Raw genomic sequence first — 113165 nt, forward strand, 5'->3', positions numbered from 1 at the left:
GCTGCTCCCCGCCACCCCGGAAACGACCCGCGCCCTCCGAGCGGCCTACGACCACCTCATGACGAGCCCGGAGTAGGAGGCCGCACCGCACCGGCCCGCGCGGCCGCGAGAAACAGCGAGAGCGCCCCTCGGCCAAAAGCCGAGGGGCGCTCTCCACCACCGACGCGACGCGCCTCAGTTGTGGCTGTGCAGGATCTCGTTCAGGCCGCCCCAGACCGCGTTGTTCGGGCGGGCCTCGACCGCGCCGGTGACCGAGTTGCGACGGAAGAGGATGTTCGAGGCGCCGGAGAGGTCGCGGGCCTTGACGATCTGGCCGTCGGGCATGGTCACCCGGGTGCCCGCCGTGACGTAGAGGCCCGCCTCGACGACGCACTCGTCGCCCAGCGCGATGCCGACGCCCGCCTCCGCGCCGACCAGGCAGCGCTCGCCGATGGAGATGATCACGTTGCCGCCGCCGGAGAGCGTGCCCATCGTGGACGCGCCGCCGCCGATGTCGGAGCCGTCGCCCACGACGACGCCCGCGGAGATGCGGCCCTCGACCATGGACGTGCCGAGCGTGCCGGCGTTGAAGTTCACGAAGCCCTCGTGCATGACCGTGGTGCCCTCGGCGAGGTGCGCGCCCAGGCGGACGCGGTCCGCGTCGGCGATGCGGACGCCCTTGGGGGCCACGTAGTCCGTCATGCGGGGGAACTTGTCGATGGACGTCACCTGGAGGTGCAGGCCCTCGGCGCGCGCGTTCAGGCGGACCTTCTCGACGTCGTCCACGGCGACCGGGCCGAGAGACGTCCACGCGACGTTGGCCAGGTGGCCGAACATGCCGTCCAGGCTCTGGCCGTGCGGCTTGACCAGGCGGTGGGAGAGCAGGTGGAGCCGCAGGTAGACGTCGTGCGCGTCGAGCGGCTTGTCGTCGAGGGAGGCGATGACCGTGCGGACCGCGACGACCTCGACGCCCCGGCGGGCGTCCGGGCCGACGGCCTTGGCCGCGCCCTCGCCGAGCAGCTCCACGGCCTTCTCGGGAGAAAGGCGCTCGGTGCCGGCCGGACCGGGCTCGGCGGTGAGCTCGGGCGCGGGGAACCAGGTGTCGAGAACGGTGCCGTCGGCGGCGAGCGTGGCGAGCCCGGCGGCCGCGGCGCCGGTGGTGCGAGGAGCAGTCGTTTCGGTCATGAGCGCAACCTAACCGGCAAGCCCCACCCGAGGCCAACCTGCCGCCCGGCGTCTCAGGTGGCGGTCGGGGCGGGCGCGGGTCCGCTTCGGCGGCGCCGTGCGCGGCCCGACCGCCGCCGCGCGGGCCGGCCCGCCCCCAAGTGCCCCTGTATGAGAAACCGTTATGGAAACCGCTCGCTGAAACGGCTGCTCATCAGCCACACGTTCCACTAATGTTTCACCGTTCACATACCGGGCCTTCGCAGCCGCGGCCGCCGACACGAGCGCCGCTGGAGGAACAGCGCATGCCAGACAACAAGTCCCGGCCTTCCCCGGAGCAACCCTGGGGGAACGGTTGGGCCCCGGAAAGCTCCCGGGCTCCCGGAACGCGACGGCTGTGGCTGGCCGGCGCTCTCGCCGTGGCCACCGTGGTGGCCTGCGTGACGGCGATATCCGTGACCGAAAAGGCCAACGACAAGCAGTCGGCCGCCCGTCAGGGCCGGACGACGTCCGCCAAGGAGACCACCTCGGGGCTGATCTCTTTCGCCACACCCTCGGCGAGCGGATCCCCTTCGGCGTCCGCGCCGGCCGGGAGCCCCTCGCCGTCCGCGTCCGCTTCGGCGTCGGCCTCGCCGTCCGCCTCGGGTTCGCCCCGGCCGCAGGGGAGTGCGTCGCCCCGCCCGTCCACCGCCCCCGCCCCGCAGGCGCCGCCGGTCAAGGACGTGCCCGCGCCGCGGCCGGCGAGCAACCGCAAGTCGGTGCAGTCGGTCAACTACCCCGACCGCTACTGGCGCGCGAGCGGCGGCCTGGTGCGGCTCGAACAGAGCGGCGGCTCGGAGTTCCGCGAGGACGCCTCCTTCGACGTCGTGGCGGGCCTGTCCAATGGCTCCTGCTACTCGTTCAGGACGGCCGACGGCACGTATCTGCGCCACCGCAACTTCGTGCTGCGCGCGGAACGCAACGACGGCTCGAACCTGTTCTCCCAGGACGCCACCTTCTGCCCCAACTGGTCGCCCTACTCGGGCTCCATGACGCTGCGTTCGGTCAACTACCCCGACCGCGCGCTGCGGCACCGGAACATGGAGCTGCGTCTGGACCAGTACGGCTACAACTCCAGCGGCGGCGAGGACTTCGCGTTCCGCCTCGTCGACGGTCTCGCCTGAGCGGACCGCCACCCGCACACGCGTGTGGCCCCCGGCGGTTCCCGCCGGGGGCCACACGCGTCACCACACTCCTCAGACGTTGAAGCCGAGCGCCCGAAGCTGCTCGCGGCCGTCGTCGGTGATCTTGTCCGGGCCCCACGGCGGCATCCAGACCCAGTTGATGCGCAGCTCGTTGACCAGGCCGTCCGTGGCGGACTTCGCCTGGTCCTCGATGACGTCCGTCAGCGGGCAGGCCGCGGAGGTCAGGGTCATGTCGATCGTCGCGATGTTCGCGTCGTCGATGTGAATGCCGTAGATCAGGCCGAGGTTGACGACGTCGATGCCCAACTCGGGGTCGACGACGTCGTACAGCGCCTCTCGGACCTCCTCCTCCGAGGCCGGCTTCATCTCCAGGGTCTCGCTCATGCCGTCTTCCTTTCGGCGTCGGCGCCCAGCGCCTGGGCCGTCGCGTCCTTCCACGCCATCCAGCTGAGGAGGGCGCACTTGACCCGGGCCGGGTACTTGGAGACGCCGGCGAACGCGACCGCGTCCTCCAGCACCTCCTCCATCGCGTCGTCCGGCTCGATCCTGCCCTTGGACTGCATCAGCTCCAGGAAGGTCTCCTGGATCCGGTGCGCCTCGGACAGCTCCTTGCCGACGAGGAGTTCGTTCAGCACGGACGCGCTCGCCTGGCTGATGGAGCAGCCCTGGCCCTCGTACGAGACGTCCTCGATCTTCGTGCCGGCGTACTTCACCCGCAGGGTGATCTCGTCGCCGCAGGTCGGGTTCACGTGGTGCACCTCGGCGTCGCCGACGCGCAGACCACGCCCGTGCGGGTGCTTGTAGTGGTCCAGGATGACTTCCTGGTACATGGAGTCCAGCTTCATGCGCTCGCTCGCCAACCCCTCAGCCGAAGAAATTCCGTACGTGCTCCAGGCCGTCCACCAGAGCGTCGATCTCGGCGGGCGTGGAGTACAGATAGAACGACGCTCGCGTCGTCGCGGGAATTCCGTAGCGCAGGCAGACGGGTCGCGCGCAGTGGTGGCCGACGCGAACCGCGATGCCCTGCTCGTCGAGGACCTGGCCCACGTCGTGCGGGTGGATGTCGCCGAGCGTGAAGGAGATCGCCGCGCCGCGGTCCTCGGCCGTGGTCGGACCGATGATCCGCAGGTCGGGGACCTCGGCGAACCGCTTCACCGCGTACTCGGTGAGCGCGTGCTCGTGGGCGAGGATCTTGTCCATGCCGATCGAGGACAGGTAGTCGATGGCCGCGCCGAGACCGACCGCCTGGGCGACCGGGGGCGTGCCCGCCTCGAACTTGTGCGGGGCGGGGGCGTAGGTCGAGGAGTGCATGGACACTGTCTCGATCATCTCGCCGCCGCCGAGGAACGGAGGCAGGTCCTCCAGCAGCTCCTGGCGGCCCCACAGCACGCCGATGCCGGTCGGGCCGCACATCTTGTGGCCGGTGAAGGCCACGAAGTCGGCCTGGAGGGCCTGCACGTCCAGCGGCATGTGGGGAGCGGCCTGCGAGGCGTCGACGCAGACCAGCGCGCCGACCTCCTGCGCCCGGCGGACTATCGCCTCGACCGGGTTGACCGTGCCGAGGATGTTCGACACCAGCACGAAGGAGACGATCTTCGTCTTCTCCGTGATGATCTCGTCGATGTTCGACAGGTCGAGGCGGCCGTCGTCGGTCAGGCCGAACCACTTCAGCTTCGCGCCCGTGCGCTGCGAGAGCAGCTGCCACGGCACGATGTTGGAGTGGTGCTCCATCTCGGTGATGACGATCTCGGTCTCGGAGTCCACGCGGTAGGGCTCGTCGGCCCAGCCCAGCATGTTCGCCACGAGGTTGAGCGACTCCGAGGCGTTCTTGGTGAAGATCACCTCGTCGCGCGAGGGCGCGTTGATGAAGGACGCGACCTTGTCACGCGCGCCCTCGTACAGCGCCGTGGCCTCCTCGGCGAGCACATGCACACCGCGGTGGACGTTGGCGTTGTAGCGCTCGTAGTACTCGCTCAGGGCGTCCAGCACCTGGCGCGGCTTCTGCGAGGTCGCCGCGTTGTCCAGGTAGACGAGCTTCCGGTCGTCGTGGACCAGACGGTCCAGGATCGGGAAGTCCTTGCGGATCGCCTCTGTGTCGAGGAGGCCCGGCAGCTGTGTCACGCGGATACGCCACCCTTCGTGTCGACTGCGTCCTGCTTCGCATATGCCTCGTACCCCTCGTTCTCCAGCTTGTCGGCGAGCTCGGCGCCGCCGGACTCGACGATGCGGCCGCCGGAGAAGACGTGGACGAAGTCGGGCTTGATGTAGCGCAGGATGCGCGTGTAGTGCGTGATCAGCAGGGTGCCGACCTCGCCGGTCTCGCGGACGCGGTTGACGCCCTCGGAGACGATGCGGAGCGCGTCGACGTCCAGGCCGGAGTCGGTCTCGTCGAGGATCGCGACCTTCGGCTTGAGCAGTTCGAGCTGGAGGATCTCGTGGCGCTTCTTCTCACCGCCGGAGAAGCCCTCGTTGACGTTGCGCTCGGCGAAGGAGGGGTCCATGTTGAGGCGCTGCATGGCCTCCTTGACCTCCTTCACCCAGGTGCGCAGCTTGGGGGCCTCGCCGCGGACGGCGGTGGCGGAGGTGCGCAGGAAGTTCGACACGGACACGCCGGGGACCTCGACCGGGTACTGCATGGCGAGGAACAGGCCGGCGCGGGCGCGCTCGTCGACGGACATCTCCAGGACGTCCTCGCCGTCGAGGGTGACGGTGCCGCCGGTGATCGTGTACTTCGGGTGACCCGCGAGGGAGTAGGCGAGCGTCGACTTGCCGGAGCCGTTCGGGCCCATGATGGCGTGCGTCTCGCCCTGCTTCACGGTGAGGTCGACGCCCTTGAGGATCTCCTTCGTGGCGTTGTCGGCCTCGACGGTGACGTGCAGGTCTCGGATTTCAAGCGTTGCCATGGATGCCTCAGGACTCCTGGGTGAGGGGGGCGCGTACGTCGACGAAGACGCTGCCCCCTTCGATCTTTACGGGGTATACGGGGACGGGGCGCGTCGCGGGAAGGCCGGACGGCTTGCCGGTGCGCAGGTCGAAGGCGGAGCCGTGCAGCCAGCACTCGATCTGGCAGTCCTCCACCTCGCCCTCGGAGAGCGAGACGTTCGCGTGCGAGCAGATGTCGTGGATCGCGAACACCTCCCCCTCGGTCCGCACCAAGGAGACCGGCGTGCCGTCGAGTTCCACCCGCTTCGGGGTGTCCTCCTCCAGCTCGCCCAGTCCGCAGGCGCGTACGTAGGTCGTCATGCGACCGAGGCCTCCAGCTCCTCTTCGATCTTCGCGAGCAGACGCTCCTCGATGTCGTCGACGCCGATCTGCTGGACCAGCTCGGCGAAGAAGCCGCGGACGACGAGGCGGCGGGCCTCGTGCTCGGGGATGCCGCGGGCCATCAGGTAGAAGAGCTGCTCGTCGTCGAAGCGGCCGGTGGCGGAGGCGTGGCCGGCGCCGACGATCTCGCCGGTCTCGATCTCCAGGTTCGGCACCGAGTCGACGCGCGCGCCGTCCGTGAGGACGAGGTTGCGGTTCATCTCGTAGGTGTCGGTGCCCTCGGCCTTGGCCTCGATGAGGACGTCGCCGATCCACACGGCGTGCGCGTCCTCGCCCTGGAGGGCGCCCTTGTAGGCGACGTTCGACTTGCAGTGCGGGGTGTTGTGGTCGACCAGGAGGCGGTGCTCCTGGTGCTGGCCGGCGTCGGTGAAGTACAGGCCGTACAGCTCGGCCTCGCCACCGGTGCCGGCGTACTGCACGCGCGGGTGCAGGCGGACCACGTCGCCGCCGAAGGTGACGACCACCGACTTGAAGGTGGCGTCCCGGCCGACGAGGGCGTTGTGCTGGGCGACGTGGACGGCCTTGTCGTCCCAGTCCTGGACGGAGACGACGGTCAGCTTGGCGCCGTCGCCGAGGACGTACTCGACGTTGGCGGCGACCACGGCGTCACCGGTGTGGTCGATGACGACGACGGCCTCGGCGAAGGCTCCCAGCTCGATGATCTGGTGGCCGTAGGAGACGCCGCCCTCGCCGTGCACGGAGATCCGGATCGGCTCGGTGAGGACCGTCTCCTTGGGGACGAAGACGACGCCGGCCTGCTCGAAGGCGGAGTACGCCTGGGCGGCGACGCGGTCCACGGGCGTGCCGGCCCTGCCGAGCCGCGCGTCGTCGCGGCCGACGGCCTCGACGACGACGCCTTCGGGGGCCTCCACCGTGACCTTGACGCCGTTGCCGCCCGCGACGGCGGTGCCGTCGTGCAGGCCGCGCAGGCGCTCCAGCGGGGTGAACCGCCACTCCTCCTCGCGGCCGTGCGGGACCGGGAAGTCCGCGACGTCGAAGGACGGCGGCGCGCTCATGCGCGTGGCGACGGTCGACTCGGCGGCCACCGCGATGGAGCCTGTGGTGGTGGACCCCACAGGAAGATTCTGAGCCTCAGCCATGGCTGTCGTAGTGCTCGCTTTCGTTGACGTAAGGGGCGTGACGGACGGGCCGGGGGTCAGCCGACGGCGCCTTCCATCTGCAGCTCGATCAGCCGGTTGAGCTCCAGCGCGTACTCCATCGGGAGCTCCTTGGCGATGGGCTCGACGAAGCCGCGCACGATCATGGCCATCGCCTCGTCCTCGGAGAGACCACGGCTCATCAGGTAGAAGAGCTGGTCCTCGGAGACCTTGGAGACGGTCGCCTCGTGGCCCATGGACACGTCGTCCTCACGCACGTCGACGTAGGGGTACGTGTCGGAGCGGGAGATGGTGTCGACGAGCAGCGCGTCGCACAGCACGTTGGACTTGGAGCCGGGGGCGCCTTCGCCGATCTCGATGAGACCGCGGTAGGAGGTGCGGCCGCCGCCTCGCGCCACCGACTTGGAGACGATGTTGGAGGAGGTGTTCGGCGCCATGTGGACCATCTTGGCGCCGGCGTCCTGGTGCTGGCCCTCGCCGGCGAAGGCGATGGAGAGGGTCTCGCCCTTGGCGTGCTCGCCCATCAGGTAGACGGCCGGGTACTTCATCGTCACCTTGGAGCCGATGTTGCCGTCGATCCACTCCATGGTCGCGCCCTCGTAGGCGACGGCGCGTTTGGTGACCAGGTTGTAGACGTTGTTCGACCAGTTCTGGATGGTCGTGTAGCGGCAGCGGGCGTTCTTCTTGACGATGATCTCGACGACGGCGCTGTGCAGGGAGTCGGACTTGTAGATCGGGGCCGTACAACCCTCGACGTAGTGCACGTAGGCGCCCTCGTCGACGATGATCAGGGTCCGCTCGAACTGGCCCATGTTCTCCGTGTTGATACGGAAGTAGGCCTGGAGCGGGATCTCGACGTGCACGCCCTTCGGCACGTAGATGAAGGAGCCGCCGGACCACACCGCGGTGTTCAGCGCGGCGAACTTGTTGTCGCCGGCGGGGATGACGGTCCCGAAGTACTCCTTGAAGAGCTCCGGGTGCTCCTTCAGCGCGGTGTCGGTGTCGAGGAAGATGACGCCCTGCTCCTCCAGGTCCTCGCGGATCTGGTGGTAGACGACCTCCGACTCGTACTGGGCGGCGACACCGGCGACGAGGCGCTGCTTCTCCGCCTCGGGGATGCCCAGCTTGTCGTAGGTGTTCTTGATGTCCTCGGGCAGGTCCTCCCAGGACGCCGCCTGCTTCTCCGTGGAGCGCACGAAGTACTTGATGTTGTCGAAGTCGATGCCCGACAGGTCCGAGCCCCAGTTCGGCATGGGCTTCTTCTCGAAGAGCTTCAGGCCCTTGAGGCGGAGCTTGGTCATCCACTCCGGCTCGGACTTCTTCGAGGAGATGTCGTTGACGACGTCCTCGTTGATGCCGCGACGCGCGGACGCGCCGGCCGTGTCGGAGTCGGCCCAGCCGTATTCGTACTTGCCCAGGCCCTCGAGTTCGGGGTGAGCAGTCTCCGTGGGGAGAGTCATGCGGGGTTCCTCCCGGCCGTGCTTGCAGATGCGTTCTGGCTGCGGTGATCAGTGTGGGAAATCTTGGGGATGAACGTCGTGCAGACGCCGTCTCCGTGCGCGATGGTCGCCAGTCTCTGGACGTGCGTTCCGAGCAGCTGGGAGAAGATCTCCGTCTCGGCCTCGCACAACTGCGGGAACTTCTCCGCGACGTGGGCCACCGGGCAGTGGTGCTGACAGAGCTGCTCGCCTTTTTGAGGGAGGGGTGCGCTGCGCGCCGTAGCAGCGTACCCGTCCGCGCTCAGGGCCTTGGCCAGTGCTTCGGTGCGGTCCTCCGGGGCGGCGGCCTCGACGGCCTCGCGGTAGGCGGCGGCCTGTTCGGCGATCCTCGCGCGGGCGAAGGCCACGACGGCCTCGTCCCCGCCGAAGCGCTCCTGGATCCAACGCAGGGCGTCGGCGGCGAGCTTGTCGTAGGACTGGTCGAAGGCGTCGCGGCCGCAGTCGGTCAGGGCGAAGACCTTGGCGGGGCGTCCGCGCGTCCGCGTGCCGTACACGCGCTGCTCGCGAGCCTCCACGACGTCGTCGGCGACCAATGCATCGAGGTGCCTGCGTACGGCCGCCGGGGTGAGCCCGAGGCGTCCGGCCAGCTCGGTGACGGTCGACGGCCCGTGGTCCAGGATGGAGCGCGCGACCCGGTTGCGCGTCGAGCGCTCACCGGTCGCCAGCTCCTCCTGAGGGGCCCCCGCGGGGGTCTCCCGAGCCTGTCCGACGTTTTTCACAACGCCATTGTTGCGTAATTCGCCGGAGGCAGGCAAGCCGCGTCCGGCCGACCGGGCGATGCACTACATCACTTAGGTAAAGCTAACCTGACCTGGGGAAACGATCTTTGATCGATCAGGGAGCCGGGCCTTCCCGGGGCCGTCCCGGGCTCTGCCGGGTGGCCTCCCGGCGCCCCTGGACGGCCCCGCGCGTCCGGGCGCACGAGTGCGAACCTAGACTTTGCGTCCATGCGAACTGAGCCTGTCGTCCAGGTCCAGGCCCTGGTGCAGCGGTACGGGACGAAGACCGCGGTGGACGGCCTCGACCTGGAGGCCCGGGCAGGCGTCACCGCCGTCCTCGGCCCCAACGGCGCCGGCAAGACGACGACCATCGAGACCTGCGAGGGCTACCGCAAGCCGGACTCCGGCACCGTGCGCGTCCTCGGCCTCGACCCGGTGAGACAGGCCCGCGAACTGCGGCCCCGGATCGGCGTGATGCTCCAGTCCGGCGGCGTCTACTCGGGCGCGCGGGCGGACGAGATGCTCCGCCATGTCGCGAAGCTGCACGCGAACCCGCTGGACGTGGACGCCCTCGTGGAGCGGCTCGGGCTCGGCAGCTGCGGCCGGACCTCCTACCGCCGGCTCTCCGGCGGGCAGCAGCAGCGGCTCGCGCTGGCGATGGCCGTCGTCGGACGCCCTGAACTGGTGTTCCTGGACGAGCCGACCGCAGGTCTCGACCCGCAGGCCCGCCGCGCCACCTGGGACCTCGTCCGCGACCTGCGCGCCGACGGCGTCGGCGTGATCCTCACCACCCACTACATGGACGAGGCCGAGCAGCTCAGTGACGACGTCGCGATCATCGACGCGGGCCGGGTCATCGCCCAGGGCTCCCCGGAGGAGCTGTGCCGCGGCGGCGCCGAGAACACGCTCCGCTTCACCGGCCGCCCCGGACTGGACGTGACCTCGCTGCTCAAGGCGCTGCCCGCGGACAGCACCGCCGAGGAGCTGACGCCGGGCTCGTACCGGGTCACCGGGAAGATCGACCCCCAGCTCCTGGCGACCGTCACCTCCTGGTGCGCGCAGCACGGGGTGATGCCCGACCGGATCTCGGTCGAACGGCACACCCTGGAGGACGTCTTCCTCGAGCTGACGGGAAAGGAACTGCGCTCATGACCGCCACCGGCATCCACACCCCGGCGCCGGGCGCCGCGCCGCTGCCCCGGATGATCGGGGCCCAGGCGGCACTGGAGACCCGGATGCTCCTGCGCAACGGCGAGCAACTGCTGCTCACCGTGGTGATCCCCACCCTGCTGCTGGTGCTGTTCAGCACGGTGGACATCGTGGACACCGGCGCGGGCAAGGCGGTGGACTTCCTCGCCCCGGGCGTCCTGGCCCTCGCCGTGATGTCGACGGCGTTCACCGGGCAGGCCATCGCCACCGGCTTCGAACGCCGCTATGGCGTGCTGAAGCGGCTGGCCGTCTCGCCGCTGCCCCGCTGGGGCCTGATGACCGCCAAGACGCTGTCCGTGCTGGTCACGGAGGTCCTCCAGGTCGTCCTGCTGACGGTGATCGCCTTCGCGCTGGGCTGGTCGCCGCACGGGAACCCGTTCGCCGTGCTGCTCCTGCTGGTCCTCGGCACGGCGGCGTTCTCCGGGCTCGGGCTGTTGATGGCGGGCACCCTGAAGGCCGAGGCGACGCTGGCCGCGGCCAACCTGGTGTTCCTGCTGCTGCTGGTGGGCGGCGGTGTGATCGTCCCGCTGGACAAGTTCCCGCCGGCGGCGCAGGACGTCCTCGCACTGCTGCCGATCTCGGCGCTGTCCGGAGGCCTGCGGGACGTGCTCCAGCACGGGGCGGGGATGCCGTGGGGCGAGCTCGGGATCCTGGCGGTGTGGGCGGTGGCCGGCCTGGCCGCGGCGGGGAGGTTCTTCCGGTGGGAGTGACGGCGGCGAAGCCACGGGGCACCCTCGTGAAAGCGTGCACAAGCGGCCCCCTACGATGGAAGGCGTGCCCAACGTGACCCGCGCCGACGCCCTGGCGGCCGTGCGCAACCCGCTCGCCTTCATCGCCGACCGCTGGACCCCCGCCCCCCGGACGGTCCAGCGGGCTGCCCTGTCCGCACTCGTGATGTCGGTGCTCATCGTGGTCACCGGCGGCGCGGTACGGCTCACCGGGTCCGGCCTCGGCTGCCCGACCTGGCCCAAGTGCACCGAGGACTCCCTCACCGCGACCAGCGAGATGGGCTTCCACGGCGTCATCGAGTTCGGCAACCGCATGCTGACGTACGTGCTGTGCGCCGCGGTCGGCTGGGCGATCATCGCCGCCCGCTCGCAGAAGCCGTACCGGCGTGGCCTCACCCGGCTGGGCTGGGCCCAGTTCTGGGTGGTCATGAGCAACGCCGTGCTCGGCGGCATCGTCGTCCTCGTCGGCCTCAACCCGTACACCGTCGCCGCCCACTTCGTGGCCACGTCGGCGCTGATCGCCGTCGCCACGGTGATGTGGCAGCGCACCCGGGAGGGGGACGCGGCGCCCCAGCCGCTGGTCGGCGGCGCGGTGCGGCAGCTGGTGTGGTGCCTGGTCGGCGCGTCGGTCCTGCTGATCCTCGTCGGCACGGTCGTGACCGGCGCGGGCCCGCACGCCGGCGACTCCAGCGAGGTGGAGCGCATGCCGCTCGACTGGGAGACGGTCAGCAAGGCCCACGCCGTCCTCGCCTGGATCGTGGTGTCCCTGACGTTCGCGCTGTGGTTCGTGCTGAAGGCGGTCGACGCGCCGAAGGCTCCGCTGCACCGGACGCGGGAGCTGTTCGTCGTCCTGCTGTGCCAGGGCGTGGTGGGCTACGTCCAGTACTTCACGGATCTCCCGGAGATCCTGGTCGGCCTGCACATGCTGGGCTCCGCGCTGATGTGGATCTGGGTCCTGCGCGTGGTCCTGTCCCTGCGCGAGCGGCCCGCCGCCGGCGAGGCCGACGCCGTGCCGCCGGCTCAGGAGTACTTCTCCACCAGCCCGTCGATCGCCGGCCCCAGGTAGTCACGCGTCAGCCCGCTCCTGCGGGCGAGCCACTGCTCCCCGGCGAACAGCGGCCGCATCCCGTACCGTCGCCGCCGGACGTCCTCGACGACGTCGGCGGGCGCCCCGAGTCCGGGCAGTTCCCCCAGCGCCTCCCACTTGGAGATCAGCCGTCCCTCCCGCAGAGTGACGGCGGCACGGGCGAAGGTCGTCAGGCCCAGGTCCACCCAGACGTCCCGGGTCCACAGGCGCGCCTCGTCCACGGCCGGCCGCCACAAGTCCCGCTGGTCGCGCACGACGAACGCCTCCAGTTCGAGGTCCGTCACCGGCGGCAGCAGCTCGGCCGGGGCGCCCCCGTGCAACACCCGGCCGAAGGTGTGCAGCTCTCGCCGGGTGACCGGGGTGACCGTCCGCCTGAACAGCCGTCCGTGGGCCCATGTGAGGTGCCGCCGGTCCGAGCCCGAGAGCGTGGCGGGCGTCAGATAGGTGCAGTGCAGCAGGCCCGCGAGCGGTTCGGTGCGCAGCCGGGCGTGGGCCACGGCCACCTCCCAGACGGTCCGCGCGGTGATCGGTTCCGGGAGTACGGCGATCAGGTCCAGGTCGCTGCGCCCCTCCTGGTAGTCGCCTCCCGCGAGCGAGCCGTGCGTCCAGACGGCGAGGGGCCGCCGGCTCGTGGGACCCGAGTGGGGCGGGGAGGAGAGGGCGGCCAGGAAGCGGTCGAGTAACGCGTCGGTCCGGTTCATACGGCCAGTCTTGACCGGTTCAGCCCAGTCCGTACACCCTCCGCGCGTTCTCCGACGCGATCATCGCCGCCACCCGCTGCGCGTCCGTGAGGGACCAGGCGCCCTCCGCGACCCAGGCGCCCAGGACCCGGCCCAGGGCCTCGCGGAACAGCCGGGCGCCCACCACGTGCAGTTCGGGGAGCGCCTGGGCACCGCTGGAGAAGAGGATCTTGCCGAAGGGGGCCAGTTCCAGGGTCTCCGCCAGGATCGTCGCCGCGCGGCCGCCGCTGTGGACGAGCGCGGTGCCGGAGTCGGCGTAGACGTGCGGGAAGACGCCGGCGAGGCGGGCGGCGTGCCGGTGGTGGGGGTGGCCGGGCAGCAGGACCACAGTGGCGCCGAGGCCCGCCGTCGCGCGGGCGAACTCCGTCAGGAGGGCGGGGTGGCCGGCGCGGCCGGCGCGCGGCCCGGGCTCCACGGGACCGGCGTGCAGTTGCAGCGGCAGTCCGGTGGCGAGCGCGCTCCACAGCAGGTGGCGCAGCAGCACCGGGTCGCCCATCTCCCCACCGGCCCGGCGGACGGCCAGCCAGCGGCCCGCCGCACCCCGCACCTGTCCCGGTCCGGGCGGCTCGGGCGCGAGCGCGAGGCCGTGCCGGAGGCCGGCCACCGAGGTGAAGGCGACGGCGTGCCCAGCCGCTCCGTGCAGCGCCTCGGCAAGGTTGGCGAGGAAGGCCTCGACGGTCCCGGAGGTGTCGGCGACCTGCTCGGCGAGCGGCTCCAGCCGCACGATCTCGCGGGCCTCGGCCGCTCCCGCGGAGGCGATCTCCTCGGGCCCGGTGAGATCGCCGGGCAGGCCGGTGTCGACGAGGTAGGTGGTGACGCCGCTCCCCCGCAGCAGCCGGCGGCCCGCCTCCAGCACGCCCAGTTCACGGCGGCGGGCGAGATAGCCGGCCGGCGGGCAGTGCGGCTCCAGGCCGAGCAGCGGCGGGCACCAGCGGCGTACGGCGAAGCCGGCCTGGGTGTCGAAGAGGGTGGTGCCGGCGGCGGGCGGGCCCGCGGTGCGGGACAGCCGGGCCTCGAAGGTGCCGAGGCCCAGCTCCGTTCTCAGCACGCCGTGGCAGTACTGGTCCACCAGGGACGGCGTTTCGATCATCGGGCTCTCCCGCGGGTCGACCACGTCGTTCCCCCGGCTAACGGGCGAACCGCGGTTCAGGTCGCGGGCGGCCGCGGGAGTGGGCGGCGAACGCTCCCGCCCCGGGGGTCAGCCGTTGGACGGGCCGCCCACCTGGATCCCCGCCATCCGGGTCCACTCGTACGGCCCGGTCCTGACCTTGGCCGCGAACTCGCCGTCGAAGGACTCGTGGGCGGTGATGCCCGACTTCTCGACGGCCTTCCGGGCGATCTCGACCGAGGGGGCCACCAGGTCGCCCCAGCCGCCGTCCTCGCCGACGAGGACGATCCGGGCGCCCCGCTCGCCGATGTACGCGACCTGGCCCTCGGCCCCGCCGTGCTCCTTGGAGAAGGCGCCGATCCGCTTGGCCAGCCGGGCCGCCGTGCGCTCGGCCTTCGCCTCAACCTGCTTGCTGTCTGCCATGGTCAGGATGCTACCGACGGGTAGGCGGAACGGCGACGGCCGGGGTGCGTGGCCTTGACCACGCACCCCGGCCGTCATGATCCGCCGGACGGGCGCTCAGCGCAGGAAGGGGTCCACCGCGACCGCCACGAACAGCAGGGAGACATAGGTGATCGACCAGTGGAACAGCCGCATCTCCTTCAGCTTCCCGCCCGTCACCTCGGCCTTCGCGCGGTTCTGCAGGGCGTGCGCCTCCCACAGCCACCAGCCGCCGGCGGCCAGGGCGACCGCGGTGTAGAACCAGCCGGTGTAGCCGAGCGGCGTCAGCAGCAGCGAGACGGCGACCATCACCCAGCTGTAGATCACGATCTGCTTGGCGACGGTCTTGTTGGAGGCGATCACCGGGAGCATCGGCACGCCCACGCGCGCGTAGTCGTCCTTCACCTTCATGGACAGCGGCCAGTAGTGCGGCGGCGTCCAGAAGAAGATGACGGCGAAGAGGATCACCGGCGCCCAGGACAGCGAGTTCGTCACGGCAGACCAGCCGATCAGCACCGGCATGCAGCCCGCGATGCCGCCCCACACGATGTTCTGCGACGTGCGCCGCTTGAGGATCATCGTGTAGACGACGACGTAGAAGAGGAGTGCCCCGAGGGCGAGCCAGGCGGACAGCCAGTTGACGGTGAGGCCGAACAGCAGGGTCGAGACGACGGCCAGCGTGACGCCGAAGGCGAGGCACTCCCGGGGACTGACCATGCCGGTGACCAGCGGACGCTGCGAGGTGCGGTCCATCAGCGCGTCGATGTCGCGGTCGATGTACATGTTCAGCGCGTTGGCGCCGCCCGCGGACAGGTAGCCGCCGACGGAGGTGAGCAGGACCAGCCCAAGGTCCGGGACACCCTGCTGCGCCAGGAACATCACCGGCACGGTGGTGATCAGCAGCAGTTCGATGATCCGCGGCTTGGTCAGCGCCACGAACGCCTTGACACGGGCCCCGAACGGCCGGTGGCTCGGGCTCTGGCTCGTCCCGATCATCCCTACTGGACGGGATTCAACGGCCGTCACGCACACCCCTGACAGAGACTCCCAGCGAGCCTGCCGGTGTGAAGTCCCGTTAAAGGCTCGCGCGTACCACGCCACTGTAGACGTTGCCCATACTTCGTCCTTCGCGGGGGTCGGTCGTGTTGACGGGGGCCGGCCCGAGGGGGCGCCGGGGGTGTTCGAGGGGGTCGCTCATCAGTGCCCGCGTGGCTCGATTGAGCAGTCGGATGAGCGGCTCCGTATTCATGTGTCGACAGGGGAAACGGCCCGGTCGGGAGGCGGATGCCGACGCGGCCCGGCAGTCTGGAATGACGCGAAAAAGGCGCCTCCTCTCAGGGGTAGGCTCGACAACGGCCGGTGCGCGCACAGCGCATCGGCAGCCGGTGGGCGCGCGCCCGCAACAGCCGGTATTCGACATGTGGAGAGGAGCCCTGACTCAGGGTGAGCACCAAGCCGACCACCACAGACCTCGAGTGGACCGAGTGGGACCAGCGGGCCGTGGACACCGCCCGCATCCTTGCCGCAGACGCCGTACAGAAGGTCGGCAACGGCCATCCCGGTACGGCGATGAGCCTGGCGCCCGCCGCCTACACCCTCTTTCAGAAGGTGATGCGGCATGACCCCGCCGACCCGAACTGGGTCGGCCGCGACCGCTTCGTGCTGTCCGCGGGCCACTCGTCCCTGACCCTCTACACCCAGCTGTACCTGGCCGGTTTCGGCCTGGAGCTGGACGACCTGAAGGCGTTCAGGACGTGGGGCTCGAAGACCCCCGGCCACCCGGAGTACGGCCACACCGTGGGCGTGGAGACGACGACCGGTCCGCTGGGCCAGGGCGTCGCCAACGCCGTCGGCATGGCGATGGCCGCCCGCTACGAGCGCGGCCTCTTCGACCCTGAGGCCGCCGAGGGCGAGTCCCCCTTCGACCACTTCGTCTACTGCATCGCCGGTGACGGCTGCCTCCAGGAGGGCATCTCCGCCGAGGCGTCCTCGCTGGCCGGTCACCAGAAGCTCGGCAACCTGGTGCTGCTGTGGGACGACAACCACATCTCGATCGAGGGCGACACCGAGACCGCCGTCTCCGAGGACACCGCCAAGCGGTACGAGGCGTACGGCTGGCATGTGCAGCGCGTCGCCCCGAAGCCGGACGGCGACCTCGACCCGCACGCCCTCTACGACGCGATCGAGGAAGCGAAGAAGGTGACGGACAGGCCGTCCTTCATCGCGATGCGCTCGATCATCGCCTGGCCCGCCCCGAACGCGCAGAACACCGAGGCCGCGCACGGCTCGGCGCTCGGCGACGACGAGGTCGCGGCCACCAAGCGCGTCCTCGGCTTCGACCCGGAGCAGACCTTCGAGGTCTCCGACGAGGTCATCGGCCACACCCGCGAGGCGCTGAAGCGCGGCGCCGAGGCGAAGGCCGAGTGGGAGAAGTCGTTCCAGCAGTGGCGCGACAACAACCCCGAGCGGGCAGCCGAGTTCGACCGGATCGCCGCGGGCGAGCTGCCGGCCGGCTGGGAGGAGAAGCTCCCGGTGTTCGAGCCCGGCAAGGCCGTCGCCACGCGCGCCGCGTCCGGCAAGGTGCTCCAGGCGCTCGGCGGTGTGATCCCCGAGCTGTGGGGCGGCTCCGCCGACCTGGCCGGCTCCAACAACACCACCATCGACAAGACGTCGTCGTTCCTGCCCGCCGGCAACCCGCTGCCCGAGGCCGACCCGTACGGCCGCACGGTGCACTTCGGCATCCGCGAGCACTCCATGGCCGCGGAGATGAACGGCATCGCCCTGCACGGCAACACCCGTGTCTACGGCGGCACGTTCCTGGTGTTCTCCGACTACATGCGCAACGCCGTGCGCCTGTCGGCCCTGATGCACCTGCCGGTGACGTACGTGTGGACGCACGACTCCATCGGCCTCGGCGAGGACGGCCCCACCCACCAGCCGGTCGAGCACCTCGCCTCGCTGCGCGCCATCCCGGGCCTCAACATCGTGCGCCCGGCGGACGCCAACGAGACCGCGATCGCCTGGCGCGAGATCCTCAAGCGCTGGACGAAGGAGTTCGGCAAGGGCGCCCCGCACGGTCTGGTGCTGACCCGTCAGGGCGTGCCGACGTACGAGCCCAACGAGGGCGCGGCGCGCGGCGGTTACGTCCTGCTGGAGGCCGAGGGCGGCGACGCCCAGGTCATCCTGATCGCCACCGGTTCCGAGGTGCACGTGGCCGTCGAGGCGCGTGAGCAGCTTCAGGCCGACGGTGTCCCCACCCGCGTGGTGTCGATGCCGTCCGTGGAGTGGTTCGAGGAGCAGGACCAGGGGTACCGGGACAGCGTGCTGCCGCCGTCGGTGAGGGCCCGCGTCTCGGTCGAGGCGGGCATCGGACTGACCTGGCACAAGTACGTCGGGGACGCCGGCCGCATCGTTTCCCTGGAGCACTTCGGTGCTTCGGCCGACGGCAAGGTCCTCTTCCGCGAGTACGGCTTCACTGCCGAGAACGTCGCCGCGCAGGCGAGGGAATCCCTGGCCGCGGCCCAGCGCTGACGCCCCATACACGACACGTAGGAGATGTAATTCCATGACAGACGCACTCAAGCGCCTCTCCGAGGAAGGCGTCGCGATCTGGCTGGACGACCTGTCGCGCAAGCGGATCACGTCCGGCAACCTCGCCGAGCTGATCGACCAGCAGCACGTCGTGGGCGTCACCACCAACCCGTCGATCTTCCAGAAGGCGATCTCGCAGGGCGACGGCTACGACCAGCAGCTGTCGGACCTCGCCTCCCGCAAGGTCACGGTCGAAGAGGCCATCCGCATGATCACGACGGCGGACGTCCGTGACGCCGCCGACATCCTGCGCCCGGTCTTCGACGCCACGGGCGGCCAGGACGGCCGGGTCTCCATCGAGGTCGACCCGCGGCTCGCCCACCACACCAAGCCGACGGTCGCCGAGGCCAAGCAGCTGGCGTGGCTGGTCGACCGGCCCAACACGCTGATCAAGATCCCGGCCACCATGGGCGGTCTGCCCGCGATCGGCGAGGTCATCGGCCACGGCATCAGCGTCAACGTCACGCTGATCTTCTCCCTGGAGCGCTACCGCCAGGTGATGGACGCCTACCTGAGCGGCCTGGAGAAGGCCAAGGAGCGCGGCCTGGACCTGTCGAAGATCCACTCCGTGGCGTCCTTCTTCGTGTCCCGTGTGGACACCGAGATCGACAAGCGGCTCGACGCGCTCGGCACCGACGAGGCCAAGGCCGCCCGCGGCAAGGCCGGCGTCGCCAACGCCCGGCTCGCCTACCAGGCGTACGAGGAGGTCTTCTCCTCGGAGCGCTGGCTGGCGCTGGAGAAGGCGGGCGCCAACAAGCAGCGTCCGCTGTGGGCCTCCACCGGCGTGAAGGACCCGGCGTACAAGGACACGATGTACGTGGACGAGCTGGTGGCGCCGAACACGGTGAACACCATGCCGGAGGCGACCCTGTTCGCCGTCGAGGACCACGGCGAGATCACCGGCAACACCATCGCCGGCACCTACGAGCAGGCCCGCGCCGACCTCGACGCGGTCGAGAAGCTCGGGATCTCCTACGACGAGGTCGTGCAGCTGCTGGAGGAAGAGGGCGTCGAGAAGTTCGAGGCGTCCTGGAACGACCTGCTCAAGTCGACCGAGGCGGAGCTCCAGCGCCTCGCCCCTTCGGAGGACTGAGGACTTGTCATCGATCCCCGGTTCCGGAGCCAATCCGCTCCGTGACCCCGCAGACCGACGGCTCCCGCGTATCGCGGGGCCGTCGGGCCTGGTCATCTTCGGCGTCACGGGCGATCTGTCGCGCAAGAAGCTGATGCCCGCGGTGTACGACCTCGCGAACCGGGGTCTGCTGCCGCCGGGTTTCTCGCTGGTCGGGTTCGCCCGCCGTGAATGGGCCCACGAGGACTTCGCTCAGGAGGTCCACGACGCGGTCAAGGAACACGCCCGCACCCCCTTCCGCGAGGAGGTCTGGCAGCAGCTCATCCAGGGGATGCGCTTCGTGCAGGGCACCTTCGACGACGACGACGCCTTCGAGCGGCTTCGGGCGACGATCGAGGAACTGGACAAGGCGCAGGGCACCGGCGGCAACTTCGCCTTCTACCTGTCGGTGCCCCCGGGCGCCTTCCCGGTGGTCATCCAGCAGCTGAAGAAGCACGGGCTGGCGGACCAGACGGGCGGCCACTGGCGGCGCGCGGTCATCGAGAAGCCGTTCGGCCACGACCTGAAGTCGGCCGAGGAGCTCAACGAGATCGTCCACGAGGTCTTCGCCCCGGACCAGGTCTTCCGCATCGACCACTACCTGGGCAAGGAGACCGTCCAGAACATCCTGGCGCTGCGCTTCGCCAACACGATGTTCGAGCCGATCTGGAACCGGTCCTTCGTGGACCATGTGCAGATCACGATGGCCGAGGACATCGGCATCGGCGGCCGGGCCGGCTACTACGACGGCATCGGCGCGGCGCGTGACGTCATCCAGAACCACCTGCTCCAGCTGATGGCCCTCACGGCCATGGAGGAGCCGGCCTCCTTCGACGCGGACGCGCTCGCCGCGGAGAAGACCAAGGTGCTCGGCGCCGTCCGGCTGCCGAAGGACCTCGGGCGCGACACCGTGCACGGCCAGTACGCGGCAGGGTGGCAGGGCGGCGAGAAGGCCGTCGGCTATCTGGAAGAGGACGGCATCGACCCCAAGTCGAAGACCGACACCTATGCGGCCATCAAGCTCGAGGTCGACAACCGCCGCTGGGCGGGCGTCCCCTTCTACCTGCGCACCGGCAAGCGCCTCGGCCGCCGGGTCACCGAGATCGCGGTGGTCTTCCAGCGGGCCCCGCACTCCCCCTTCGACCACACGGCGACGGAGGAGCTGGGCAAGAACGCGATCGTCATCCGCGTCCAGCCCGACGAGGGCGTGACGGTCCGCTTCGGCTCCAAGGTGCCGGGCACCTCGATGGAGATCCGGGACGTGTCCATGGACTTCGCCTACGGCGAGTCCTTCACGGAGTCCAGCCCCGAGGCGTACGAGCGCCTCATCCTGGACGTCCTTCTCGGCGACTCCAACCTCTTCCCGCGCACCGAGGAGGTCGAGCTGTCCTGGAAGATCCTCGACCCGATCGAGGAGTACTGGGACAAGAACGGCAAGCCCGCCCAGTACCAGGCAGGCACCTGGGGACCCGTCGAGGCGGACGAGATGCTCGAACGAGACGGACGGAGCTGGCGCCGGCCATGAAGACAGACCTCACGGACACCACGGCCAGCAAGATCAACAAGGCGCTGGTCCAGGGCCGCCGGGCGATCGGCACACCGGCCGTGGGCATGGTGCTCACGCTGGTCATCGTCACCGACGAGGAGAACGCGTACGACGCGCTCAAGGCGGCCGGCGACGCCTCGCACGAGCACCCCTCGCGCACGCTCGTGGTGATCAGGCGGGTCTCCCGCTCCCCCCGCGACCGCACCCGGTCCCGGCTGGACGCGGAGGTGCGGGTGGGCGCGGAAGCGGGCACCGGTGAGACGGTCGTGCTGCGGCTGTACGGGGAGGTGGCCGACCACGCTCAGTCGGTGGTGCTGCCCCTGCTGCTCCCGGACGCGCCCGTCGTCGTGTGGTGGCCGGTCAACGCGCCGCTCGACCCGGCCCAGGACCCGCTGGGCGCGCTGGCCCAGCGCCGGGTCACCGACACCTACGCCGCCGAGCAGCCCGTACGGGACCTGGCGGCCCGCTCCGAGGCCTACACCCCCGGCGACACCGACCTGTCGTGGACCCGGATCACGCCCTGGCGTTCGATGCTGGCGGCGGCCCTGGACCAGGTCACCTGCAAGGTGGAGTCGGTCGAGGTGGAGGGCGAGGAGTTCAACCCGAGCTGCGAGCTGCTGGCGATGTGGCTGGGCGACCGTCTTGGCGTCCCCGTAAAGCGCTCGCTGTCCGCCGGGCCGGGACTCACGGCGGTGCGCATGTCCACCGACTGCGGCCCGATCGCGCTGGACCGGGCCGACGGCTCGCTGGCGACGCTCTCCATAGAGGGCCAGCCCGACCGCGCGGTGGCGCTCAAGCGCCGGGACACCGCCGAGCTGATCGCGGAGGAGCTGCGGCGGCTGGACCCGGACGACACGTACGCCTCGGCGCTGCGGTTCGGTGTGGAGCGGCTGGCGGCGGGACAGACCACGCCGGCGGCCCGGGCGGAGCGGGCGGAGGCCGGCTCGGGCTCCAGCTCGGGCTCGGGCTCTAGCTCGGGCTCGGGCTCGGGTGAGCCTGCTTCGGGTGATGCGGCTTCAGAGGAACCGCGTCCGGCTTCTGGTGAGCCGGCTGCCGATGGTTGCGCCGAAGGTGAGCCGGCCGCCGTCGACACTCCCGTGGAGGAGGCCGCGAAGGCGCCCGCCCAGCAGGCGGCCAAGAAGACCGCCCGCAAGGCCCCGGCGAAGAAGGCGGCGGCGAAGTGAGCGCCCCTCAGCTCGTCGTGCACCGCGACAAGGAACTGATGGCGCAGGCCGCCGCCGCCCGCCTGATCACGAAGATCGTGGACGCGCAGGCCTCCCGCGGCCACGCCTCCGTGGTCCTCACCGGCGGGCGCAACGGCAACGGCCTGCTGGCCGCACTGGCGACCGCGCCCGCCCGGGACGCCATCGACTGGTCCCGGATCGACCTGTGGTGGGGCGACGAGCGCTTCCTGCCCGAGGGCGACCCGGAGCGCAACGTCACGCAGGCCCGCGAGGCCCTGCTGGACTCCGTGCCCGTGGACCCGAAGCGCGTGCACGCCATGCCCGCGTCGGACGGTCCCCACGGCGCCGACGTGGAGGCCGCCGCCGAGGCCTACGCCGAGGAACTGGCCCGCGCGGCCGGACCTGAGAACCACGGCGCCGTGCCCACCTTCGACGTCCTGATGCTGGGCGTCGGCCCGGACACCCATGTGGCCTCTCTCTTCCCGGAGCTGCCGGCCGTACGGGAGACCGAGCGCACGGTGGTCGGCGTGCACGGCGCGCCCAAGCCGCCGCCGACCCGTATCACGCTGACTCTCCCGGCGATCCGCGCGGCCCGTGAGGTGTGGCTGCTGGCGGCCGGCGAGGACAAGGCGCGGGCGGCGGCGATCGCCCTGTCGGGCGCGGGCGAGATCCAGGCCCCGGCGGCCGGCGCGCGCGGCCGCGCGCGCACGCTGTGGCTGCTGGACTCGGCGGCCGCCTCCGAGCTGCCCAGGGCGCTGTACCCGCCGGCCTCGCCGTGAGGCCCGGGGCCTGAGCACGGGTCGACGGGTGAGGGCGGCGGACCGACACGGTCCGCCGCCCTCACCCGTCTTCGCATGCGCGGCGGGCTCACTTCACCGAGCCCGCCATCACCCCCTGCACGAAGTGCTTCTGGAAGGCGAAGAACACCGCCACCGGCACCACCAGCGACAGGAACGCGCCCGGCGCGAGCACGTCGATGTTGCTGCCGAACTGCCGTATCTGGGACTGGAGGGCGACCGTCAGCGGCTGTGAGGAGCTGTCGGCGAAAAGCAGCGCCACCAGCATGTCGTTCCACACCCACAGGAACTGGAAGATGGCCAGGCTGGCGAGGGCGGGCCGCCCCACGGGGACGACCAGCCGGGTGAAGATGCGCCACTCGCTGCCGCCGTCCATGCGGGCCGCCTCCAGCATCTCCTTCGGGATCTCCACGAAGTAGTTGCGCAGCAGGAACACCGCGAACGGCAGCCCGTAGGCCACGTGGAACAGCACCACTCCGGGGATGGTCCCGAACAGGCCCAGCTGGCCGAAGAGTTTGGCGACCGGCAGCAGGCCGATCTGCACCGGCACCACCAACAGCGCGACCACGACGAGGAAGACGGCGTCCCGGCCGGGGAAGTCCAGCCAGGCGAAGGCGTATCCGGCGAGCGCCGCCAGCACGACGACGAGCACGGTCGTGGGCACCGAGATCAGCACGGTGTTCCAGAACGCCTGGGTGATGCCGGCGTTCCCCAGCAGCGACGCGTAGTTGTCGAAGGACAGTTGCCCGGGACTGGCGAACACCGTCCACCAGCCGCCCTCGGCGGTGTCCTCCGCCGACCTGAGCGAGGACAGGAACAGTCCTGCCAGGGGCGTCATCCACACCAGCCCGACCAGCACCAGGAAGGCCTGCACGATCCCGCTGCCGAGGTGACGCCTGAGGGCGTTCATCGCTGACTCCTCTTGAATCGGCGGACGTTGAAGACCATCGCCGGGACGACCAGCAGCAGGAGCAGTACGCCGAGCGCGCTGCCGAGGCCCTGGTCGTTGCCGCCGCCGAAGGACACCAGCCACATCTGGGTGGCGAGCACGGTCGCGTCCTCCTGCACCGGTCCGGGCGCGATGATGTAGACGAGGTCGAAGACCTTCATCACGTTGATGACGAGGGTCACGAAGACCACGGTGAGGACGGGCGCGAGCAGCGGGACGGTGATCCGCCGGAAGATCTGCCACTCGTTCGCCCCGTCCATCCGCGCGGCCTCCAGCGCGTCCCGGGGCAGGGTGGAGAGCCCCGCGCCGATCAGCACCATCGCGAAGCCGGTCCAGATCCACAGGTACGCCCCGATGATCGCCGGTGTGACCAGGGCGGGACCGAGCCAGGAGACGCCGTCGTAGGGCTGCGCGAAGTTCGAGGCGGACAGCCGCAGTGTGTAGGAGCCGGCGTCCAGCCGGGGGAAGTCGAAGGAGCCGTCCGGGGCGGTGGTGGCGGTCGCGGCGGTCCTGCCGTCGCGTACCGCCTCGACGCGGATCCCGGGCAGCCCGCTCTCGCTGCGGTCGACCTTGCCCGGCGTCCCGCCCCCTCCGGGCGTGAAGTCGAGGTAGACCACCCCGCTCAGTCCGTCCCGGGCGGCCGGGCGGGAGGCGGCGGTGTACGCGGGCCCGGCGCCGGCGGGGAGGTCCTTGGGCGCCACGCCGACGAGGGGGAGGTGCACCGTGTCGCCCGGGGACACGGCCGCGCCGGTGCGGTAGGAGCCGTCCGGTTCGGCGGTGAGCCCCTGCCCGTCGCGGGCGCGGGCCGTCGAGTAGGCCGAGGTGTCCTGGAAGGCGTTGTGGAGGGAGACGGCGGCGGCGTTGAGCACGCCCTTGTCCGGGTCCTCGTCGTAGGCGAGGCGGAAGATGATGCCGGCGGCGAGGAAGGACACCGCCATCGGCATGAACAGCAGCAGCTTGAAGGCCGTCGCCCAGCGGATCTTCTCCACCAGCACGGCGAGGATCAGGCCCAGCCCGGTCAGCAGCGCCGGGGCCACGACCACCCAGATCGCCGTGTTGCGTACGGCCTTGAGGGTGGCGGGGTCGCGGAACATCTCGGCGTAGTTGTCGCCGCCGACGAAGCGGGTGCCGGAGGCGTCGAACAGGCTGCGGCCGACGGAGAAGAGCACCGGGTAGACGACGAGGGCGCCGAGCAGGAGCAGTGCGGGCAGGGCGAAGAGAAGGGCGACGGCCCGCCCCCGCCGCCCCGGGCGCCGGGCGCGGCCGGCCGGGGCGGCGGGCGGTGTGGCCGCCTCTTTCGCGAGGGTGGCGGTCATGTCCGGTCAGCCCTTGTAGGCCTTGGCCGCGGCGGCTTCCAGCTGGGCCGCGGTCGCCTTGGGGTCGGACGGGTCGCGCAGGAAGTCCTGGAGCAGCTTCCACTCCCCCGCACCCTTGGTGCCGCCGAACGCGGCGGGCGCCTGGTCGGACATGTCGAAGCGGACCGAGTCACCGGCGTCGACGAGGGACTTGGCGGTGGCGCGGGTGACGTCGTCGCCGTAGGAGGCGAGGTCGAGCTTCTTGTTCGGGGACAGGAAGCCGCCCGCCTCGGCCCAGACGGCGGCGGCCTCGGGGGTCGCGAGGTACTCCAGGAGGGCCATGCCCGCCTTGGCGTTCTTGCCGTCCTTGAGGACGACGGCCGCGTCGCCGCCGCTGACCACGGGGGCGTCGCCGCCGTCGACCGCCGGGAAGGGGAAGAAGTTCGCGTCCTGGCCGATCTTCCGGCCGAACTGGTCCTTGGCGACACCGGCGACGAAGTCGCCCTCGTAGACCATGCCCGCCTCGGGCTTCGGCCCGAACACCTTCTCCACCGAGCCGGGGAAGTCGGTGTTCAGCGCGCCCTTCTGGCCGCCGGCGATGAGCTGCTTGTCCTTGAAGAGTTCGCCGAGCGTGGTGAGCGCCTTGACGACGGAGGCGTCGGTCCACTTCAGCTTGTGGGCGGCGAGGGCGTCGTACTTCTCGGGTCCGGCCTGGGAGAGGTAGACGTTCTCGAACCAGTCGGTGAGGGTCCAGCCGTCCTGGCCGGCGACGGAGAACGCGGCGAGCCCGGAGTCGGAGACGGTGCGTCCGGCCTTCAGCAGGTCGGCGTAGGTGGCCGGGGGCTTGACGCCGGCCTGGGTGAGGGCGTCGGGGCTGTACCAGACGGTCGACTTGTGGGCGGCCTTGAAGTACAGGCCGTAGAGGGAGCCGCCGACGCTGCCGTAGGTCTTCCACACCGGGGCGTAGTTGGCCTCGACGGACTTGCGGGTGGTGTCGGAGAGCGGCGTGAGCCAGCCCTTGGCAGCGAACTGCTGGAGCACCCCCACCTGCGGGACCATCACGACGTCGGGGGCGTTGCCGCCCTCGATCTTGCTGCCGACGACGGTGGAGACGTTGTCCCCGGTGGACGTGAACTGGGTCTTCGCGCCGGTCTTCTCGGTGAAGGCGTCCAGGACCTTCTGGAAGTTCTTCTGCTCGCTGCCGGACCAGACGCCGGCCACGGTGACGGTCTGGCCGTTCAGCGCCTTGTCGCCGCCGCCCGCCGCGACCGGTCCCGAGCCGCCGCAGGCGGTGGCGCCGAGCGCGAGGGCGAGGGCGGTGCAGCCGGAGAGCAGGGTCGTACGTCGTCGCATCATCGTTGATGTCCCTTCGAGAGGTGGGGAGTTGACGGGTTCAGAGGTCGCTGAGCCACCAGGCCGAGGTCGAGCCGGGCAGGACGCCGGCCGGGCAGGGGTCGCTGGACAGCAGCGGGACGCCGGTGACCGGCGCGGGGGTGGGTGCCGTACCGAAGTTGACGGCGCAGATGAGGCCGTCGCCGCGCTCGAAGGCGAGGACGCCGGGCGGGGCGTCCAGCCAGCGCATGGCGCCCTCGCCCAACTGAGGCAGGGCGGAGCGCAGTTGGAGTCCGTCGCGGTACAGGTGCCAGAAGGAGCGGGTGTCGGCGAGGGCCCGGTCGGTGGCGTGCTCGGCGAAGTAGTCGGGCTGCGGCAGCCAGGGCTTGGCCCCCTCCGCGCCGGAGGTGAAGCCGAACGGCGAGGCTTGTCCCGACCACGGGAGCGGGACGCGGCAGCCGTCGCGGATGCGGGCGCGGCTTCCGGTGCGCCGGAAGATGGGGTCGGTGAGCACGTCGTCGGGCAGGTCGACGACCTCGGGCAGGCCGAGTTCCTCACCCTGGTAGATGTAGGCGGCGCCGGGCAGCGCGAGCATCAGCAGGGCCGCGGCGCGGGCGCGGGCGGTGCCCAGTCCGCTGCCGGCGGGGGCCGGTTCGCCGTAGCGGGTGACGGTGCGGACCTGGTCGTGGTTGTTGAGGACCCAGGTGACCGTGGAGCCGGTGCCGGCGATGTCCGCCATGGCCTCGGAGATGACCTTGCGGAAGGCGTCGGCGTTCCAGGGGGCGCTCAGCAGGTCGAAGAAGAAGGCCTGGTGGAGTTCGTCCGGGCGGACGTACTTCGCGTGTTCGCGGGCGGTGGGGACGGAGACCTCGCCGACCAGGAGCCGTTCGCGGCCGTCGCGTGCCGTGTACTCCTCGCAGACCGCCCGCCAGTGCCGCCACACGTCGTGCACCTCGGGCTGGTTCCAGGCGAGCGGGTTGACCGAGTCACGGGTGCGGGCGTCGGCCTCGGGGTCGTCGGAGTCGGGCAGCGAGGGGTGCTTGTAGAGGCCGGCGGCGACGTCGATCCGGAAGCCGTCGGCGCCCCGGTCCAGCCAGAAGCGCAGGACCCGGTCGAACTCGGCGGCGACCTCGGGGGTGCGCCAGTTCCAGTCCGGCTGCTCGGGGGTGAACATGTGCAGGTACCACTGGCCGGGCCGGCCGTCGGGCTCGGTGATCCGGGTCCAGGCGGGGCCGCCGAACATGGCGTGCCAGTTGTTGGGCGGTTCGGCGCCGTCGGGGCCGCGGCCGTCGGCGAAGTGGAAGCGGGCGCGGGCCGCGCTGCCGGGCGCGGAGGCGAGCGCCTCACGGAACCAGGGGTGCTCGCTGGAGCAGTGGTTGGGGACGATGTCCAGGAGCACCTTGACGCCGAGCCGGCGGGCGGCCGCCACCAGCAGGTCGAACTCGGCGAGGTCGCCGAAGAGCGGGTCGACGTCGCAGTAGTCGGCGACGTCGTAGCCGTGGTCGTGCTGCGGGGACGGGTAGAACGGGCTCAGCCAGATGCCGTCCACGCCGAGCTTCTTCAGATAGGGCAGTCCGGCCCTGACCCCGGCGAGGTCGCCGACGCCGTCGCCGGTGCTGTCCAGAAAGCTGCGGACGTAGACCTGGTAGATCACCGCGTCCCGCCACCAGCAGTACTTACTCAACATGTATGCATGTTAGGTAAGCGTGTCAGGAAGATGTCAACGAAAAGAACTCGCATCGGGGCGAGATGAGACCTACGCGTTACCTAACAAGTAACTAGGGAGGCGAGGCCTGAAGGAAGTGAAGCGCGCGGCCGGCTCTCGTCAGCGGGAGATCGCGGCGAGTTCCCGCGCCAGCCGGCGCACCGCCGCCTCGGGCGTCTCGTGCCCGGCCATGGCGTCGTGCACGACCGACTGCACGACCAGGCTGACCTGGTCGTAGCGCGCGCTCTTGGGGCGCGGCGCGGCCGCGAGCACGCTCTCGCGCAGGGTCGGCAGATAGGGGAACGCCCGGATCAGTCCGGGGTCCTCGTAGAGCGCGGCGCGCACCGGCGGCAGGGCGCCGCGGGTGAGGACCTGGCGCTGGACGGGCTCGCTGGTGAGATAGGCGATCAGCCGCGCGGCGGAGTCGGGGTGCCGTGCGTGCGTGTTCACCGCGAGGTTGGAGCCGCCCAGGACGCTGGTGCCGGGACCGTCCGGTCCTGGCAGCGGCACGGCGCCGACCTTTCCGGCGACCTTCGAGGAGGGGGCCGAGGCGGCGACGTAGGCGTAGGGCCAGTTGCGCAGGAAGAGCAGCCGGCCGTCCTGGAAGGCCTGCCTGGACTCCTCCTCCTTGTAGGTGAGGGCCCGTTTCGGTATCCAGCCCTCGCGCACGCCCCGGGCGAGGAAGCCGATGCCCTCGCGGGCGGCGGCCGAGTCCACGGTGACCCGCGCCCCCTCGTCGCCGAGGACGCTGCCGCCCGCCGAGTAGACGGCCTCGGCGGCGTTCACGGTGAGCCCCTCGTAGGGCAGGAACTGTCCGGCGTAGCCGTCGAGCCCGTGCTTCGGGGCGATGGTCCGGGCGTACCGTTCCAGTTCGGCCCAGGAGCGCGGCGGCGGGACCCCCTCCTTCGCGAGCACGTCGGCGCGGTAGAGGAGGAGGCCGGCGTTGGTGACGTACGGGACGGCGTACAGCCGCCCGTCGTAGGTCGCCGTGTCCACGACCGGCGCCAGGAAGTCCCGCAGGGGGAAGCGGTCGGCGGGCAGCGGGCGTATCCAGCCCGCGGCGGCGAACTCGGAGGTCCAGCTGACGTCGATGTTGAGGACGTCGAAGCGGCTGCGGTCACCGTCGCGCAGGTCGGTGGCCATCTGCGCGTGGGTCTCGTCGGCGGAGTCCGGAAGCTCGACGAGAGTGACCCGTTCGCCGGGGTGGGTGCGGTTCCAGCCCTGGAGCAGGGTGCCCAGGTAGCCGGTGAGGTCTCCGGCGGTGGCGAGCGTGAGCGGCCCGCGGCCCTCGCCGCCCCCCTCGTCGGCGCGGGCGCCCGAGGCGACGTACCCGGTCATGACCACGATCAGAACAAGGAGTCCCCTACCGGCGGCACGTATCCACCGCATAGGTTCCTCCCAGCGCACCCGGCCCCGGGCGCCTTCACCCGGAGTCAGAGGCCATGTATACCTGTTAGGTATGGGCGATACTAGGGCCTGGCGTCAAAATCCCGTCGTCCGCCCGGAGGGCGGGCACGGCGGCGCCTGGTGCGTGTGATCGCAAGGCGCCGGAGCGTCCTCGTGGCGGAGCCACGTGGGCGGTTCGGCAACGCGGCGAGCGCGCGTACCAGGCGCCGCCGTGCAGACGGGATTTTGACGCCAGGCCCTATGGGCCTGGAGCACGATAAACCCCAGGGCGAGGACAGGAGGACAGCACGAGTGCGCCTGCCCCTCCTGGCACTTCTCGCGCGCGGACCGGCCCACGGATACGAGCTGAAGCAGGACCTTGAGCAACTGCTGGGCTCCGCGTACCCTCAGCCGAACGTCGGCCAGGTCTATGTGACCCTCGGCCGCCTGGAGAAGCAGGGGCTGATCGAGGGCGAGGCCGTCGAGCAGTCCAGCCGGCCCAACAAGAAGGTCTACCACCTCACCGACGACGGGCGGGCGGCGCTGCGCACCTGGTTCTCGGAGCCCGAGGACGAGCCGCGGGTGCGGGACGAGTTCTTCATGAAGCTGGCCCTCGCTCCGCGTACCGGCCTCGCCGACCAGCTCGCCCTCATCAACCAGCAGCGGCGCCAATACCTGAACACCATGCGCTCCCTGTCGAAGCTGGCGGCCGCCGAGGACCGGAACAACCGCATCGCCCATCTGCTGATCGAGGGCGCGATGCTGCACCTGCAGGCCGACCTGGACTGGCTGGAGCGGTGTCAGGAAGAACTGGAAGAGCTGAACGAGCTGGAGGAGCTGGAGTGAGCGAGCGCCCCGCTCCGGTGCTGCGCGCCGAGGGCCTGGTCAAGACGCATCACGGCGAGGGCGCCCCGGCCCGTGCGGTGCGCGGGGTGGACCTGTGCGTGGAGCGCGGCGAGTTCGTGGCGATCACGGGTCCCTCCGGCGCCGGTAAGTCGACGCTGCTGCATCTGCTCGGCGGGCTGCAACGGCCGGACGCCGGCAGCCTCTGGCTGGACGGCGAGTGCACGGACGCCTACAGCGAGGCGCGCTGGGCCGTCGAGCGCAGGAAGCGCATCGGGATCGTCTTCCAGTTCTTCAATCTGGTGTCGAACCTGTCCGTCGCCGACAACGTGGAACTGCCCGCGCTGCTCGCCGGCGTCTCCCCCCGGCAGGCGCGTGCCGAGCGGGAGGGGTTGCTGGCCGAGCTGGGGCTCGAGGGCAAGGAGCGGAGCATGCCGGGCGAGCTGTCCGGCGGCGAGCAGCAGCGGGTTGCGCTGGCCCGCGCCCTCGTCAACCGTCCGCCGCTGCTGCTGGCCGACGAGCCCGCGGGCAGCCTCGACAGCAAGGGCACCCGTGAGGTGATGCGGCTGCTGTCCCGCTTCCACCGGCGCGGGCAGAGCATCGTGCTCGTCACCCATGACGCCCGGCTGGCGAGTGCCGCGGACCGGGTGATCAGCTTCTTCGACGGGCGGATCGCCGACGACGCGACCCTCGACGGCGCTCCCGCGCGTGGCGTCGGCATCTCGGGTGTGCTGGAGCTGAGGGACTGACGTGCGGGCGTACGACGAATCCCGGAAGGGCTGAGACGGTGCGGGCCACCTTGCGCTGGGCGCACTCCGATCTGCGCACGCACCGCGGCGAGGCGCTGTTCCTGGTGCTGGCCACGGCGGGCGTCGTCGCCTCGCTGCTGCTGGCGGCGGCGCTGTTCGGGTACGCCACCAACCCGTGGCAGCGGGTGTTCACCCAGGCGCGCGGCGCGCATGTGTGGATCCACACCGGCCCGGCCGCCGCGACGGACGGGCTGCGCTCGCTGGACGGCGTCGACTCCGTCGCCGGGCCCTGGCCGACCGCCTCCACGACCGTGACCTCGCGCGGCGCCCGCGCCTCCGTCGAGCTGCGCGGGACGTCCGAGCAGCCGGCCGTGGGCCGCCCGCTGCTGCTCTCCGGCCGCTGGCTGGATCCGGCGACGCCCGACGGCGTGGTCCTGGAGAGCCGCCTCGCCCGCACTCTGGTCGCCGAGCCCGGTGACACACTCGCCCTGCCGGGCGCCGCGCACGAACTGACCGTGCTCGGCATCGCCGACAGCGCCGAGCCCCGCTACAGCCCGGGCGACCGGCCCGGCCTGGTCTGGGCGCTGCCGTCCGCCGTGCCGGATCCGTCCGGCCAGGTGGTCGGGCTTCGTCTGGCCGATCCCGACGACACGGACTACGCCGTCCAGCGCGCGGTCACGGTGCTGGGCGCCGGCGCGGTCAGCGAGGTCTCCACCTGGCAGCAGGCGCGTGCCGAGGCCCAGGGCGACAACCGGCTGCTGGGGCAGGTGCTGGGCCTGTTCGGGCTGGGCGCCCTCGTCGCCGCCGGGTTCGCGGTGCACGGTGCGATCGCCACCCGGATCCGCGGTCATCTGCGGGACATCTCGATCCTGAAGGCGATCGGCTTCACCCCCGGCCAGGTCGTACGGATCTTCCTGCTCCAGCACATCGCCTACGCGCTGCTGGGCGCGACGGCAGCGGCGGCTCTCACCCAGGCGCTGGGCAGCCTCGTCCCCGGCCGGCTCGGGGACGCGGTCGGCGTCTGGCAGGGGCTGCCGGGGCACACGGTGGCGTTGTTCGCGGTGCCGGCCGGGGCGGTGCTGTTCATCGCCGCGATCACCGGTCTCGCCGCGTGGCGGGCGGGGCGTGTGCCGCCGGTGCCGGTGCCGCGTCCGGTCTCGCCGTCGGGCGGACGGCTGTCCGGGGCGGCGCTGCGGGCGCTCGGGCTGCGGCTGCCGCCCGCGCTGGTCCTCGGCTGGCACAAGGCCTTCCTCACCCGTCGGCTGAGGTCCCTGGCGACGGTGGCCCGGCTCGCGCTGCCGCTGCTGCTGATCGTGGTCGCGTTGAGCGCCTGGACCACGATCGACCGCTTCCACAGCGCACCCGAGCGGACCGGCCTGCCCACCGCTCTCACGGTCCACCCGGACGCCGCGCTCGCCGACGCCTCGACGCGCGCGCTCCTCACCCGCGATCCGCAGGTCGCCGCCGCCTACCCCGGTGTGGAGGTGGCGGCCCTGGTCCCCGGCCAGACGGCCACGATCGCCCTGCGCGGCTACGGCACCCGCCAGGACCCCTACCCGTACACCCTGGCCGAGGGCCGTCCGGCGCACGGCCCGGACGAGGCGGTGGCCGGGCAGGGTCTGCTCGACCTGCTGGACGTGGGCGTCGGCGACTGGGTGCGGATGACGGTGGGCGACCAGCCGCAGATCCTGCACATCGTGGGGCGCAGCATCGAACCGGAGAACGCCGGTCGGGTCATCTCCACCTCGCTCGACACCCTCCACGAGAACGCGCCCGAGCTGGGCGGCCCGACCCTCTACCAGCTCCGGCTGACCCCCGGCGCCGACCCGGCCGCGGTCGCGGCCCGGCTCACCGCGGCCGGCCAGGGCCGTCTGGACGTCCACACCGCCGTCAACCCGGCCGACGGGCTCTCCCCGCTGCGCGGGGTGGTGGTGGCGGTGATCGCCGTCCTGGCCCTGATCGGGCTGATCGAGCTGCTGACGGTGATCGGGGGCACGGTCCGTGAAAGCGAACGCGATCTGCTCGCCCTCAAGGCCGTCGGTCTGTCCCCCCGCCAGATCACCGCGATCACGGTGACGGCCACCGCCTGCACGACGCTGACGGCGGCCGTGGTGGGCACGGCCCTGGGCACGCCTCTCGCGCACTGGCTGATCGACGCCCAGGGCCGGTCCAGCGGCATCGGGGCGGGGATCGCGCAGTCCCCGCCCCTGCCGCTCCTGCTGCTGCTCGGCACGGCGGCCGTGCTGGGCGCGACCGCCCTGGCGACGCTTCCGGCCGCCCGCGCCTCCCGCCGCAGACTCGCGGACACGCTCAGCGCCGTGACCTGAGCGGCGTGCTCATGACCTGAGCGGCGTGCTCAGCGACCGCGCAGCGTGCGGTACCTGGCGACCAGCGCCCGTGTGGAGGCGTCCAGGCCCGGCACGTCCGCGCCCTCGGTCAGGGCCGGCTCGACGCGCTTGGCGAGGACCTTGCCCAGCTCCACGCCCCACTGGTCGAAGGAGTCGATGTTCCAGATCGCGCCCTGCACGAACACCTTGTGCTCGTAGAGGGCGATGAGCTGACCGAGGACCGACGGCGTCAGCTCGCCCGCGAGGATCGTCGTCGTCGGGTGGTCGCCCTTGAACGTCTTGTGGGCGACCAGTTCCTCGGGCACGCCCTGCTCGCGCACCTCGTCCGGCGTCTTGCCGAAGGCCAGTGCCTGCGTCTGGGCGAAGAAGTTGGCCATCAGCAGGTCGTGCTGCGCCTTGAGCCGGTCGCTGAGCTCGGCGACCGGCTCGGCGAAGCCGATGAAGTCCGCCGGGATCAGTTTCGTCCCCTGGTGGATCAACTGGTAGTAGGCGTGCTGGCCGTTGGTGCCCGGAGTGCCCCACACCACCGGGCCCGTCTGCCAGTCCACCTCCCGGCCGTCGCGGCCGACGTACTTGCCGTTGGACTCCATGTCCAACTGCTGAAGGTATGCGGCGAACTTGGACAGGTAGTGGCTGTACGGCAACACGGCGTGCGACTGCGCGTCGTGGAAGTTGCCGTACCAGACGCCCAACAGCCCGAGCAGCAAGGGGGCGTTGGCCTCGGCGGGTGCGGTGCGGAAGTGTTCGTCGACGAGCCGGAAGCCGTCGAGCATCTCGCGGAAGCGGTCCGCGCCGACGGCGATCATCAGGGAGAGCCCGATCGCCGAGTCGAAGGAGTACCGCCCGCCGACCCAGTCCCAGAACTCGAACATGTTGGCCGTGTCGATGCCGAAGTCGGCGACCTTCTCGGCGTTGGTGGACAGCGCGACGAAGTGCTTGGCCACAGCGGCGTCGTCGCCAAGTGCGTCCAGCACCCACTGGCGGGCCGAGCCGGCGTTGGTGATCGTCTCGATGGTGGTGAACGTCTTGGACGCGACGATGAACAGCGTCTCGGCCGGGTCCAGGTCCCGTGTCGCCTCGTGCAGGTCGGCGCCGTCGACGTTGGAGACGAAACGGACCGTGAGGTCGCGGTCGGTGAAGGCGCGCAGCACCTCGTACGCCATGGCAGGCCCGAGGTCGGAGCCGCCGATGCCGATGTTGACGACGTTGCGGATGCGGCGGCCGGTGTGGCCGGTCCACTCGCCGGAGCGGACCCGGTCCGCGAAGTCGGCCATCCTGTCGAGGACGGCGTGCACCGCGGGGACCACGTTCTGCCCGTCGACCTCGATCACGGCGTCGCGCGGGGCGCGCAGCGCGGTGTGCAGGACGGCGCGGTCCTCGGTGGTGTTGATCCTCTCGCCGCGGAACATGGCGTCCCGCAGGCCGAAGACGTCGGTGGCGGCGGCCAGCTCGCGCAGCAACCGCAGCGTCTCGTCGGTGACGAGGTGCTTGGAGTAGTCGATGTGCAGGTCGCCGACCTGCAGGGTGTACGTCTCGCCGCGCCCCGGGTCGTCGGCGAACAGCTCGCGCAGCCCCACCCCGCCGAGCTGTTCACGATGCTTGGCCAGAGCGGTCCACTCGGGCATCTGATTGAGCCTCGTGCCGTCTGCGTTCATGTCGAGCCAGCCCTCTTCCTCGCCTGTCCGTGCTGCGCGTCTTGTCCCGCTCGGGTATCAACCTAATTGATCAGCCCACCAGATGAGCTGACGCGGGCCCGCGCGGAGGTGCGACAACAGATACGGCCGAAAGGGGCGGTTCGCCTCACGGTCCACGCGAGCGGGCGGGACGGGGCGGCCGGGGCGCGGGGCGGAATGCGACCGGCCAGGTACCCGAAGGCACCCGGCCGGTCTCAACTCCTAGTGCCGGGGCACTAGATCTCGCCCCGCAGTTTGGCGAGCGCCTCGGCGAGGATCGCCTCGCCGTCCGCGTCGCTGCGCCGCTCCCGCACATAGGCGAGGTGCGTCTTGTAGGGCTCGGTGCGCGGCGGGGCCGGGGGGTTGTCCCGGTCCTGGCCGGCCGGAAAGCCGCAGCGCGGGCAGTCCCAGGTCTCGGGCACCTGCGCGTCGCTGGCGAAGCTGGGCTGCGTCTCATGCCCGTTGGAGCACCAGAAGGAGATGCGCAGACGCGGCGCTGACTCACCGCGCTCGGCCTCGCCCATCGGCCCCGCCCCGACCCGGCTTCCCCGGATCGCGTTGCCACTTGCCACGGTCGTAACTCCCTGCGTGATGGTGCCGCGAAGCGAGTCGGGTTTCGCTTCGCCGCGAGCGCCTCAGTCTACGTAAGGCCCAACGCGCGTCCAGTGACCGGAGTTACAGGACCCGCGCTGCAAGCGTCCATGATAGGCCGCGGTCAGCCGCGCGTACCGAACATGGGGCGTTACGTGAGGAATGTGCGTTTGTGTGCGCTCTCAGCAGGGCGACCGCTCAGCGGCCGGTCGTCCGCTCAGCTGTTCGTCTTCATGAGGATGCCGAGGACGACGATGCACGCGAACCACAGCAGACCGATCACCACGGTGATGCGGTCGAGGTTGCGCTCGGCGACCGAGGAGCCGCCGACGGAGGACTGCATACCGCCACCGAACATGTCGGAGAGGCCGCCGCCCTTTCCCTTGTGCATCAGCACCAGCAGCATCAGCAGCAGGCTGAAGACGATCAGGGCGATCGAGAACCCCAAAACCACGGCTGGACCAACTTCCTCGGATTCGGATGACGACGGGGGCGCAGCGACGTCGCTGCGCCCCCGCAAGGGTACGACGGATCGCCGCTACCGCATACTCACTGGTCGCGGAAGCGCACGATCTTGACGAACTCGTCGGCGTCCAGCGAGGCGCCGCCGACCAGGGCGCCGTCGATGTCGGCCTGGGCCATGATCTCCGCGACGTTGCCGGACTTCACGGAGCCGCCGTACTGGATGCGGACCTTGTCGGCCAGCTCCTGGGAGTACAGCTCGGCGATCTTGCCGCGGATGGCGGCGCAGACCTCCTGGGCGTCCTCGGCGCCGCAGACCTTGCCGGTGCCGATGGCCCACACGGGTTCGTAGGCGATGACGACGGTCTCGGCCTGCTCGGCCGGGAGGTCCTTCAGGCCGGCCTCGACCTGGGCGAGGGTGTGGGAGACGTGGTTGCCCGCCTCGCGGACCTCCAGCTCCTCGCCCACGCACAGGATCGGGGTGAGGCCGTGCCTGTAGGCGGCCTTGACCTTGGCGTTGACCAGCTCGTCGGTCTCGGCGTGGTACTGGCGGCGCTCGGAGTGGCCGACGGCCACGTACGTGCACTTCAGCTTGGCCAGCATGGAGCCGGAGATCTCGCCGGTGTAGGCGCCCCCGTCGTGCGCCGAGAGGTCCTGGGCGCCGTACTTGATCTTGAGCTTGTCGCCGTCGACCAGGGTCTGCACGGAGCGCAGGTCGGTGAAGGGCGGCAGGACGGCGACCTCGACGGCCTCGTAGTCCTTGTCCGCGAGGGCGAAGGCGAGCTTCTGGGTGTGGGCGATGGCCTCGAGGTGGTTGAGGTTCATCTTCCAGTTGCCCGCCATCAGCGGCATGCGCGCGGTCATGTGGGTCAGTCCTCCAGTGCGGCGAGGCCGGGGAGCGTCTTGCCCTCGAGGTATTCGAGGGAGGCGCCGCCGCCGGTCGAGATGTGGCCGAATGCGTTCTCGTCGAAGCCCAGGAGGCGGACGGCCGCGGCGGAGTCGCCACCGCCGACGACCGTGAAGCCCGGGGAGTCGAGGAGTGCCTGGGCGACCGCCTTGGTGCCCTCGGCGTAGTCGGGGTGCTCGAAGACGCCCATCGGGCCGTTCCAGAAGACGGTGGCCGCGTCGGCGAGCTTCGAGGCGTACAGCTTGCGGGTCTCGGGACCGATGTCCAGACCCTCCTGGTCGGCGGGGATCGAGTCCGCGGCGACGGTCGTGGGGTGGGTGGGCGTCTTGGCCTTCAGGTCCGGGAACTCCGGCGAGACCAGCACGTCGACCGGCAGGACCAGTTCGACGCCGGTCTTCTCGGCGCGCGCGATGTACTCGGTGACGGTCGGGATCTGGTCCTCCTGGAGGAGGGAGATGCCGACCTCGTGGCCCTGGGCCTTGAGGAAGGTGTACGCCATGCCGCCGCCGATGAGGAGGCGGTCGGCCTTGCCGAGCAGCTCGTCGATGACGGCGAGCTTGTCGGAGACCTTGGCGCCGCCGAGGGCGACGACGTACGGCCGCTTGACGTCCTCGGTGAGCTTCTTCAGGACGCCGACCTCGGTGGCGATGAGATAGCCGGCCGCGTGCGGCAGCCGGGCCGGGAGGTCGTAGACGGACGCGTGCTTGCGGTGCACGGCGCCGAAGCCGTCCCCGACGTAGAGGTCGGCGAGTTCGGCGAGCCGGTCGGCGAACTCGCCGCGCTCGGCGTCGTCCTTGGACGTCTCGCCCGCGTTGAAGCGCAGGTTCTCGATGACGGCGACCTGGCCGTCGGTGAGGCCGGCGACGGTGGAGCGAGCGGACTCGCCGACCGTGTCGGTCGCGAAGGCCACGTCGGCGCCGAGGAGTTCGCCCAGGCGGGCGGCGGCCGGCGCGAGGGAGAAGGCCGGGTCCGGGGCGCCCTTGGGGCGGCCCAGGTGCGAGGCGACGACCACCTTGGCGCCCGCGTCCGCGAGGGCCTTGACGGTCGGCAGCACGGCGCGGATGCGGCCGTCGTCGGTGATGGCGCCGCCGTCCAGCGGCACGTTGAGGTCGGCACGGACGAAGACGCGCTTGCCTGCCACGCCTTCGGAGAGAAGTTCGTCGATCGTCTTCATGAAAGGGGCTCCCGGGAGGGCTGGTGGTACGACGTGATCGTAGAGAAGGCCTGTCGTGACGTGAGTCAGGGCCCGGGCCGCGCGTCCCCGCGCTGCCCGAGCCCTGCTCTCACACCGAGCCGCCCGCTCTGTCGGTCAGAGCTGGCCGCCGACGAAGACCGTCAGGTCGACGAGGCGGTTGGAGTAGCCCCACTCGTTGTCGTACCAGCCGATGACCTTCACGTTCTTGCCGTCCTGGACCATGGTCAGGGACGAGTCGAAGGTGCAGGACGCGGGGGCGTTGACGATGTCGGAGGAGACGATCGGGTCCTCCGTGTACTCCAGGATGCCCTTGAGCTCGCCCTCGGCGGCCTTCTGGAAGGCGGCGTTGACCTCTTCCTTGGTGACCTCGCGGCCCAGCTCCAGCACCAGGTCGGTGACCGAGCCGGTGGGGACCGGGACGCGCATCGCGATGCCGTCGAGCTTGCCCTTGAGCTGGGGCAGGACCAGGGCGGTGGCCTTGGCGGCGCCCGTCGTGGTCGGGATGATGTTCTCGGCGGCGGCGCGGGCGCGGCGCAGGTCCTTGTGCGGGAAGTCCAGGATGCGCTGATCGTTGGTGTACGCGTGCACCGTCGTCATCAGGCCCTTGACGATGCCGAAGTTCTCGTCGAGGACCTTCGCCATCGGCGCCACACAGTTGGTGGTGCAGGAGGCGTTGGAGATGACGTGGTGGTTCGCCGGGTCGTACTTGTCCTGGTTGACGCCCATCACGATGGTGACGTCCTCGTCCTTGGCCGGAGCCGAGATGAGGACCTTCTTGGCGCCGCCGGCGAGGTGCTTCGCGGCGTCTTCCTTCTTGGTGAAGATGCCGGTGGACTCGATGACGATGTCGACGCCCAGCTCGCCCCACGGGATGTCCGCGGGGTTGCGCTCGGCGAGCACCTTGATGGTCTTGCCGTCGACGGTGATCGTGTCGGCGGTGTGCGAGACCTCGGCCTTCAGACGGCCCAGGATGGTGTCGTACTTGAGCAGGTGAGCGGTGGTCGCGGTGTCACCCAGGTCGTTGACAGCCACGATCTCGATGTCAGCACCCTGCTCCAGGAGCGCGCGGAAGTAGTTACGCCCGATACGGCCGAAGCCGTTGATGCCTACGCGGATCGTCACGAACCGATCTCCTCGTTGGTACGCCGGCCATGCGGTGCCGGCGAGCTGTGTTTGGGATGTCCCCGACCACCCCCGACCCTACCTCTCCGGGCCCCGGGGAGTGACATTGAGTCGGTCCATACACGGCATGGCGGTCCGTACCCGCCAGTAGGGGTACGGACCGCCCTGGCCAGAGGCCCTTCGGGCCCGTTTCCACCACGCACCGTCAAAGGGAGTTGACCGGTGCGTCACCGATCAAGTGATGCGAGGGCCTTTCCGATGAGCGCCTTGCGGTCGGCGGCGGTGAGGTGCTCCAGTCCGAAGCCCAGCAGCACGGTGTCGTCGGTGGCGACCGCCGCGTACGTCTGGAACAGGGCTCCGCTGCGCGCCCAGTCCTTGACGACGGCGGGGCTGCCGGCGGGCGGGCCGGGCACGCTCCAGGCGCCGAGCGACGTCTCGAAGCCCTCGGTCTGCACCGCGTTTCCGCCCACGACGACGGAGGCGTTGTCGACGAGGACGCCACGGCCCCCGGTGCCGGGGTCGGTGATGTAGGAGAGCGACACCTCCACGGACTTCCCGGCATAGGCGGACAGGTCGAAGGACACGTCCTGCCAGCCGGCCGAGGCGCCCGTGAAGCTGTTCCAGGAGCCGCTGGTACCGGTCGGGGCGCAGGCGCCGCCGCTGAGCGTCAGGTACCGCTTGAGCGCGGGGTGCGACTGGAGGAGGTACCCGGCCTCGCATTCGGCGGGGACGGCGGTGCCGGTGGCGCCGCCGGCCTCCGGCAGCGTGGTCCAGTCGTCGGCTCCCGCGGTGTGCGCCTCCAGGACGGCGTGGTCGTAGCCCGGTTCGGTGTTCCACAGCAGCCGGGTCCGCAGCGACGGGTTCTGGGACGCGCTCACACCGGTGAGGTCGATGGTGCGGGTGAGGCGGTTCCAGGCGTAGTCGCTGTGGGTGACGGCGGCCATGGAGGCGCCCTCGTAGGGCCCGAACGGGTTGACCGTGCCGGGGTAGCGGCCCGCTCCCGCGCTGGCGAACTGCGGGAAGCGGGACACGGGCAGGGTCTCGGAGGTGACGCTGAACGAGCCCGCCTGGTTCAGCGGGTTGCCGGGTGCCGCGCCCAGCGGTCCGCCGGAGCCGGCCAGCGCGCCCGTGCCCTCGAAGGCGGTCGCGCCGGGCAGGGAGGTACGGGTGTAGGCGCCCAGGTAGTACTGGCTGAAGTCGTTGGACGGGGTGCCGTCGCCCAGGTCGACGTTGCCGCCCGCGAGTTCGCCAGCCTCGATCAGTTTGCCGCCCTCGTTGAGGTAGGCGCGCAGTTCCAGCTGGGTCGGGTTGCCCGGGGCGCTCGCGCCCGTGTAGTGGACGACGGTGTCGAAGTGGCCGAGCACGCCGAGCGCGTCCGGCACGCCCTGCCGTGCGACGCCCCAGACGACCGCCTTGTGGCCGTTGGCCTTCAGCGCGTCGACGTAGGTCTGCGCCTGCGTGGCGGCCGCGCCCTCCTCGGCGACGACCAGCGTGTCCGCCTTGGGCAGTTCGGCGACCGTGTACGTGAAGTGCGCGCTGGAGACCTGCGCGCCGTCCTCGTCCTCACCGGTGAACCACACCTCGACCTTGTCGCCCGGTTCGCCGTGCTTGACCTTGGCGCGGTACTCGTCGAAGTAGAGGTCGTCCGCGCCGCCGTAGGTCTCGCCGCCGCTCCAGGACTTGAGCCTCTGGTCGTGCACGGAGCCGCCGTTGACGCGGTACTTGAGCTCCTTGTCGCGGATCGCCTTGCGGGCGACGACCGAGACCTCCTGCTTGTGCCCGCGTGAGTACGACGTGCTGAAGGGCGCGAGGGTGAAGTCGGCCGCGGTCAGGCCGACCGAGGACTTCGGCCGGTCCGGGCGCGCGGCGCTCTCGGCGACGGAAAGGGCGAAGGGGATGTTCTTCGCGAACTCCTGCTGGATCAGCTTCTCGTCGTCCGGGAAGTTGAAGACCGACTGGCAGTCGGCCGCTTTCCACTGGTCGTCCGGGACGAGGTTCGAGGCCGTCTGACAGGTCGACATCTCGGGGGTGAACATCGCCGTGCCGTTGACGTTGGCCGCGTGGCCGTCGGCCTCGCCGTTGGTGGTGTACAGCTCCGAGGAGACCTGCGGGTGGTAGCCGGGGATCGCGGAGTTCTCCGGGGTGCCGGCGAGCGCCTTGTAGGCGACGTCGTCCGGGGTGTCGGTGGCGACCTGCCAGCCGACGCCGTAGAGGAGGAGTTCGGCGGCGGAGTGGTAGTTGACGCCGTACGCGAAGCCGATGCGCTTCTCGAAGGCGTCCAGCGCCTTGGTCTCGGGCTCGGAGTTCGGGCCCGGGCCGCGGTAGGTCTGGCTGGTGGGGGTCGGGGACGAACCCTCGTCGTCGTAACCCCACTTGTAGGCGAAGTTGCGGTTGAGGTCGACGCCGTCGCCGGTGCCGATGACGCCGTCGGCGTTGACGTCCCGCAGGTTCTTGCGCCACAGGCGGTTGTCGGCGCTCTGGAAGGTGTAGTCGTAGCCGTCCGGGTTGGCGGACAGCAGGAACCACAGCTCGGTGGTGTCGACGATCTTCTTGACGCGCTGGTCCGTCGAGTAGCTGTCCAGGTAGTGGTGGAGCAGCCGGCGGGTCATCTCCGGCGTGATCCACTCGCGCGCGTGCTGATTCGACATGTACAGCGTGGCCGGCTTGGAGCCGTCCTTGCTCCGCTGTGCGTCCTTGGTGAGCTTGAGGGCGAGGATGTCCTGTCCGCCGACGGTCTTGCCGATGGAGACGACCTTGGTGAGGCCGGGGTTCTCCTGGGCGGTGCGAAGGATCTCCTCCTTCAGGCCGCCCTTGCCGCTGTAGGGCCGGAACACCCCGTCGGCGGCGGCCTGCACGCGGGCCTCCGCCTTGGCGGACAGGGTGTGCTCGGTGAGCGGGACGCCCTGCTGCTCCAGCTTCTCGGCCTGCTTGTCGGTGAGGTAGACCTCGACGGTGGCGGTGCCCCGCGCGGGCGCCCGCTCACTGAGTTCGTGACCGTCCTGACCGGCCGCCAGCAGCAGCGGGATCTGCTTCTTGGTGACCTCGGCGCGGAACACCTTGACCTCGTCCGCGTCGGTGTCCTTCGCCGGACTCCCGGGTTGTGCCTGGGCGATGGGCGCGAGGCTCGCTCCGCCGATCAGGAGCGCGCCGACAGCGAGGATCGATCTCGCTCTACGTCTCATGAACCCCCCTGGTGTGGGTTCGCCGCAACAGCGAACAGATGCCAGGCTCATGTCAGTTCTTGATCGAGTCAAGGGTGCCTCAAGGGTGAGTGAACACACCGGCTACCAGCCCAAGTGGGCTGGGGACGCGGTGTGTTGGGGTGGGGGTGAGGTTGGGGTGGGGGTGAGGTCTGGGGGTTGGTTGGGGTGGGGGTGAGGTTGGGCCGGGATGGATGTGGGGGGGGTGGGGGTGAGGTTGGGATGGGGTGGCTGAGTGAGGTGATGTGGCGGGGGCGAGGTGGGGGTGGGGCTTGTTCGCCGGGCGCTACCGCGTGGGCAGGCGGCGGCCCGGTATCTCGGCGGCCGCAGTTCCGCCGGGGACAGCGGCCGTGGAACCGGTCGGTCGGGGTTGGCCGGTCCGGCGGCCGTGGAACGGGGCGGTCGGGGTTGGCCGGTCCGGCGGACAAGGACCGGTTGGGGACGGCGGGGGGACGGTGGGGGGACGATGCCGGCGTGTGCCGTGTCGGCGGGCCGGACGAACCCACAGATCTGACGAGACGCAGATCTGACGGGCTGACATATCTCACAGGCGGGCCGGCAGACCTGACGGGCTGCGCAGACCTGGAGGGGCCCGCCAGACCTGACGGGCCGGCAGGCCTGACCGGTTCCGGGCAGCCGGGCCGCGCCAGAGGCTTGTCCTGGCCGATGGCGCGACGCCGGCGGGGACGACGATGCGGCTGCGGCCGTCAGATGCGCGACCGCACGGGAGGCCCGCTGCCGCCGGGACAGCGGCGCTGGAACCGGGAACCGGTCGATCAGACCTGGCCGCTTCGGCAGCCACGGCACCGGTGGGGGCGGTGCCGGTGTGCACTGTGCCGGGCCGTCGATGCCGGCCGGCCCTCCGCCGGTGGGGCCCACCGCCGTTGCAGCCTTCCGCACGTGGGCTTCCGCCGGTGAAGTCCTCCGCCGGTAAGCGCACCGCACGTGGGGTCCTCCGCCGGGTAAGCCCACCTCCGGTGTGCCCACCGCCGGTTGGGCCACCGCCGGTGAGGGGTTCAGCTGGTGGGGCCACCCCCGTAGGGCCTTCCGCTCGTGGGGCCGACCGCTCGTAGGGGCTTCCGCACCGCGTAAGCCCGCCGCCGGTAGGACCACCGCCCGTGAGGCCCTCCGCCGGTGAGCCCACCGCCCGTGGGGGCTTCCGCCGGTGAGCCCTCCGCAGGTGGGGCCGTCCATACCGGGTAAGCCCTCCGTCGGTGTGCCACCGCCCGTGAGGCCTTCCGCCGGTCGGGCCACCGCCCGTAGGGCCTTCCGCCCGTGGGGTCACCGCCTGTGGGGGCCTGCGGCGGCGTAACGGGGCGTGGTGCCAGGGCGGGCGGCGGGCGGCGGGCGTGTGGTCAGCCCACCAGGTTGTCGGCCAGTTCCTCGCTGAGGTTGGCCTCCGTGCTCGGGATGCCCAGGTCGGAGGCGCGCTTGTCGGCCATGGCGAGCAGCCGGCGGATGCGGCCGGCGACGGCGTCCTTGGTCAGCGGCGGGTCGGCGAGCGCGCCCAGCTCCTCCAGTGAGGCCTGCTTGTGCTCCATGCGCAGTCGGCCGGCCGCCGCGAGGTGCTCGGGGACCTCCTCGCCGAGGATCTCCAGCGCGCGCTGCACCCGGGCCCCTGCGGCCACCGCCGCACGGGCGGACCGGCGCAGGTTGGCGTCGTCGAAGTTGGCGAGCCGGTTCGCCGTGGCGCGCACCTCTCGGCGCATCCGCCGCTCCTCCCAGGCCAGCACCGACTCGTGCGCGCCGAGGCGGGTCAGCAGCGCGCCGATCGCGTCGCCGTCGCGGACGACCACCCGGTCGACCCCGCGCACCTCACGGGCCTTCGCGGCGATGGACAGTCTGCGGGCCGCGCCGACGAGCGCGAGCGCGGCCTCCGGCCCGGGGCAGGTGACCTCCAGGGAGGAGGACCGACCGGGCTCGGTGAGCGAGCCGTGCGCGAGGAACGCCCCGCGCCAGGCCGCCTCCGCGTCGCAGGTCGCCCCCGAGACCACCTGCGGCGGCAGACCGCGGATCGGGCGGCCCCGGCCGTCGACCAGGCCGGTCTGCCGGGCCAGCTGGTCGCCGCCCGCGACCACCCGTACGACGTACCGGGAGCCGCGGCGCAGACCGCCGGGCGCCATCACGATCAGCTCAGAGCTGTGGCCGAAGATCTCCAGGATGTCCCGCTTGAGCCGGCGGGCCGCCATCGCGGTGTCCAGCTCCGCCTCGATCACGATCCGACCGCTCACCAGGTGGAGGCCGCCGGCGAACCGCAGGATGGCGGAGACCTCCGCCTTTCTGCAGCAGGTACGGGTGACGGGGAGCCGGGAGATCTCGTCCTTCACCGCTGCCGTCATCGCCATGGGCCGATCCTTCCATGCATCCGAAAAATACGGTCGTACGCGGCGGCCAGCAGCTCCGGATCATGCCGCGGAGTTCCGTCGGGCCGGGCCACCGGCGCCAGCTCCACCGCGGCCCCGAACCGTTTGGCGGCGTCGGTGAGGGAGTCGCGGTCGGGCACGGCGGCCTCGTCGGCCAGCACCACGTCCAGGGCGAGTTTAGGGGCGTGTCGTCCCAAAACCTCCAAATGACGCTGCGGGGAGAAGCCGTCGGTTTCTCCCGGCTGCGGTGCGAGGTTCAGCGAGAGTACCCGGCGCGCCTTGGTCTGCGTGAGCGCGTCCAGCAGCTCCGGCACCAGCAGGTGCGGGATGACCGAGGAGAACCAGGAGCCGGGCCCCAGGACGACCCAGTCCGCGTCCAGGACGGCCTCCACCGCCTCCGGGACGGCCGGCGGGTCGTGCGGCACGAGGTGCACCGACTGCACCTCGCCCGGCGTCAGCGCCACGGTCGCCTGTCCGCGCACGGTGTCCACGTCGTCGGGGCGCTGGGGGTCGTGCCCCTTGACCAGCGCCTGGAGTTCCAGCGGCACGGCCGACATGGGCAGCACACGCCCGTGCGCGCCCAGCAGCCGGCCGACCAGGTCCAGCGCCTGCACATGGTCGCCGAGCTGCTCCCACAGGGCCACGATCAGCAGGTTGCCGACCGCGTGGCCGTTGATCTCGCCCTGCGACTGGAAGCGGTGCTGAATGACCCGGGACCAGGTCTGGCCCCAGTCGTCGTCGCCGCACAGCGCGGCCAGCGCCTTGCGCAGATCACCGGGCGGCAGGACGCCCAGTTCGTCGCGCAGACGCCCGCTGGAGCCGCCGTCGTCGGCCACGGTGACGACGGCGGTGAGGTCGCCGGTGATCCGGCGCAGCGCGGCGAGGGAGGACGACAGGCCCATCCCGCCGCCGAGCGCGACGACCTTGGGCTGGGCGCCGCGGCGGCGGGGTCTGCCGCCCCGGGCCTCGCCCGGCCGGCTCACCCGCCCCTCGGACGCCGTCCTGCGCAGCCGGCCGAGCCGCGGAGTGCGTCCCGTCATTCCCGTCCCATGTCCCGGTGCACGACCACCGTCTCCACGCCCTCGGCCGCGAGGCGCGCGGCGAGCTTCTCCGACATGGCGACCGAGCGGTGCTTGCCGCCCGTGCAGCCCACCGCGATGGTCACGTAGCGCTTGCCCTCCCGGCGGTAGCCCGCGGCGACGAGCTGGAGCAGCTCGGCGTACCGGTCGAGGAACTCCTTGGCGCCGGGCTGGTTGAGGACGTACGCCGACACCTCCTCGTTCAGGCCGGTGAAGGGGCGCAGCTCGGGGACCCAGTGCGGGTTGGGAAGGAAGCGCATGTCGACGACCAGGTCGGCGTCGACGGGGAGGCCGTACTTAAAGCCGAAGGACATCACGGTGGCCCGCAGCTCGGGCTCCTCCTCGCCGGCGAACTGGGCGTCCATCTTGGCGCGCAGTTCGTGCACGTTGAGGCTGGAGGTGTCGATGACCAGGTCCGCGTCGCCGCGCAGCTCGCGCAGCAGCTCGCGTTCGGCGGCGATGCCGTCGACGATGCGGCCGTCGCCCTGGAGGGGGTGCGGGCGGCGCACGGACTCGAAGCGGCGCACCAGGGCGTCGTCGGAGGACTCCAGGAAGACGATCCGCCGGGTGACGCCCTTGGACTCGAGGTCGGCGAGGGACTCGCGGAGGTTGTCGAAGAAGCGCCGGCCGCGGACGTCGACGACGACGGCGATCCGCGCCACGTTGCCCTGGGAGCGGGCGCCGAGCTCCACCATGGTGGGGATCAGGGCGGGCGGGAGGTTGTCGACGACGAACCAGCCGAGGTCCTCCAGACACTTGGCCGCCGTCGAGCGGCCGGCCCCGGACATGCCGGAGATGATCACCAGCTCGGGGATGGCCGCGTCGGGGATCCCGGGTGGTGTGACGTCCGTGCTCACCTGTGCTCCGTCTTCCTGACGCGCCTGCTGTTCGGCGTCGTCGTGACCTGCATTGTGCGGGTCGGGTCGCGCGCCGGACGCGCGGGGGTCCTGCTGGGGGGCCCGCGGCGGCTGTCCGGGGGCCGGCGGCGCCGGCGTGGGGGGTTGTTCCTGTCCGCTGGTGGGGTGTGCGTCGTGCTCGGTCATGTCTCCTGCCCCCGTCGTTCTTCCGGGACGCCCGCGGTGACGGGCTCCCCGGGGGGACCCGCCGTGTCACCGGGTTCCCCTTCTTCCATGATCTCTCCCGTGGCCGTGTTCACGGCGGGCGCGGGCGGAGCCGCCTCGGCGAGGGCCGCGGCGATCGTCTCGGCCGTCTTGCGGCCTATGCCGGGCACCTCACAGATCTGTTCGATCGTCGCGGCACGCAGCTTCTTCACCGAGCCGAAGTGTTTGACCAGGGCCTGCTTGCGGGTCTCGCCGAGGCCCGGCACGTCGTCCAGGGGGCCGGCGCGGAACCGCTTGGCGCGCTTGGAGCGCTGGTAGGTGATGGCGAAGCGGTGGGCCTCGTCGCGGACGCGCTGGAGGAGGTAGAGGCCCTCGCTGGTGCGGGGCAGGACGACCGGGTCGTCGTCGTCCGGCAGCCAGACCTCCTCCAGTCGCTTGGCGAGGCCGCAGACGGCGATGTCGTCGATGCCGAGTTCGTCGAGGGCCCGGCGGGCGGCCGCGACCTGCGGCTGCCCGCCGTCGACGACGATGAGCTGGGGCGGGTAGGCGAACCGCTTGGGGCGGCCGTCCTCCTCGGTGAGGGCGCCGTCGGGGAGGGCGGGGTCGCCGTCGGCCCACTCGCCGGTGCGCTCCTTCTCCGCGAGGTAGCGCCGGAAGCGGCGGGAGATCACCTCGTGCATGGACCGGACGTCGTCCTGTCCCTCGAAGCTCTTGATCTGGAAGCGGCGGTACTCGCTCTTGCGGGCGAGCCCGTCCTCGAAGACGACCATGGAGGCCACCACGTCGTCCCCCTGGAAGTGGGAGATGTCGAAGCACTCGATCCGCAGCGGGGCGCTGTCCAGGTCGAGGGCCTCGGCGATCTCCTCCAGGGCGCGCGAGCGTGTGGTCAGGTCGGAGGCGCGCTTGGTCTTGTGCAGGACCAGGGCCTGCTGGGCGTTGCGCTCGACGGTCTCCATCAGGGCCCGCTTGTCGCCGCGCTGCGGGACGCGCAGCGAGACGGCGGAGCCGCGCCGCCCGGTCAGCCACTCCTGCACGGGCTCCACCGGGTCGGGCAGCGCGGGGACCAGGACCTCCTTGGGCACCGCGTCCCCGGACTCCTCGCCGTAGAGCTGCTGCAGGGCGTGCTCGACGAGGGCGCCGGTGGTGATCTCCTCGACCTTGTCGGTGACCCAGCCGCGCTGGCCGCGCACCCGTCCGCCGCGGACGTGGAAGATCTGGACGGCCGCCTCCAGCTCGTCCTCCGCGACCGCGATCAGGTCGGCGTCGGTCGCGTCGGCGAGCACGACCGCGTTCTTCTCCATGGCCTTGCGCAGGGCCTCTATGTCGTCGCGCAGGCGGGCGGCCCGCTCGTACTCCATCTCGTCGGCCGCCTGCGCCATCTGCTGCTCCAGCCGCCGCAGATAGGCGCCGGTGCGGCCGGCCATGAAGTCGCAGAACTCCTCGGCCAGGTCGCGGTGGTCGTCGGCGGAGATCCTCTCGACGCAGGGCGCGGAGCACTTGCCGATGTAGCCGAGCAGACAGGGGCGGCCGGTACGGGACGCGTTCTTGAAGACACCCGCGGAGCACGTGCGGACGGGAAAGACGCGCAGGAGGAGGTCGACGGTGTCGCGGATCGCCCACGCGTGCGCGTACGGCCCGAAGTACCTGACGCCCTTCTTCTTGTGCCCGCGCATCACCTGCACGCGCGGGAACTCCTCGTTCATCGTCACCGCGAGGTAGGGGTAGCTCTTGTCGTCGCGGTACTTGACGTTGAAGCGGGGGTCGTACTCCTTGATCCACGAGTACTCCAGCTGGAGCGCCTCCACCTCCGTGGACACCACCGTCCACTCCACGGACGCCGCCGTGGTGACCATGGAGCGGGTGCGCGGGTGCAGGCCCGCGAGGTCCTGGAAGTAGTTCGCCAGGCGCTGGCGCAGGCTTTTCGCCTTTCCGACGTAGATCACCCGGCGGTGCTCGTCGCGGAACCGGTACACCCCGGGGGAGTCCGGGATCTGTCCCGGCTTGGGGCGGTAGCTGGAGGGGTCGGCCATGTCTCACACCCTACTGGCGCGCGGTGACAGTCCGGCCGGGCTGTGGACAACCGCGGCGGGTGCGTCACGTTCCTTCGCTCAGGTGTTGTCGGGACTTGGTCAACACGCTTCAATGCGGGGGAACTCGGGTGGTGAAGCACGCCCTACGGATGTGAAGGCGTCCCGCGCCCTCCTGGGGTGCCCGGCCACCCACGCGAACGGTCTGACCAGCCGTCGTGCGCATTCACAGAAAGGCCCCTGCATGCCGCATGCCCCTCAGCACGTGGACGCCGACGCCGAGTCCACCGCCGCGGACGCCGTGGCGGATCTGGAAGCGGCCCTGCGGGGCGGCCCCTTCCACGTCGCCCTGCGGGCCGCGATCGCGGCCCGGGGGCTGCCCCTGCAGCGTGTGCAGCACCATCTGTCGCGGCACGGGGTCAAGGTCGGCGTCACCAGTTTGAGTTACTGGCAGCAGGGCGCTCGCCGACCGCAGCGCCCGGAGTCCCTGCGGGCCGTGCGCGCGCTGGAGGAGATCCTGCGGCTGCCGGAGGAGTCGCTGATCCGGCTGCTCACGGAGACCGGCGCGGATCTGGTCGCCGGGCAGCCCGCGGGACGCTCCTACCGGGCGCTCATGGCGGCCTCGGACGTCCTGGAGAAGCTGTTCGTCGAACTTCAGTGCCCTCTCGACGACGGGCTCCACACGCTCGGCCACCATGAGCGGGTCCGGATCGGCGGGCGCCGCGAGCTGCTCGGACGCGAGTCCCAGCACATCGTGCGGGCCCACCGCGACGGCGTGGACCGCTTCGTCGCCGTCCACCACGGGGACCCTGGCTGCGTGCCGGAGCGGATGGCGGTGCAGGCCCTGGAGAACTGCCGCACCGGCCGGATCCGCCGCCACCACGACACCGGCGTCCTGGTGGCCGAGCTCCTCTTCGACACCCGGCTGCGGGCCGGCGAGACCTTCCTCTTCCGCTACGGCGTGCGGGACGGCACCGCCGGGGCGTGCCGCGAGTACGTCCGCGGTTTCGACGCACCGGGCGGCCAGTACGCCCTCCAGGTCCGTTTCGCCGAGGACGCGCTGCCGGTCCGCTGTCACCGCTTCTCCCGGCACTCCCCCGCCGCCCCGCGCAGCGGCCGTCAGGAGCTGCCGTTCAGTCACCGGCACCGCTCGGTCCACCTCGTCGAGCCGCGGGTACGGTCGGGCATGCTGGGCATCGGCTGGGACTGGGAGTGAGCGAGCCCGCGCCCCGCCGGCCGCTGAGCCGCTGATGCCACCGAGCTCTTCGTGGAAGGAAACCACCCTGTGATCGTCGTCGCCGGTGAGGCCCTGATCGATCTGGTGCCGCAGGACACGGGCGCCCTCGCGGCGCTGCAACCGGCGCCGGGCGGCGGCCCGTTCAACACGGCCGTGGCCCTCGGCCGGCTCGGCTCGCCGACCGCCTTCTGCTCGCGCGTCTCCCGGGACGCCTTCGGCGAGGCGCTGCTCGGCCGGCTGCGCGAGTCGGGCGTGGACGTCTCGCCGGTGCGGCGCGGCCCGGAACCGACGTCGCTCGCCGTCGCCACCCTCGACGGCGACGGCTCGGCCGCCTACTCCTTCTACGTCGACGGCACCGCCGACCGCCTGTTCGCCGCGCCGGCCGGGCTGCCGGCCGGGACGCGCGCGGTGTCGTTCGGCACCTGCTCGCTCGTCCTGGAGCCGGGCGCGAGCGCGTACGAGGAGCTGATGCGGGACTCGGCGGCGCAGGGGCTGTTCACCGCGCTCGACCCCAACATCCGGGCCGGTCTGATCCCGGACGCCGACGCCTACCGGGCCCGCTTCAAGAGCTGGCTGCCCTCGGTGACCCTGCTCAAGCTGTCGGAGGACGACGCCCGGTGGCTGGGCGGCACTCCGCGCGAGTGGCTGTCCGCCGGTCCGGCGGCCGTCGTGGTCACGCACGGCGGCGACGGGCTCACCGCCCATACCGGCTACGGCGGCGAGTACGCCGAGTACACGGTGCCGGGCGAGAAGGTCGAGGTCGTGGACACGATCGGGGCCGGCGACACCGTGAACGCGGCCCTGCTGCACGGGCTCGCGATGCGCGACGCGCTGTCCCCGGCCGCGGTGGCGGCACTGGGCCGCGACGGCTGGGACCGGCTGCTGCGGTTCGCGGCCCGCGCTGCGGCGGTCACCTGTTCCCGGCCGGGCGCCGAACCGCCGTACGCGTCCGAACTGGGCGACCTGTAGGGGTTGTCAGCCGGCGGACGCCCGGAGCGCGCGGCGGTGCGCCGGTCACGGACGGCGGCCCGCGGGGAGTTCCCGCGGGCCGCCTCGGAGCGCGGGCTCCTTACCGCTTGGCCGCCGCCTTCTTGCGGGCCGTCGTCTTCTTGGCCGGCGCCTTCGCGGAGGGCGTGGCGTCGCTGATCTTCTCCGGCGCGAGGATCTCGCGCAGGAACTTGCCGGTGTGACTGGCCGGGACGCCGGCGACCTGCTCGGGCGTGCCCTCGGCGACGACCACGCCGCCGCCCGCGCCGCCCTCGGGTCCCATGTCGACGACCCAGTCGGCGGTCTTGATCACGTCGAGGTTGTGCTCGATGACGATGACCGTGTTGCCCTTGTCGACCAGGCCGGAGAGGACCTTGAGGAGCTTGCTGATGTCCTCGAAGTGCAGACCGGTGGTCGGCTCGTCCAGGACGTAGACCGTACGGCCGGTGGAGCGGCGCTGCAGCTCGCTGGCGAGCTTGACGCGCTGGGCCTCACCGCCGGACAGGGTGGTCGCGGACTGGCCGAGCCGGACGTAGCCGAGGCCCACGTCCTTGAGGGTGTTGAGGTGGCGGGCGATCGCCGGGACGGCCTCGAAGAACTCCGTGGCCTCCTCGATCGGCATGTTCAGCACGTCGGCGATGGACTTGCCCTTGTAGTGGACCTCCAGGGTCTCCCGGTTGTAGCGGGCCCCGTGGCAGACCTCGCACGGGACGTAGACGTCCGGGAGGAAGTTCATCTCGATCTTGATGGTGCCGTCGCCGGCGCAGTTCTCGCAGCGGCCGCCCTTGACGTTGAAGGAGAAGCGGCCGGGCATGTAGCCGCGGACCTTCGCCTCGGTGGTCTCGGCGAACAGCTTGCGGACGTGGTCGAAGACGCCTGTGTAGGTGGCCGGGTTGGACCGGGGGGTGCGGCCGATGGGCGACTGGTCGACGTGGACGACCTTGTCGACGAGGTCGTCGCCGTCCACGCGGGTGTGCCGCCCCGGCACGTTCCTCGCGCCGTTCAGCTCGCGGGCGAGGTGCGTGTACAGGATGTCGTTGACCAGGGTCGACTTCCCGGAGCCGGACACGCCGGTGACCGCGGTGAACACGCCCAGCGGGAAGGAGACGTCGATGTCCCGCAGGTTGTTCTCGCGGGCGCCGTGCACGGTGAGCTGCCGGGACGGGTCCCGGGGGCGCCGGATCTCCGGCAGCGGGATCGCCTTCTTGCCGGACAGGTACTGCCCGGTCTGCGACGCGCTGTTGGCGAGCAGTTCCTTCAGGGAGCCGCTGTGCACGACCTCGCCGCCGTGCTCGCCGGCGCCGGGGCCGATGTCGACGATCCAGTCGGCGACCTTGATGGTGTCCTCGTCGTGCTCGACGACGATGAGCGTGTTGCCCATGTCCCGCAGCCGGACGAGGGTCTCGATCAGCCGGTGGTTGTCTCGCTGGTGCAGGCCGATGGACGGCTCGTCGAGGACGTAGAGGACGCCGACGAGGCCGGAGCCGATCTGGGTGGCCAGCCGGATGCGCTGGGCCTCGCCGCCGGAGAGCGTGCCGGCGGCGCGGTTCAGGGAGAGGTAGTCGAGGCCGACGTCGACGAGGAACTTCAGCCGCTCATTGACCTCCTTGAGGACCCGCTCGGCGATCTTCTTGTCGCGGGCGTCGAGCTTGAGTTCGCCCAGGAAGTCCGCGCAGTCGCTGATGGACATCGCGGAGACCTCGGCGATGGACTTGCCCATGATCGTGACCGCGAGGACGATCGGCTTCAGCCGGGTGCCCTCACAGGTGGGGCAGGGCACCTCGCGCATGTAGCCCTCGAAGCGCTCCCGGCTGGCGTCACTCTCGGCCTCGCTGTGGCGGCGCTTGACGAACGGGACGGCGCCTTCGAAGGGCGTCGTGTACACGCGCTCGCGGCCGTAGCGGTTGCGGTAGCGGACCTCGATCTGGGTCTTGTGGCCGTGCAGGAGCGCCTTCTTGGCGCGCTGCGGCAGGCCGGCGAAGGGGATGTCCGTCCGGAATCCCAGCGCGTCGGCGAGGGCGCCGACCAGCCGGCCGAAGTAGTCCTTGGTGTGGCCGTGCGACCAGGGGTGGATGGCGCCCTCGTCGAGGGACTTGTCCTCGTCGGGGACGATCAGCTCGGCGTCGACCTCCATACGCGTGCCGATGCCGCTGCACTCGGGGCAGGCGCCGAAGGGCGAGTTGAAGGAGAAGGAGCGCGGCTCCAGCTCCTCGAAGGACAGGTCGTCGTAGGGGCAGTACAGGTGCTCGGAGTACATGCGCTCGCGCTCGGGGTCGTCCTCGGGGAGGTCGACGAAGTCGAGCACGACCATGCCGCCGGACAGGCCGAGGGCGGTCTCCACGGAGTCGGTGAGCCGGCGCTTGGCGCTGCCCTTCACGGTGAGACGGTCGACGACCACCTCGATGGTGTGCTTCTCCTGCTTCTTCAGCGTGGGCGGGCTGGACAGCTGGATGGTCTCGCCGTCCACGCGCGCGCGGGAGTAGCCCTTGGTCTGCAGGTCGGCGAACAGGTCGACGAACTCGCCCTTGCGCTCGCGCACGAGCGGCGAGAGCACCTGGAAGCGGCTGCCCTCCGGCAGCTCCAGGACCCGGTCGACGATGGCCTGCGGCGACTGGCGCGTGATCGGGCGGCCGCACTCGGGGCAGTGCGGCTTGCCGATGCGCGCGAAGAGCAGCCGCAGGTAGTCGTACACCTCGGTGATGGTGCCGACCGTGGAGCGGGGGTTGCGCGAGGTCGACTTCTGGTCGATCGAGACGGCCGGGGAGAGGCCCTCGATGAAGTCGACGTCGGGCTTGTCCATCTGGCCGAGGAACTGGCGGGCGTACGAGGAGAGCGACTCCACGTAGCGCCGCTGGCCCTCGGCGAAGATCGTGTCGAAGGCCAGCGAGGACTTGCCCGACCCCGACAGGCCCGTGAAGACGATGAGCGAGTCGCGCGGGAGGTCGAGCGAGACGTTCTTGAGGTTGTGCTCGCGCGCTCCACGGACGATGAGACGGTCGGCCACGCCGGTCCGCACCTTTCTTGAGAGAAGTGACAGGGGCGGGGCCCCCGTCTTTCTCAGACTAGGGGGAGCCACTGACAACGCCGGTCGGGATGCATGGGTTCACAACAATCCCCGGCTCTCCAGCATGCCCGACGTCGCCCCCGACCATATAGCACGCACATTCGATTTACGGGCGCTCTCCGCCTCCTTCACCCGAAGGGGTGGCGGGACTAGGGTCAGCAGCATGATGGATCACGCTCATGACCTGCTGTGTGTACAGGACGCGACGGAGCGGCTGCTGACCGCGGTCGCCAAGCTGGACGACGCGTCCATGACGAGTTCGTCACGTCTGCCCGGCTGGAACCGGGGCCATGTCCTCGCCCACCTCTCCCGCAACGCGGACGCCCTGGTGAACGTCCTGGCGGGCCGCCCCATGTACGTCGACGCCGCCGCCCGCGACGCCGACATCGAGCGGGACGCCCCGCGCCCGCTGGAGGCGCACCTCACCGACCTCCGGGAGAGCGCGGCCCGCTTCCAGGAGGTGGCCGACATGCCCGGCGACTGGTCGCGCACGGTGGAACTGCGCAACGGCGTCACCGACTCCGCGTCCCGGCTGCCCTTCCGACGGTGGGTGGAGGTCGAGCTGCACCACGTGGACCTCGGGATCGGGTACGAGCTGGAGGACCTGCCGGAGGAGTTCACCGAGCGGGAGACCGGCTTCCTCGCGGACCGCTTCGCCGGCCACCCCGACGTGCCGCCGACGCGCCTGACGGACGGCACGCGCGCGTGGCGCACCGGCCGGCCGGGCGACGCCCCGGAGACGGCCGTCACGGGCGCCCCGGCCGACCTCCTGGGCTGGCTCGCCGGCCGCCGCGACGGAGCCGCGCTGACCGTGTCCGGCGGAACTCTTCCGGCGCTTCCCCCGCTATAGGCTGCCGACATGACGTACAGCGGAGAGGTGCGGGTCGGCGGCCCGGCGGACGTGCACGAGCTGAAGGACCTGATGATCACCAAGATCGCGGTCGGTCCGATGAGCAACAACGCCTATCTGCTGCGGTGCCGGGCCACGGACGAGCAGCTGCTGATCGACGCGGCGAACGAGGCGCGGACGCTGCTCGGCATGATCGGTGACGACGGCATCGCGTCCGTCGTCACCACCCACCAGCACGGCGACCACTGGCAGGCGCTCGCCGACGTGGTCGCGGCCACGGGCGCGCGCACGTACGCCGGCCGCGAGGACGCCGGGGGCATCCCCGTGCCGACGGACGTGCCGGTCGACGACGGCGACGTCATCCGGGTGGGACGCGTCGTGCTGACCGCGCGCCATCTCGTCGGGCACACCCCGGGTTCGATCGCCTTGGTCTACGACGACCCGCACGGGCACCCCCACGTCTTCACGGGCGACTGCCTCTTCCCGGGCGGTCCTGGTCGGACAACACGTCCGGAAGAGTTCAACTCCCTGATGGACGGCCTGGAGACCAAGCTCTTCGCCGTCCTGCCCGACGAGACGTGGATCTACCCCGGCCACGGCAACGACACCACCATCGGCACGGAGCGCCCCCACCTCGCGGAGTGGCGCGCACGAGGCTGGTGACCGTCCAACGCCGACCGCTCCAGTTTCGAACCGAAGCAGGGGCGGTCGCGCATCCAGGTCCGTCCGCGCTCGGGAGGGTCATGCCCCACGGATCGTGGCCTCCAGAGCACCGCACCGATGCCGGCAGCGATGACCGCCATGGTCAGGGGGACGGTTGCATGGGCTGCGGTCTGCCGGGCGGGTTCAACTGGCAGGCAGCGGAACCTCCCCCTTCTCCGCAATCCATCCCTTCGGCTCCCAGCCGTACTACGGGCGCGAAACACCCGCACGCAGCTGGAGGCCGCGCTCAAGCGGCCTGCGACCGCCGCTGTCACTTCACGCCTTGGCCTCCGGGCCGCCCCGGAGGAGACCCCGGGGCGGCCCGGAGGCCGAGGACGGTGACGTGTTCCGGCAGAGGATCCGCGTGGCTGTGGACCGTGGACGACGCCCGCGCCCTGCGCGTCTCGCGCCGCCGGGGCTCCTGCCTGACTCGCCTGGCGGGTGATCCGGCGGAGTCGGTGCCCGGCGACCCGGCGGACTCGTCCCCGGCGATCCAGTGGACGCCCCGCCGGCGATCTAGCGGGTGGCCCCGGTGTGCTCCCGCACAGTGGCCGCCTCGTTCGCCGTCGTCCCGGCTCCCGGCTCGGCGTTGTGCTTCGCGAAGCCGCGCCGGCCCGGCAGGACGGCGAGGACGATCGCCGTTCCGGCGGCCATGATGATCCCGCCGATGAGGCTGGTCTGGGCGACTCCGTGAGCGAAGGCCTGGTGGACGGCGTCCACGGCGGCCTGGGCCTGCTGGGGCCCGGCAGCGGGATCCTGTGCGACCCGCTCCGCGACGGCCAGGCCGGCGCCGACCGAGTCCTTGGCGGTCTCCATCGCCTCCGCCGGGAGCCGGTTGCCCACCAGATCGGTCAGCTCGTCCCGGTAGGCCGTGCCCAGCAGCGAGCCCAGCACCGCGATGCCCAGCGCTCCGCCCAGCTCCAGCGCGGTGTCGTTGACCCCGCCGCCGACGCCCAGCTCGGACTCGGGGAAGGAGCCCATGATCGTGTCGGTCGCCGGGGAGATGGCCAGTCCGAGCGCGAGGCCCAGCATCATCATCGGCGCCACGAAGTCCCCGTACGTCGAGCCCTTGTCGATCTGGGTGAGCAGGAACATGCCCGCCGTGCCGATGGCCAGGCCGGTCACGACCATCGGCTTCACGCCCAGCTTCGGGGTGAGCATCCCGGTCAGCGCGGACCCGAGGAACACCGCACCGGCCAGCGGCAGCAGCCGTACACCCGTGTCCAGGGCGCCGTAGCCGAGGACGAACTGCAGGAACTGCGTCGCGTAGTAGATCACGGCGAACATGCCGAAGAAGAAGAACAGCACCGCGAGCATCGAGCCGCTGAAGGGCCGCACCGCGAACTTCCGGACGTCCAGCATCGGGTGCGGGTGCCGCAGCTCCCAGGCGACGAAGGCGACCAGACCGACAGCGGCGACCACGGCGGCGGTGACGGGGCCGACGCCCCAGCCGGAGTGCGGGCCCTCGATGGCGGCGTATATCAGGGAGCCGACGGTGACGATCGACAGCAGACCACCGACGTAGTCGATCCGGCCCATGCCCTGCGCCTTGGACGGCGGCACCAGGGTGAGCGCGCCGACCACGCCGAGGAGGGCGATCGGCACGTTGATCAGGAAGGTCGAGCCCCAGGCGTGGTCCTCGAGCAGCCAGCCGGAGACCAGCGGGCCGACGGCGACCGCCAGTCCGGAGGTCGCGGCCCAGGCGGTGATGGCCTTGGTCCGCTCACTCCGGGGGAAGGTCGCGACCACCAGGGACAGCGTGGCCGGCATCACGACCGCGGCACCGACACCCATGATCGCGCGGGCCACGATGACCAGCGAGGTCTCGTCGACCATGCTCCCCATCACCGAACCGCCGGCGAAGATCAGCAGACCCAGCACCAGCGCGCCGCGTCGGCTGTACTTGTCGCCGATCGCGCCCAGCACCAGCATCAGCGCCGCGTACGGAACGGTGTAGGAGTCGACGACCCACTGCAGATCACTGCTGCTCAGGCCCAGATCGGTGGTCATGTCGGGGGCGGCGACGATCAACGACGTGTTCGCCATCACCGTGATCAGCAGGCTCAGACACAACACGAGCAGCGCCCACCAGCGCCGCGCGTACGGCTCGGTCATCTTCTCCACGGGGGTATGTGCAAGGAAGGGCATCAGTAGCTCCTGAGAGGGGCGAGGCGGACGAGCGGAATCATTTGATTGCCCGGGAGGGGAGCGGGCGGCGGGCTGAGATCTCAGGGCTTCGAGATCATCCTGTGGCCCCGTGTGGGCTTGCCTCGGCGATTCCCCGGAGGGCCGCGTCGGTGTCCGCAGTGGCCAGCATCCTGTTGATGTAGTCGCCGGCCAGTGCGCCGGCCGCTGCGGAGGCGCCGACCTGGGCGACCGGATCGGTGGCGTTGCCGGCCACCCACACACCCGGCACCTCGGTGGTGCCGGCCATGCCGGAGGCGAAACCGCGGCCCATGTTGTCCGGCAGGTCCCGCACCGGCAGGCCCAGACCTTCCAGGCCCTGAGTGCGGGCCTGCATCTGCGGGGTGACCGCGAGGACGCGGCGGGCCACGACCTGACCGTCGGCCAGGCGCACCCCGGCGAGGGCACCGTCCTCGTCGTTGACGACCTCGGTGACCGGGGTGTCGATGATGCGGATGCCGCGGGCGGCGAAGCGGGCGCGGCTGTCCTCGTCCAGGTCGCTGCCGTGGGTGAAGTAGGTCAGGTCCTCGGTCAGCTGGCGGAACAGATACGCGTGGCCGATGGAGGCCGGGCCGGTGGCGAGGATGCCGAGGGGCTCGTCGCGCATCTCCCAGCCGTGGCAGTACGGGCAGTGCACCACACTGTGTCCCCAGTGCTCGGCGAGCCCGGGCACCTGTGGCAGCACATCCGTGAGGCCGGTGGCCACCAGGATGCGGCGGGCGGTGATGCTTCGGCCGTCGGCCAGAGTGACGGTGAACCGCAGGTCCCCGTCCGCCGACGGGGCGGCGGACTCGGCCGAGACCACCTCGCCGAACACGACGCGTCCACCGTACTGGCGCACCTGCTCCCGGCCCCGTCGAAGGATCTCGGACGGCGGGGTGCCGTCCAGGACGATGAAGCCGTGCATGGCCTCCGCGGGCGCGTTGCGCGGGGAGCCGCTGTCGATCACGACGACCGAGCGGCGGGAGCGGGCGAGGATCAGTGCACCGTTCAGCCCCGCGGCGCCCCCGCCGATCACCACCGCGTCGACGGTCCCCTCGGCCAGTGCGTCGCTCGCGTACGGAGGAGTTGCCACAGCCATGGCCTCCTGCCTTTCCTTATCAGTCATGGTTCGGTCAACCCTTCGAGTTCCGGGTGGCTGGAGGGGGTCAGCTGTTCAGGAAGCCGAGGATGTGGTCGGCGACCGTCTTGGGCTGTTCGAGGTGCAGGAAGTGCCCCGCGCCGAGGACAGCCCGACGTTCGTGATGTACAGATCCAGTCCGGCGATGAAGCTCGCCGCCGCCAGGAGCGCGAGGATCAGACCGGGCCTTGCCGGCCTGGAAGGCGTCGCAATGCCGGGCGGCGCGGAGGAGTGCGGGGCATGGGTTGCCTCCCATCGCGCCCGGCGTGCACGCACCCTGTCCGGTGAGGTCAGGATGGTTGTGTACTGAACAGTCAGAAACCTAGATGGTTCTGTACTGGGTTGTCAATAACGGCGGGTCGGCTTTACCTTCGGTGTATGGCGAGACCACGAAGCTTCGACCGCGACCACGTCCTCCATGCCGCCGAGCGGCAGTTCCGCGCCTCGGGCTACAACGGCACGAGCGTCGACGACATCAGCGCCGCCACCGGCCTGGGCCGCGGCAGCCTCTATGCCGCGTTCGACGGCAAGCACGGCGTGCTGCTGCAGGCGATGGCCGGCTACTTCGCCCGGCTGGCGCAGGGTCCGCGGAAGATGCTCGCCGGACCGGACGAGGGCGCCCTGGAACGACTGCACGCGTACTTGCTCCGCGCCGTCCACGGGGTGCCACTCGCCGCCGACGTACCCCCCGCGTCCGACCGGGCGGGGGCGGCCTGCTTCGCCGCCAAGATGGCCCTGGAGATCGGCGCCTCCGACGCCGAGGTGAAACGCCTGGCCAACGACTGCTTCTCCGTGGTCGCGACGGCGGTGGCCGAGTGCGTGCGAGCGGCGCAACGCAACGGCGACATCGACCCCGACGCGGACCCCGACGACCTTGCCTACCTTCTGCTGACCATCATCCGCGGGACCGATGTCGTAGGCGCGTACGGCCACAGCCCTGACCGCCTGACTTCGATTGCGGAGAGCGCGTTCGCCTTGCTGCCTCGCCCGCGTCACCGCTGAGAAGGGCACGGTCGGCCTCGCTGCACAGGCATCTGCTGCGGTCGGCCCACTTCGACGCCGCGGAGGCACGGCCCGTAGGTTTACGCGCCGCCGTGACCTCGAGGCGACGCTCGTCGAGGCTCTCTGGGTTCGTGTGCCCAGCCAGCGCACCACACCTTGCGCCCCCTGACCTGGCCGAATGGCCCGTACGGTGCGCCGATGAGGGGCACCTCGAAACCGAGCACGTCGCACAGCCGCGTCCGGAGCATTGCCGCCTCCTCCCGGCACCGCGATCGAGCGGAGCTGGCCGTTTTTTCCAATCTGCCCCGGTGACCGGGTGTGCGCACTGCGGTCAGCGGCGGCAGTCGGCCAGGAGTGCTCGGAATGGTCAGGAGCCGCAGCACGGAGCCGAGCCAGCGCCCGGGGCGACGTGGCCGGTTGCCAGGCGGAGGTGACCGGAGGCTCCTTCGGGCGGTGTCCGAACCCGTTCCCCGATGAGCGCCCGAATCATCACTTTAATTACAAGATGCTCGTATCATGGAAATATGCCGGAGATTCAGCTCGCCAGCAGCCGCCGTGGCACAGGGTCGCCTCTGGTTGTGATCCGGCAGTTGGACCGGGAGGGCTGGCCGCCCGTTATCGATCTGCTGGCCCACGAACGCGAGGTCGTGGCCGTCGACCTTCCGGGATTCGGCGACAGCCCACCGCTACCGGGCACAATGCCCACCGTCCAGGCACTGGCCGACGAGGTCGCCCTGTGGTTCTCCACGGTCGGCCTCACTCGCCCGCCCGTCGTGGGCAACTCGCTCGGCGGAGCCGTCGCACTCGAACTCGCCCGGGCCGGCCACGTCGCCAGCACCGTCGCCCTGTCCCCCATCGGCTTGTGGACCGGCCCCGGGGCCGCCTACGCCCTCGGCTCGCTCCGCTTCGCGCGCACCATGGTGCAGACCCTCGGCCCCCGCACGGCACGGCTGACCAGAAGCCCGCTGGGTCGAACACTCGCCTTCTGGCAACTCGCCGCACGTCCCTGGCAGATGACGGCAGAGGCAGCCGACGGCGCCCTGCGCAACCTGGTCCGCTCACCCGGCTTCGAAGCAACCCGCCGGGCAGCCCGCACCTACCGGCTCACCGGCTTCACCCCGAGCGTCCCGGTCACGGTCGCCTGGGGCACCCGAGACCTTCTGACACCCCGGCACCAGGCCCACCGCGCAGCCCAACTCCTGCCCGCAGCCCGCCATGTGCGACTGCTCGGCTGCGGTCACTCACCCATGTCCGACGATCCCAGCCGGATTGCCCGCCTCCTGCTGTCCACGAGTACCGGCTGAGGCAGAGGAGTCGGCGTCCTGCTCAAGTCTTAACAACAGCCACCACTGACATTCGGTCGGGCGCCACAAGAGAGGGAACAGAGGGGCGGCCCGGTTCATCGGCGGCAACTCGGCCCAGTTCCGGGCTGTACGTGAACCGGTTGACGTACAGCGGCCGCCGCCCACGGCGGCCGGGCTCGCGCGTGACCGCAACGGAAACCGCACCCGAGGCTGCCTGGCCGTTCGTTGTACCACCGCGCATGCCGGGCTTTGCCGCCCGGGGAGCGACGCGAGAGCTGGCGAAGGAGCGGTTCAGGCGGCGTCGGGGGCGCCCTGGTGGGCGCTGAGCGCGTCGGCGGTGCTCGGGTAATGGGGCAGGAGGCTGTCGACGTTCTCCCGGACGAGACCTGGGTCTATCCCGGCCACGGCGACGACACCACGCTGGGCGCCGAGCGTCCGCACCTTCCGGAGTGGCACGCACGCGGATGGTGAGCAAGGGGGCGCGCACTGACACTCGCGCGCCCCGTGTGAACGACGTGCACGCGCCGGGGCCGTACGCACACTCCCCGCCCCACCTCGTTGCGCGGTCAACTGGTCACAGCCCCGCGCGGGATGACGGCTCCCGCTCGGACGGGCCGCCGGCCTACGTTCCCCGCCCTCGGCCGGCGGCCCAGGCCCTGCTCGCGCCGCTGTTCACGCGGCTGCAACACCCGTTCCCAGCATGCGGACAAAAGGCCGATTGACCTCGACAGACGCGGAATTCGCTGCCAATCTCCCGCCATGCATCCCGCCCCGCGCACCCTGCGCCGCGCCGTCGCCGGCGTCACCGTAGCCCTCCTCGCCACCGCCGTCGGCTGCGCACCGCAACCGGAGGAGAAGACCGCCGCCGCGCCGTCCGGTGCGGCCGAGAACGCGTGCGCCAAGGGCGCGCTGCCCACCAGGACCTCCGGCAAGCTGACGGTCGCCACCGACACGCCCGCGTACGAGCCGTGGTTCAAGGACGACAAGCCCGCGAACGGCGAGGGCTTCGAGTCGGCGGTCGCGTACGCCGTGGCGAAGCGGCTCGGCTACGGCAAGGACGCCGTCGTCTGGCAGAGCGTGCCGTTCAACAAGGCCTTCGCGCCCGGCGAGAAGACCTTCGACTTCGACGTCAACCAGGTGTCGATCAGCGCCGAGCGCAAGCAGGCCGTGGACTTCTCCTCCGGCTACTACGACGTGCGCCAGGCGGTCATCGCGCTGAAGGGCTCCAAGGCCGCGGGCGCGAAGAGCATCGCCGACCTCAGGGGCCTCAAGCTGGGTGCCCAGGTCGGCACGACCAGCCTCGGCTACATCGACGACGTGGTGAAGCCGACGCGCGCCGCCGCCGTCTACGCCAAGAACGACCAGGCCAAGTCCGCGCTGAAGAACGGCCAGGTCGACGCCGTCGTCACCGATCTGCCGACCGCCTTCTACATCACCGCGGCCGAGGTCACCGACGCCACGGTCGTCGGCCAGTTCGAGAACCACGGCGGTACGCCCGAGCAGTTCGGGCTGGTGCTCGACAAGGGCAGCGCGCTCACCCCGTGCGTCTCGTCCGCCGTGGACGCCCTCCGCGCGGACGGCACCCTGGCGAAGATCGAGCAGCAGTGGCTCTCCGACGCCGTCGACGCCCCGGTCCTCAAGTGACCGTCGTCGAGGAGCAGTCCGGCCCCGAAGACGCCGGGGGACCGGACGGAAGCGGTGACCGGAAGCCCGGCAGCGGCGCGGACGCCCAGGACGACGGGTACACGCCCTCGCGGCGACGGCTCGAGCGGGAGCGCTACAAGCGCACGCGTGGCCGCCGCGCCACGGCGCTCGCCGCCGTGTCGACCCTGGTCACCGCCGTCGTCCTCTACCTGGTCGTGGTCAGCGCGCCCGGCTGGCCGCGCACCAAGGAGACGTTCTTCGACGGGCGGTACGCGCGCGAGGCGCTGCCGAAGGTCCTGGACGGACTGTGGCTGAACGTACGCCTGCTGCTCGTCTGCGGGGCCGCCGTGCTGGTGCTCGGCATGCTCATCGCCGTGGCCCGCACCCTGCGCGGCCCGGTGTTCTTCCCGCTGCGGGCGCTGGCGGCCGCGTACACGGACTTCTTCCGCGGACTGCCGCTCATCATCAACCTGATGATCGTGGTGCTGGGCGTCCCGGCGCTGCGCCTGCAGGGCGTCACCGTCGACCCGGTCCTGCTCGGCGGCACGGCACTCACCCTGACGTACTCCGCGTACGTCGCCGAGGTGTTCCGCGCCGGCATCGAGTCCGTGCATCCCTCGCAGCGTGCCGCGGCCCGCTCGCTGGGGCTGACCAACCGGCAGGCGCTGCGGCACGTGGTGCTCCCCCAGGCCGTGCGCCGTCAGGTGCCGCCGCTGTTGAACGACCTGGTCTCGCTCCAGAAGGACACCGGTCTGGTGTCCATCGGCGGAGCGGTCGACGCGGTCCGGGCCGCCGACATCATCGTGGGCCGCAGTCTCAACTACACGCCGTACATCGTCGCGGGACTGGTCTTCGTGGCGCTGACCATACCGATGACCCGCTTCACCGACTGGGTGACGGCCCGGATGGACCGTCAGCGGGCCCAAGGAGGACCAGTATGAGCGCGACGGCCCAGGACGGCTCGCCCGTGTTGCGGATGGAGTCCGTCCGCAAGACCTTCGGCGGCTCCGTGGTGCTGCGCGACATCGACCTGGAGGTCGCTCCGCACACGGTGACCGCGCTGATCGGCGCCTCCGGCTCCGGCAAGTCCACGCTGCTGCGCTGCGCCAACCTGCTGGAGGACATCGACGACGGGGCGATCTGGCTGGACGGCGAGGAGATCACCGACCCGCGCGCGGACCAGGACGCGGTACGGCGCCGGATCGGCGTGGTCTTCCAGGCCTACAACCTGTTCCCGCACATGACGGTGCTGGAGAACATCACGCTCGCCCCCCGCCGTGTGCACGGCGTACCGCGCGCCCAGGCCGAGGAACGTGCCCGGGAGCTGCTGGAGCGGCTCGGGTTGGGCGGGAAGGCAGGTGCTTACCCGGACCGGCTCAGCGGCGGCCAGCAGCAGCGTGTCGCGATCGTGCGCGCCCTCGCCGTACGCCCCCGGCTGCTGCTGCTCGACGAGATCACGGCGGCCCTCGATCCCGAGCTGGTGGGCGAGGTCCTGAACGTCGTCCGCGATCTGAAGGGCGACGGCATGACCATGGTGCTGGCCACGCACGAGATGGCCTTCGCGCGTGAGGTCGCCGACCAGGTCTGCTTCCTGGACGGCGGCGTGGTGCTGGAGCGCGGCACCGCCGAGCAGGTCTTCGGCGACCCGCGGCAGGAACGCACACGGCGTTTCCTGCGGCGCACCGGAGCAGGGGCTCTGTAAGGGACGTGGCCCAGGAGGCCGGTGCTTACGCGTCGGCCTGCGCCGCCCCCGCCAGCGCCGCCACCCGCTCCACGCCGAAGACGTACCCCTGCACGCCGCAGCCCGCGATGACGCCGTCGGCGCGCAGGGAGACGTAGGAGTGGTGCCGGAACGACTCGCGCCGGTGGATGTTGGAGATGTGGACCTCCAGCACCGGCAGGCCGTCGCAGGCGTTGAGCGCGTCCAGGATCGCGACCGAGGTGTGCGAGTAGGCGCCGGGGTTGATGACGATCCCGCAGTGGTTCAGCCGCGCCTCGTGGATCCAGTCCACCAGCACGCCCTCGTGGTTGGACTGCCGGAAGTCGACCGTGCCGCCGTGCGCGGCCGCCGCCTTCGCGCACAGCGCCTCGACGTCGGCGAGCGTGTCCGAGCCGTAGATCTCCGGCTGGCGCTGCCCGAGGAGGTTCAGGTTGGGACCGTTGAGGATCATGATCGGGGCGTTGGCCAGGGTGCGGGGCACGGGGTCCTCCGGTTCGGTGAAGGCGGGCTGCTCCTCCCCGTTTATCACGATGCGGCGCCGCGCCACCGGCCCTACCCTCCCGGCATGACCATGATCTCGTACCCTCCCAAGCCCTCCCCCGGTGACCGCATAGCCGTCGTCTCGCCCGGCGCCGGTCTGCCCGGACTCTTCCCTCGCCCCTTCGAACTGGGCCTGGAGCGGCTGCGTGAGGACTACGGGCTCGTACCGGTCGAGTACCCGGCCACCCGCACGATGGGCGCGACGCCGCAGCAGCGCGCCGACGACCTGCACGCCGCGTTCGCCGACCCGGACGTCAAGGCGGTCATCGCGTCGATCGGCGGCGACGATCAGATCACCGTGCTGCCGTTCCTGGACCGGGAGTTGATCCGGGCCAACCCCAAGCCGTTCTTCGGGATGAGCGACAACACGAACCTGCTGATGTATCTGCGCAACACGGGGATCGTCGGCTACCACGGCGCGACCGTGATGACCGCGCTGGGCCGGCCCGTGCGCATGGACCCGCTCACCGCGGACTCGCTGCGCGCCGCGCTCTTCACCTCGGGCGAGTACGAACTCCGGCCCGCCGAACGGTGGAACGACGTCAACCGCGACTGGGCCGAACCTGCCACCTTCGACGCGGAACCGGAGACCCGGCCCGGCGGCGGATGGATCTGGCGGAACGCCGACCGCGTGGTGGAGGGGCGCAGTTGGGGCGGCTGTCTGGAGATCGTGGGCTGGCTGCTCATGGCCGACCGGGAGATCGCGCACGACCTCTCCGAGTACGACTCGGGGGTGCTGCTGCTGGAGACGTCCGAGGAAATGCCGAGCGGCGAGGAGGTCTTCCGGGTCCTGCGGAACATGGGCGAGCGCGGGCTGCTCCAGCGCTTCTCCGCGCTGCTGATGGGCCGGGCGAAGACCTGGTCCTTCGAAAGACCCAACAGCCCCGAGGAGGCCGACCGTTACGCGGCCGAACAGCGCGACGCCGTCCTTCGCGCGATGCGTGTGTATGCCCCCAACACCATGATCGTCTTCGACGTGGACTTCGGCCACACCGACCCGCAGTTCGTGATCCCCTACGGGGGCCTCGTGCGCGTCGACGGACCCGCCCGGCGCATCACCGTCACGTACTGACGAGGACGGCGCGCCTCCGCACGCCCCGTAACCATCGGTCACCGTGGGTGGTTGACGCGGCATGCACGACGTACCCACCGTGAGGACGCCCTCCATGCCGCGGCTCGCGGCCGCCTCGCTCGCCGGGACGGCCATCGAGTTCTACGACTTCTTCGTCTACGGGACCGCGGCCGCACTGATCCTGGGGCCGCTGTTCTTCCCGACCTTCTCCCCCGCGGCGGGGACGCTGGCCGCGTTCGGCACGTTCGGCGTGGGCTTCGTGGCACGGCCGCTGGGGGCGGTGCTCTTCGGGCACGTCGGGGACCGGCACGGACGCCGGCCGGTCCTCGTCGTCTCCCTGCTGCTGACCGGCGGCGCGACGGTCGCGGTCGGGTGCGTACCGACGTACGACACGATCGGTGTCGCCGCTCCCCTGCTGCTGCTCGGGCTGCGGTTCCTGCAAGGGCTGGGGCTCGGCGGGGAGTGGGGCGGCGCCGTCCTGCTGACCGCCGAGCACGCGCCCGCCGGGCGGCGGGCCTTGTGGTCGAGCTTCCCCCAGATCGGGCCGGCCGTGGGCTTCGTGCTCGCCAACGGCGTGGTCCTCGCGCTGTCGGTGACGCTGAGCGAGGCACAGTTCGCGCAGTGGGGGTGGCGGGTGCCGTTCTGGGCGGCGGGAGCGCTCGCCGCGGTCGGGCTGTGGCTGCGCTCCTCCCTCCCGGAGAGCCCTCGGTTCCTGGAGCTCGACGACCACGCGCGCGTGCCCCTCGTCGAGGTGCTGCGCTCCCACTGGAGGCTCGTCCTGCTGACCGCCGGCGCGCTCGCCGTGGGGTACGCGATCTTCTACACCGTGACGACGTGGTCCCTGGCCTACGCCACCGAGCGGCTGGGAGTGAGCCGGAACGTCATGCTGGTCTGCGTGATGGCCGCCGTGGTGGTCAAGGGGGCGCTGACGCCGCTGATGGCCCTGCTCGGCGACCGCCACGGGCGGCGGCCGCTGTGCCTCGTCGGGTGCGCCGCGGCCGCCCTGTGGATGTTCCCGATGGTCGCGCTGCTGGCGACCGGTGAACCGCTGCCCATGTTCCTGGGCATCGCGGGGGCGCTGATCGCCTTCGTCACGATGTTCGCCGTGATCGCGGCCTATCTGCCGGAGCTGTACGAACCGCGCGTGCGCTGCACGGGCGCGGCGGTCGGGTACAACCTCGGCGGTGTCCTCGGCGGCGCGCTCACCCCGCTCGCGGCGACGGCTCTCGCCGAGCACGGCGGGCGGGTCCCCTGGGGCGTGGGGGCGTATCTGACGGGGGTCGCACTGCTCAGCCTCGGCTGCTTCGCCCTGTTGCCGGAGACGCGGCCGGCGCCCGCGACGGTGGCGCGGGCGGCTATGGATTGAGCGCCAGCTCCAGGTACGCCGCGAAGATCACCAGGTGCACCCCGCCCTGGAGCGGGGTGGCCCGGCCGGGCACCACGGTGAGCGAGGCGACGACGACGGTCAGCGCGAGCAGCACCATGTGGGTGGCGCCGAGGCCGAGGACGAGCGGCCCGGAGAGCCAGACCGAGGCCAGGGCGACCGCGGGGATGGTGAGGCCGATGCTGGCCATCGCGGAGCCGAGCGCGAGGTTGAGGCTGGTCTGCACACGGTCGCGGCGGGCGGAGCGCAGGGCGGCGATGGTCTCGGGGAGCAGGACGAGCAGGGCGATGACCACGCCCACGACGGCGGCGGGCAGTCCGGCCGCCTCGACTCCGCGCTCGACGGTCGGCGAGACGCCCTTGGCGAGGCCGACCACACCGATCAGGGCCAGGCCGAGCAGCCCGAGGCTGATCAGCGCGGTCCGGGAGGACGGGGCGTCGGCGTGGTCGTCCGCGGTGATCACGTCGCCGTGCCGGGTGACGGGCAGGAAGTAGTCGCGGTGCCGCACGGTCTGCGTGGCCACGAACAGGCCGTACAGGGCGAGTGACGACAGTGCGGCGAAGGTGAGCTGGACGCCGGAGAACTCCGGTCCCGGCTTGCTGGTGGTGAAGGTCGGCAGGACCAGGCTGAGCGTCGCCAGCGTGGCCACGGTGGCCAGGGCCGCGCCGGTGCCCTCGGGGTTGAAGACCGCCGTGCCGTGCCGGAGCGAGCCGACGAGCAGGCACAGGCCGACGATGCCGTTGCAGGTGATCATCACGGCGGCGAAGACGGTGTCGCGGGCGAGCGTGGAGCTCTTGTCACCGCCGTCCACCATCAGCGTGACGATCAGGGCGACCTCGATGATCGTCACGGCGATGGCGAGCACCAGCGAGCCGAAGGGCTCGCCGACCCGGTGGGCGACGACCTCCGCGTGATGGACGGCGGCCAGGACGGATCCGGCGAGGACCGCGGTCACGACGGCGACGATCACGCCGGGCAGGTCCCGGCCCCAGGTCAGGACCAGCAAGACGACCGCGAGCACCGGTACGAGGAACGTCCAGCGGGCCGTGACCGACCTGAGCCGAGCCCTCATGCTGCGATGCTCCCGGAGCGGTACGAGCAGCGCATTCCAGCCGCCGGGACGGCCTGCCGGAGCGTGAGGCGCCGGGGGCGGCGCCCGGCGAGGTGCCGGGCGCCGCCTCCGAGGGCCGCCTCAGACATCGGCGCTGTCCTTCGGAGCGCCTTCGTCCGCCTGCTGAGCCTCCTCGGCCGCCGCCTGCTTCTTCGACGCCCGGAGGCTGGTGATCGTGGTGACGATCAGGACGGAGCAGATGACGCCCAGCGAGACCGGGATGCTGATCTCGGGGACGTGCACCCCGGACTCGTGCAGCGCGTGCAGCACCAGCTTCACGCCGATGAAGCCCAGGATGACCGACAGGCCGTAGCTGAGGTGGACCAGCCTCTTCAGCAGGCCGCCGATGAGGAAGTACAACTGGCGCAGACCCATCAGCGCGAACGCGTTGGCCGTGAACACGATGTACGGGTCCTGCGTCAGGCCGAAGATCGCGGGGATGGAGTCCAGGGCGAACAGGACGTCCGTGGAGCCGATCGCCAGCATCACGACCAGCATCGGGGTCATGACCCGCTTGCCGTTCTGCTCGATCCACAGCTTGGTGCCGTGATAGCGGTCGGCGACGCCGAACTTGCGCTCGACGGCCTTGAGCAGCTTGTTCTCCTCGAACTCCTCGTCCTCCTCGTCGGCCCGGGCTTCCTGGATGAGCTTCCAGGCCGTCCAGATCAGGAAGGCGCCGAAGAGGTAGAACACCCAGGAGAAGCTGGCGAGGATGGCGGCGCCGGCAGCGATGAAGATCGCGCGCAGCACCAGGGCTATGAGGACGCCGATGAGCAGGACCCGCTGCTGGTACTGAGAGGGGACCGCGAACTTCGCCATGATCAGGACGAAGACGAAGAGGTTGTCGACGCTCAGCGACTTCTCGGTGATGAAGCCGGCGAAGAACTCGCCGGCGGGCTGACCGCCGCCGAACAGGAACAGTCCGAGCCCGAAGAGTCCGGCGAGGACGATCCAGACGATCGTCCAGATGCCGGCTTCCTTGAGCGACACGTCGTGCGGTTTGCGGCCGATGAAGAAGTCGACCGCGATGAGGGCGGCCAAGCCCACGATGGTGAGGACCCACAGGCCCACTGAAACATCCACTGCGCCTCCGGCAGTACGTAACGGCAGGTGAACAGCGTCGTCGCGCTGCCGGAGGTCTCTTCCACCCCGGGCCCCGGCACGCCGGAGCGCGTGGGACCACACGGGCCGACGCCCCGGGATCTGACCTGATCCGTATTGACGGGTACGCCGCAGCAGACAGGGAGTACTCCCCTCCGTTGAGAAAGACAGTACCCCAATCACCAAGGATTGGTAAAGGGACTGGCAAAAGAAAGGCCAAATCTGCTGGTCAGAGTGGCTTTACCGGGCTTTACCGACTCCGTTGCCCGCGGGCCTGGGCGACCTGTGCCAGCACCGTGTCGAGCACCCGGCTGCCGGGCGGCGTCAGTGTCGGCTCGTACGTCCAGGCATGCCCGACCCAGGGGTCGGCGAGGTGGTCGTCGGGCACCGGCGTCAGACGCATCAGCCCGCGCCAGAGCGGATCCAGCAACGGTCCGTAACCGGCGGCGTCCTCCCGGTCGGCGACCATCATCAGGTGGACGCCGACGGCCGGTCCCTCGTCCGCGAGATAGCGCAGCTGGTTGACGGCCCGGTCGTCGAAGCCGTGCGGGAAGTCGTTGACCACCAGGAGCTGCTGGGAGGTGTCGAAGCCGGGCGGGAGCGAGTCGGCCGCACCGCCGCGCACCGCCATCTGCACCAGGTCGACACGCTGGGTGAGACGGGCGAGCACGTCCGTCACACCGGCCGCGCCGACCGCGGGCGGACCGGCGAGCACACCGGCCCGCACCAGCGGCGCCAGGCTCTGCGCGCCCGACCCGGCCGGATCGATGACGTGCACGGTGAACTCGTCCGCAGGATGCACCGCCAGCAGCCGTGCCGTGTGCGCGACGGCCGAATCCAGGGCGAGGCGGCGCAGTTCGTGGGAGTCGAAGAAGGTGCCGTCGACCGACCCCGTCCGCCCGCTGTCGATCCACAGGCCCCGCTCCAGCGGCAGGCGGATCAGCATCGGTATGCGCAGCCGGTCGCTCTCGGGCAGGTGGAGGTCGCCCAGACGCAGGGCCATGGGCATCTCCATGGGGACGCGGTAGGCGTGCCAGACCGGGTTGTCCCAGCGCGCGTACGCCGGCGGCAGCGCCGGTTCCACCACGTCCGCCTCGGCGGCGAGCTGGGCGAGGTCGCGGTCCAGCACCTGACGTGCCTGGTCGACGAGTTGGCTGTGCTTGGCGCGGGCCGTCTCCCGGGCGGCGTCGCCCTGTCCGCCGATCCGGCTGCGCGGGTCGGACAGGACCTCGTCGAGCTCCTTCTCCATACGTGTGTCGGCGAAGTCGACGGCGCTGCGATAGGCGGCCGTGGTGCGGGCCAGGTCCTCGAACATGCCCCACACCTGGTTGTAGAGCCGCTCCTCCATCGACCAGCCGGTGGCGTCGCCCGCGACGGGCTGGGCGGGCTGCCCGGGCCGGGCCGGGGGCGCGGTGGGCGGTGGCGGCGGAGCGGTGTTCTGCCGGCGCGGGTGGCTGTAGTTGATGGGGCCGCCGGCGGGCGTCTGCGGCGGCGTGGGCGGCGTGTTCGTGGGTGTGGGGGCCGTGACGTAGTCGGCCGGTGGTTCTGCGGGAGTCTGCGGGGGCTGTGTGCCCTGCGGACCGCTTGGGGGCGGGCCGCCGTAGGGGCCGGGGTTGCCCTGGGGGTGCTGTCCGTTGTGGGAAGCGTCGCTCTGGCCGGGTCCGGGCGCGGGGCCGGCCGGCTGCCGGGAGCGGCCGCCGTCGGACGGGCGCGGGGGCGGGGCGGGCACCGAGCGGGCCATGCCCTGCTCCACCGCCTTGAAGATGCCGGCCGCGAGCTGCCGGGCCTGCGGCAGGCCCTGGTCGGCGAGGAGTTCGGCGAGACCGCCCGCGTAACCCTGGCCGATGGCCCGCACCTTCCAGGCGCCCTGGCGCCGGTAGAGCTCCAGGGCGACGACGGCGGACTCCGCGGTCAGGCCGGTGATGGTGTAGCTGGCGACCTCTGTTCCGTCGAGGCCGGTGACCGCGACGAAGGGGGCCGGGACGGAGCCGAAGCTCGCCGGCCCCGCGATGCCCGTGGGCAGGGCGAGCAGGACTCCGACGCGGTGCACGGCCTCGGCGACGGCGTCCAGGTCGACGGCGAGGCGGTGCTCGGCGGCGGCCTGGCGAGAGACCTCGACGCCGGGCAGGAGGGGCGAGCCCGGGTGGGCCACCCATTCCACTCCGTGCACCGTGCCGTTCTCGTCGCCGAGCGTGGCCCCCGCCACGATCGGCGTGCCGGCCGAGACCCTGATCTCGAGGCGGACCTCGGCAAGCGGGTGGTTCTGTCCCCGCACCAGCTCGGCCGTCATCGCCTGTCGTCCCCCTGCGTCGCGTCGATCGCGTCGGTCGTGTGTGGTGTTGTCGTGTGCCGCCAGGCCCGTTGCCCTACAGCGCCGGGAGGATCGCGGGCATCAGGTCCTGGAAGGTACGGCCGTTGGCCGGCGTGCCGAGGGCCGTCATGTTCCAGCCCGAGCCCGCCCGGTGCACCTTCGCCATGATCTGCGCCGTGTAGGCGCCGCCGCCCGCGAGCGTGTAGCGGGCCAGCTCCTGGCCGTTGGTCTCGTCGACCAGACGGCAGAACGCGTTCTGCACCTCCTGGAACGTCTGGCCGGTGAAGGAGTTCACCGTGAAGACGATCTGGTCGATGTGGACCGGCACGCGGGACAGGTCGACGAGGATCGCCTCGTCGTCGCCGCCCTGGCCGACGCCGCCGACGAGGTTGTCGCCGGTGTGCCGGACGGAGCCGTCGTCGCTCACCAGGTGGCGGAAGAAGACGACGTCGACCGGCTGCTTGTCCGCGAAGAGGACGGCGGAGGCATCGAGGTCGATCTCCCTGGTGCGGGAGCCGAACAGGCCGCGCCGAGGGGCGGCCTGCCATCCGAGACCCATGCGCACCGCGGTCAGGCTGCCTCCGTCGTTCTTCTGAAGACTGATGGCCTGACCCTTGGTCATGTTGACGGTCACGCGCTGATTCCCCTCTCGGCTGTCCCCTGTTGCCGCGGACCCCGCGGTTGACGAAAACCCTACGCAAGGGCACTGACAGTGCCGTACCCACGCCCGGACTTTGTGTCGTTCTTGCAACACAGCGCGTGCCGCGGCGCGGCCGCTCAGACCTCTTCGGCCTCTTCGGCCGCTCAGGCCAGGCCGGCCTCCTTCATCTGGCGCAGTTCCTTCTTCATCTCGGCGACCTCGTCGCGCAGCCGGGCCGCGACCTCGAAGTGGAGGTCCGCGGCGGCGGCCCGCATCCGCTCGGTCATCTCCTCGATCTGCTCGGCGAGTTCGGCCGCGGGGCGGTCGGTCGGGACCGTCTCCTTGGCCTTCCCCTTCGCGGACCGGGCGGGCTTCGCCGCCTTCGCGGCCTTGTCGCCGAGGGCGGGCACCGGCGCCTTGGCGCCCCGGCCGTCCTTCTTCGCGCGGTAGCCCGTGCCGAGCAACTGCTCGGTGTCGACCTCCTCGCGGGCGATCTGCGCCACGATGTCGTTGATCTTCTTGCGGAGCGGCTGCGGGTCGATGCCGTTCGCCTTGTTGTAGGCGATCTGCTTCTCCCGGCGGCGGTTGGTCTCCTCGATCGCCCGCTCCATGCCCGGGGTGATCTTGTCGGCGTACATGTGCACCTGACCGGAGACGTTGCGCGCGGCGCGGCCGATGGTCTGGATCAGGGAGGTGCCGGAGCGCAGGAAACCCTCCTTGTCGGCGTCGAGGATCGCCACCAGGGACACCTCGGGCAGGTCGAGGCCCTCGCGCAGCAGGTTGATGCCGACGAGGACGTCGAACTCGCCGGCCCGCAGCTCGCGCAGCAGCTCGATCCGGCGCAGCGTGTCGACGTCGCTGTGCAGATAGCGGACCTGGATGCCGAGTTCGAGGAAGTAGTCGGTGAGGTCCTCGGCCATCTTCTTGGTGAGCGTGGTGACCAGGACGCGTTCGTCCTTCTCCACGCGCGTGCGGATCTCGTGCACCAGGTCGTCGATCTGGCCCTCGGTGGGCTTGACGACGACCTCCGGGTCGACGAGGCCGGTGGGCCGGATGATCTGCTCGACGACGCCGTCCCCGCGGGAGAGCTCGTACTTGCCGGGCGTCGCCGAGAGGTAGACGGTCTGTCCGGTCCGCTCCTGGAACTCCTCCCATTTCAGCGGGCGGTTGTCGAGCGCGGAGGGCAGCCGGAAGCCGTGGTCGACGAGGGTGCGCTTGCGGGAGGCGTCGCCCTCGTACATGGCGCCGATCTGCGGCACGGTGACATGGGACTCGTCGATGACGAGGAGGAAGTCCTCCGGGAAGTAGTCGAGCAGGGTGTTGGGCGGGGAGCCGGGCGAGCGGCCGTCGAAGTGCATCGAGTAGTTCTCCACGCCGGAGCAGCTGCCGATCTGGCGGAGCATCTCGATGTCGTAGGTGGTGCGCATGCGCAGGCGCTGGGCCTCCAGGAGCTTGCCCTGCTTCTCCAGTTCGTCGAGGCGCTCGACGAGTTCCTTCTCGATGTCGTTGACGGCCCGCTCCAGGCGCTCGGGACCGGCGACGTAGTGGGAGGCGGGGAAGACGTACAGCTGGTCGTCGTCGCTGATGATCTCGCCGGTGAGCGGGTGCAGCGTGGACAGCGCCTCGATCTCGTCGCCGAACATCTCGATGCGCACGGCGAGTTCCTCGTAGACCGGGAAGATCTCGATGGTGTCGCCGCGCACCCGGAAGGTGCCGCGGGTGAACGCCAGGTCGTTGCGCGTGTACTGGATGTCCACGAAGCGGCGCAGCAGTTCGTCCCGGTCGATCTCCTCGCCGACCTTCAACCGGACCATGCGGTCCACGTACTCCTGCGGCGTGCCCAGGCCGTAGATGCAGGAGACCGAGGCGACCACGACGACGTCGCGGCGGGTGAGCAGCGAGTTGGTCGCGGAGTGCCGCAGCCGCTCGACCTCCTCGTTGATCGAGGAGTCCTTCTCGATGTAGGTGTCCGACTGCGGGACGTACGCCTCGGGCTGGTAGTAGTCGTAGTACGAGACGAAGTATTCGACGGCGTTGTTCGGCAGCAGCTCGCGGAACTCGTTCGCCAGCTGGGCGGCCAGCGTCTTGTTCGGCGCCATGACGAGCGTGGGGCGCTGGAGCTTCTCGATCATCCACGCGGTGGTGGCGGACTTGCCGGTGCCGGTCGCGCCGAGCAGGACGACGTCCTTCTCGCCGGACTCCACGCGCTTGGCGAGCTCGGCGATGGCAGCGGGCTGGTCGCCGCTGGGCTGGTAGGGACTGACGACCTCGAAAGGCGCCACCGTGCGTTCGATGTGGGAAACGGGCCGCATGCCATCCACCGTACGACCCGGCACTGACAACGGGGTCCGATCAGCGGTTCTGCGGGGTCCTGGACTCGTGGGCGGCCACCTTGCGGCGGGGGCGCTGCGGGGGCCGCTGGGCGGTGTGCACCGGGTGCGCGGGGCGGGCGGGGGCGCCGCGCCCCGTCCGCTCCGGCGCCCGGTCGGGCCTGCCCATCACCATCAGCGGGTCGAACATCACGACGACTCCCGCGAGGCAGAGGAAGGCGAGGGGGCCGATCAGCATCGGCGCGAGCAGGCCGGCCGGTGAGTCGCCCGGCGTGGGTGCGCCGGCGGTGTGCAGGTGGACGCTGAGGGCGGCCATGCCGGTGTAGTGCATGCCGGTCACGGCCAGTCCCATGACGAGGCTCGCGCCGACGCTCCACAGGAAGCCCCTGACCTGTCCGGCGGCCCACAGGGCGGCGGTGGCGGCGGCCATGGCTATGGCGACGGAGAGCGCCACGGTCAGCGTGTTGTACTCGAACCGGCCGTTGAAGCGCATCCCCGCCATGCCCAGGTAGTGCATGGAGGCGATGCCCAGTCCGGTGATGGTGCCACCGGTGAACAGCGCGGTCCCGGTCGCGCCCCGGTAGCCGACGATGAAGATCCCGACGCCCACCATGATGACCGCGACGCCCAGGCTGGCGTAGGTCATCGGCTTGTCGTAGTGGATGGGGGCGCCCGCCACCGAGAAGCCCATCATGGCGATGAAGTGCATGGTCCAGATGCCGGAGCCGATCGCCGCCGCGCCCAGGGCGAGCCACCCGGGGCGCCAGGACTGGGTCACGAGCAGGGCTCTGGTCGTGCAGCGCAGGCCGAGCGCACCGCCGAGGCAGGCCATGAGGTAGGCCACCAGCGGTGTGACGAGTCCGTAGCTGAATCCGTCGACCGTGCCGTGCATGCGCGGTTGCCCTTCCGCCCTGTTGCTGGACTTCCTGAAGCGCGCCCCTTCCCAGATCCGCGCGAGCGGCCGGGGATGACGCAGAAAGTATGACCCCCACCGCAATGGTCGAACGATTTTCCGGCAAAGAATCACGTCCTTGCCCCACTTGTGCGGCCCTGGTGAGCGGGCCGGGACGCCGTCTTCCCTTCTGCGGGCATCCTGAACCGCCGCCGCCGATGACTCTCCGCTGCCACAGTGGTGCTGAACGTGACAGCTTGATGCGAGGAGTCCGCAATGCACGCGCGCGCAGTCGCCCCGGCCACCGCGCTCCTGGGCGCCGTCGCCCTCCTGCTCCCCGTCGTCGACGCCCCCGCGGCCGCCGGCGCCCGGCCCGCCCTGATCGCCCACCGGGGTGCGTCCGCCCGGGCCCCGGAGAACACCCTCGCCGCCGTCGACGCGGCGGCCGGGCTGGGCGTGGCGTGGGTGGAGAACGACGTGCAGCGCACCAAGGACGGTGAGCTCGTCGTCGTCCACGACGAGAGCCTGAGCCGGACCACCGACGTCGAGGAGGTCTTTCCCGGGCGTTCCCCCTGGAAGGTGAAGGACTTCACGGCTGCCGAGATCGCGCGGCTCGACGCGGGCAGCTGGTTCGGGCCCGCGTACGCGGGCACGCGCGTGCCGACTCTGACGCAGTACGTCCGCCGTGTGGAGCGCCACCACCAGAAGCTGCTCCTGGAGATCAAGAACCCGGAGCTGTATCCGGGGATCGAACAGCAGACCCTCAAGGTGCTCGGCGACGAGGGCTGGCTCGACCGGGGGCACGTGCGTGGCCGGCTGATCGTGCAGAGCTTCAGCGCGGACAGTCTCCGTGCCGTCCACGACCTCGACCCGGCGGTGACGACCGGGCTGCTCGGCAGACCGGCGGTGAAGGACCTGCCGGACTGCGCCCGCTTCGCCGACCTGGTCAACCCCTCGCACGTCTCCCTCTCGCCGGAGTACGTCGCCGCCGTGCACGCGACGGCCGGGCCGCACGGCAGGCCGTTGAGGATCTTCGTCTGGACCGTCGACGACGCCGCCCTCGCCCGCAGCTTGGCCGGTTACGGCGTCGACGGCCTCATCACCGACAAGCCCGACGTGGTGCGGCAGGCGCTGGCCTCTCCCTGAGGCCCGCCCCCGCGGCCGGGCGCCCGGGGTGCGTTGTCAGTGGCGGGTCGTACGGTGGGCGCATGGACAGCCAGGAGCACAATGAGCAGCGCGTCGTGTGGACCGTCGTCGGCACCGGCATCGGTCCGCTGCTGCTGGCCGCGACCGACGAGGGGCTGGTCAACGTCGTCTTCCACGCCGCCGACGCGGTGCGGGAGCGGGCGCTCCGCCGTCTCGCGGACCGGCTGGGCGCGGAGCCCGTCGAGGCGCCCGCCTCCTCCCTGCTGGCGGAGGCGGCATCTCAGGTGGAGGCCTATTTCGCGGGTGCGCGCAAGGACTTCGAGCTGCCGTTGGACTGGTCGTTGATCTCCGGCTTCCACCGGCAGGTGCTGCGCGAGCTGGCCGCCGGCGTGCCGTACGGAGCGGTGGTGGGATACGGCGAGCTGGCGAGACGGGTGGGGCAGCCGGGGGCCGCGCAGGCGGTGGGGCTGGCGATGGGCGCCAACCCCCTTCCCGTGGTGGTGCCCTGTCACCGGGTCGTGGAGAGCGACGGCGGGATCGGCGGGTTCGGGGGCGGACTGGAGGCCAAGCGCAAGCTGCTCGCGCTGGAGGGGGTGCTGCCCGAGCCGCTGTTCTGAGGCCGCGGGATGGGCGGGAAGGAAGGCAAGGGGGACACTGCGCCAGTGACCATTGATGACACGCACGCGTATCCGACGGGCCAGGGGCCGGCCCGGTCCAGCGAACGCCTCCGCCGGGCCGGGTGGACGTCGTGACCGCTGTGGAGGGGACCGTCCCGGCCGTCAGCGCGGAGCTGCTGCCCGCGCTGCGGCGCCGCACGACCGCGGTGCTGGTCGCCGGTCAGATCCTCGGCGGGCTGGGCGTCGCCACCGGCATCGCGCTGTCCGCGGTGCTGGCCCAGGAGGTGAGCGGCACCGACGCGCTGTCCGGACTCGCGGCCACCTCGACCGTCGCCGGCACGGCCGTGCTGTCGGTGCCGCTGGCCGCGTTGATGACCGCGCGGGGCCGCAGGCCCGGGTTGGTGCTGGCCTATCTCGTGGGCGCGCTGGGCGGCGGTCTCGTCGTGCTGGCGGCCCGGATCGGGAGCTTCCCGCTGCTGCTGTGCGGGATGGCCGCCTTCGGCGCGGCGTCGGCGGCGAACCTCCAGGCCCGGTACGCGGCCGCCGACCTGGCGGAGCCGGACCGGCGGGCCCGGGCCATCTCGCTCGTCGTGTGGGCGACCACCGTCGGCGCGGTTCTGGGCCCGAACATCGCCGCGCCCGCCGGCCGCAGCGTCTCCGCCCTGGGGATACCCGCGGCGGCGGGACCGTTCCTGTGGGCGGCCGGGATCTTCCTGGTCTCGGCGGTGGTGATCGGGGTCCTGCTGCGCCCGGATCCCCTGCTGACGGCACGCGCGCTCGCGCCCGAGGAGGAGCGGTCGGCCGAGGCCCGTTCCCTGCGCGCGGGGCTGTCCGCGGTGGTCGCCTCACCGCTCGCGCGGCTCGCGCTGGTGACGGTCGCCGTGTCCCACACGGCGATGGTGTCGGTCATGTCGATGACCCCGGTCGCCCTCGCCCACCACGGTGCCGGCATCGACCTGATCGGGCTGGTCATCAGCGTGCACATCGCGGGCATGTACGCGTTCTCCCCGCTGATGGGACGGCTGGCGGACCGGGTGGGGCGGCTGTCCGTCACGGGGCTGGCGGCCGGGCTGCTGGCCTGCGCGCTGTTCCTGTCCGGCACGGCGGGCGGCAGCCACGGGCAGACCGCCGCGGGACTCTTCGTGCTCGGCCTGGGCTGGTCGGCCGGGCTGGTCTCCGGGTCGGCGCTGCTCACCGACGCCGTGCCGCAACCCGCACGGGCCGCCGCACAGGGCTTGTCCGACCTCGTCATGAACGCCTCGGCGGGCATCGGCGGAGCGGTCGCCGGCCTGGTGGTCGCCCGGGCGAGCTACGGATGGCTGAACCTCGCGGCGGCGTGCCTGCTCCTCCCGCTGGCCGCGCTGGCGCTGTTCACACGGGGCACGGTCCGGCGGGCGTAGCGCCGGGCCTCGGCTGGCCGGTCGTACGCCTCGGGCCGATGGCGTCGGCCATGCGCCGGGGCCGGTCGCGCCGGTCGTAGGTCGCGGGCCGGCGCCGTCCGTCATGCGCCCGGGCCGGTCGCGCCGGTCATCTGCGTCCCCGGCGGGTGCCGCCGATCATGCGTTCCGGCGCGGTGGCGTCGGTCATGCGTCGCGGGCCGGTGCCGCCGGTCATGCGCACGGGCCGATCGAGCCGGTCGAATGCGTCCCGAGCGGGTGGCGTCGGTCATGCGTCGCGGGCGGCTGACGTCGGTCATGCACCGGGCCGGTCGCGCGCCGGTCATCTGTGGCCGCTGCGGGTGCCGCCGATCATGCGTTCCGACGCGGTGTCGCCGGTCATGCGTCGCGGGCCGGTGGCGTCGCTGACAGGGCGCGGGGGTTTGATCGGGCGCCCCGCCCGCCAGAGATCCAAAGACGAGGCTGGACCGGGCAGGAGCGATCGACGGGAGGCCGGCTCGTGGTGCTGGTGGTGTCGGAAGAGGTGCGGGAGGCGCTCGACGCGCGTCGCCCCGTGGTGGCCCTGGAGTCCACGATCATCGCCCATGGGCTGCCGCGCCCACGCAACCTGCAGGTGGCGCGGGAGCTGGAGGCGGTGGTGCGCGCGGAGGGCGCCGTGCCGGCGACGATCGCCGTGCTGGACGGGAGTCCCCATGTCGGCCTGGCCAAGGAGCAGTTGGAGCGGGTCGCCAACGAGGACGGCATCCGCAAGCTGGGCCACCGCGACCTGCCGCTCGCGGTCGCCTCCGGGGCGAGCGGGGCGACCACCGTCTCGGCGACGGCCCTGCTGGCCGCCCTGGCGGGCGTCCGGGTGTTCGCCACGGGCGGGCTCGGCGGGGTGCACCGGGAGTGGACGGCGACCCAGGACGAGTCGGCCGACCTCGGCCTGCTGGCGCGCACACGGATCACGGTCGTGTGCGCGGGCGTGAAGTCGATCCTGGACGTGCCGGCGACCCTGCAGCGCCTGGAGACGCTGGGAGTCGCCGTGGCCGGGTACGGCACGGACCGCTTCCCCGGGTTCTACCTGTCCGACTCGGGTCATCCCGTGGACTGGAGGCTGGAGAGCCCTGCGCAGGTGGCGGACGTGATGCGCGCGCAGGACGAGGTCGGCGGCCCCGAGTCGGCGCTGATCGTGGCGAACCCCGTGCCCGAGGCGGAGCAGCTCGATCCCGGTCTGCACGCGCGTGTGCTGGCCGACGCGCTGCACGCGTGCGAGGTGGAGGGCGTCACCGGTCAGGGCGTCACCCCGTTCCTGCTCGACTACCTGGTCCGGCACACCGACGGCGCGTCCCTGAGCGCCAACCTGGCGGCGGTGCGCGGGAACGTGCGGCTGGCCGGGCGGATCGCGTCGGCATGGGCCGGGGTGTGAGCGTGGGGCCCGGCGGGGCGGCACCCGACGCCACCGGCCGGGGCGGACGCCGTGAGGGCGGGGCGCTGCTGGTCGTCGGGGACGTCGTGACGGACGTCGTCGCACGGCACCGCGGGCCGCTGGCCTCGGGCACCGACACGGCCTCCATGATCCGGACCCTGCCGGGCGGGGCGGGCGCCAACGTGGCGTGCTGGGCGGCGCACCGGGGGTGCGCGGACGTGCGGCTGCTCGGCAGGGTGGGGGCGGACGGGGCGGCCTGGCACGAGCGGGAGCTGATCGCCTGCGGGGTGCGGCCCCGGCTCGTCGTCGATTCCGAGGCGACGACGGGGACAGTGATCTGCCTGGTCGACACGGGGGCGGCGGGCGAGCGGACCTTCCTCACCGACAGCGGCGCGTCCCTGCGGCTGGAGCCGGACGACTGGTCGGACGCGCTGCTGGACGGCGTCGGCCGGCTGCATCTGTCGGGGTACCTGCTGTTCTCCGCGTCCGGGCGGGCGATGGTGCGCACGGCGCTGGCGTCGGCACACGCGCGTGGCGTGCCGGTGAGCCTGGACCCGGCGTCGGCTGGGTTCCTGGTGAAGCTCGGCGTGGAGCGTTTCCTGACGCTCGTGCAGGGGGTGGACGTGCTGCTGCCGAGCCATGGCGAGGCCTGTCTGCTGACGGGCCTGTCCGACGGGGCGCAGGCGACGGCCGCGCTGAGCCGCCAGTTCCCGCTGGTGGTGGCGAAGCACGGCGCGGACGGCGCGGTGGTGGCCCGGGGCGGCGCCGTGATCGCCCGCGTTCCCGCCGTCCCGGCCACCCCGTGCGACACCACGGGCGCCGGCGATGCCTTCACGGGCGCGTTCCTCGCCGCCCTGCTCGCCGGGGCCGCCCCCGGCGACGCGGCTGCCGAGGGCTGCGAGGCGGGCGCTCATGCGGTGGAACGCGTGGGCGGCAGACCGCCCACGCCCGGCGACCACGCGACCCCGAGGGCGGCCGGGGCGGCGCCGAGGGCGGGCAGGACGGTCACCGGCTGAAGCGCCCGCGGCCCGCCTGCTCACCGGCCGCGTCCGGGCCTGGGCGGGCTACCCCTTCCGCCCCCACGCGGAGATCATCGGCGCCGTGGCCAGGTCCATACCGCCGGCGGCGACGTTGGCGAGGTGGCGGTCGATCTCCTGGTCGGTGGCGATGCCTGCGGTGACGAGGTCGGCGCGGATCTGCCGGACCGTCGCCGACTCCAGAGCCGCGCAGGCGGGCGAGGTGAGCGGGAAGTAGGCGTCGGCCTCGACCTGTTGCAGCCCGGCCTCGCGCAGGAGGCGGGGCAGCTTGCGGCCGTAGGAGAGGTCGGCACCCCTGTGTTGCAGCAGCGAGCGGAACCCGTGCCGCAGCCGGTTGGCGAGCTGCTGCTCGGGGCCGTGCTCGTCGGGGGACAGCAGAGGCTGCAGGGCGGGGTCGGCGTCCTCCAGCAGGAGCCGTCCGCCGGGACGCAGCGCCTTGACCATCGAGCGCAACGCCCGCTCCCGCTCGGGCACATGGACGAGCACGAGCCGGGCGTGCACCAGGTCGAAGCCCTCGCCCGGCGGCTCCTCGGCGCCGACGTCGTGCACGCGCGCCTCCACCGGCGGACGGACGGCGGGCGTCAGCCGGGAGATGTCGATGTCGGTGGCGACGACCTTGCCGGTCGGGCCGACCTTCTTGGCCAGCCAGGACACCACGGACACGCCGCCCGCGCCGACCTCCCAGCAGCGCCAGCCCGGTCCGACGCCGAGCCCTTCGAGGTGCCGGAACGTCGTGGGGTCGAAGAGCGTGGCGAAGGCCTCGAAGCGTTCCCCCGCCTCGTCACGTCGGTTGTCGAGGAGATACCCGTCGGTTCGCGTCATGCGGCGATCATCGCAGCCGACCGGGCCGTCCGCCGGGGTCGACGCGGCCGGGTCGCCCAGGCCCCGGGACCGGCCGGCGGTGAGCCGACGGCCGGTCACCGAGGGCCGGCGCCGTGCGCACGGCAGGTCATTCAGGGCCCGTGCCGGTCCTGGCGTAGACGCTCTCAGCCCAGGACGCCATCTGGTCGTCGGTGAGGTGCTGGGCGAGGTCGGCCTCGCTGATCATGCCCACGAGGCGCTTGTCCGCGATGACGGGCAGCCTGCGGATCTGGTGGTCCCGCATCTCCCGGAGGACCTCGTCGACTTCGGCGTCGGCGTCGATCCAGCGCGGGGTGCCGTGGGCCATCTGCCCGGCGGTGACCTTGGCGGGGTTGTGGCCCATGGCCACGCAGCCCACGACGATGTCCCGGTCGGTGAGGATGCCGCAGAGCCGCTCGTTCTCGTCGCTGATGGGCAGGGCGCCGACGTTCAGCTCGCGCATCAACTGGGCGGCGCGGTCGAGGGTCTCGTGGGCGGGGATCCACTGGGCGCCCCGGTGCATGATCTGTCCGGCGGTGGTCATGGTGTGCCTCCCGGTGCGGGCGGCCGACGCGACGCGGATCGCGCCGCTCCCGGCGCCCTGGGGTGTCGTTTCGCGGCGTCCTTCGATTCTCACCGGCCGGGTGGAGGGGCGCACCTTCGTTCGGTGGGGGCGGCCCGGAGCGGGCGGCCGGACTGTCTCACCCGTTCCACGCGGGACGGCGTGGATCGTCCGTCCGCACCAGAACGTCGGCCGTGGCGGCCGGATCCGTCTCCTGCTCGTAGCGCTCGAAGGCGGGGAGCGTCCAGTGGTCGGCCTCGGGGGTGCGGCGGCGCAGGGCGCCCGGGGAGAGGAGGAGGTGGACGGTCAGGTCGAAGGGGAACCAGTGCCGCAGAAGCAGGGGACCGTGCAGCAACAGGACGCCGCCGGGCGGGAGTCGGACGTAGTCGCTGCGGGTGGCGCGGTCGGAGACGGGGTCCCGGAGGTCGGGCAGGATCCGGCCGTCCCCGCCGGCTTCGAGCGGCCCGAACACCTCGCGCCACAGCGCGCCGGTGTCGAACCACCCGTCGTAGTAGGCCTCCACGTCCTGGTGGCCGTACTCCAGGCGGAGCGAGGCGGCGCGCAGGAAGCCGTGCGTGTCGACCACCCGGGACGGCCGGCCGCGTACGCGCAGGGCTTCGGCGACCCGCTCGGCGAGGTCCCCCGGGCGGGCCGCCGGGGCGCCGTCGAAGGCGACGCGCAGCCAGGGGCTGCCGTCGCCCGGCTCCAGGCCGAGCAGCCGGTCGGCGAGGTGGTCGCCGAGCCGTTCCCAAGTGATCGCTTCGAGTCGCACACGGCCATGATGCGTCAGTCGGGCGTCGCAGCCGACGGCCGGGGCGGGAGAGGGGAGCCGGCCCCGCGACCCGGATCGCCTGCCGCGCGGCCGGGCTCGCCGCGAGGAAGGAACCGGTCGGTGCGCAGTCGGCCTCGCCGCAGGGAAGGAAGCCGGTATGCCGGCTCCCGCACCTCACCCGCCCCGCGGCGGCGGGCTCCTCGTCCTCCAGCCGCTGCGCCGTCGCCACTGTGCGGCCTGCCGGCGCGGGCCGCTGCCGATGCTCGTCCTGGAGGACGGCGCGCCGCGCTGCCTCGGCTGCGCCGATCTGGGGCACCTGGTGTTCCTGCCGCGCGGTGACACGGCGCTGACGCGCAGGTCGCGGGAGGAGAGCACGCTCTCGGCGGTCGTCGTCCGGTTCAACCGGCGCAAGGGGCGCTACGAGCGGCAGGGCGTCCTCGTCGAGGAGGCGGGGCTGGCGCGGGCCGAGGTGCGCTGCCTGGCGGACGCCGAGGCGCGGCGGCGGCGCCGGATGCGCGACGCGCGACTGCGGGCGGCGCGGGACGAGCGGTTCGTGGAGGCGTTCGCGGCGGAGGTGCGGCGGCTGTTCCCCCGCTGTCCGGCCGAGCGGGCGTGGAGCGTCGCCGCGCACGCCTCGGTGCGGGGCAGCGGGAGAGTCGGGCGCACTGCGGCCGGGCGGGCGCTGGCCGAGGGCGCGGTGGTGTCGGCGGTGGTGGCCTCCGTACGGCATCTGGACACGCCGTACGACCGGCTGCTGATGGACGGCGTGCCCCGGCGTGAGGCGCGGCTGCGGATCGCGGCGGAGGTGGTGGCGGTGCTGCGGGCCTGGGGTTGGGAGGGGCGGTTCGGATCCCCCGGGTCCTGAGCGCGCGCCCGGACCCTGCGCGCGCGCCGGACGCCGGCGTACGCGGTCGCGGCTCGGGGCACAGCACGCGGGTTCAGGGTGACGACGGGGCGTGCGGGGTATCGGGCAGCCAGGACGTGGAGGTGGGGTCGACATGATCGATGAGCCGTACTTCGTGCTGACGGTGCTCGGGGTGCTGGGGGCCGGGCTGATGGCGGGCGTGTTCTGCGCTTTCTCCACCTTCGTGATGAGGGGGCTGGCCGCGCTGCCTCCCGCGCAGGGGGTCGCCGCGATGAACGCGGTCAACGCGGCCGCGACGACACCGGCGTTCATGGTCGTCTTCCTCGGTACGGCGGTGCTGTGCGCGATGATCGCGGTGGTGACGTTCGTGCTGTGGCCGGACGAGGGGGCCGTACTGCTGCTGGTGGGCAGCGCGCTGTATCTGTTCGGCTCGTTCGGGGTGACCGTGGTGGCGAACGTGCCCCGCAACGAGACCCTGGCCGGGCTGGAGCCGGGCACCGCGGAGGCGGTCGCGTACTGGCCGACTTACGTGCGGGAGTGGACGGTGTGGAACCACGTCCGCACGGTCGCCTCGGCCGGCGCCGCCCTCGCGTACGTGCTGGCGCTCACCTGAGAGACGGCGCTGTTTCCCGCTGGGTGAGAAAGCGCTGTCAGGGTCCTGCGCTCACCAGGGCCACGACGTATCGTGGCCGCAAGAGCGCAGCCCGAGGACGCGTCGCCGCCTGGAGACGCACGGCTCGCCGCACGCGTACGCAAGGAACACGGCCATGGCCGATCCCAAGGGATTCATGACCACGCCCCGCCAGGACTGGCCTCGCCGGCCCGTCGAGGAGCGGGTCCGGGACTGGGACGAGGTGTACGTCCCCGGAGCGCTGCTCCCCATCATCAGTGAGCAGGCCGACCGCTGCATGGACTGCGGGGTCCCCTTCTGCCACGACGCCTGTCCGCTCGGGAACCTGATCCCCGAATGGAACGACCTGGTGTCGCGCGAGGACTGGCTCGCGGCGAGCGACCGGCTGCACGCGACCAACAACTTCCCCGAGTTCACCGGCCGGCTGTGCCCGGCGCCCTGCGAGGCGGGGTGCGTGCTCGCCATCAACCAGCCCGCGGTGACGATCAAGAACGTCGAGGCGGCCATCGCCGACCGGGCCTGGGCCGAGGGGTTCACGCCCCCGCGGCCCCCGGACCGGCTGTCCGGGCGGACGGTGGCGGTGATCGGCTCGGGCCCCACCGGGCTGGCCGCGGCCCAGCAGCTCACCCGGGCCGGGCACACGGTCGCGGTGTACGAGAAGGACGACCGGCTCGGCGGGCTGATGCGGTACGGCATCCCCGAGTTCAAGATGGAGAAGCACCATCTGGAGCGGCGCATCGGGCAGATGCGCGCCGAGGGGACCAAGTTCCGTACGTCGACGCAGGTAGGGCGCGATGTCATGGCCGCCGATCTGCGGTCCCGCTATGACGCGGTGGTGATCGCCACCGGGGCCACCGCCTGGCGCGAACTGCATGTTCCGGGACGGGAGTTGACCGGCATTCATCAGGCCATGGAGTATCTGCCGCTGGCCAACCGGGTGCGCGAGGGCGATCTGGAGGCGTCCCCGATGTCGGCCGCCGGACGGCACGTGGTGATCGTGGGCGGTGGTGACACCGGGGCGGACTGCCTGGGGACGGCCGTGCGGGAGGGCGCCGCGTCGGTGACCCAGCTGGACATCTACGCCCAGCCGGGCGAGGAGCGCGACGAGGACGCCGATCCCTGGCCCACGTATCCGAAGATCTACCGGCTCTCGGCGGCGCACGAGGAGGCGCGAGATCTTCGGACCGCTCCGGCGGCGGACGCGGACGCGCGCCTGTTCGCCGCGTCCACGCTCCGCTTCAGCGGCGACGAGAGCGGGCACGTCCGCTCGCTGCACCTGGTGGAGGTGGACGCGCGCCGCAGGCCGGTGCGGGGCAGCGAGCGGACGCTCCCCGTCGACCTCGTGCTGCTCGCCCTGGGCTTCTCCGGGCCCGACCGGGAGGACGGGCTCGTCGAGCAGCTGGGGCTGGCCCTGGAGCCGCGCGGCACGATCACACGGGACGCCGGTTTCGCGACGAACGTGCCCGGGGTGTTCGCGGCCGGGGACGCGGCGCGCGGGCAGTCGCTGATCGTCTGGGCCATCGCGGAGGGCCGGGCGGTGGCCGCGGCCGTCGACCGCCATCTGACGGGGAGTTCACGCCTGCCGGCGCCGATCGGGCCGTACGACCGGCCGATGAGCGTCTGAACGGCCGGGCGACGGCGTGCGCCCGCGCACGCCCCCCCCGAGGGAGGCGGTCAGGGGCGTTCGTCGGTGCCCGCCACCTTGCCCGTCGCCAGGGCGACCCGGTTCCAGGTGTTGATCGTGCAGATCAGGGCGATCACCTGGGCGAGTTCCTCGTCGCCGAAGCGGGCCGCGGCCTCGGCGTAGACGTCGTCGGGCACGCCGCCGTCGGCCACGCGCGTGAGCGCCTCCGTCAGCGCCAGCGCGGCCTGTTCCCGCTCGGTGAAGAAGTGCCGGGCCTCGCGCCAGACGGGGACCATGTGCAGCCGGTCCTCGCTCTCGCCGGCCTTGCGGGCGTCGTTGGTGTGCATGTGCAGGCAGTACGCGCAGTGGTTGAGGTGGGAGGCGCGGATCTGGATGAGTTCGACGAGGGCCGGGTCGACGCCGTCGCGGGCCGCCGCGTCGAAACCGACGAGGGCGCGGAAGGCCTTGCGGGCCGACTTCCCGAAGTCGAGGCGGGTGCGCGCGGCCTCGGCGGCGGCGATGCCGGGGGTGACGGCGGCGCCGTCCTTGTGCGCCGCCGTCGCGGTCGCGATGGTCGTCGTGCCGGTCGTGTGCGTCGTCGTGTTCGTCATGTCCCTCAACCTACGGACTGCAAAGACCCCTTGTAGGGTGCATTTCCATGGGGGAATCGTGGGTCAATCACTGGGAGCGCATCGGCGTCGACCTGCATCTGGAGCTGTCCGCTCCGGGCGGGCGGCGGGCCGCGCTGACCGGGGCGCTGCGGGAGGCCGTGCGCGGCGGCCGGCTCGCGCCGGGGACCCGGCTGCCGCCGTACCGGTCGCTCGCCGCCGACCTCGGCGTCGCCCGCAACACGGTGGCCGACGCCTACGCGGAGCTGGTGGCGGAGGGCTGGCTGACGGCTCGTCAGGGCTCCGGCACCCGGGTCGCCGACCGCGTGGAGCCGGCACGGGCCGCGGCACGGGCGCCCCGGAAGAAGCCGCCCCGCGCGCGTGGGCCGCGACACGATCTGCGGCAGGGCAGTCCGGACGCGTCGTCGTTCCCGCGCGCGGCCTGGCTGGCGTCCTACCGGCGGGCTGTGCAGGGGGCGCCCAGCGAGGTGTTCGGGCCGGGTGACCCTGCGGGCCGCCGGGAGTTGCGGGAGGCGCTGGCCGAGTATCTGGCACGCGCGCGTGGCGTGCGCGCCGATCCGGGGCGCATCGTGATCTGCTCCGGTTTCGCCCACGCCCTGCGGCTGCTGTTCGAGCCGGTGCTCGCGAAGGGCGAGGGCAACGGCGGGCCGGGGGGCGCGGTGCTGCGCGGCCCGCTGGCGGTGGAGGCGTACGGACTCGGCTTCCACCGGCGGTTGCTGAGGACGGCGGGCGTACGGACGGTCCCGCTCCCCCTCGACGGGGACGGGGCACGCGTCGGACTGCTGGGGCGCGAGCGGGGCGTCCTGCTCACCCCGGCGCACCAGTTCCCGACCGGCGGCCCGCTCCATGCGACCCGGCGCGCCGCCGTCGTCGACTGGGCACGCACGCGGGACGCGGTGGTGCTGGAGGACGACTACGACGGCGAGTTCCGCTACGACCGCAAGCCGGTCGGCGCCGTGCAGGGCCTCGATCCCGAACGGGTCGTCCACATCGGCTCGGTCAGCAAGAGCCTGTCCCCGGCGCTGCGGCTGGGCTGGATGGTGCTGCCGGAGCGGCACGTGGACGGCGTCCTCGCGGCCAAGGGGGAGCGGGAGGCCTGGGCGAGCGTCCTGGACCAGCTGAGCCTGGCCGACTTCATCGCCTCCGGGGCGTACGACCGTCATGTGCGGCGTATGCGGCAGCGGTACCGCCGGCGCCGGGACCGGCTGGTCGAGGCTCTGGCGGAACACGCGCCGCACGTCGAGGTGACGGGGGTCGCCGCCGGGCTGCACGCGGTGCTGCGGCTGCCGCCGGGCACCGAGCGCTCCACCTTGAAGGCCGCCGCCTGGCAGGGCGTCGCTCTGAACGGGCTCGCGGAGTTCCGGCACCCGCGGGCGGGCACGGCGCACGACGCGACGGCGGTTCCGGACGGACTGGTCGTCGGCTACGCGACACCCCCCGAGCACGCCTACGGGGCGGCACTGGACGCCCTGTGCACCGTCCTGCCGCCGCCGTAGGCGTGCTGTCCCGCCGTCAGGGTTTGCGGCCCACCGCCCCGTACCCCGGGATGACCCCGTCGTCCTGGCCGGGCACGGGCTCGCCGAGTTCGGGGTGCCAGTCGGGCACCACGGCGACGCCGGGCTCGACCAGGTCGAGGCCGGCGAAGAAGCGGGCGAACTCCTCGCGGGAGCGCAGCGCCAGGGTGACGCCGGCCGCCTTGAGCTTCGCCGTGGCCGCCGCGGACTCCTCGGGACTGAAGTCGGCGGTGGCGTGGGTCATCATCAGGTAGCTGCCGGACGGCAGTTCGGCGAGGAGCCGGCCGACCAGTTCGTGCGCGCCGTCCTCGTCGGAGACGAAGTGCAGCAGGGCGACCAGCGACAGGGCCACCGGCCGGTCGAAGTCCAGAATCTTCCTGGCCCCCTCGACGATGGCGGCGGGGTCGCGGACGTCCGCCTGGAGGTACTCCGTGACGCCGTCGGGAGTGCTGCGCAGCAGGGCGGCCGCGTGGGCCAGCACGATCGGGTCGTTGTCGCAGTAGACCACGCGCGCGTCGGGTGCGGCCTCCTGGGCGACCTGGTGGAGGTTCGGCTCGGTCGGGATGCCCGTGCCGATGTCCAGGAACTGGCGTACGCCGTGGTGGGCCAGCCAGCGGGTGGCCCGGTGCATGAAAGCGCGGTTGACGCGTGCCATGACCGGCACGCGCGGGTCGAGGGCGAGCATCTGCCGGCCCATCGCCTCGTCGACGGGGTAGTTGTCCTTGCCGCCGAGATACCAGTCGTACATGCGCGCCGGATGGGGCTTGCTGGTGTCGATGTGGACGGCGGCGGTGGGGTCCGGCCCGGTCATGAGGCACTCCGTAAGACGCAGTGGATGATCAAGTAAGCACCAAAAATAGGGAAGTCGAGAGTCAGAAGGGCAGTCGAAGGGCAGGCAAGGGCGAGATCGGGTCAGGACAGCAGGAAGTCCGCCTTCCCCGCCTTGGCGCCCTCGATGAAGGCCGTCATCTCGTCGGTGGTGTAGATCAGCGCCGGACCGTCGGGGTCGGTGGACTGACGGACGGCGATCCGGCCGTCGGCGAGCTTCATCGCCTCCAGGCAGTTCCCGCCGTTGCCGCCGCTCCACGGCTTGTGCCAGCCCTCGCTGCCCAAGTCCCGCGCGGGCATGCCGTTGTAGACCCGTTTGCGCGGCTTGATGCGATCCATTCACAGCTCCTTGCGGAGATCCTCGAGGATCTCCTTCGTGCGATGTGCGGTGGCGGCCTGCGCCGCCATGCGGTCCATGACCTCGAGGTGGGTGGCCACCTCGGTGCGCGCGTCCAGGTAGACGGCGCCGGTCAGGTACTCGCTGTAGACCATGTCCGGGAGTTCCGGCACGGCGAATCGGAAGAGCACGAAGGGCCCGTAGGTGCCGGGGTGCGGCCCGTTCGCGAACGGGGCGACCTGGAGGGTCACGTTCGGGAGCTTCGTGGCGTCGATCAGTTTGCCGATCTGTGCGCGCATCACCTCCGGGCAGCCGACGGGGCGGCGCAGCACGGTCTCGTCCATGACGACCCACAGGCGGGGCGCGTCCGGGCGGGTGAGCAGGTCCTGGCGGCGCATGCGCAGGTCGACGAGGCGCTCGATGTCCTCCGGCCGGGCCTGGCCGACGGCCCCCGAGGTCAGTACGCCGCGCGCATAGTCCTCGGTCTGGAGCAGTCCGGGGATGAAGTGCGGCTCATACTGGCGGATGAGGGAGGCCGCGCCCTCCAGGCTGACGTGCATGGAGAACCAGCCGGGCAGCACGTCGTGGAACCGCTGCCACCAGCCCGGCCGGTTGGCCTCCTCGGCCAGCCGGACGAAGCCCTCGGCCTCGTCGTCGCTCACCCCGTACGCCTTGAGGAGCAGTTGCAGGTAGGGGATCTTGAGCCCGACCTCTGCCGTCTCCATGCGGCGGACCGTGGCGGGGGCGACGCGGAGGATGCGGGCGGCTTCCTCGCGTCGGAGGCCGGCGCGTTCCCGCAGGTCCAGCAGGCGCCGGCCCAGGACGACCTGCCCCACCGTCGGCGCGGACCGCGGTTCGCTCACGCTCCACCTCCACGAAGAGCACGGGCCGGACGGTCACTTGAGCCACGCTCGGCCCGACCGGCCGTCACGGAAGAGATTCCTGACAGCCTTACGGCGCCGTGCGAACACCGATGCGAGGCTCCGTACGCGTGCGTACGGATCTCCGGTGATCGCGACTGGCGCCGTTCCATGTGCTGTTGCGAGCAGTGTGCCACGGCGTCTCTCCGCGTCACACGGCACTCTGCATTTTTCAGAGTGACACTTGCCAAGTGTTCATGGCGGGGCGATAGTGGCAGGCGTGATTCCGTCCGCGCCTTTAGGAACAGACGCCGCAGGCCGCCCCCAGGGTCTCGGTGCCGCCGAGGGGGCAGGTCCTGACCAGGCCGCCGCCGAGCGCCGGTTCCGATTCGAGCTGGCCGCCCATCCGGGCTCTCCGGCCCGGGCCAGACGCCTGGCGCAGGAACGGCTCACCGGCTGGTCGGTGTGCGAGGACACCTGCGACACGGCCGCCCTGGTCATATCCGAGCTGGTCACCAACGCCGTCGTGCACACCGCGAGCGGCGTCGTCGTCTGCGAGCTGCAGGACGGCGACGACCTCGTGCGCATCGCCGTGCGCGACGAGGGCTGCGCTCCCGGCGAACCGCTCCCGTCCCCGCAACGCCCGCACGAGGAGCACGGCAGAGGACTGTTCCTCGTCGACGCCCTGTGTCGCGCGTGGGGGGTCGAGGACTGCGGCCCGGGTCTGCTCGTCTGGGCCGACCTGCCGCGCCACCCCGAGGACGCGGACGACGACACCTCCGGCGAGCTCTGCCCCACGCTCGCGGCGGCCCCGGAGTTCTCCCTCGACGTCCCCGGCACGGGTTTCGCCCGCACCGACGATCTCGACGCCGGCCACGACGCGCCGCGCGACGACCTCGGCTGGGGCACCCGCCCGAAGCCCGGGCCGGCGGGCGGTCCACGGGACGACGAGGACGCCGCCGAGCACGGCGAGCAGTCCCCCGCGGGCCGGCAGGACCACCCGGGCCGCCAGGCGCAGCACGGCTCCCAGAGTTTCGAGGCGCCCGGCTGGAAGACCGTGCGCGCCCGGTGGCCGCACCCCTCCCCGCAGACTCGTCCCCTCCCCGTCGTCGCCCAGCAGCGCCGCCGTACACCGGAGACGGAGATCCCGGCGGGTGTGAGCGAGCGCGCTCCCGGCGTGGACGGCGCGACCGCCCGGCTTCAGGCGGCGGCGGGGGCGACACAGCCCCTGGGGGGTTCGTTCGGCCGCGAGCGGGACCCCGACCGGGATCCCGCGTGAGCGCCCTGCGCCGTGGGGCTCCCGCCATCGGCCTCGACACGCTCGTGCGGCTCCGGCGCGCCCAGGGCGAGCCCGCGCGGAAGCCCGGCCGGCTCGCCGTGCCCGACGGCATGACGGCTCCGCTGGGCTGCGACGCCGTCGCCGCCCCGGCTCGCCTGGGCCCGCTGGTCTTGCCCCGGCTGCCGCTCGTGGGCTGCGTGTACGCCGACGAGACGCACTGGTGGTGGCTGGTCCCGGCCGACTCCGACCACGCCCTGGAGTGGCCCGCGCCCGCGCACTACGCGACGGGCGCGCTCCTCGGGGACGCCTCGCGGTCCCCCGCGCTCGTCCACCGGCCCGACGGGATACTTCCGTACACCCCGCCGATACCCCTCTATCTGACGCTGTGCCGCCTCACGGGCACCGCGCCGGCCTGGTCCCGCCCGGTCACCGCGTGACCGGGGACGCCCCGACCGGCTGACGTTTCCCGGCGTGCAGCGTGTGCCGAGGCGTCCTCGTACCCGGGCGGCGCCCCGGGCGCACACCCGCGCGCGCCTCCTCCCCCACCTCGCGCCCTGCCCTCGGGCAGCCCGCCCCGCGATAGTGGCCACTTGCCCACGATCGGGGGAGGTCGACGGTGCGGAAGGCGAAGCCGCCGGGGAAACCGAAGGCGCGCGGTGCGGACGGGCGCGATGTCTCCGAGTCGGAGGAGCTGCTGTTCGGCGGCCCGCTCCGCTACGACACCGGCTGGAACCAGCACCAGGAGGCGTTCCTGGAGCTGGACTTCCGGGCCATGGTCAGCCGGCTGCCCGCGCTCCTGGGCGTCAGCCTCCGGCTGGCCCGGCAGGCCGACCCGCGGGCCGCCGGGATCGTCGTGGGCGCCGAGGTGGGCCGGGGTGTGGCCGAGGCCGTGGGCCTGCTCGCGGTGAACACGATCCTGGGCCGGCTGGTGGGCGCCGGCGCGATCGAGGACCGGCTGCGCGACGCCGTCCCCGCGCTGGCCGTCATGGCCGCCGTCCTGCTGGTCGGGGCGGTGCTGCGGGCCGCCTCGACGTACGCCACCGGTCGTCTGGAGCCCAAGGTGGAGCGGGTGGCGACCGAGCTGTACCTGGAGCGCGCGGCGGCGGTGGAGCTGTCCGCGATCGAGGACCACGCCTTCCACAAACTGCTGGACACCGCGCAGTACGGCGCCCGGTCCAGCCGCTACATGATCAGCCACGGGACGCGCGTGGTGAACGCGATGATCTCGCTGGTCGCGGCGGCCGGCGTGCTGACCGTGCTGCATCCGCTGCTGCTGCCGCTGCTCGTCACGATGACGCTGCCCAGCGCCTGGAGCGCCCTGGTCAACGCCCGGCGCCGGTACGAGTCCTTCCACACGTGGGTGCAGCACGCGCGCGCGGGGCATCTCATCGCGAGTCTGCTCACCGAGCCGGAGGCCGCCCCGGAGATCCGTGTGCACGGCGTCGGGCCCTTCCTGCTCCGGCACTTCCGCGCGATGTCGGAGACCGCGGAGGCGGAACAGGCGCGCCTCGCCCGCCTCGCGGCCCGCACCGGTCTGTTCGCGGCGGCCTGGACCGGCCTCGCGACGGTCGCGACGTACGCCACGCTCGGCGGGCTGCTGCTCACGGGGACGATGGCGCTGGCGGTGGCGGGCACGGCCGTGATCGCCATCCGCAGCGGTTCCACCAGCCTGAACACGCTCGTCCTGGAGATCAACCAGCTCCACGAGGAGGCCCTGTTCGTGGGCGATCTGCAACGCCTGTACGGGGAGGCCGCCGAACGGGCGATCCCGCGGGGCGGGACCGCCCTGCCCGAGGACCCCCGGGAGATCCGCTTCGAGAACGTCACCTTCGGCTATCCGGGGGAGTCGGCGCGACCCGCCCTCGACGACGTCAGCCTCACCCTGCCCCTGGGCCGGATCGTCGCCCTCGTCGGCGAGAACGGGTCGGGCAAGACGACCCTGGTGAAGCTGCTGGCGGGCCTGTACCAGCCGGACCGGGGGCGGATCCTGTGGGACGGCGTCGACGCGGCCGGCGCGGACAGGCGGCTGCTGGCCGAGCGCATCGCGATGGTGGCCCAGGACTTCAAGCGGTGGCCGTTCACGGCGCGGGTCAACGTCGCGGTGGGCCGGTCCTCCGCGCCGCTGACCGAGGACCGGCTGGCCGCCGCGATCGGGGAGGCGGGCGCCGAGGACGTGGTCGCCGACCTGCCGCGCGGCCTGGACACCCTGCTCGCCCGGCACTTCAGCGGCGGGCACGAGCTGTCCGGGGGCCAGTGGCAGCGGCTGGGCATCGCGCGGGCCGCCTACCGGCGCGGGCGCATCCTGATCGTGGACGAGCCGACGGCGGCCCTGGACGCGCGGGCGGAGCTGGAGGTGTTCGAGAAGATCCGCGCCCTGGCGGACAGCGGCCAGACGGTCGTGCTGATCACGCACCGGCTGGCGTCGGTGCGTCACGCGGACCTGGTGCACGTCCTGGAGCAGGGCCGGCTCGTGGAGTCCGGCACCCCCGAGGAGCTGCTGGCCTGCGGCGGTGTCTACGCGGAGCTGTACGCGCTCCAGGCGGAGCAGTTCGCGAACCCCCCGGCCGCGGCGAACCCGCCCGCCCGGCAGGCGGGCCGGGGCCGCGGCGCGTCCGTGCGGGACGCCGTCACTCCGTGACGTCGCCGCCCCGGACGACCACCAGGAACGTGTCCGTCGCGAGGTCCATGACCACCTCGGCGGCCAGCCCCTCCATGCGCCGCGCGTGCGCGAACTCCTCGGCCGGCCACGATCCCCGCGGCCCGCCCGCGGGAAAGCGTTCGAGCACGGTTCGCCCGTTCACCATCTCGCACCTCCAGGAAGCGTTGTACTTGTAGGAGTTAACGCTGTCCGGAGCCGAAACGCCTCGCGCGGTGACGGTACTGAGACGTACTCGACACGCGCTCGGTGCGGACCGTGAGGATCCGGTCACTTCACGAACATGACGAGCACATTGCGCACCGGAAAGATCACCCTTCGCAATCCTCCGATCCGTCTCACACGGCGACGGCCGGCCCCGGCGGGTCCCCCGCCGGTAGCCCGAGGCGGTCCCGGTGCTCCGACAGTTCCTGGAGCAGTTCTGCGAGTTGTCCGCTTTGTCGGCTGCTGAGGCTTCCGGTCTCGTCGAGGTGGACCGCGCAGGCGGTGGTCGTGTCGACGAGCCGTTCGAGGAGAGCGGCGATCGCGTCGGCGCCCTCCGTGTGCCGGGCGAGGGCGGGCAGTTCGGCGGCGGAGAGGGCGATGGCGGTCCGGGCCTCGGCGAGCGTGCGATAGGCCTCGCGGCGCAGGGTCCAGCGGGCGGCGCGGACGTCGGAGCGGTCGGGGGCCTGAAGGGCACTGCCGGTGCCGCCGGTGCTCGGGAGGGTACGGGCGTCCCCGGAGTGATCAGTTCCGTAGGGGTTGTTGACGCCGTCACGGGTATCGGGGCCGTCGAGCACGTGGACGAGGTAGGCGTGCGCGGCGGTCGCGGCGGCGGTGAGCCGGGCCTGCACCCGCCCGCCGCGCTCCCCCGGCATCGGCAGATGCCCCACGATCAGCGCGATCGCGCACGCGAGCAGGGTCTCCGCGATACGGCTGACGGAGACCTGGGGTTCTCCGCCGACCATGACGAGGGCCAGGACGAGGACGGTGACGACGGAGGTCTGCGCGGCGAAATGCCGGGTGGATACCGGTATGAGCGCCCCGCAGAGAGCGACCAGCGCCACGAGCCCCTCCGGACGGGGCAGCACGGCGGCGAACCCGGCGAAGAGCAGCGCGCCGAGGACGGTTCCGGCGGCCCTGCACAGCACCCGGGACACCAGCGGCCCGAGGTCGGGCTTGACCAGGAAGACGGCGGTGGCGGGCAGCCAGTACCAGTGCGTGTGCTGCCCGTACCAGTGCGAGTGGTACAGGCCCTGGGCGATGGCCGCGCTCGCCCCGAAGCAGAGGGCGACCCGCATCCCGTACTCCCGGCCGCCGACCCCGAAGACGGTCCGCAGCAGGTCCCGCGCGCCGCGCCGCCGCGTGTGCAGATCGCCCCCGCCGCCCTGGTCGAAGGCGTCGGCGGCCCGCAACAGGGCGTCGTCCAGGGCCCGCAGTCCGGGCGCCGACCGGGAGGGCGCGGGGAGCGGCCCGGTGGACGCGTTGCCGCGTACGGCGGCGGCCAGACGGCGGGGGCCCTCGGAGGCCCGCTCGCTGAGGGGTTCGCCGGCCCAGGCGAGGGCGGTCGCCGCCTCCGCGAGGGGCAGCGCGGCGGCGTACTGCGCGTGCAGCCGCCGTTCGGCGGCGGAGCTGGCGTACCGCCGCAGCCTGGGCCCGGCCAGGGAGTCCTGCGCGTGGTCGAGGGCGGCGGTCAGGGCCGCGCGACGGGCCAGGGCGTCCTCGGTGCCGGTCGCGTCCAGCAGCTCGGCGACGGCGTCGTACACGTCGGCGACGGCGGCCCGCTCCCCGTCGAAACGGAAGTCGAGGCGGGATCCGGGGCGGAAGGCGCCGCGCCTTCCGTGGCGGGAGTCTCCCTCCCCTCGGGGCACGCGGCGGAAGTCGCCGGCCAGCGCGCCGGGCGTGGGCAGGACGAGCCGCAGGAGGAGCAGCCAGCCGGCGCCGGCGAGGAAGGCGAGGGCGCGCATCCAGCCGCTGTCGGGCAGCGGCATCCCCGCTCCGATCGCCGCGGCGACGAGGAGCTGCGTGCCGGCCCCCGAGGCGACCGGCCCGATGGCGCTGATCCCGCCGGCGAGCAGCCCCAGCCCGGTGAACACGAACGTCAGCGCGACCGCCCCGACGTGCTCGCCGGCGTACGTCCCGACGAGCAGCCCGGCCGCTCCCGCCAGCGCGGGCGCTCCGAGCCGCCGCACCGAGGCGCGTCGGCTGCCGGGCCGGTCGTTGATGCCGGCGAGCATGGCGGCGACGGCGGCGACCACCCCGAGGGAGACCCGGTCGAGGAGCACCGCGACCAGCAGCAGCGGCCCCGCGGCGAGCGCCCCGCGCACGACGGCGCTCCACGGCACGGGTCCGCCCTGCGCGCGCAGGGCGTGAGCGAGCCAGGGCGGCAGAGCGGCGCGTACGCGAACGGGAAGGGACGGGCGCGGGGACACGGAGCTCCTGTCGGTTCGAGGGCGGGGTGTGCCTTCGGGCGACGGCGACCGGGGCGGGGTGCTGAGCTGGTACCCACGGTACGGCCCGGACCGCGGGAATCCAGGGCCGCTCACGTTGCGACGAGGTGACACCCGGCCCGAATCCCGCGTTCTTTATGAACGCAACTCCCGCGCGGGCGCCCCGAAATACGCGCGCCCCGCGTCCCTTCGGACGTCTAGACTCACTCGGCCTTTCGGGCACGGGTTCGAGGGGGATGACTCGGTGGACGAGATGGGGAGAACCTGCATGGTCAGCAGACGTGGGTTGTTGAGTGGGGCCGCGCTCGTGGGGGCGGGCGCGATGACCGGAGTGCTGGGCGGGGCGGGGGCCGCCGTGGCCGACGCCCCGCTCGGCACCCCGTTCACGCCCGTCGGCGTGCCGCACCTCGCGGAGGCGGAGCGAATGGTGCAGTACCAGCGGCTGCTCGCGGCCGGCTATCTGCCGGGCGGCCTGGCCGGGCACTGGCCGCTGGACGGCTCCGGCGCGGACCGCTCCGGGCTGGGCCGGCCTCTCACCCTCGGTGCGGGCGCGAGCTGGTCGGCCCTGCGGGCCGGCGGCGAACTCAGCCTCGACGGCGGTCACGCGGCCACCGCGTCCGTCCTGGACACCACGGCTCCCTTCACCGTCTCGGCCTGGGTCCGCCTCGCGAACGACGCCGCCCTGACGTCCATGTACACCGCGGTCAGCCAGGACGGGGCCGCCTGCAGCCGCTTCCTGCTCCAGTACGACGACAGCGCCGGCAAGTGGGCGTTCAAGGTGCGCGGCGAGGACCAGAGCGCCAAGATCTCCGCCCTGTCCACCACCGCCCCCGAGCCGGGCCGGTGGACCCATCTGACGGGCGTCTGGGACGGCTCCCGCGTGCACCTGTACGTGAACGGCACCCTGGAGGGCAGCGCCGACGCGTCCCTCTCCTGGGCCGCGTCCGAGGGCTTCAACGTGGGCCGCGCCCGGTGGAACGGCGCGTACGTGAACCTCTTCAAGGGCGCCGTGGACGACGTCCGCGCCTACGGCCGCGCGCTGAGCGCCGCCGAGGTCTTCCTCGTCAGCGGCCGGCAGGCGGCCGAGAACAACCGCTACCTCATCGGCTCCCCCTCGACGGTCACCTGGGGCACCCCCGACGACCTGACCAGCTGGATCGCCAAGGCCCGCTGCTCGTCCTTCGTCACCTGGGTGCTCCGGCACACCTACGGGTGGGCGTCCGACGCCTACTTCACCCAGTACTTCCAGGACCGGATCCCCGAGGCCGCCGACTACCGGCAGGCCTTCGCGGCCGGCACCGCGGGGCCGCGCTTCCAGCTGATCCGCAAGGTCACCGACCTCCAGCCGGGCGACCTCGTCGCGGTGGACTACCGGGGCGAGGTCGAGGGCAACACCGGGCACATCGTCATGGTCCGCGAGGTCAAGGGCGTCTTCACCGGGGTCGCGGACTTCGCCGGTGAGACGCAGTACGCCGTCGAGGTCGTCGACTGCACGGCCGAGCCGCACGGCGTGTACGCGCTGACCAACTACCCGAAGTATCCCGACACCCGCATGGTCAGCCTCGCGAAGGAGGAGAACCACGAGGGCGTGGGCATCGGTCACATGATGTTCTACGCCTCGCAGGCCACCGGGGAGTTCTCCCGGTACCGGTGGAGCGTCAACACCCACAAGGACAACGCCTACCCGGTGTCGCAGCGGCCGCTCGCCGCAGCCCGCGTCGTCTGACCGTCGCCCTGTCGCCGCGTCGCCGCGTCGCCGCGGACCCCTACGGACGCGTCAGCGGCGGGGAGGGGCCCGGGTGAAAGCTCCTGGGCTCCTACGGCAGTCCCGCCGCTGTCGCCGCCGTCCGCAGGACGTCCCTCAGCATCTCGGGGGTGAGCCGCCCGGTGAAGGTGTTGCGCTGGCTCACATGGAAGCAGCCGTAGAGTTCGAGGCCGCCCAGCTCCACCCGCTTCCCGTGGGCGAACGCCGGTCGCGGGCGGGGCACGGACCAGCCGGCCTCGGTGAACGCCGGCAGCGCCGCCTGCCACCCGAACGCGCCCAGCACGACGACCGACCGCAGCGTCGGCCGCAGCACCCGCAGTTCCTGGACCAGCCAGGGCCGGCAGGTGTCCCGTTCCCCCGGGGTGGGCTTGTTGGCGGGCGGCGCGCAGTGCACCGGCGACGTCACGCGCACGCCGTGCAGGGCCAGCCCGTCCCCGGCGGACACCGACGTCGGCTGCGAGGCCAGCCCCACGTCGTACAGCGCCCAGTAGAGCACGTCCCCGGAGCGGTCACCGGTGAACATGCGGCCGGTGCGGTTGCCTCCGTGCGCGGCCGGGGCGAGCCCGACGATCAGCAGACGGGCGTCGGGCGGACCGAAGCCGGGCACGGGGCGGCCCCAGTACGTCCAGTCCGCGAAGGCGGCCCGCTTGGTGCGGGCCACCTCCTCGCGCCAGTCCACCAGCCGGGGGCAGGCCCGGCAGTCAGCGATGCGCCGGTCCAGTTCGGCGAGGCCGTCCATGCCCCCACCGTACGACCCCACCGCGCAGGGGCGTTCACGCCCCGCGTCGCACGAGCCGCAGCAGATCGGCGTTGGAGCCGCGCCGCGTCCAGGCGATCAGGGCCAGAGGGACGAGCAGGATCAGCGGGGTCGCCGCGTTCTCCCCGTCGAACACGGCGACCTGCACGACGAACGCGCCGACCATCAGCGCGCCCAGCGCCACCGCCGCCACCGACTGCAGCACCGGCACCAACAAGGCCACCGCTCCGGCCAGTTCCAGGACACCGATCGCGTACATGCCCGCGCTGCCCCAGCCCATCTCGTCGAACGCCTCGGACGCCGTCGGATGCGCGATCAGCTTCGGCAGCGCGCTCGCGAGCCCGTAGAAGAGGGCGAGCAGCACCTGCAGTCCGCGCAGCGCGATCCTGGCGGCCCGCCGCCGACCGGTGACCTGGGAGACGACGGAACCGGTGGAAGCGGAGGAGGCGGGGGAGGCGGTGGTCTCGGACATGGGGTTCTCCTGAGGGGAAGCGGTCCGTCTGTGCTGTCAGAGAGGTAGACCGGCCCCACGCCCCGGACTCATCGCCGCCGGGCGACTCTTTTCGCTCCGCCTTTCACTGCGCCTTTTCACTCCGCCGCACCGATCGCGCCTCCGGCACCGCCCGCACCCATATCCGATCCTTCGTCAGATACCTGTCCACTCTCAGACCCGCCTCCTCCAGCGCGTCCTCGAACTGTTCTCGGGTCAGCGGCCGGCAGCGGAACGTCTGCGTCCAGACCGCGTCCGGGAACACGTACTCCGCGCGCACCGCGTTGACCCCGTCGCCCACGGGCTCGGCCGAGACGATGCGCACGGTGAACCCGGTCGGATCGACGCGTTCACGCGGCAGGCCGGTGGGGTATTCCTCGCCCTCCCGCTGGATCAGCACGCATCCGCCGGCCGCGACATGCCGCACACAGGTGCGCAGCAACCCGTGCCGCACCTCGACGTCCCCGCTGTGCACGAGGAACGATGCGAGCATCACCACGTCGAACGTCTCCCCGAGGGTCGGATGCGTCCCGCACGGGCAGCCGACTGCAGAGCTCCACCGCGCAGCCGTCCGGAGTGACGGCCCCGGGGCCCGTCCCGTCGTGCCCCTCACGCATTCCGAGTGTCATACCCGCCCAACGCCCCGCCCCCGCCGCGCCGTTCCCCGCCGCGCGCCGATCACTCGTCAGAGGGACAGCCACCCCGTTCTGACGTACCAGTGCCCCCCGTCCCCCAGATGGTCGAGGACCGCCCGGTGCAGGACGGTCGTGCGCGGGAGCCGCGCCAGAGGCACGTCGGTGGTACCGAAGACGAAGCGGACGGGCGTCAGGTCCTCCGGCTCGGCGGGTTCCTCGCCCAGCCGGAACCGTTCCTGGAACCGGACGATGTTGGAGTCGCCGGGCAGGTAGCGCTTCAGCTGGGGGTCGAGCAGCCAGGAGGCGCAGGTCGCCACGGAGGAGGGCTCCTCGGGGTGGTGCCGGGCGAAGAAGTCCCGGGCGAGATCCAGGGAGCGGTCGCAGGCACGCGGCGACAACGGGCCCATGAAGTCAGGCACATGGACGCTGAGAGCGGGGTCGTCGAGCCCGGCGGCGAGGCCCGCCGCAGCGATCGAGTCGCTCGTGCGCCGGTCGATCCGGGACCGCTGGAACTGGAGCCGTCCCAGCTGGTACAGCTCGCCCCGCAGGTGCAGGGACAACCAGCGGGCCGACAGGATGCCGCCCGTGCCGTGCCACCGGCGGTGCAGCGCGACCGCGCGGCCGACGTCGGCGAGCGTGCGCCGGGAGACCTCCTCCGGGACGCCCAGCTTCCGGTGGTGGGCGCGAGCCTGGGGCAGCGAGCCGACGAGCACGTACAGCGGGAAGAACCGGGCGAGGGCTCCGGACGCGCCGGGGAGGCCGGGCACGTCGGCTCCGCCGCGGACCTCCCCCATCCCGTCGACGAGTTCCGCCACCGCCTTCTCCAGGAAGGCCCGGATCCCGGGGTCGCCGGTCACCCGCCGGCTCAGCCGGACCGGCTCGTCGATGTCCTGGTGCGGTACTCCGAGGTCGAGGAGCACCTCGGCCAGCTCGTCGGTTTCCGGTAACGGCACGGACCTGACTCCCCTCTTCGCGATCACCGCTCTCCTGGAGAACGCCCGGAGCGAAGAGTACGTTTCATAGGAGGAGTGATGATCCGATGCGTACAGGCAGTGAGCCGGCGACGGCGCGCAGTCCGCTGAGGATGCGGTTGTGGCTGACCGTGTGGGGGCTGCTGTGGGCGGCCTTCGGCACGGTCGCGTTCGCGCTCGCCGGGCGGCCGGGGTGGGCCGCCGCCTGCGGGGTGCTGTGGCTGGTGGTCACCGTCGACCTGACGATGATCGTGCGGCATCTGCGCCAGGGGCCCCACTACCAGCCGGGCCGCGACATCCCGCCGTACCCGCCGCCGGAGCACCGGCACCCGTGACACTGTCCGTCGGGCGGCGTGGCGGGGGCCGGGGTGGCCCTCAGGAGTCGAAGCGCGCCGCTTTCAGGTACTGCGGGTTGGGGTCGAGCGCTGCGGCCAGCCGGAAGTGGCGTTTGGCCTGGTCGCCCCGCCCTTGCCGCTCGTAGGTGCGGGCGAGCGCGAAGTGGGCGAACGCGTTGTCCGGCTCGCGCTCCAGGACGATCGTGAACTCGAGTTCGGCCGGCCGCAGTTGTGCGGCGGCGAAGAAGGCACGCGCGCGCAGCAGCCGGGCCGCCGTGTTCTCGGGGTAGGCGGCGATGACGCCGTCGAGCAGCTTCACCGCGCCCCGCGGGTCCCGGGCGGCGAGCAGTTGCTCGGCGGCACGGAAGTCGATGACATGCGTCTCCGGAGTGCGTCCGGTCGAACCGCTGGTTTCGGGCACGGAAAATTCCTTCCCTCGCTGCACGCGTTCAACGCGTCGGGCGACTCCCGCTATTCCGGGGCACCGGGCCGGGGAGAGGCCTCAGGCGGCGCGTGCCCGGCGCTCCAGGTCGGCCCACACGTCCTTCACGCGCGCTCTCAGCTCGGCCAGCGGGACGTCGTTGTCGATGACGACGTCGGCGATCTCCCGGCGCTGCTCGCGCGTCGCCTGGGCCGCCATGCGTGCGCGTGCGTCGTCCTCGGTCATGCCGCGCAGGCGGACCAGGCGGTCGAGCTGGGTCTCGGGGGCGGCGTCCACGACCACCACGGCGTCGTAGAGCGGTGCGAGGCCGTTCTCGGTGAGGAGCGGGACGTCGTGGACGACGACGGCGTCCTCGGGCGCGGCGGCCTCCAGTTCGGCGGAGCGGGCTCCGACCAGGGGGTGCACGACGGCGTTGAGCGCGGCGAGCTTGTCCGGGTCGGCGAAGACGAGGGAGCCGAGCCGGGGGCGGTCGAGGCTGCCGTCCGCCGCGAGCACGCCCTCCCCGAAGGTCTCGACGATCGCGGCGAGGCCCGGTGTGCCGGGCGCGACGACCTCACGCGCGATGCGGTCCGCGTCGATCAGCACGGCGCCGCACTCCACCAGCAGCCGTGACACCTCGCTCTTGCCGGCGCCGATGCCCCCGGTCAGGCCCACTTTCAGCATGTCGTGCAGCTTACGGCCTGCCACCGACAGCGCACCCGGCGCTCTCGGCATCCACCTCCGCGCCCGGCGTCCGCACCCCGGTGCCGGGCGGGGCTCAGCCCTCGCCCTCCCGCTCGGCGAGGAACTTCTCGAACTCCCGCCCGATCTCGTCGGCCGAGGGGATCTCGACGGGCTCGGCGAGCATGTTGCCCCGGGTCTCGGCGCCCGCGGCGGCGTCGTACTGGTGCTCCAGGCCCTGGACGAGGGCGGTGAGCTCCTCGTCGCCCTCCTGGATCTGCCGGTCGATCTCGGTCTGGGTGCGGTGGGCGTCGTTGCGCAGGGAGTGCGCGATGCCCGGCAGGACCAGTCCGGTGGCGGCGGTGAGGGCCTCCAGGACGGTGAGGGCGGCGTCCGGGTAGGGGGAGCGGGCGATGTAGTGCGGGACGTGCGCGGCGATGCCGAGGACGTCGTGGCCGGCTTCCATCAGGCGGTACTCGACGAGCGCCTCGGCGCTGCCGGGGACCTGCGCCTCGTCGAAGGGGCTGCGGTGGCCCGGTACGAGGTCCGTGCGGTTGCCGTGCGGGGTGAGGCCGACGGGGCGGGTGTGCGGAACGCCCATGGGGATGCCGTGGAAGTTCACGGACAGGCGCACGCCGAGCCGCTCCACGATCTGCCGGACGGCGACGGCGAAGCGCTCCCACTCCACGTCCGGCTCGGGGCCGGACAGCAGAAGGAAGGGGGCGCCGGTGGTGTCCTGGACGAGCCGCACCTCGATGGCGGGGTCCTCGTAGTCGGTCCACCGGTCGCGCTTGAAGGTCAGCAGCGGGCGGCGCGCCCGGTAGTCCACCAGCCGGTCGTGGTCGAAGCGGGCGACGACCTGGTGGGGCAGCGCGTCGAGGATCCCGTCGACGACCTGGTCGCCGGTCTCCCCCGCGTCGATGTATCCGTCGAAGTGGTAGAGCATGACCAGTCCGGCCGACTCCTGGGCGAGCGCCATGTCGACGACGGCCAGCCCCTTCGGCTCCCATGCGTACAAACCCTGCGGATCAAGCACTTGGACCGCTCCTCCTCGTGTTCCCTCTTCGTCAACACGCGTGAGGACAGGGGCATTCCCACTCCGGACCATGATCACGTGGATCCGTCCCGGCCGGTGTGTTTCCCTTCGGCAACGGCTGAGGGGCCGTACCCCGGAAGGTACGGCCCCTCAGTCAGGAGCTGGTGCTCAGTCGGGCGTCAGCTCTGACCGCCGGCGAGCTTCTCGCGCAGAGCGGCGAGCGCCTCGTCCGAGGCGAGCGCACCGGAGGTGTCCGCACCCTCGGAGGAGTACGAGCCACCGCCCGCGGCCGGAGCCGCACCCGCGGCTTCGCCGCCCTCGGCAGCGGCCTTCTCGTCCGCCTCGCGGGACTTGATGACCTGCTGCTGGTGCTGCTCGAAGCGGGTCTGCGCCTCGGCGTACTGGTGCTCCCACGCCTCGCGCTGGGTCTCGTAGCCCTCGAGCCAGTCGTTGGTCTCGGGGTCGAAGCCCTCGGGGTAGATGTAGTTGCCCTGGTCGTCGTAGGACGCGGCCATGCCGTACAGGGTCGGGTCGAACTCGACCGTGGACGGGTCGGCGCCGAAGGCCTCGTTGGCCTGCTTCAGCGAGAGGCTGATGCGGCGACGCTCGAGGTCGATGTCGATGACCTTGACGAAGATCTCGTCGTTGACCTGGACGACCTGCTCCGGGATCTCCACGTGGCGCTCGGCCAGCTCGGAGATGTGGACCAGACCCTCGATGCCCTCGTCCACGCGGACGAACGCACCGAACGGAACCAGCTTCGTGACCTTGCCGGGCACGACCTGGCCGATCTGGTGGGTGCGGGCGAACTGCTGCCACGGGTCTTCCTGGGTCGCCTTCAGCGACAGGGAGACGCGCTCGCGGTCCATGTCGACGTCGAGGACCTCGACCGTGACCTCCTGGCCGACCTCGACGACCTCGGAGGGGTGGTCGATGTGCTTCCAGGACAGCTCGGAGACGTGGACCAGACCGTCGACGCCACCCAGGTCCACGAAGGCACCGAAGTTGACGATCGAGGAGACCACACCGGAACGGACCTGACCCTTCTGGAGGGTCGTGAGGAACGTCTGGCGGACCTCGGACTGGGTCTGCTCCAGCCAGGCACGGCGGGACAGGACCACGTTGTTGCGGTTCTTGTCCAGCTCGATGATCTTGGCCTCGAGCTCCTTGCCCACGTAGGGCTGGAGGTCGCGGACGCGGCGCATCTCGACGAGCGAGGCCGGAAGGAAGCCACGGAGGCCGATGTCGAGGATGAGACCACCCTTGACGACCTCGATGACGGTACCGGTGACGATCCCGTCCTCTTCCTTGATCTTCTCGATGGTGCCCCAGGCACGCTCGTACTGGGCGCGCTTCTTCGAGAGGATCAGGCGGCCTTCCTTGTCCTCCTTCTGGAGAACAAGGGCTTCGATCTCGTCACCGACGGCGACGACCTCGTTGGGGTCGACGTCGTGCTTGATCGAGAGCTCACGGCTCGGGATAACGCCTTCGGTCTTGTAACCGATGTCGAGCAGGACCTCGTCCCGGTCGACCTTCACGATGACGCCGTCGACGATGTCGCCGTCGTTGAAGTACTTGATCGTCTCGTCGATCGCGGCGAGGAAGGCTTCCTCGTTACCGATGTCGTTGACCGCAACCTGCGGGGTGGTGGCGGTGGTCTCGGTGCTGCTCGTCATGTGGGAAAGGGCTCCGGTACGGACATTGAAGTCGTAGGTACTGCTACGCCGGGAGCCCGTATCGCTCTGAAGAAGCCGGACAGCCTAGGAAGCGCCCCACCGGTGAACCGGTGACGACACCTCGACAACCGAGGGGACATACGACAGATGCGAGCGCAGCCTGCTACGTCTGAGGTGCGCAGGCCCGCAGCGCAACTTGTAGCATACGGGGGCAGCCGGGCAGGGTCAATGCGCGAAGGCGCACACCCGGGGCACAACGCCGCAATCCCGGCACAAGAAACGTCCTGCGAGGCCGGACAGGCCGGAAAGACCTCTTCCGCGACACGTCCCGGACGGGATGAACGGAAGAGTACGACGAGGGAGCAGATCATCCAAGAGCCCGATGCGTTCGAACCGGAAGCCACCCGGCGCGACGCCGACGTCACGGAGAGTTCCCGGGCCAGTCGCGGCTGGTGGGACCGCAACGCCGACGAGTACCAGATCGAGCACGGCACGTTCCTGGGCGACGACCGCTTCGTGTGGTGCCCCGAGGGCCTCGACGAGGTGGAGGCCGAGCTGCTGGGCCCGGCCGAGGAGCTGAAGGGCAAGGAGGTGCTGGAGATCGGCGCCGGTGCCGCCCAGTGCTCGCGCTGGCTGGCAGCCCAGGGGGCCCGGCCGGTCGCCCTGGACCTGTCCCACCGCCAGCTCCAGCACGCGCTGCGCATCGGCGGGTCGTTCCCGCTGGTGTGCGCGGACGCCGGCGCGCTGCCCTTCGCGGACGCCTCCTTCGACCTGGCGTGCTCGGCGTACGGCGCCCTGCCGTTCGTGGCGGACCCCCGGCTGGTGCTGGGCGAGCTGCGCCGGGTCCTGCGCCCGGGCGGCCGCTTCGTCTTCTCCGTCACGCATCCGGTCCGCTGGGCCTTCCCCGACGAGCCCGGCCCCGAGGGACTGTCGGTTTCCGCCTCCTACTTCGACCGCACGCCCTACGTCGAGCAGGGCGAGGACGGCCACGCGGTGTACGTGGAGCACCACAGGACGCTCGGCGACCGCGTCCGCGACATCGTGACGTCCGGCTTCCGCCTGGTCGACCTGGTCGAGCCGGAGTGGCCGTCGTGGAACACCTCGGAGTGGGGCGGCTGGTCCCCGCTGCGCGGGAACCTGATCCCGGGCACGGCCATCTTCGTGTGCGAACGGGACTGAAGCGGCCCTCCTGAGACTCCGCACGCGCGCGTGCGGGCGTGCGCGGGAGCCTTCCCGGGCGTACGACACTGGGGGCGTGATCCGTGACGACGCCCTGGACGCGCTGCCCGTGCGGGCCGCCCTGCCCGCCCTGACCGACGCCCTGGACGGGCCAGGCGTCGCTGTGCTGGCCGCGCCGCCGGGCACCGGCAAGACGACGCTGGTGCCCCTCGTGCTGGCGGGCCTGGTGGGCGGAGCCCCGGCCCGGCGGGTCGTGGTGGCCGAACCCCGGCGGATCGCGGCGCGGGCCGCGGCCCGGCGGATGGCGTGGCTGCTGGGCGAGCGGCCCGGCGAAAGCGTCGGGTACACCGTGCGCGGCGAGCGGGTCGTCGGGCGGCACACACGCGTGGAGGTCGTCACCACCGGCGTGCTGGTGCAGCGCCTCCAGCGCGACCAGGAGCTGACCGACGTCGACGTCGTCATGCTCGACGAGTGCCACGAGCGGCATCTGGACGCGGACACGGCGGCCGCGTTCCTGTGCGACGTGCGAGCGGCCCTGCGGCCCGAGCTGCGGCTGGTGGCGGCGTCGGCGACGACGGACACGGCGGGCTGGGCGCGCCTGCTGGGCGGCGCGCCGGTGGTCGAGGCGCACGGGGCGTCGTACGACGTCGAGGTGGTCTGGGCTCCCCCGGCCCGCCCGCTGCGCCCGCCGCACGGGATGCGCGTCGATCCGGCGCTGCCGGCGCATGTGGCGTCGGTGGTGCGACGGGCGCTGGCCGAGCGGTCCGGGGACGTGCTGTGCTTCCTGCCCGGCGTCGGGGAGATCGCCCGGGTGGCGGGGCTGCTCGGTGGTCTGGACGGGGTCGACGTGCTCCAGGTGCACGGGCGGGCGCCGGCGGCCGTGCAGGACGCGGTGCTCGCGCCGGGCGTGCGACGGCGGGTGGTGCTGGCCACCTCGGTGGCGGAGTCCTCGCTGACGGTCCCCGGGGTACGGGTGGTCGTCGACTCGGGGCTGGCGCGGGAGCCGCGGGTGGACCACGCGCGCGGGCTGAGCGCGCTGGCGACCGTGCGGGCCTCGCAGGCGGCCGGGCGGCAGCGGGCCGGACGCGCGGGGCGTGAGGCGCCGGGGACGGTGTACCGCTGCTGGACGGAGGCGGAGGACACGCGTCTGCCGCGTTTCCCCTCCCCCGAGATCAGGGTGGCCGACCTGGCGGCGTTCGCCCTTCAGGCGGCCTGCTGGGGCGACCCCGACGCCTCCGGGCTCGCGCTGCTGGATCCGCCGCCGGGCGGGGCGATGACGGCGGCGCGGCGTCTGCTGACGGCGGTGGGGGCTGTGGACGGCGGCGGCCGGGCCACGGACCGCGGGATGCGGCTGTCCCGTCTGGGGCTGCACCCGCGGCTGGGCCGCGCCCTGCTGGACGGCGCCACGCTCGTGGGGGCCGAGCGGGCGGCGGAGGCGGTCGCCCTGCTGAGCGAGGAGGCTCCGCGGGAGTACGGCGACGATCTCGCGGCCGCCCTGCGCCGCGCCCGGCGCGGAGGCGACGCCTACGCGGGGAGGTGGCGTGCGGAGGTACGGCGGCTGCGGTCCGTCGCCGCCGTGGAGGCCTCCCCAGGGCCTGCTGACGGTCCTTCACCGGACGGTGCGGTGACGCCGGGTGAGGACGCCCGGGACGATCAGGTGGCCGGGCTGGTGGCCGCCCTCGCGTTCCCGGAGCGGATCGCGAGGCTGGACGGCGGGTCGTACCTGATGGCGTCCGGCACCCGCTGCGAGGTGCCCGACGGGTCCCCGCTGCGGGGCATCTCCTGGCTCGCCGTGGCCGTCGCCGACCGGCCCCTCGGCAAGGGGCACGCACGCGTGCAGCTCGCGGCGGCGGTCGACGAGGATGTGGCGCGGTTCGCGGCCGGCGCGCTGCTCGACGCGCGGGAGGAGGTCCACTGGGCCGAGGGGGACGTCGTCGCGCGGCGCGTGGAGCGGCTCGGCGCCGTGGAGCTCGCGGCCCGTCCGCTGAAGGACGCCGACGGGGCCCTCGTACGCGAGGCGCTCCTCGAAGGGCTGCGGCAGGAGGGGTTCCGGTTGCTGCGCTGGTCGGCGGAGGCGGAGGGCCTGCGGCAGCGGCTGGCGTTCCTGCGGCGGCACCTGGGCGAGCCGTGGCCCGACATGGCCGACGCGTCGCTGCACGCGCGTGTGGGCGAATGGCTGGAGCCGGAGCTGAGCCGGGCCCGGCGGCGCGCCGATCTCGCGCGGATCGACGCCGCGCAGGCGCTGGCCCGGCTGCTGCCGTGGGCGTCGGGCGAGGCGGCGCGGCTGGAGGAGCTGGCGCCCGAGCGGATCACCGTGCCCAGCGGGTCCAGGATCCGGATCGACTACGGCGATCCCGAGCGGCCCGTGCTCGCCGTCAAGCTCCAGGAGATGTTCGGCCTCCAGGAGTCGCCGCGGGTCGCGGGGGTGCCGCTGCTGGTGCACCTGCTCTCGCCCGCGGGACGACCGGCGGCCGTCACGGCGGACCTCGCGTCGTTCTGGAAGGACGGCTACCACGGCGTACGGGCGGAACTGCGCGGCCGGTATCCGAAGCATCCGTGGCCGCAGGACCCGGCCGGCGCCGAGCCGACCCGGCACACCAACGCGCGGCTCAGGCGTTGACCGGCTCGGGTTCGGCGGGCTCCTCGGGCGCGGACTCGCCGGGGCGGCGGCCGCGGGCCTCCAGCCAGAGGGCGAGCGCGAGCAGGACGGCGCCGAGGAACAGGAAGCCCCAGGGCAGGTAGGAGGTCATCAGCAGGACGACGGTGCGGTTGGCCTTGACGAGGTCGACGGTGTGCTCGATGTAGTCCTCGCGCATCTTCACGTGCCCGGCGAACGCCGTCACCCGGTCGCGGTCGCCGAGCAGGGTGCCGCCGCGCAGTTCCTCCTTGTGGATCTCCTCGCCGTAGACGGGCGCGCCGGTGAGGGGTTCGACCCAGAACTTGCGGACGGTGGTGTACCAGCGGGTGGTGCCGGTCGCGGCGACGGTCTCGGGGGTGATTCCGGCGACCGGCATGGTCTTGGGCATGGGGACCTCGGTCCACGGGACGGTCTGCTCGAAGCAGTAGACCTCGACGCCGCGGAAGTCCTGGGTGCCCTTGTAGTGGATGGGGGCGGTGATCCTGGCCTGCGCGTCGAAGTACTCGTAGTCCCGTTTCTCCGTCAGGAACGGCCACTTGAACTCCAGTCCCTCGCGCCGGACGGGGTCGCCGTCGACCGCCTCGCCGGGGGCGTGCACGGGTTCCTGGGTATGGGCGTCGAAGATGTAGCGCTCGGGGACCTTGGAGACCATCTTGCCGTCGGGTCCCTGGACGTAGGACAGGCCGTCCCAGACGACGACGTCCCGGCCGACGGTCTTCTCGATCCGCTCGGAGGCCTCCACGTCGCCCTTGAGGGTCTGCACGATGGTGACCTTGGGGACGGTGCGGGCGGTCATGGTGCCGTAGTCGAGGAGGGTGGCGTCGTGCGCCTCGAGCACCATGGTCTGGTACTCCCCGGCCGGGATCTTGGCCAGGCGCGGGAAGGCGTACCAGCGCAGCAGCGGGGACAGCGCCGCGAAGAACACGGCGAGGGCGAGCAGGACCAGGCCGGCCATGCGGCGCATCTCGGCCTCCCTCCCGGGCGGTCAGGGGTGTGGTGGCACCGTCGTCAGCAGCGGTTCCGGGGAGGTCCGTCCGGCCGGAGCGCCCAGGGCGGTGACGGCGAGGACCAGGGCGAGCGCGAGGACGAGACCGGACGCGGCGGCGATCAGAGCGCGCATGCGGTCCTCCCGGGGTGTGCGGCGCGGCGCGGTGTGCCGCCTCGCGCCGGTGACGGGGCGAGAGGGCAGCGGACCTGATGGTGTGTCAGGTCGGGCACCGTAGCAACGGGCGGCCGAGATGAGAACACGTCGAACACGCCGCACACGACGACGGCGCCCCGCTCGCAGGGAGGGGGCGCCGTCGTCGTGTCGGGGCGGGTGTCGTCAGGAGCCGCTCGACGCCGATCCGGAGGGGCTCGCCGAGGTGCTCCCGGAGGGCGTCTTCGAGGCACCGTCGGACGGGCTCGTCGAGGTGCCGCCGGACGGGTCCGACGTGCCCTCGGAGGGGTCGGGGGTGCCTTCGGACGGGTCGGGGGTGCCTTCGGACGGGTCGGGGGTCGTCGGCGTGGGCGCCGTCACCGTGAGTTCGACGGTGAGGGTGGCGCCGCCGGTGGTGGTGACGCTCAGCAGGTACGTGCCGGCGTTGTCGTCGGCGTACAGCTTCGGCAGCTTCAGCAGGCCGTCGGCGTCGGTCCGCAGGTCCGTCAGGCTGCGGACGCGGTTGCCGGCGGCGTCCTTGAAGTAGGGGCCCTTGTCGTTCGCGGTCGTGCCGCCCGCCGCCGCGACGAGGGTGGCGGTGGCCGCGACCTTGCCCGCCGCGGCGCCCTTGTAGGTGGCCTTCACCTCGACCTGGTCGGCGAACTCGCCGCCCGCGACGCAGGTCAGCGCGGTGCTGCTGGTGCGGGCCAGGGCGTCGGCGGCGCGGGCGGCGACGGTGGCCGTGTACTGGAGGGCGGGGACCGTGCGGCCCACGACCGTGGCGCGCACGGTGAACGTCCCGGTCTTCTCGCCCGCCCGCAGCGCCGGCGCGACGGCGACACCGGCGCCGTCGGTCTGGACCACGGCGACGCTCTCGCCGCCGGTGAACGTGGCGTCGCCGCCGATGACGGTGAAGCGGATCCTGACCTTCCCGACGCCCTTGCCGGCCTTGGTCTCGGCCCGCGCGCTGATCTTCTCGCCGAACGCGGCACCCGCCGTGGCGGTGAGCTTGGTGGCGCCCGCCGCCTCCAGGTGGTCGACGGTGTCGGTCGGCGTCGTGGGAGCGGGCGGGGTCGGCTTCCGGGGCGGTGTGGCGGGCGGCGTCGTGGTGCCGCCGCCGGGCTTGGAGGTCGCGGGGGGCGTCGACGCCGGCGGGGTGGTGGTCGACGGTGGCGTGGGCGACGGGGACCACGGGGAGGGGGTCGTACCGTTGCCGGCACCGCCGTCGCTGCGGTTGCCCGGGAGCGCGCCGGTGCCGTCGGGGATCTCGTGCGTGCCCTTGCGGTAGTACTCCAGCCACGACAGGACGGTGTTGTAGTACTCCGTCGAGTTGTTGTAGCTGAGGATCGCCTTGCGCAGGCCGGACGTGGTGGCCATGTCCCAGTCGTAGCGGCACAGGTAGTGCCCGGCGGCGAGCGCGGCGTCGTAGATGTTGTTGGGGTCCTTCTTGCCGTCGCCGTTGCCGTCGCGGCCGGCCCACGCCCAGGTGGACGGGATGAACTGCATGGGGCCCACAGCGCGGTCGTAGACGGCGTCGTTGTCGTAGGCGCCGTGGTCGGTGTCGCTGATGTTGGCGAAGCCGACGCCGTTGAGGACCGGGCCCAGGATGGGCGAGAGGGTGGTGCCGTCGGCGCTGACACGGCCGCCGCCGGCCTGCCCGGACTCCACCTTGCCGATGGCGGCGAGGAGTTGCCAGGGCATGTTGCAGCCCGGCTTGGACGCCTTGAGGGCGTCCGCAGCCTTCTTGTAGGCGTCCAGGACGGTCGCGGGGATGCCGGTCTCGCTGCCGCCGGCGCCGGTCGGCGTGGTGCCGGTGCTCTGGGTGGGCGAGGGGACCGGGCTGTTCAGGGGCGGCAGGTCCGTGTAGTACGGCGAGTTGCCGGTGGCACTGCCCTCGGTGGCGGAATCTCCTGACGGGGCGTCGGCGGCGGTGCGTCCGCCCGGCGTGTCGGCCGTGACGTCCGGCGCCTGGGACGCCGCCAGAGCCGCGACCGCCAAAGC

The 113165-nt window shown here is 72.0% G+C and carries 99 protein-coding genes and 3 pseudogenes (2 of these 102 cut by a window edge); 42 read left to right on the forward strand and 60 right to left on the reverse strand.

The window, feature by feature from the left end:
- On the forward strand, positions 1–76 hold the final stretch of the coding sequence (gene dapA / locus ACIOC0_RS25560; protein ID WP_402157825.1) for a 4-hydroxy-tetrahydrodipicolinate synthase. It extends 839 nt beyond the left edge of the window; only the last 76 of its 915 coding nucleotides appear in the window; its start codon lies off the left edge, out of view; it ends in the stop codon at positions 74–76.
- Between the two features lie 98 nt (positions 77–174).
- Here dapA and dapD read toward each other — a convergent pair whose 3' ends face one another.
- Positions 175–1164, reverse strand: coding sequence for a 2,3,4,5-tetrahydropyridine-2,6-dicarboxylate N-succinyltransferase (gene dapD, locus ACIOC0_RS25565; RefSeq protein WP_356688357.1), 990 nt, complete (start codon positions 1162–1164; stop codon positions 175–177).
- Between the two features lie 472 nt (positions 1165–1636).
- Positions 1637–1861, reverse strand: coding sequence for a hypothetical protein (locus ACIOC0_RS25570; protein WP_402157827.1), 225 nt, complete (start codon positions 1859–1861; stop codon positions 1637–1639).
- Positions 1862–1865: 4 nt separating this feature from the next.
- Between ACIOC0_RS25570 and ACIOC0_RS25575 the strand changes: the two genes are divergently transcribed.
- Positions 1866–2306, forward strand: a complete 441-nt coding sequence (locus ACIOC0_RS25575; protein WP_402157828.1) for an AbfB domain-containing protein — start codon at positions 1866–1868, stop codon at positions 2304–2306.
- A gap of 72 nt (positions 2307–2378) precedes the next feature.
- On the opposite strand, the gene ACIOC0_RS25580 is transcribed toward ACIOC0_RS25575, so the two are convergent.
- Genes ACIOC0_RS25580 through ACIOC0_RS25615 form a run of 8 tightly spaced genes read right to left on the reverse strand, consistent with a single transcriptional unit; the run spans position 2379 to position 8987 of the window.
- Positions 2379–2711: a metal-sulfur cluster assembly factor gene (locus ACIOC0_RS25580; RefSeq protein WP_020130530.1), complete on the reverse strand. Its 333-nt coding sequence runs from the start codon at positions 2709–2711 to the stop codon at positions 2379–2381.
- Positions 2708–3172, reverse strand: a complete 465-nt coding sequence (gene sufU / locus ACIOC0_RS25585) for a Fe-S cluster assembly sulfur transfer protein SufU (protein WP_402157829.1) — start codon at positions 3170–3172, stop codon at positions 2708–2710. Before sufU ends, ACIOC0_RS25580 begins: the two co-directional genes overlap by 4 nt.
- A 19-nt stretch (positions 3173–3191) precedes the next feature.
- The gene (locus tag ACIOC0_RS25590) at positions 3192–4448 is read right to left on the reverse strand and encodes a cysteine desulfurase (RefSeq protein ID WP_402157830.1); all 1257 of its coding nucleotides are present in this window, start codon (positions 4446–4448) and stop codon (positions 3192–3194) included.
- Entirely contained in the window at positions 4445–5230 is a 786-nt protein-coding gene (gene sufC, locus ACIOC0_RS25595) for a Fe-S cluster assembly ATPase SufC (protein WP_351096930.1), read from the reverse strand. The genes ACIOC0_RS25590 and sufC overlap by 4 nt, the downstream gene beginning before the upstream one ends.
- A 7-nt stretch (positions 5231–5237) precedes the next feature.
- The gene (locus ACIOC0_RS25600) at positions 5238–5570 is read right to left on the reverse strand and encodes a non-heme iron oxygenase ferredoxin subunit (protein ID WP_402157832.1); all 333 of its coding nucleotides are present in this window, start codon (positions 5568–5570) and stop codon (positions 5238–5240) included.
- Complete coding sequence (gene sufD / locus ACIOC0_RS25605) at positions 5567–6751, reverse strand: Fe-S cluster assembly protein SufD (protein ID WP_402157834.1); 1185 nt, start codon at positions 6749–6751, stop codon at positions 5567–5569. The genes ACIOC0_RS25600 and sufD overlap by 4 nt, the downstream gene beginning before the upstream one ends.
- A 56-nt stretch (positions 6752–6807) precedes the next feature.
- Positions 6808–8229 carry a Fe-S cluster assembly protein SufB gene (gene sufB, locus ACIOC0_RS25610; RefSeq protein ID WP_351096933.1) on the reverse strand — a complete coding sequence of 474 codons (1422 nt, stop codon included), beginning with the start codon at positions 8227–8229 and terminating at the stop codon, positions 6808–6810.
- Positions 8226–8987 (reverse strand): helix-turn-helix transcriptional regulator, encoded by a 762-nt coding sequence (locus ACIOC0_RS25615; protein WP_402157837.1) that lies wholly within the window; start codon positions 8985–8987, stop codon positions 8226–8228. Before ACIOC0_RS25615 ends, sufB begins: the two co-directional genes overlap by 4 nt.
- Before the next feature lie 228 nt (positions 8988–9215).
- On the opposite strand from ACIOC0_RS25615, the gene ACIOC0_RS25620 reads away from it, so the two are divergent.
- Genes ACIOC0_RS25620 through ACIOC0_RS25630 form a run of 3 tightly spaced genes read left to right on the forward strand, consistent with a single transcriptional unit; the run spans position 9216 to position 11990 of the window.
- Positions 9216–10139 (forward strand): ABC transporter ATP-binding protein, encoded by a 924-nt coding sequence (locus ACIOC0_RS25620; protein WP_402157839.1) that lies wholly within the window; start codon positions 9216–9218, stop codon positions 10137–10139.
- On the forward strand, positions 10136–10906 hold the full coding sequence (locus tag ACIOC0_RS25625) for an ABC transporter permease (protein WP_402157840.1): 771 nt from the start codon (positions 10136–10138) through the stop codon (positions 10904–10906). The genes ACIOC0_RS25620 and ACIOC0_RS25625 overlap by 4 nt, the downstream gene beginning before the upstream one ends.
- Before the next feature lie 55 nt (positions 10907–10961).
- On the forward strand, positions 10962–11990 hold the full coding sequence (locus ACIOC0_RS25630; RefSeq protein WP_402157842.1) for a heme A synthase: 1029 nt from the start codon (positions 10962–10964) through the stop codon (positions 11988–11990).
- On the opposite strand, the gene ACIOC0_RS25635 is transcribed toward ACIOC0_RS25630, so the two are convergent.
- The 4 genes from ACIOC0_RS25635 to ACIOC0_RS25650 all read right to left on the reverse strand — a co-directional run bounded on the left by ACIOC0_RS25635 (position 11945) and on the right by ACIOC0_RS25650 (position 15296).
- On the reverse strand, positions 11945–12712 hold the full coding sequence (locus ACIOC0_RS25635; protein ID WP_402157844.1) for a nucleotidyltransferase: 768 nt from the start codon (positions 12710–12712) through the stop codon (positions 11945–11947). The genes ACIOC0_RS25630 and ACIOC0_RS25635 overlap by 46 nt on opposite strands.
- Positions 12713–12731: 19 nt before the next feature.
- Complete coding sequence (locus ACIOC0_RS25640) at positions 12732–13841, reverse strand: amidohydrolase (protein ID WP_402157847.1); 1110 nt, start codon at positions 13839–13841, stop codon at positions 12732–12734.
- 108 nt (positions 13842–13949) lie between these two features.
- Entirely contained in the window at positions 13950–14282 is a 333-nt protein-coding gene (locus tag ACIOC0_RS25645) for a hypothetical protein (protein WP_351096946.1), read from the reverse strand.
- Between the two features lie 96 nt (positions 14283–14378).
- Positions 14379–15296 carry a heme o synthase gene (locus ACIOC0_RS25650; protein ID WP_351096948.1) on the reverse strand — a complete coding sequence of 306 codons (918 nt, stop codon included), beginning with the start codon at positions 15294–15296 and terminating at the stop codon, positions 14379–14381.
- Between the two features lie 447 nt (positions 15297–15743).
- Between ACIOC0_RS25650 and tkt the strand changes: the two genes are divergently transcribed.
- From tkt to pgl, 5 genes are read left to right on the forward strand one after another with little or no spacing between them, the layout of a single operon-like run.
- Complete coding sequence (tkt, locus tag ACIOC0_RS25655) at positions 15744–17831, forward strand: transketolase (protein WP_402157848.1); 2088 nt, start codon at positions 15744–15746, stop codon at positions 17829–17831.
- 34 nt (positions 17832–17865) lie between these two features.
- Positions 17866–18984 carry a transaldolase gene (gene tal / locus ACIOC0_RS25660; protein ID WP_402157851.1) on the forward strand — a complete coding sequence of 373 codons (1119 nt, stop codon included), beginning with the start codon at positions 17866–17868 and terminating at the stop codon, positions 18982–18984.
- A gap of 13 nt (positions 18985–18997) precedes the next feature.
- Positions 18998–20527 (forward strand): glucose-6-phosphate dehydrogenase, encoded by a 1530-nt coding sequence (gene zwf / locus ACIOC0_RS25665; RefSeq protein ID WP_402158214.1) that lies wholly within the window; start codon positions 18998–19000, stop codon positions 20525–20527.
- Entirely contained in the window at positions 20524–21732 is a 1209-nt protein-coding gene (gene opcA / locus ACIOC0_RS25670; RefSeq protein WP_402157852.1) for a glucose-6-phosphate dehydrogenase assembly protein OpcA, read from the forward strand. The genes zwf and opcA overlap by 4 nt, the downstream gene beginning before the upstream one ends.
- Positions 21729–22511, forward strand: coding sequence for a 6-phosphogluconolactonase (gene pgl, locus ACIOC0_RS25675; protein ID WP_402157854.1), 783 nt, complete (start codon positions 21729–21731; stop codon positions 22509–22511). Before opcA ends, pgl begins: the two co-directional genes overlap by 4 nt.
- 88 nt (positions 22512–22599) lie before the next feature.
- Here pgl and ACIOC0_RS25680 read toward each other — a convergent pair whose 3' ends face one another.
- The 5 genes from ACIOC0_RS25680 to ACIOC0_RS25700 all read right to left on the reverse strand — a co-directional run bounded on the left by ACIOC0_RS25680 (position 22600) and on the right by ACIOC0_RS25700 (position 29199).
- A complete protein-coding gene (locus ACIOC0_RS25680; protein ID WP_130437377.1) occupies positions 22600–23439 on the reverse strand; it encodes a carbohydrate ABC transporter permease in 840 nt (279 codons plus the stop codon).
- Positions 23436–24794 (reverse strand): carbohydrate ABC transporter permease, encoded by a 1359-nt coding sequence (locus ACIOC0_RS25685; RefSeq protein ID WP_402157855.1) that lies wholly within the window; start codon positions 24792–24794, stop codon positions 23436–23438. Before ACIOC0_RS25685 ends, ACIOC0_RS25680 begins: the two co-directional genes overlap by 4 nt.
- Before the next feature lie 6 nt (positions 24795–24800).
- Positions 24801–26129, reverse strand: a complete 1329-nt coding sequence (locus tag ACIOC0_RS25690; protein ID WP_402157857.1) for an ABC transporter substrate-binding protein — start codon at positions 26127–26129, stop codon at positions 24801–24803.
- 37 nt (positions 26130–26166) lie between these two features.
- A complete protein-coding gene (locus ACIOC0_RS25695; RefSeq protein ID WP_402157860.1) occupies positions 26167–27792 on the reverse strand; it encodes an alpha-amylase family glycosyl hydrolase in 1626 nt (541 codons plus the stop codon).
- 138 nt (positions 27793–27930) lie between these two features.
- On the reverse strand, positions 27931–29199 hold the full coding sequence (locus tag ACIOC0_RS25700; RefSeq protein WP_402157861.1) for an ABC transporter substrate-binding protein: 1269 nt from the start codon (positions 29197–29199) through the stop codon (positions 27931–27933).
- A gap of 309 nt (positions 29200–29508) precedes the next feature.
- On the opposite strand from ACIOC0_RS25700, the gene ACIOC0_RS25705 reads away from it, so the two are divergent.
- Genes ACIOC0_RS25705 through ACIOC0_RS25715 form a run of 3 tightly spaced genes read left to right on the forward strand, consistent with a single transcriptional unit; the run spans position 29509 to position 33115 of the window.
- Positions 29509–30042, forward strand: a complete 534-nt coding sequence (locus ACIOC0_RS25705; protein WP_402157864.1) for a PadR family transcriptional regulator — start codon at positions 29509–29511, stop codon at positions 30040–30042.
- Positions 30039–30788, forward strand: a complete 750-nt coding sequence (locus ACIOC0_RS25710; protein ID WP_402157866.1) for an ABC transporter ATP-binding protein — start codon at positions 30039–30041, stop codon at positions 30786–30788. The genes ACIOC0_RS25705 and ACIOC0_RS25710 overlap by 4 nt, the downstream gene beginning before the upstream one ends.
- Before the next feature lie 38 nt (positions 30789–30826).
- Positions 30827–33115, forward strand: coding sequence for an ABC transporter permease (locus ACIOC0_RS25715; protein WP_402157868.1), 2289 nt, complete (start codon positions 30827–30829; stop codon positions 33113–33115).
- A gap of 29 nt (positions 33116–33144) precedes the next feature.
- On the opposite strand, the gene pgi is transcribed toward ACIOC0_RS25715, so the two are convergent.
- From pgi to uvrC, 11 genes are all read right to left on the reverse strand, one after another.
- Positions 33145–34791, reverse strand: a complete 1647-nt coding sequence (pgi, locus tag ACIOC0_RS25720) for a glucose-6-phosphate isomerase (RefSeq protein ID WP_402157871.1) — start codon at positions 34789–34791, stop codon at positions 33145–33147.
- Between the two features lie 254 nt (positions 34792–35045).
- Complete coding sequence (locus tag ACIOC0_RS25725; protein WP_078637775.1) at positions 35046–35381, reverse strand: RNA polymerase-binding protein RbpA; 336 nt, start codon at positions 35379–35381, stop codon at positions 35046–35048.
- A 236-nt stretch (positions 35382–35617) separates the two neighbouring features.
- Positions 35618–35848, reverse strand: coding sequence for a preprotein translocase subunit SecG (gene secG / locus ACIOC0_RS25730; protein ID WP_207228689.1), 231 nt, complete (start codon positions 35846–35848; stop codon positions 35618–35620).
- Positions 35849–35949: 101 nt separating this feature from the next.
- Positions 35950–36726 (reverse strand): triose-phosphate isomerase, encoded by a 777-nt coding sequence (gene tpiA / locus ACIOC0_RS25735; RefSeq protein WP_402157872.1) that lies wholly within the window; start codon positions 36724–36726, stop codon positions 35950–35952.
- 5 nt (positions 36727–36731) lie between these two features.
- Positions 36732–37943 (reverse strand): phosphoglycerate kinase, encoded by a 1212-nt coding sequence (locus ACIOC0_RS25740; RefSeq protein WP_402157874.1) that lies wholly within the window; start codon positions 37941–37943, stop codon positions 36732–36734.
- Positions 37944–38078: 135 nt separating this feature from the next.
- A complete protein-coding gene (gap, locus tag ACIOC0_RS25745; RefSeq protein ID WP_351096977.1) occupies positions 38079–39086 on the reverse strand; it encodes a type I glyceraldehyde-3-phosphate dehydrogenase in 1008 nt (335 codons plus the stop codon).
- A gap of 227 nt (positions 39087–39313) precedes the next feature.
- On the reverse strand, positions 39314–42268 hold the full coding sequence (locus ACIOC0_RS25750) for a M14 family zinc carboxypeptidase (protein ID WP_402157875.1): 2955 nt from the start codon (positions 42266–42268) through the stop codon (positions 39314–39316).
- 1373 nt (positions 42269–43641) lie between these two features.
- Positions 43642–44631, reverse strand: coding sequence for a DNA-binding protein WhiA (gene whiA / locus ACIOC0_RS25755; protein ID WP_130437364.1), 990 nt, complete (start codon positions 44629–44631; stop codon positions 43642–43644).
- On the reverse strand, positions 44622–45689 hold the full coding sequence (gene yvcK, locus ACIOC0_RS25760) for a uridine diphosphate-N-acetylglucosamine-binding protein YvcK (RefSeq protein WP_402157879.1): 1068 nt from the start codon (positions 45687–45689) through the stop codon (positions 44622–44624). The genes whiA and yvcK overlap by 10 nt, the downstream gene beginning before the upstream one ends.
- Complete coding sequence (rapZ, locus tag ACIOC0_RS25765; RefSeq protein WP_402157880.1) at positions 45686–46771, reverse strand: RNase adapter RapZ; 1086 nt, start codon at positions 46769–46771, stop codon at positions 45686–45688. The genes yvcK and rapZ overlap by 4 nt, the downstream gene beginning before the upstream one ends.
- The gene (gene uvrC, locus ACIOC0_RS25770; RefSeq protein ID WP_402157883.1) at positions 46768–48819 is read right to left on the reverse strand and encodes an excinuclease ABC subunit UvrC; all 2052 of its coding nucleotides are present in this window, start codon (positions 48817–48819) and stop codon (positions 46768–46770) included. The genes rapZ and uvrC overlap by 4 nt, the downstream gene beginning before the upstream one ends.
- A gap of 241 nt (positions 48820–49060) precedes the next feature.
- Here uvrC and ACIOC0_RS25775 point away from each other — a divergent pair, with 241 nt between their 5' ends.
- Both ACIOC0_RS25775 and ACIOC0_RS25780 read left to right on the forward strand, forming a co-directional pair.
- Positions 49061–50032 (forward strand): hypothetical protein, encoded by a 972-nt coding sequence (locus ACIOC0_RS25775; protein WP_402157886.1) that lies wholly within the window; start codon positions 49061–49063, stop codon positions 50030–50032.
- A gap of 69 nt (positions 50033–50101) precedes the next feature.
- Complete coding sequence (locus tag ACIOC0_RS25780; RefSeq protein WP_402157887.1) at positions 50102–51022, forward strand: carbohydrate kinase; 921 nt, start codon at positions 50102–50104, stop codon at positions 51020–51022.
- 100 nt (positions 51023–51122) lie between these two features.
- Here the strand turns inward: ACIOC0_RS25780 and uvrA are convergent, their stop codons facing one another.
- A complete protein-coding gene (gene uvrA, locus ACIOC0_RS25785; RefSeq protein ID WP_402157888.1) occupies positions 51123–54044 on the reverse strand; it encodes an excinuclease ABC subunit UvrA in 2922 nt (973 codons plus the stop codon).
- A 223-nt stretch (positions 54045–54267) separates the two neighbouring features.
- Here uvrA and ACIOC0_RS25790 point away from each other — a divergent pair, with 223 nt between their 5' ends.
- Positions 54268–54954: a maleylpyruvate isomerase family mycothiol-dependent enzyme gene (locus ACIOC0_RS25790; protein WP_402157889.1), complete on the forward strand. Its 687-nt coding sequence runs from the start codon at positions 54268–54270 to the stop codon at positions 54952–54954.
- A 9-nt stretch (positions 54955–54963) separates the two neighbouring features.
- A complete protein-coding gene (locus ACIOC0_RS25795) occupies positions 54964–55617 on the forward strand; it encodes an MBL fold metallo-hydrolase (RefSeq protein WP_402157890.1) in 654 nt (217 codons plus the stop codon).
- A 555-nt stretch (positions 55618–56172) separates the two neighbouring features.
- Here ACIOC0_RS25795 and ACIOC0_RS25800 read toward each other — a convergent pair.
- Together ACIOC0_RS25800 and ACIOC0_RS25805 are read right to left on the reverse strand one after the other, a co-directional pair.
- Positions 56173–57804, reverse strand: coding sequence for an MFS transporter (locus ACIOC0_RS25800; RefSeq protein WP_402157892.1), 1632 nt, complete (start codon positions 57802–57804; stop codon positions 56173–56175).
- A gap of 94 nt (positions 57805–57898) precedes the next feature.
- On the reverse strand, positions 57899–58921 hold the full coding sequence (locus ACIOC0_RS25805; protein ID WP_402157893.1) for an NAD(P)/FAD-dependent oxidoreductase: 1023 nt from the start codon (positions 58919–58921) through the stop codon (positions 57899–57901).
- Here ACIOC0_RS25805 and ACIOC0_RS25810 point away from each other — a divergent pair.
- From ACIOC0_RS25810 to ACIOC0_RS25840, 7 genes and pseudogenes are all read left to right on the forward strand, one after another.
- The gene (locus ACIOC0_RS25810) at positions 58920–59270 is read left to right on the forward strand and encodes a hypothetical protein (protein ID WP_402157894.1); all 351 of its coding nucleotides are present in this window, start codon (positions 58920–58922) and stop codon (positions 59268–59270) included. The two genes, ACIOC0_RS25805 and ACIOC0_RS25810, sit on opposite strands and share 2 nt — an antisense overlap.
- A gap of 68 nt (positions 59271–59338) precedes the next feature.
- The gene (locus ACIOC0_RS25815; protein WP_355824654.1) at positions 59339–59962 is read left to right on the forward strand and encodes a TetR/AcrR family transcriptional regulator; all 624 of its coding nucleotides are present in this window, start codon (positions 59339–59341) and stop codon (positions 59960–59962) included.
- A 524-nt stretch (positions 59963–60486) separates the two neighbouring features.
- Positions 60487–61266 carry an alpha/beta fold hydrolase gene (locus tag ACIOC0_RS25820; RefSeq protein WP_402157896.1) on the forward strand — a complete coding sequence of 260 codons (780 nt, stop codon included), beginning with the start codon at positions 60487–60489 and terminating at the stop codon, positions 61264–61266.
- Positions 61267–61632: 366 nt separating this feature from the next.
- A pseudogene (locus tag ACIOC0_RS25825) lies at positions 61633–61737 on the forward strand (hydrolase); the annotation flags it as partial.
- 288 nt (positions 61738–62025) lie between these two features.
- On the forward strand, positions 62026–62910 hold the full coding sequence (locus tag ACIOC0_RS25830; protein WP_402157898.1) for an ABC transporter substrate-binding protein: 885 nt from the start codon (positions 62026–62028) through the stop codon (positions 62908–62910).
- A complete protein-coding gene (locus tag ACIOC0_RS25835) occupies positions 62907–63851 on the forward strand; it encodes an amino acid ABC transporter permease (protein ID WP_402157899.1) in 945 nt (314 codons plus the stop codon). Before ACIOC0_RS25830 ends, ACIOC0_RS25835 begins: the two co-directional genes overlap by 4 nt.
- Positions 63848–64612: an amino acid ABC transporter ATP-binding protein gene (locus ACIOC0_RS25840; protein ID WP_402157900.1), complete on the forward strand. Its 765-nt coding sequence runs from the start codon at positions 63848–63850 to the stop codon at positions 64610–64612. The genes ACIOC0_RS25835 and ACIOC0_RS25840 overlap by 4 nt, the downstream gene beginning before the upstream one ends.
- A gap of 25 nt (positions 64613–64637) precedes the next feature.
- On the opposite strand, the gene aroQ is transcribed toward ACIOC0_RS25840, so the two are convergent.
- The gene (gene aroQ, locus ACIOC0_RS25845; protein ID WP_402158216.1) at positions 64638–65111 is read right to left on the reverse strand and encodes a type II 3-dehydroquinate dehydratase; all 474 of its coding nucleotides are present in this window, start codon (positions 65109–65111) and stop codon (positions 64638–64640) included.
- A gap of 84 nt (positions 65112–65195) precedes the next feature.
- On the opposite strand from aroQ, the gene ACIOC0_RS25850 reads away from it, so the two are divergent.
- Positions 65196–66242 (forward strand): S66 peptidase family protein, encoded by a 1047-nt coding sequence (locus ACIOC0_RS25850; RefSeq protein WP_402157901.1) that lies wholly within the window; start codon positions 65196–65198, stop codon positions 66240–66242.
- 61 nt (positions 66243–66303) lie between these two features.
- Positions 66304–67608: an MFS transporter gene (locus ACIOC0_RS25855; RefSeq protein ID WP_402157902.1), complete on the forward strand. Its 1305-nt coding sequence runs from the start codon at positions 66304–66306 to the stop codon at positions 67606–67608.
- Here ACIOC0_RS25855 and ACIOC0_RS25860 read toward each other — a convergent pair.
- The 6 genes from ACIOC0_RS25860 to ACIOC0_RS25885 all read right to left on the reverse strand — a co-directional run bounded on the left by ACIOC0_RS25860 (position 67598) and on the right by ACIOC0_RS25885 (position 76011).
- On the reverse strand, positions 67598–68698 hold the full coding sequence (locus ACIOC0_RS25860; protein WP_402157903.1) for a calcium:proton antiporter: 1101 nt from the start codon (positions 68696–68698) through the stop codon (positions 67598–67600). The genes ACIOC0_RS25855 and ACIOC0_RS25860 overlap by 11 nt on opposite strands.
- 120 nt (positions 68699–68818) lie before the next feature.
- A complete protein-coding gene (locus tag ACIOC0_RS25865; RefSeq protein ID WP_402157904.1) occupies positions 68819–69820 on the reverse strand; it encodes a TerC/Alx family metal homeostasis membrane protein in 1002 nt (333 codons plus the stop codon).
- A gap of 268 nt (positions 69821–70088) precedes the next feature.
- Positions 70089–72128: a TerD family protein gene (locus ACIOC0_RS25870; RefSeq protein ID WP_402157906.1), complete on the reverse strand. Its 2040-nt coding sequence runs from the start codon at positions 72126–72128 to the stop codon at positions 70089–70091.
- Positions 72129–72204: 76 nt separating this feature from the next.
- Positions 72205–72783, reverse strand: a complete 579-nt coding sequence (locus ACIOC0_RS25875; RefSeq protein ID WP_351099059.1) for a TerD family protein — start codon at positions 72781–72783, stop codon at positions 72205–72207.
- Between the two features lie 170 nt (positions 72784–72953).
- Positions 72954–75101 (reverse strand): excinuclease ABC subunit UvrB, encoded by a 2148-nt coding sequence (uvrB, locus tag ACIOC0_RS25880; protein ID WP_402157908.1) that lies wholly within the window; start codon positions 75099–75101, stop codon positions 72954–72956.
- Between the two features lie 40 nt (positions 75102–75141).
- Positions 75142–76011, reverse strand: a complete 870-nt coding sequence (locus tag ACIOC0_RS25885) for an MHYT domain-containing protein (protein WP_402157909.1) — start codon at positions 76009–76011, stop codon at positions 75142–75144.
- 276 nt (positions 76012–76287) lie between these two features.
- On the opposite strand from ACIOC0_RS25885, the gene ACIOC0_RS25890 reads away from it, so the two are divergent.
- From ACIOC0_RS25890 to ACIOC0_RS25910, 5 genes are all read left to right on the forward strand, one after another.
- Complete coding sequence (locus ACIOC0_RS25890) at positions 76288–77157, forward strand: glycerophosphodiester phosphodiesterase (protein ID WP_402157911.1); 870 nt, start codon at positions 76288–76290, stop codon at positions 77155–77157.
- 62 nt (positions 77158–77219) lie between these two features.
- Entirely contained in the window at positions 77220–77774 is a 555-nt protein-coding gene (locus ACIOC0_RS25895) for a methylated-DNA--[protein]-cysteine S-methyltransferase (RefSeq protein ID WP_402157912.1), read from the forward strand.
- A gap of 122 nt (positions 77775–77896) precedes the next feature.
- The gene (locus ACIOC0_RS25900) at positions 77897–79174 is read left to right on the forward strand and encodes an MFS transporter (protein WP_402157913.1); all 1278 of its coding nucleotides are present in this window, start codon (positions 77897–77899) and stop codon (positions 79172–79174) included.
- Positions 79175–79670: 496 nt separating this feature from the next.
- The gene (locus ACIOC0_RS25905; protein ID WP_402157915.1) at positions 79671–80579 is read left to right on the forward strand and encodes a pseudouridine-5'-phosphate glycosidase; all 909 of its coding nucleotides are present in this window, start codon (positions 79671–79673) and stop codon (positions 80577–80579) included.
- A complete protein-coding gene (locus ACIOC0_RS25910; RefSeq protein ID WP_402157917.1) occupies positions 80564–81595 on the forward strand; it encodes a carbohydrate kinase family protein in 1032 nt (343 codons plus the stop codon). Before ACIOC0_RS25905 ends, ACIOC0_RS25910 begins: the two co-directional genes overlap by 16 nt.
- A gap of 48 nt (positions 81596–81643) precedes the next feature.
- On the opposite strand, the gene ACIOC0_RS25915 is transcribed toward ACIOC0_RS25910, so the two are convergent.
- From ACIOC0_RS25915 to ACIOC0_RS25925, 3 genes are all read right to left on the reverse strand, one after another.
- Positions 81644–82438, reverse strand: a complete 795-nt coding sequence (locus tag ACIOC0_RS25915; protein ID WP_402157918.1) for a methyltransferase domain-containing protein — start codon at positions 82436–82438, stop codon at positions 81644–81646.
- Positions 82439–82565: 127 nt separating this feature from the next.
- Positions 82566–83000 carry a CBS domain-containing protein gene (locus ACIOC0_RS25920; RefSeq protein ID WP_402157919.1) on the reverse strand — a complete coding sequence of 145 codons (435 nt, stop codon included), beginning with the start codon at positions 82998–83000 and terminating at the stop codon, positions 82566–82568.
- A gap of 157 nt (positions 83001–83157) precedes the next feature.
- The gene (locus ACIOC0_RS25925) at positions 83158–83790 is read right to left on the reverse strand and encodes a uridine kinase (RefSeq protein ID WP_402157921.1); all 633 of its coding nucleotides are present in this window, start codon (positions 83788–83790) and stop codon (positions 83158–83160) included.
- A gap of 157 nt (positions 83791–83947) precedes the next feature.
- Here ACIOC0_RS25925 and ACIOC0_RS25930 point away from each other — a divergent pair, with 157 nt between their 5' ends.
- The 3 genes from ACIOC0_RS25930 to ACIOC0_RS25940 all read left to right on the forward strand — a co-directional run bounded on the left by ACIOC0_RS25930 (position 83948) and on the right by ACIOC0_RS25940 (position 86910).
- A complete protein-coding gene (locus tag ACIOC0_RS25930) occupies positions 83948–84655 on the forward strand; it encodes a DUF2293 domain-containing protein (protein ID WP_402157924.1) in 708 nt (235 codons plus the stop codon).
- 133 nt (positions 84656–84788) lie between these two features.
- A complete protein-coding gene (locus ACIOC0_RS25935; protein ID WP_402157925.1) occupies positions 84789–85268 on the forward strand; it encodes a DUF1772 domain-containing protein in 480 nt (159 codons plus the stop codon).
- A 154-nt stretch (positions 85269–85422) separates the two neighbouring features.
- Complete coding sequence (locus ACIOC0_RS25940) at positions 85423–86910, forward strand: glutamate synthase subunit beta (protein ID WP_402157927.1); 1488 nt, start codon at positions 85423–85425, stop codon at positions 86908–86910.
- A 50-nt stretch (positions 86911–86960) separates the two neighbouring features.
- Here the strand turns inward: ACIOC0_RS25940 and ACIOC0_RS25945 are convergent, their stop codons facing one another.
- On the reverse strand, positions 86961–87521 hold the full coding sequence (locus ACIOC0_RS25945) for a carboxymuconolactone decarboxylase family protein (protein WP_402157929.1): 561 nt from the start codon (positions 87519–87521) through the stop codon (positions 86961–86963).
- Between the two features lie 47 nt (positions 87522–87568).
- Between ACIOC0_RS25945 and ACIOC0_RS25950 the strand changes: the two genes are divergently transcribed.
- Positions 87569–89035, forward strand: a complete 1467-nt coding sequence (locus ACIOC0_RS25950; RefSeq protein ID WP_402157930.1) for a PLP-dependent aminotransferase family protein — start codon at positions 87569–87571, stop codon at positions 89033–89035.
- A gap of 16 nt (positions 89036–89051) precedes the next feature.
- On the opposite strand, the gene ACIOC0_RS25955 is transcribed toward ACIOC0_RS25950, so the two are convergent.
- The 3 genes from ACIOC0_RS25955 to ACIOC0_RS25965 all read right to left on the reverse strand — a co-directional run bounded on the left by ACIOC0_RS25955 (position 89052) and on the right by ACIOC0_RS25965 (position 91081).
- Positions 89052–89864 carry an SAM-dependent methyltransferase gene (locus ACIOC0_RS25955; RefSeq protein ID WP_402157931.1) on the reverse strand — a complete coding sequence of 271 codons (813 nt, stop codon included), beginning with the start codon at positions 89862–89864 and terminating at the stop codon, positions 89052–89054.
- A gap of 101 nt (positions 89865–89965) precedes the next feature.
- Positions 89966–90220 carry a DUF397 domain-containing protein gene (locus ACIOC0_RS25960; RefSeq protein ID WP_319196274.1) on the reverse strand — a complete coding sequence of 85 codons (255 nt, stop codon included), beginning with the start codon at positions 90218–90220 and terminating at the stop codon, positions 89966–89968.
- Positions 90221–91081, reverse strand: a complete 861-nt coding sequence (locus ACIOC0_RS25965) for a helix-turn-helix transcriptional regulator (RefSeq protein ID WP_402157933.1) — start codon at positions 91079–91081, stop codon at positions 90221–90223.
- Between the two features lie 241 nt (positions 91082–91322).
- Between ACIOC0_RS25965 and ACIOC0_RS25970 the strand changes: the two are divergent.
- The 3 genes and pseudogenes from ACIOC0_RS25970 to ACIOC0_RS25980 all read left to right on the forward strand — a co-directional run.
- Positions 91323–92033: pseudogene (locus ACIOC0_RS25970) on the forward strand (ATP-binding protein); the annotation flags it as partial.
- 320 nt (positions 92034–92353) lie between these two features.
- Positions 92354–92794: a hypothetical protein gene (locus tag ACIOC0_RS25975; RefSeq protein WP_402157934.1), complete on the forward strand. Its 441-nt coding sequence runs from the start codon at positions 92354–92356 to the stop codon at positions 92792–92794.
- A gap of 179 nt (positions 92795–92973) precedes the next feature.
- Positions 92974–94995 carry an ABC transporter ATP-binding protein gene (locus tag ACIOC0_RS25980; RefSeq protein WP_402157936.1) on the forward strand — a complete coding sequence of 674 codons (2022 nt, stop codon included), beginning with the start codon at positions 92974–92976 and terminating at the stop codon, positions 94993–94995.
- On the opposite strand, the gene ACIOC0_RS25985 is transcribed toward ACIOC0_RS25980, so the two are convergent.
- Positions 94985–95161 carry a hypothetical protein gene (locus ACIOC0_RS25985; RefSeq protein WP_165430301.1) on the reverse strand — a complete coding sequence of 59 codons (177 nt, stop codon included), beginning with the start codon at positions 95159–95161 and terminating at the stop codon, positions 94985–94987. The two genes, ACIOC0_RS25980 and ACIOC0_RS25985, sit on opposite strands and share 11 nt — an antisense overlap.
- A gap of 190 nt (positions 95162–95351) precedes the next feature.
- The gene (locus tag ACIOC0_RS25990; RefSeq protein ID WP_402157938.1) at positions 95352–97424 is read right to left on the reverse strand and encodes an FUSC family protein; all 2073 of its coding nucleotides are present in this window, start codon (positions 97422–97424) and stop codon (positions 95352–95354) included.
- A gap of 286 nt (positions 97425–97710) precedes the next feature.
- Between ACIOC0_RS25990 and ACIOC0_RS25995 the strand changes: the two genes are divergently transcribed.
- Complete coding sequence (locus ACIOC0_RS25995) at positions 97711–99168, forward strand: LamG domain-containing protein (protein ID WP_402157939.1); 1458 nt, start codon at positions 97711–97713, stop codon at positions 99166–99168.
- Between the two features lie 91 nt (positions 99169–99259).
- Here ACIOC0_RS25995 and ACIOC0_RS26000 read toward each other — a convergent pair whose 3' ends face one another.
- The 4 genes and pseudogenes from ACIOC0_RS26000 to ACIOC0_RS26015 all read right to left on the reverse strand — a co-directional run bounded on the left by ACIOC0_RS26000 (position 99260) and on the right by ACIOC0_RS26015 (position 102042).
- Positions 99260–99946: a uracil-DNA glycosylase gene (locus ACIOC0_RS26000; RefSeq protein ID WP_402157940.1), complete on the reverse strand. Its 687-nt coding sequence runs from the start codon at positions 99944–99946 to the stop codon at positions 99260–99262.
- Positions 99947–99980: 34 nt separating this feature from the next.
- Positions 99981–100436 carry a DoxX family protein gene (locus tag ACIOC0_RS26005; protein ID WP_402157942.1) on the reverse strand — a complete coding sequence of 152 codons (456 nt, stop codon included), beginning with the start codon at positions 100434–100436 and terminating at the stop codon, positions 99981–99983.
- 103 nt (positions 100437–100539) lie between these two features.
- A pseudogene (locus ACIOC0_RS26010) lies at positions 100540–101071 on the reverse strand (SAM-dependent methyltransferase).
- A 68-nt stretch (positions 101072–101139) separates the two neighbouring features.
- Positions 101140–102042: an acyltransferase domain-containing protein gene (locus ACIOC0_RS26015; RefSeq protein WP_402157944.1), complete on the reverse strand. Its 903-nt coding sequence runs from the start codon at positions 102040–102042 to the stop codon at positions 101140–101142.
- Positions 102043–102128: 86 nt separating this feature from the next.
- On the opposite strand from ACIOC0_RS26015, the gene ACIOC0_RS26020 reads away from it, so the two are divergent.
- Positions 102129–102395 carry a DUF6343 family protein gene (locus tag ACIOC0_RS26020; RefSeq protein ID WP_130437314.1) on the forward strand — a complete coding sequence of 89 codons (267 nt, stop codon included), beginning with the start codon at positions 102129–102131 and terminating at the stop codon, positions 102393–102395.
- 40 nt (positions 102396–102435) lie between these two features.
- Here the strand turns inward: ACIOC0_RS26020 and ACIOC0_RS26025 are convergent, their stop codons facing one another.
- The 4 genes from ACIOC0_RS26025 to rpsA all read right to left on the reverse strand — a co-directional run bounded on the left by ACIOC0_RS26025 (position 102436) and on the right by rpsA (position 106209).
- Complete coding sequence (locus ACIOC0_RS26025) at positions 102436–102816, reverse strand: M48 family metallopeptidase (RefSeq protein ID WP_130437313.1); 381 nt, start codon at positions 102814–102816, stop codon at positions 102436–102438.
- A gap of 81 nt (positions 102817–102897) precedes the next feature.
- Entirely contained in the window at positions 102898–103500 is a 603-nt protein-coding gene (gene coaE, locus ACIOC0_RS26030; protein ID WP_402157945.1) for a dephospho-CoA kinase, read from the reverse strand.
- 94 nt (positions 103501–103594) lie between these two features.
- Entirely contained in the window at positions 103595–104533 is a 939-nt protein-coding gene (locus tag ACIOC0_RS26035; protein WP_402157948.1) for a PAC2 family protein, read from the reverse strand.
- Positions 104534–104712: 179 nt separating this feature from the next.
- On the reverse strand, positions 104713–106209 hold the full coding sequence (gene rpsA / locus ACIOC0_RS26040) for a 30S ribosomal protein S1 (protein WP_130437310.1): 1497 nt from the start codon (positions 106207–106209) through the stop codon (positions 104713–104715).
- Positions 106210–106437: 228 nt separating this feature from the next.
- On the opposite strand from rpsA, the gene ACIOC0_RS26045 reads away from it, so the two are divergent.
- Together ACIOC0_RS26045 and hrpB are read left to right on the forward strand one after the other, a co-directional pair.
- The gene (locus tag ACIOC0_RS26045) at positions 106438–107388 is read left to right on the forward strand and encodes a class I SAM-dependent methyltransferase (RefSeq protein WP_402157951.1); all 951 of its coding nucleotides are present in this window, start codon (positions 106438–106440) and stop codon (positions 107386–107388) included.
- A 76-nt stretch (positions 107389–107464) separates the two neighbouring features.
- Positions 107465–110008 (forward strand): ATP-dependent helicase HrpB, encoded by a 2544-nt coding sequence (gene hrpB / locus ACIOC0_RS26050; protein WP_402157952.1) that lies wholly within the window; start codon positions 107465–107467, stop codon positions 110006–110008.
- Here the strand turns inward: hrpB and ACIOC0_RS26055 are convergent.
- The 3 genes from ACIOC0_RS26055 to ACIOC0_RS26065 all read right to left on the reverse strand — a co-directional run.
- Positions 109998–110990, reverse strand: a complete 993-nt coding sequence (locus tag ACIOC0_RS26055; protein WP_402157955.1) for a DUF3068 domain-containing protein — start codon at positions 110988–110990, stop codon at positions 109998–110000. The genes hrpB and ACIOC0_RS26055 overlap by 11 nt on opposite strands.
- Positions 110991–111011: 21 nt before the next feature.
- Positions 111012–111146 carry an SPW_0924 family protein gene (locus tag ACIOC0_RS26060; protein WP_130437306.1) on the reverse strand — a complete coding sequence of 45 codons (135 nt, stop codon included), beginning with the start codon at positions 111144–111146 and terminating at the stop codon, positions 111012–111014.
- Between the two features lie 204 nt (positions 111147–111350).
- A protein-coding gene (locus tag ACIOC0_RS26065) for a lytic transglycosylase domain-containing protein (RefSeq protein ID WP_402157957.1) crosses the window boundary here: on the reverse strand, positions 111351–113165 show its 3' portion. Its footprint extends 57 nt past the window's final position; the window shows 1815 of its 1872 coding nt (coding positions 58–1872); its start codon lies off the right edge, out of view — the gene reads right to left on this strand; it ends in the stop codon at positions 111351–111353.

This window comes from Streptomyces sp. NPDC088254, from assembly GCF_044740925.1.
Classification (GTDB): Bacteria; Actinomycetota; Actinomycetes; order Streptomycetales; family Streptomycetaceae; genus Streptomyces.

Excerpts from the sequence above, each read along its gene's own strand:
- opcA (WP_402157852.1), top strand. The coding sequence starts at position 20,524 with ATGAAGACAGACCTCACGGACACCACGGCCAGCAAGATCAACAAGGCG.
- ACIOC0_RS26060 (WP_130437306.1), bottom strand. The coding sequence starts at position 111,146 with ATGCGCGCTCTGATCGCCGCCGCGTCCGGTCTCGTCCTCGCGCTCGCC.
- uvrB (WP_402157908.1), bottom strand. The coding sequence starts at position 75,101 with ATGCGGCCCGTTTCCCACATCGAACGCACGGTGGCGCCTTTCGAGGTC.
- ACIOC0_RS25870 (WP_402157906.1), bottom strand. The coding sequence starts at position 72,128 with ATGACGGCCGAGCTGGTGCGGGGACAGAACCACCCGCTTGCCGAGGTC.
- ACIOC0_RS25950 (WP_402157930.1), top strand. The coding sequence starts at position 87,569 with ATGGGGGAATCGTGGGTCAATCACTGGGAGCGCATCGGCGTCGACCTG.
- ACIOC0_RS26000 (WP_402157940.1), bottom strand. The coding sequence starts at position 99,946 with ATGGACGGCCTCGCCGAACTGGACCGGCGCATCGCTGACTGCCGGGCC.
- ACIOC0_RS25940 (WP_402157927.1), top strand. The coding sequence starts at position 85,423 with ATGGCCGATCCCAAGGGATTCATGACCACGCCCCGCCAGGACTGGCCT.
- rpsA (WP_130437310.1), bottom strand. The coding sequence starts at position 106,209 with ATGACGAGCAGCACCGAGACCACCGCCACCACCCCGCAGGTTGCGGTC.
- ACIOC0_RS25620 (WP_402157839.1), top strand. The coding sequence starts at position 9,216 with ATGCGAACTGAGCCTGTCGTCCAGGTCCAGGCCCTGGTGCAGCGGTAC.
- pgi (WP_402157871.1), bottom strand. The coding sequence starts at position 34,791 with ATGAACGCAGACGGCACGAGGCTCAATCAGATGCCCGAGTGGACCGCT.
- ACIOC0_RS25600 (WP_402157832.1), bottom strand. The coding sequence starts at position 5,570 with ATGACGACCTACGTACGCGCCTGCGGACTGGGCGAGCTGGAGGAGGAC.
- ACIOC0_RS25855 (WP_402157902.1), top strand. The coding sequence starts at position 66,304 with ATGCACGACGTACCCACCGTGAGGACGCCCTCCATGCCGCGGCTCGCG.
- ACIOC0_RS25635 (WP_402157844.1), bottom strand. The coding sequence starts at position 12,712 with ATGAACCGGACCGACGCGTTACTCGACCGCTTCCTGGCCGCCCTCTCC.
- ACIOC0_RS25955 (WP_402157931.1), bottom strand. The coding sequence starts at position 89,864 with ATGACCGGGCCGGACCCCACCGCCGCCGTCCACATCGACACCAGCAAG.
- ACIOC0_RS25815 (WP_355824654.1), top strand. The coding sequence starts at position 59,339 with ATGGCGAGACCACGAAGCTTCGACCGCGACCACGTCCTCCATGCCGCC.
- ACIOC0_RS25945 (WP_402157929.1), bottom strand. The coding sequence starts at position 87,521 with ATGACGAACACGACGACGCACACGACCGGCACGACGACCATCGCGACC.
- sufD (WP_402157834.1), bottom strand. The coding sequence starts at position 6,751 with ATGGCTGAGGCTCAGAATCTTCCTGTGGGGTCCACCACCACAGGCTCC.
- ACIOC0_RS25960 (WP_319196274.1), bottom strand. The coding sequence starts at position 90,220 with ATGGATCGCATCAAGCCGCGCAAACGGGTCTACAACGGCATGCCCGCG.
- ACIOC0_RS25930 (WP_402157924.1), top strand. The coding sequence starts at position 83,948 with ATGCCGGCTCCCGCACCTCACCCGCCCCGCGGCGGCGGGCTCCTCGTC.
- ACIOC0_RS25850 (WP_402157901.1), top strand. The coding sequence starts at position 65,196 with ATGACCATGATCTCGTACCCTCCCAAGCCCTCCCCCGGTGACCGCATA.
- ACIOC0_RS25800 (WP_402157892.1), bottom strand. The coding sequence starts at position 57,804 with ATGCCCTTCCTTGCACATACCCCCGTGGAGAAGATGACCGAGCCGTAC.
- rapZ (WP_402157880.1), bottom strand. The coding sequence starts at position 46,771 with ATGACCGAGCACGACGCACACCCCACCAGCGGACAGGAACAACCCCCC.
- ACIOC0_RS25885 (WP_402157909.1), bottom strand. The coding sequence starts at position 76,011 with ATGCACGGCACGGTCGACGGATTCAGCTACGGACTCGTCACACCGCTG.
- ACIOC0_RS26045 (WP_402157951.1), top strand. The coding sequence starts at position 106,438 with ATGCGCGAAGGCGCACACCCGGGGCACAACGCCGCAATCCCGGCACAA.
- ACIOC0_RS25985 (WP_165430301.1), bottom strand. The coding sequence starts at position 95,161 with ATGGTGAACGGGCGAACCGTGCTCGAACGCTTTCCCGCGGGCGGGCCG.
- ACIOC0_RS25810 (WP_402157894.1), top strand. The coding sequence starts at position 58,920 with ATGGCCTCCTGCCTTTCCTTATCAGTCATGGTTCGGTCAACCCTTCGA.
- dapD (WP_356688357.1), bottom strand. The coding sequence starts at position 1,164 with ATGACCGAAACGACTGCTCCTCGCACCACCGGCGCCGCGGCCGCCGGG.
- ACIOC0_RS25935 (WP_402157925.1), top strand. The coding sequence starts at position 84,789 with ATGATCGATGAGCCGTACTTCGTGCTGACGGTGCTCGGGGTGCTGGGG.
- tpiA (WP_402157872.1), bottom strand. The coding sequence starts at position 36,726 with ATGACCGCGCGCATGCCGCTGATGGCGGGCAACTGGAAGATGAACCTC.
- ACIOC0_RS25915 (WP_402157918.1), bottom strand. The coding sequence starts at position 82,438 with ATGACGCGAACCGACGGGTATCTCCTCGACAACCGACGTGACGAGGCG.
- ACIOC0_RS25795 (WP_402157890.1), top strand. The coding sequence starts at position 54,964 with ATGACGTACAGCGGAGAGGTGCGGGTCGGCGGCCCGGCGGACGTGCAC.
- ACIOC0_RS26005 (WP_402157942.1), bottom strand. The coding sequence starts at position 100,436 with ATGTCCGAGACCACCGCCTCCCCCGCCTCCTCCGCTTCCACCGGTTCC.
- whiA (WP_130437364.1), bottom strand. The coding sequence starts at position 44,631 with ATGGCGATGACGGCAGCGGTGAAGGACGAGATCTCCCGGCTCCCCGTC.
- ACIOC0_RS25700 (WP_402157861.1), bottom strand. The coding sequence starts at position 29,199 with ATGCGGTGGATACGTGCCGCCGGTAGGGGACTCCTTGTTCTGATCGTG.
- ACIOC0_RS25995 (WP_402157939.1), top strand. The coding sequence starts at position 97,711 with ATGGTCAGCAGACGTGGGTTGTTGAGTGGGGCCGCGCTCGTGGGGGCG.
- ACIOC0_RS25775 (WP_402157886.1), top strand. The coding sequence starts at position 49,061 with ATGCCGCATGCCCCTCAGCACGTGGACGCCGACGCCGAGTCCACCGCC.
- ACIOC0_RS26020 (WP_130437314.1), top strand. The coding sequence starts at position 102,129 with ATGCGTACAGGCAGTGAGCCGGCGACGGCGCGCAGTCCGCTGAGGATG.
- ACIOC0_RS25790 (WP_402157889.1), top strand. The coding sequence starts at position 54,268 with ATGATGGATCACGCTCATGACCTGCTGTGTGTACAGGACGCGACGGAG.
- ACIOC0_RS25650 (WP_351096948.1), bottom strand. The coding sequence starts at position 15,296 with ATGATCGGGACGAGCCAGAGCCCGAGCCACCGGCCGTTCGGGGCCCGT.
- sufC (WP_351096930.1), bottom strand. The coding sequence starts at position 5,230 with ATGGCAACGCTTGAAATCCGAGACCTGCACGTCACCGTCGAGGCCGAC.
- ACIOC0_RS25750 (WP_402157875.1), bottom strand. The coding sequence starts at position 42,268 with ATGAGACGTAGAGCGAGATCGATCCTCGCTGTCGGCGCGCTCCTGATC.
- ACIOC0_RS25625 (WP_402157840.1), top strand. The coding sequence starts at position 10,136 with ATGACCGCCACCGGCATCCACACCCCGGCGCCGGGCGCCGCGCCGCTG.
- ACIOC0_RS25740 (WP_402157874.1), bottom strand. The coding sequence starts at position 37,943 with ATGAAGACGATCGACGAACTTCTCTCCGAAGGCGTGGCAGGCAAGCGC.
- ACIOC0_RS25820 (WP_402157896.1), top strand. The coding sequence starts at position 60,487 with ATGCCGGAGATTCAGCTCGCCAGCAGCCGCCGTGGCACAGGGTCGCCT.
- ACIOC0_RS25860 (WP_402157903.1), bottom strand. The coding sequence starts at position 68,698 with ATGAGGGCTCGGCTCAGGTCGGTCACGGCCCGCTGGACGTTCCTCGTA.
- yvcK (WP_402157879.1), bottom strand. The coding sequence starts at position 45,689 with ATGACGGGACGCACTCCGCGGCTCGGCCGGCTGCGCAGGACGGCGTCC.
- ACIOC0_RS25890 (WP_402157911.1), top strand. The coding sequence starts at position 76,288 with ATGCACGCGCGCGCAGTCGCCCCGGCCACCGCGCTCCTGGGCGCCGTC.
- ACIOC0_RS25895 (WP_402157912.1), top strand. The coding sequence starts at position 77,220 with ATGGACAGCCAGGAGCACAATGAGCAGCGCGTCGTGTGGACCGTCGTC.
- ACIOC0_RS25695 (WP_402157860.1), bottom strand. The coding sequence starts at position 27,792 with ATGTTGAGTAAGTACTGCTGGTGGCGGGACGCGGTGATCTACCAGGTC.
- ACIOC0_RS25685 (WP_402157855.1), bottom strand. The coding sequence starts at position 24,794 with ATGACCGCCACCCTCGCGAAAGAGGCGGCCACACCGCCCGCCGCCCCG.
- tal (WP_402157851.1), top strand. The coding sequence starts at position 17,866 with ATGACAGACGCACTCAAGCGCCTCTCCGAGGAAGGCGTCGCGATCTGG.
- ACIOC0_RS25840 (WP_402157900.1), top strand. The coding sequence starts at position 63,848 with ATGAGCGCGACGGCCCAGGACGGCTCGCCCGTGTTGCGGATGGAGTCC.
- ACIOC0_RS25680 (WP_130437377.1), bottom strand. The coding sequence starts at position 23,439 with ATGAACGCCCTCAGGCGTCACCTCGGCAGCGGGATCGTGCAGGCCTTC.
- ACIOC0_RS25580 (WP_020130530.1), bottom strand. The coding sequence starts at position 2,711 with ATGAGCGAGACCCTGGAGATGAAGCCGGCCTCGGAGGAGGAGGTCCGA.
- uvrC (WP_402157883.1), bottom strand. The coding sequence starts at position 48,819 with ATGGCCGACCCCTCCAGCTACCGCCCCAAGCCGGGACAGATCCCGGAC.
- ACIOC0_RS25920 (WP_402157919.1), bottom strand. The coding sequence starts at position 83,000 with ATGACCACCGCCGGACAGATCATGCACCGGGGCGCCCAGTGGATCCCC.
- ACIOC0_RS25910 (WP_402157917.1), top strand. The coding sequence starts at position 80,564 with ATGGGCCGGGGTGTGAGCGTGGGGCCCGGCGGGGCGGCACCCGACGCC.
- sufB (WP_351096933.1), bottom strand. The coding sequence starts at position 8,229 with ATGACTCTCCCCACGGAGACTGCTCACCCCGAACTCGAGGGCCTGGGC.
- ACIOC0_RS25805 (WP_402157893.1), bottom strand. The coding sequence starts at position 58,921 with ATGGCTGTGGCAACTCCTCCGTACGCGAGCGACGCACTGGCCGAGGGG.
- ACIOC0_RS25690 (WP_402157857.1), bottom strand. The coding sequence starts at position 26,129 with ATGATGCGACGACGTACGACCCTGCTCTCCGGCTGCACCGCCCTCGCC.
- ACIOC0_RS25830 (WP_402157898.1), top strand. The coding sequence starts at position 62,026 with ATGCATCCCGCCCCGCGCACCCTGCGCCGCGCCGTCGCCGGCGTCACC.
- ACIOC0_RS25640 (WP_402157847.1), bottom strand. The coding sequence starts at position 13,841 with ATGATCGAAACGCCGTCCCTGGTGGACCAGTACTGCCACGGCGTGCTG.
- ACIOC0_RS25630 (WP_402157842.1), top strand. The coding sequence starts at position 10,962 with ATGGAAGGCGTGCCCAACGTGACCCGCGCCGACGCCCTGGCGGCCGTG.
- ACIOC0_RS26055 (WP_402157955.1), bottom strand. The coding sequence starts at position 110,990 with ATGCGCCGCATGGCCGGCCTGGTCCTGCTCGCCCTCGCCGTGTTCTTC.
- ACIOC0_RS25645 (WP_351096946.1), bottom strand. The coding sequence starts at position 14,282 with ATGGCAGACAGCAAGCAGGTTGAGGCGAAGGCCGAGCGCACGGCGGCC.
- sufU (WP_402157829.1), bottom strand. The coding sequence starts at position 3,172 with ATGAAGCTGGACTCCATGTACCAGGAAGTCATCCTGGACCACTACAAG.
- coaE (WP_402157945.1), bottom strand. The coding sequence starts at position 103,500 with ATGCTGAAAGTGGGCCTGACCGGGGGCATCGGCGCCGGCAAGAGCGAG.